The organism is Mycobacterium sp. IS-836 (assembly GCF_001954275.1).
Lineage (GTDB): Bacteria > Actinomycetota > Actinomycetes > Mycobacteriales > Mycobacteriaceae > Mycobacterium.
Window position 1 is genome coordinate 170,138 of record NZ_MBEU01000010.1, and the last position, 109,948, is coordinate 280,085.

121 protein-coding genes, 6 tRNA genes and 3 pseudogenes (2 of these 130 cut by a window edge) are annotated in these 109,948 nt (G+C 66.5%); 66 read left to right on the forward strand and 64 right to left on the reverse strand.

Features of this window, described 5'->3' with window-relative positions; all coding sequences use genetic code 11:
* Positions 1-498, reverse strand: the 5' portion of a protein-coding gene (locus A5747_RS05245; RefSeq protein ID WP_369805000.1) for a M15 family metallopeptidase. The gene continues 204 nt to the left of window position 1, outside the view; 498 of the gene's 702 nt are visible here — the first part of the coding sequence; the start codon lies at positions 496-498; its stop codon lies off the left edge, out of view.
* A 97-nt stretch (positions 499-595) separates the two neighbouring features.
* Between A5747_RS05245 and A5747_RS05250 the strand changes: the two are divergent.
* Positions 596-800: pseudogene (locus tag A5747_RS05250) on the forward strand (SDR family NAD(P)-dependent oxidoreductase); the annotation flags it as partial.
* 34 nt (positions 801-834) lie between these two features.
* Here the strand turns inward: A5747_RS05250 and A5747_RS05255 are convergent.
* From A5747_RS05255 to A5747_RS05270, 4 genes are read right to left on the reverse strand one after another with little or no spacing between them, the layout of a single operon-like run.
* Entirely contained in the window at positions 835-2,319 is a 1,485-nt protein-coding gene (locus A5747_RS05255) for an aldehyde dehydrogenase (RefSeq protein ID WP_369805007.1), read from the reverse strand.
* On the reverse strand, positions 2,312-3,109 hold the full coding sequence (locus A5747_RS05260) for a carboxymuconolactone decarboxylase family protein (protein ID WP_076122603.1): 798 nt from the start codon (positions 3,107-3,109) through the stop codon (positions 2,312-2,314). Before A5747_RS05260 ends, A5747_RS05255 begins: the two co-directional genes overlap by 8 nt.
* A gap of 10 nt (positions 3,110-3,119) precedes the next feature.
* A complete protein-coding gene (locus tag A5747_RS05265) occupies positions 3,120-3,944 on the reverse strand; it encodes a mycofactocin-coupled SDR family oxidoreductase (RefSeq protein ID WP_076122604.1) in 825 nt (274 codons plus the stop codon).
* Entirely contained in the window at positions 3,941-4,771 is an 831-nt protein-coding gene (locus A5747_RS05270) for a mycofactocin-coupled SDR family oxidoreductase (protein WP_076122605.1), read from the reverse strand. The genes A5747_RS05265 and A5747_RS05270 overlap by 4 nt, the downstream gene beginning before the upstream one ends.
* A 79-nt stretch (positions 4,772-4,850) precedes the next feature.
* On the opposite strand from A5747_RS05270, the gene A5747_RS05275 reads away from it, so the two are divergent.
* Complete coding sequence (locus A5747_RS05275) at positions 4,851-5,453, forward strand: TetR family transcriptional regulator (RefSeq protein ID WP_076122606.1); 603 nt, start codon at positions 4,851-4,853, stop codon at positions 5,451-5,453.
* Between the two features lie 40 nt (positions 5,454-5,493).
* Here the strand turns inward: A5747_RS05275 and A5747_RS05280 are convergent.
* A tRNA-Phe gene (locus tag A5747_RS05280) sits at positions 5,494-5,561 on the reverse strand.
* Between the two features lie 165 nt (positions 5,562-5,726).
* Positions 5,727-6,281, reverse strand: a complete 555-nt coding sequence (locus A5747_RS05285) for a TetR/AcrR family transcriptional regulator (RefSeq protein ID WP_076122607.1) — start codon at positions 6,279-6,281, stop codon at positions 5,727-5,729.
* 96 nt (positions 6,282-6,377) lie between these two features.
* Here A5747_RS05285 and A5747_RS05290 point away from each other — a divergent pair, with 96 nt between their 5' ends.
* Positions 6,378-7,262 carry a lysophospholipid acyltransferase family protein gene (locus A5747_RS05290; RefSeq protein WP_076122608.1) on the forward strand — a complete coding sequence of 295 codons (885 nt, stop codon included), beginning with the start codon at positions 6,378-6,380 and terminating at the stop codon, positions 7,260-7,262.
* 223 nt (positions 7,263-7,485) lie between these two features.
* Positions 7,486-8,085 carry a DedA family protein gene (locus A5747_RS05295; RefSeq protein WP_076122609.1) on the forward strand — a complete coding sequence of 200 codons (600 nt, stop codon included), beginning with the start codon at positions 7,486-7,488 and terminating at the stop codon, positions 8,083-8,085.
* Between the two features lie 62 nt (positions 8,086-8,147).
* Here A5747_RS05295 and A5747_RS24525 read toward each other — a convergent pair whose 3' ends face one another.
* Positions 8,148-8,426, reverse strand: coding sequence for a hypothetical protein (locus A5747_RS24525; protein WP_198938124.1), 279 nt, complete (start codon positions 8,424-8,426; stop codon positions 8,148-8,150).
* Positions 8,427-8,965: 539 nt separating this feature from the next.
* On the opposite strand from A5747_RS24525, the pseudogene A5747_RS25385 reads away from it, so the two are divergent.
* Positions 8,966-9,115 (forward strand): annotated as a pseudogene (locus tag A5747_RS25385) (site-specific integrase); the annotation flags it as partial.
* A 32-nt stretch (positions 9,116-9,147) separates the two neighbouring features.
* Here the strand turns inward: A5747_RS25385 and A5747_RS05310 are convergent.
* The 3 genes from A5747_RS05310 to A5747_RS05320 all read right to left on the reverse strand — a co-directional run bounded on the left by A5747_RS05310 (position 9,148) and on the right by A5747_RS05320 (position 9,432).
* Positions 9,148-9,224, reverse strand: a tRNA-Phe gene (locus A5747_RS05310).
* A gap of 27 nt (positions 9,225-9,251) precedes the next feature.
* A tRNA-Asp gene (locus A5747_RS05315) sits at positions 9,252-9,328 on the reverse strand.
* A 31-nt stretch (positions 9,329-9,359) separates the two neighbouring features.
* A tRNA-Glu gene (locus tag A5747_RS05320) sits at positions 9,360-9,432 on the reverse strand.
* Between the two features lie 135 nt (positions 9,433-9,567).
* On the opposite strand from A5747_RS05320, the gene A5747_RS05325 reads away from it, so the two are divergent.
* Both A5747_RS05325 and A5747_RS05330 read left to right on the forward strand, forming a co-directional pair.
* Positions 9,568-9,640, forward strand: a tRNA-Lys gene (locus A5747_RS05325).
* A gap of 87 nt (positions 9,641-9,727) precedes the next feature.
* Positions 9,728-10,537 carry a TIGR04255 family protein gene (locus A5747_RS05330; protein WP_076122610.1) on the forward strand — a complete coding sequence of 270 codons (810 nt, stop codon included), beginning with the start codon at positions 9,728-9,730 and terminating at the stop codon, positions 10,535-10,537.
* A 3-nt stretch (positions 10,538-10,540) separates the two neighbouring features.
* On the opposite strand, the gene A5747_RS05335 is transcribed toward A5747_RS05330, so the two are convergent.
* Positions 10,541-11,440 (reverse strand): SAM-dependent methyltransferase, encoded by a 900-nt coding sequence (locus tag A5747_RS05335; RefSeq protein WP_076122611.1) that lies wholly within the window; start codon positions 11,438-11,440, stop codon positions 10,541-10,543.
* Positions 11,441-11,528: 88 nt separating this feature from the next.
* Here A5747_RS05335 and A5747_RS05340 point away from each other — a divergent pair, with 88 nt between their 5' ends.
* Positions 11,529-12,026, forward strand: coding sequence for a nucleoside deaminase (locus tag A5747_RS05340; protein ID WP_076122612.1), 498 nt, complete (start codon positions 11,529-11,531; stop codon positions 12,024-12,026).
* A 34-nt stretch (positions 12,027-12,060) separates the two neighbouring features.
* Positions 12,061-12,459 carry a metalloregulator ArsR/SmtB family transcription factor gene (locus A5747_RS05345; protein WP_076122613.1) on the forward strand — a complete coding sequence of 133 codons (399 nt, stop codon included), beginning with the start codon at positions 12,061-12,063 and terminating at the stop codon, positions 12,457-12,459.
* On the opposite strand, the gene A5747_RS05350 is transcribed toward A5747_RS05345, so the two are convergent.
* Positions 12,438-13,463: an oxygenase MpaB family protein gene (locus A5747_RS05350; RefSeq protein WP_076122614.1), complete on the reverse strand. Its 1,026-nt coding sequence runs from the start codon at positions 13,461-13,463 to the stop codon at positions 12,438-12,440. The two genes, A5747_RS05345 and A5747_RS05350, sit on opposite strands and share 22 nt — an antisense overlap.
* A gap of 69 nt (positions 13,464-13,532) precedes the next feature.
* On the opposite strand from A5747_RS05350, the gene A5747_RS05355 reads away from it, so the two are divergent.
* The 5 genes from A5747_RS05355 (at position 13,533) to phoU (ending at position 19,383) form a co-directional block, all read left to right on the forward strand.
* Positions 13,533-14,147: a TetR/AcrR family transcriptional regulator gene (locus A5747_RS05355; protein ID WP_139333365.1), complete on the forward strand. Its 615-nt coding sequence runs from the start codon at positions 13,533-13,535 to the stop codon at positions 14,145-14,147.
* A gap of 117 nt (positions 14,148-14,264) precedes the next feature.
* Positions 14,265-15,287 (forward strand): acyl-ACP desaturase, encoded by a 1,023-nt coding sequence (locus tag A5747_RS05360; protein ID WP_076122615.1) that lies wholly within the window; start codon positions 14,265-14,267, stop codon positions 15,285-15,287.
* A gap of 7 nt (positions 15,288-15,294) precedes the next feature.
* Complete coding sequence (gene dusB, locus A5747_RS05365) at positions 15,295-16,428, forward strand: tRNA dihydrouridine synthase DusB (RefSeq protein WP_076122616.1); 1,134 nt, start codon at positions 15,295-15,297, stop codon at positions 16,426-16,428.
* Between the two features lie 153 nt (positions 16,429-16,581).
* Entirely contained in the window at positions 16,582-18,636 is a 2,055-nt protein-coding gene (locus tag A5747_RS05370) for an LCP family protein (protein ID WP_076122617.1), read from the forward strand.
* A gap of 57 nt (positions 18,637-18,693) precedes the next feature.
* Positions 18,694-19,383 carry a phosphate signaling complex protein PhoU gene (phoU, locus tag A5747_RS05375; protein ID WP_076122618.1) on the forward strand — a complete coding sequence of 230 codons (690 nt, stop codon included), beginning with the start codon at positions 18,694-18,696 and terminating at the stop codon, positions 19,381-19,383.
* On the opposite strand, the gene pstB is transcribed toward phoU, so the two are convergent.
* From pstB to A5747_RS05395, 4 genes are all read right to left on the reverse strand, one after another.
* Positions 19,359-20,135, reverse strand: coding sequence for a phosphate ABC transporter ATP-binding protein PstB (gene pstB, locus A5747_RS05380; RefSeq protein ID WP_076122619.1), 777 nt, complete (start codon positions 20,133-20,135; stop codon positions 19,359-19,361). The two genes, phoU and pstB, sit on opposite strands and share 25 nt — an antisense overlap.
* 179 nt (positions 20,136-20,314) lie before the next feature.
* Positions 20,315-21,433: a phosphate ABC transporter substrate-binding protein PstS gene (gene pstS / locus A5747_RS05385; protein WP_083700152.1), complete on the reverse strand. Its 1,119-nt coding sequence runs from the start codon at positions 21,431-21,433 to the stop codon at positions 20,315-20,317.
* 173 nt (positions 21,434-21,606) lie between these two features.
* On the reverse strand, positions 21,607-22,545 hold the full coding sequence (gene mshD, locus A5747_RS05390; protein ID WP_076122621.1) for a mycothiol synthase: 939 nt from the start codon (positions 22,543-22,545) through the stop codon (positions 21,607-21,609).
* Positions 22,542-23,312, reverse strand: coding sequence for a response regulator transcription factor (locus A5747_RS05395; protein ID WP_139333364.1), 771 nt, complete (start codon positions 23,310-23,312; stop codon positions 22,542-22,544). The genes mshD and A5747_RS05395 overlap by 4 nt, the downstream gene beginning before the upstream one ends.
* A 205-nt stretch (positions 23,313-23,517) precedes the next feature.
* On the opposite strand from A5747_RS05395, the gene lmeA reads away from it, so the two are divergent.
* The 7 genes from lmeA to A5747_RS05425 all read left to right on the forward strand — a co-directional run bounded on the left by lmeA (position 23,518) and on the right by A5747_RS05425 (position 27,483).
* Positions 23,518-24,327 carry a mannan chain length control protein LmeA gene (gene lmeA, locus A5747_RS05400; RefSeq protein ID WP_076122623.1) on the forward strand — a complete coding sequence of 270 codons (810 nt, stop codon included), beginning with the start codon at positions 23,518-23,520 and terminating at the stop codon, positions 24,325-24,327.
* A gap of 49 nt (positions 24,328-24,376) precedes the next feature.
* The gene (locus A5747_RS05405) at positions 24,377-24,796 is read left to right on the forward strand and encodes a thioredoxin family protein (RefSeq protein WP_076122759.1); all 420 of its coding nucleotides are present in this window, start codon (positions 24,377-24,379) and stop codon (positions 24,794-24,796) included.
* 5 nt (positions 24,797-24,801) lie between these two features.
* On the forward strand, positions 24,802-24,915 hold the full coding sequence (locus tag A5747_RS25740) for an Ms5788A family Cys-rich leader peptide (RefSeq protein ID WP_369805001.1): 114 nt from the start codon (positions 24,802-24,804) through the stop codon (positions 24,913-24,915).
* Positions 24,916-25,013: 98 nt separating this feature from the next.
* Positions 25,014-25,493 (forward strand): DUF4395 domain-containing protein, encoded by a 480-nt coding sequence (locus A5747_RS05410; RefSeq protein ID WP_076122624.1) that lies wholly within the window; start codon positions 25,014-25,016, stop codon positions 25,491-25,493.
* Between the two features lie 35 nt (positions 25,494-25,528).
* Positions 25,529-26,362: a sulfurtransferase gene (locus A5747_RS05415; protein ID WP_076122625.1), complete on the forward strand. Its 834-nt coding sequence runs from the start codon at positions 25,529-25,531 to the stop codon at positions 26,360-26,362.
* Between the two features lies 1 nt (position 26,363).
* Positions 26,364-26,666, forward strand: a complete 303-nt coding sequence (locus A5747_RS05420) for a DUF1416 domain-containing protein (RefSeq protein ID WP_076064332.1) — start codon at positions 26,364-26,366, stop codon at positions 26,664-26,666.
* A gap of 151 nt (positions 26,667-26,817) precedes the next feature.
* Positions 26,818-27,483, forward strand: coding sequence for an FABP family protein (locus tag A5747_RS05425; protein ID WP_076122626.1), 666 nt, complete (start codon positions 26,818-26,820; stop codon positions 27,481-27,483).
* A gap of 283 nt (positions 27,484-27,766) precedes the next feature.
* Here the strand turns inward: A5747_RS05425 and A5747_RS05430 are convergent, their stop codons facing one another.
* Complete coding sequence (locus A5747_RS05430; protein WP_076122760.1) at positions 27,767-28,630, reverse strand: aminodeoxychorismate lyase; 864 nt, start codon at positions 28,628-28,630, stop codon at positions 27,767-27,769.
* Positions 28,631-28,680: 50 nt separating this feature from the next.
* Here A5747_RS05430 and A5747_RS05435 point away from each other — a divergent pair, with 50 nt between their 5' ends.
* Both A5747_RS05435 and A5747_RS05440 read left to right on the forward strand, forming a co-directional pair.
* Positions 28,681-29,766: a folate-binding protein YgfZ gene (locus A5747_RS05435; RefSeq protein WP_076122627.1), complete on the forward strand. Its 1,086-nt coding sequence runs from the start codon at positions 28,681-28,683 to the stop codon at positions 29,764-29,766.
* Positions 29,767-29,913: 147 nt separating this feature from the next.
* Complete coding sequence (locus A5747_RS05440; RefSeq protein ID WP_076122628.1) at positions 29,914-30,099, forward strand: DUF3073 domain-containing protein; 186 nt, start codon at positions 29,914-29,916, stop codon at positions 30,097-30,099.
* A 54-nt stretch (positions 30,100-30,153) separates the two neighbouring features.
* Here the strand turns inward: A5747_RS05440 and purM are convergent, their stop codons facing one another.
* The 6 genes from purM to A5747_RS05470 form a co-directional block, all read right to left on the reverse strand.
* Entirely contained in the window at positions 30,154-31,248 is a 1,095-nt protein-coding gene (gene purM, locus A5747_RS05445) for a phosphoribosylformylglycinamidine cyclo-ligase (RefSeq protein WP_076122629.1), read from the reverse strand.
* A 47-nt stretch (positions 31,249-31,295) separates the two neighbouring features.
* Positions 31,296-32,831 carry an amidophosphoribosyltransferase gene (purF, locus tag A5747_RS05450; protein WP_076122630.1) on the reverse strand — a complete coding sequence of 512 codons (1,536 nt, stop codon included), beginning with the start codon at positions 32,829-32,831 and terminating at the stop codon, positions 31,296-31,298.
* Between the two features lie 138 nt (positions 32,832-32,969).
* Positions 32,970-33,359, reverse strand: a complete 390-nt coding sequence (locus tag A5747_RS05455; protein WP_076122631.1) for a sterol carrier family protein — start codon at positions 33,357-33,359, stop codon at positions 32,970-32,972.
* 14 nt (positions 33,360-33,373) lie between these two features.
* Positions 33,374-34,003 carry a CPBP family intramembrane glutamic endopeptidase gene (locus A5747_RS05460; protein ID WP_142245455.1) on the reverse strand — a complete coding sequence of 210 codons (630 nt, stop codon included), beginning with the start codon at positions 34,001-34,003 and terminating at the stop codon, positions 33,374-33,376.
* On the reverse strand, positions 34,000-36,297 hold the full coding sequence (gene purL / locus A5747_RS05465; RefSeq protein ID WP_076122633.1) for a phosphoribosylformylglycinamidine synthase subunit PurL: 2,298 nt from the start codon (positions 36,295-36,297) through the stop codon (positions 34,000-34,002). The genes A5747_RS05460 and purL overlap by 4 nt, the downstream gene beginning before the upstream one ends.
* Before the next feature lie 16 nt (positions 36,298-36,313).
* Positions 36,314-37,102, reverse strand: a complete 789-nt coding sequence (locus tag A5747_RS05470; protein ID WP_076122634.1) for a helix-turn-helix domain-containing protein — start codon at positions 37,100-37,102, stop codon at positions 36,314-36,316.
* 124 nt (positions 37,103-37,226) lie between these two features.
* Between A5747_RS05470 and A5747_RS05475 the strand changes: the two genes are divergently transcribed.
* On the forward strand, positions 37,227-37,625 hold the full coding sequence (locus A5747_RS05475) for a nuclear transport factor 2 family protein (protein ID WP_076122635.1): 399 nt from the start codon (positions 37,227-37,229) through the stop codon (positions 37,623-37,625).
* Positions 37,626-37,640: 15 nt separating this feature from the next.
* Here A5747_RS05475 and A5747_RS05480 read toward each other — a convergent pair whose 3' ends face one another.
* Complete coding sequence (locus A5747_RS05480; protein ID WP_076122636.1) at positions 37,641-37,997, reverse strand: VOC family protein; 357 nt, start codon at positions 37,995-37,997, stop codon at positions 37,641-37,643.
* A 14-nt stretch (positions 37,998-38,011) separates the two neighbouring features.
* Positions 38,012-39,268 (reverse strand): M18 family aminopeptidase, encoded by a 1,257-nt coding sequence (locus A5747_RS05485; RefSeq protein WP_198938125.1) that lies wholly within the window; start codon positions 39,266-39,268, stop codon positions 38,012-38,014.
* 10 nt (positions 39,269-39,278) lie between these two features.
* Between A5747_RS05485 and A5747_RS05490 the strand changes: the two genes are divergently transcribed.
* From A5747_RS05490 to A5747_RS05500, 3 genes are read left to right on the forward strand one after another with little or no spacing between them, the layout of a single operon-like run.
* Positions 39,279-40,361 carry a Dyp-type peroxidase gene (locus tag A5747_RS05490; protein ID WP_198938133.1) on the forward strand — a complete coding sequence of 361 codons (1,083 nt, stop codon included), beginning with the start codon at positions 39,279-39,281 and terminating at the stop codon, positions 40,359-40,361.
* Positions 40,361-41,158, forward strand: a complete 798-nt coding sequence (locus tag A5747_RS05495; protein ID WP_076122761.1) for a family 1 encapsulin nanocompartment shell protein — start codon at positions 40,361-40,363, stop codon at positions 41,156-41,158. Before A5747_RS05490 ends, A5747_RS05495 begins: the two co-directional genes overlap by 1 nt.
* Positions 41,158-42,249: a glycosyltransferase family 4 protein gene (locus tag A5747_RS05500; protein WP_076122639.1), complete on the forward strand. Its 1,092-nt coding sequence runs from the start codon at positions 41,158-41,160 to the stop codon at positions 42,247-42,249. Before A5747_RS05495 ends, A5747_RS05500 begins: the two co-directional genes overlap by 1 nt.
* Positions 42,250-42,259: 10 nt before the next feature.
* Here A5747_RS05500 and A5747_RS05505 read toward each other — a convergent pair whose 3' ends face one another.
* Positions 42,260-43,288 carry a polysaccharide deacetylase family protein gene (locus tag A5747_RS05505; protein ID WP_076122640.1) on the reverse strand — a complete coding sequence of 343 codons (1,029 nt, stop codon included), beginning with the start codon at positions 43,286-43,288 and terminating at the stop codon, positions 42,260-42,262.
* A gap of 27 nt (positions 43,289-43,315) precedes the next feature.
* Positions 43,316-45,022: an MOSC and FAD-binding oxidoreductase domain-containing protein gene (locus tag A5747_RS05510; RefSeq protein WP_076122762.1), complete on the reverse strand. Its 1,707-nt coding sequence runs from the start codon at positions 45,020-45,022 to the stop codon at positions 43,316-43,318.
* Between the two features lie 212 nt (positions 45,023-45,234).
* Between A5747_RS05510 and A5747_RS05515 the strand changes: the two genes are divergently transcribed.
* From A5747_RS05515 to A5747_RS05525, 3 genes are all read left to right on the forward strand, one after another.
* Positions 45,235-46,104 (forward strand): alpha/beta fold hydrolase, encoded by an 870-nt coding sequence (locus A5747_RS05515; RefSeq protein WP_076122641.1) that lies wholly within the window; start codon positions 45,235-45,237, stop codon positions 46,102-46,104.
* 78 nt (positions 46,105-46,182) lie between these two features.
* Positions 46,183-46,872: a TetR/AcrR family transcriptional regulator gene (locus A5747_RS05520; protein ID WP_076122642.1), complete on the forward strand. Its 690-nt coding sequence runs from the start codon at positions 46,183-46,185 to the stop codon at positions 46,870-46,872.
* 12 nt (positions 46,873-46,884) lie between these two features.
* Positions 46,885-47,571, forward strand: a complete 687-nt coding sequence (locus tag A5747_RS05525; protein WP_076122643.1) for a TetR/AcrR family transcriptional regulator — start codon at positions 46,885-46,887, stop codon at positions 47,569-47,571.
* 28 nt (positions 47,572-47,599) lie between these two features.
* On the opposite strand, the gene A5747_RS05530 is transcribed toward A5747_RS05525, so the two are convergent.
* Complete coding sequence (locus A5747_RS05530) at positions 47,600-48,202, reverse strand: TMEM175 family protein (RefSeq protein WP_076122644.1); 603 nt, start codon at positions 48,200-48,202, stop codon at positions 47,600-47,602.
* A 244-nt stretch (positions 48,203-48,446) separates the two neighbouring features.
* Here A5747_RS05530 and A5747_RS05535 point away from each other — a divergent pair, with 244 nt between their 5' ends.
* The 5 genes from A5747_RS05535 to A5747_RS05555 are packed head-to-tail and all read left to right on the forward strand — an operon-like array spanning position 48,447 to position 52,031.
* Entirely contained in the window at positions 48,447-49,478 is a 1,032-nt protein-coding gene (locus tag A5747_RS05535) for a zinc-binding alcohol dehydrogenase family protein (RefSeq protein WP_076122645.1), read from the forward strand.
* A gap of 46 nt (positions 49,479-49,524) precedes the next feature.
* Complete coding sequence (locus A5747_RS05540) at positions 49,525-50,406, forward strand: DUF427 domain-containing protein (protein ID WP_076122646.1); 882 nt, start codon at positions 49,525-49,527, stop codon at positions 50,404-50,406.
* Positions 50,403-50,834 carry a VOC family protein gene (locus A5747_RS05545; protein WP_076122647.1) on the forward strand — a complete coding sequence of 144 codons (432 nt, stop codon included), beginning with the start codon at positions 50,403-50,405 and terminating at the stop codon, positions 50,832-50,834. The genes A5747_RS05540 and A5747_RS05545 overlap by 4 nt, the downstream gene beginning before the upstream one ends.
* The gene (locus A5747_RS05550) at positions 50,831-51,526 is read left to right on the forward strand and encodes a haloacid dehalogenase type II (protein ID WP_076122648.1); all 696 of its coding nucleotides are present in this window, start codon (positions 50,831-50,833) and stop codon (positions 51,524-51,526) included. The genes A5747_RS05545 and A5747_RS05550 overlap by 4 nt, the downstream gene beginning before the upstream one ends.
* 40 nt (positions 51,527-51,566) lie before the next feature.
* Positions 51,567-52,031, forward strand: coding sequence for a cupin domain-containing protein (locus A5747_RS05555; protein ID WP_076122649.1), 465 nt, complete (start codon positions 51,567-51,569; stop codon positions 52,029-52,031).
* Here A5747_RS05555 and A5747_RS05560 read toward each other — a convergent pair.
* Complete coding sequence (locus A5747_RS05560; protein ID WP_076122650.1) at positions 52,025-52,423, reverse strand: VOC family protein; 399 nt, start codon at positions 52,421-52,423, stop codon at positions 52,025-52,027. The genes A5747_RS05555 and A5747_RS05560 overlap by 7 nt on opposite strands.
* A 135-nt stretch (positions 52,424-52,558) precedes the next feature.
* On the opposite strand from A5747_RS05560, the gene A5747_RS05565 reads away from it, so the two are divergent.
* Together A5747_RS05565 and A5747_RS05570 are read left to right on the forward strand one after the other, a co-directional pair.
* Positions 52,559-53,767, forward strand: coding sequence for a cytochrome P450 (locus A5747_RS05565; RefSeq protein WP_076122763.1), 1,209 nt, complete (start codon positions 52,559-52,561; stop codon positions 53,765-53,767).
* A 96-nt stretch (positions 53,768-53,863) separates the two neighbouring features.
* Positions 53,864-54,334: a YbjN domain-containing protein gene (locus A5747_RS05570; protein ID WP_076122651.1), complete on the forward strand. Its 471-nt coding sequence runs from the start codon at positions 53,864-53,866 to the stop codon at positions 54,332-54,334.
* A 9-nt stretch (positions 54,335-54,343) separates the two neighbouring features.
* Here the strand turns inward: A5747_RS05570 and A5747_RS05575 are convergent, their stop codons facing one another.
* Complete coding sequence (locus A5747_RS05575; RefSeq protein ID WP_076122652.1) at positions 54,344-55,426, reverse strand: NAD(P)-dependent oxidoreductase; 1,083 nt, start codon at positions 55,424-55,426, stop codon at positions 54,344-54,346.
* A gap of 148 nt (positions 55,427-55,574) precedes the next feature.
* On the opposite strand from A5747_RS05575, the gene A5747_RS05580 reads away from it, so the two are divergent.
* Positions 55,575-56,390 carry a lysophospholipid acyltransferase family protein gene (locus tag A5747_RS05580; RefSeq protein ID WP_076122653.1) on the forward strand — a complete coding sequence of 272 codons (816 nt, stop codon included), beginning with the start codon at positions 55,575-55,577 and terminating at the stop codon, positions 56,388-56,390.
* 24 nt (positions 56,391-56,414) lie between these two features.
* Positions 56,415-57,800: a wax ester/triacylglycerol synthase family O-acyltransferase gene (locus A5747_RS05585; RefSeq protein ID WP_198938126.1), complete on the forward strand. Its 1,386-nt coding sequence runs from the start codon at positions 56,415-56,417 to the stop codon at positions 57,798-57,800.
* Here A5747_RS05585 and purQ read toward each other — a convergent pair.
* The 3 genes from purQ to A5747_RS05600 all read right to left on the reverse strand — a co-directional run bounded on the left by purQ (position 57,797) and on the right by A5747_RS05600 (position 59,441).
* The gene (gene purQ, locus A5747_RS05590) at positions 57,797-58,471 is read right to left on the reverse strand and encodes a phosphoribosylformylglycinamidine synthase subunit PurQ (protein WP_076122655.1); all 675 of its coding nucleotides are present in this window, start codon (positions 58,469-58,471) and stop codon (positions 57,797-57,799) included. The two genes, A5747_RS05585 and purQ, sit on opposite strands and share 4 nt — an antisense overlap.
* Positions 58,468-58,707 carry a phosphoribosylformylglycinamidine synthase subunit PurS gene (purS, locus tag A5747_RS05595; RefSeq protein ID WP_076122656.1) on the reverse strand — a complete coding sequence of 80 codons (240 nt, stop codon included), beginning with the start codon at positions 58,705-58,707 and terminating at the stop codon, positions 58,468-58,470. Before purS ends, purQ begins: the two co-directional genes overlap by 4 nt.
* Positions 58,708-58,769: 62 nt before the next feature.
* Positions 58,770-59,441, reverse strand: a complete 672-nt coding sequence (locus tag A5747_RS05600) for an ATPase (RefSeq protein ID WP_076122657.1) — start codon at positions 59,439-59,441, stop codon at positions 58,770-58,772.
* A gap of 33 nt (positions 59,442-59,474) precedes the next feature.
* Between A5747_RS05600 and A5747_RS05605 the strand changes: the two genes are divergently transcribed.
* On the forward strand, positions 59,475-60,113 hold the full coding sequence (locus A5747_RS05605; protein ID WP_076122658.1) for an MBL fold metallo-hydrolase: 639 nt from the start codon (positions 59,475-59,477) through the stop codon (positions 60,111-60,113).
* Between the two features lie 16 nt (positions 60,114-60,129).
* Here A5747_RS05605 and A5747_RS05610 read toward each other — a convergent pair whose 3' ends face one another.
* Both A5747_RS05610 and A5747_RS05615 read right to left on the reverse strand, forming a co-directional pair.
* Complete coding sequence (locus A5747_RS05610; protein WP_076122659.1) at positions 60,130-61,785, reverse strand: FAD-binding dehydrogenase; 1,656 nt, start codon at positions 61,783-61,785, stop codon at positions 60,130-60,132.
* A gap of 156 nt (positions 61,786-61,941) precedes the next feature.
* Entirely contained in the window at positions 61,942-62,214 is a 273-nt protein-coding gene (locus A5747_RS05615) for a helix-turn-helix domain-containing protein (RefSeq protein ID WP_233147958.1), read from the reverse strand.
* Between the two features lie 91 nt (positions 62,215-62,305).
* Here A5747_RS05615 and A5747_RS05620 point away from each other — a divergent pair, with 91 nt between their 5' ends.
* Entirely contained in the window at positions 62,306-62,890 is a 585-nt protein-coding gene (locus tag A5747_RS05620) for a carboxymuconolactone decarboxylase family protein (RefSeq protein ID WP_076122660.1), read from the forward strand.
* An 8-nt stretch (positions 62,891-62,898) separates the two neighbouring features.
* On the opposite strand, the gene A5747_RS05625 is transcribed toward A5747_RS05620, so the two are convergent.
* The gene (locus A5747_RS05625) at positions 62,899-63,603 is read right to left on the reverse strand and encodes a DUF2334 domain-containing protein (protein WP_076122661.1); all 705 of its coding nucleotides are present in this window, start codon (positions 63,601-63,603) and stop codon (positions 62,899-62,901) included.
* 147 nt (positions 63,604-63,750) lie between these two features.
* Here A5747_RS05625 and A5747_RS05630 point away from each other — a divergent pair, with 147 nt between their 5' ends.
* The gene (locus A5747_RS05630; protein ID WP_198938127.1) at positions 63,751-65,367 is read left to right on the forward strand and encodes a DHA2 family efflux MFS transporter permease subunit; all 1,617 of its coding nucleotides are present in this window, start codon (positions 63,751-63,753) and stop codon (positions 65,365-65,367) included.
* Between the two features lie 12 nt (positions 65,368-65,379).
* Positions 65,380-65,826 carry a DoxX family protein gene (locus A5747_RS05635; RefSeq protein WP_076122662.1) on the forward strand — a complete coding sequence of 149 codons (447 nt, stop codon included), beginning with the start codon at positions 65,380-65,382 and terminating at the stop codon, positions 65,824-65,826.
* Here A5747_RS05635 and A5747_RS05640 read toward each other — a convergent pair.
* Together A5747_RS05640 and A5747_RS05645 are read right to left on the reverse strand one after the other, a co-directional pair.
* Complete coding sequence (locus tag A5747_RS05640) at positions 65,755-67,917, reverse strand: S9 family peptidase (RefSeq protein WP_076122663.1); 2,163 nt, start codon at positions 67,915-67,917, stop codon at positions 65,755-65,757. The two genes, A5747_RS05635 and A5747_RS05640, sit on opposite strands and share 72 nt — an antisense overlap.
* Positions 67,914-68,807: a phosphoribosylaminoimidazolesuccinocarboxamide synthase gene (locus A5747_RS05645; protein ID WP_076122664.1), complete on the reverse strand. Its 894-nt coding sequence runs from the start codon at positions 68,805-68,807 to the stop codon at positions 67,914-67,916. The genes A5747_RS05640 and A5747_RS05645 overlap by 4 nt, the downstream gene beginning before the upstream one ends.
* Positions 68,808-68,871: 64 nt before the next feature.
* Between A5747_RS05645 and A5747_RS05650 the strand changes: the two genes are divergently transcribed.
* Entirely contained in the window at positions 68,872-69,492 is a 621-nt protein-coding gene (locus tag A5747_RS05650) for a hypothetical protein (protein ID WP_076122665.1), read from the forward strand.
* Here the strand turns inward: A5747_RS05650 and A5747_RS05655 are convergent.
* Genes A5747_RS05655 through purB form a run of 3 tightly spaced genes read right to left on the reverse strand, consistent with a single transcriptional unit; the run spans position 69,473 to position 73,124 of the window.
* Positions 69,473-70,465, reverse strand: a complete 993-nt coding sequence (locus A5747_RS05655) for a tellurite resistance/C4-dicarboxylate transporter family protein (protein WP_076122666.1) — start codon at positions 70,463-70,465, stop codon at positions 69,473-69,475. The two genes, A5747_RS05650 and A5747_RS05655, sit on opposite strands and share 20 nt — an antisense overlap.
* A 2-nt stretch (positions 70,466-70,467) precedes the next feature.
* Positions 70,468-71,709 carry a cytochrome P450 gene (locus tag A5747_RS05660; RefSeq protein ID WP_076122667.1) on the reverse strand — a complete coding sequence of 414 codons (1,242 nt, stop codon included), beginning with the start codon at positions 71,707-71,709 and terminating at the stop codon, positions 70,468-70,470.
* Positions 71,706-73,124, reverse strand: a complete 1,419-nt coding sequence (gene purB, locus A5747_RS05665; protein ID WP_076122668.1) for an adenylosuccinate lyase — start codon at positions 73,122-73,124, stop codon at positions 71,706-71,708. Before purB ends, A5747_RS05660 begins: the two co-directional genes overlap by 4 nt.
* A 136-nt stretch (positions 73,125-73,260) precedes the next feature.
* Between purB and A5747_RS05670 the strand changes: the two genes are divergently transcribed.
* On the forward strand, positions 73,261-74,031 hold the full coding sequence (locus tag A5747_RS05670) for a DUF429 domain-containing protein (RefSeq protein WP_076122669.1): 771 nt from the start codon (positions 73,261-73,263) through the stop codon (positions 74,029-74,031).
* Here the strand turns inward: A5747_RS05670 and A5747_RS05675 are convergent.
* Positions 74,010-74,627 (reverse strand): TetR/AcrR family transcriptional regulator, encoded by a 618-nt coding sequence (locus tag A5747_RS05675; protein ID WP_076122670.1) that lies wholly within the window; start codon positions 74,625-74,627, stop codon positions 74,010-74,012. The two genes, A5747_RS05670 and A5747_RS05675, sit on opposite strands and share 22 nt — an antisense overlap.
* Before the next feature lie 72 nt (positions 74,628-74,699).
* Here A5747_RS05675 and A5747_RS05680 point away from each other — a divergent pair, with 72 nt between their 5' ends.
* Positions 74,700-75,599, forward strand: coding sequence for an alpha/beta hydrolase-fold protein (locus tag A5747_RS05680; RefSeq protein WP_076122671.1), 900 nt, complete (start codon positions 74,700-74,702; stop codon positions 75,597-75,599).
* A gap of 30 nt (positions 75,600-75,629) precedes the next feature.
* Positions 75,630-77,213, forward strand: a complete 1,584-nt coding sequence (ggt, locus tag A5747_RS05685; protein ID WP_076122672.1) for a gamma-glutamyltransferase — start codon at positions 75,630-75,632, stop codon at positions 77,211-77,213.
* Between the two features lie 6 nt (positions 77,214-77,219).
* Here the strand turns inward: ggt and purD are convergent, their stop codons facing one another.
* From purD to A5747_RS05710, 5 genes are read right to left on the reverse strand one after another with little or no spacing between them, the layout of a single operon-like run.
* The gene (gene purD, locus A5747_RS05690; protein WP_076122673.1) at positions 77,220-78,488 is read right to left on the reverse strand and encodes a phosphoribosylamine--glycine ligase; all 1,269 of its coding nucleotides are present in this window, start codon (positions 78,486-78,488) and stop codon (positions 77,220-77,222) included.
* A 22-nt stretch (positions 78,489-78,510) separates the two neighbouring features.
* Positions 78,511-78,948: a carboxymuconolactone decarboxylase family protein gene (locus A5747_RS05695; RefSeq protein WP_076064283.1), complete on the reverse strand. Its 438-nt coding sequence runs from the start codon at positions 78,946-78,948 to the stop codon at positions 78,511-78,513.
* Positions 78,949-79,803 (reverse strand): NAD(P)-dependent oxidoreductase, encoded by an 855-nt coding sequence (locus A5747_RS05700; protein ID WP_076122674.1) that lies wholly within the window; start codon positions 79,801-79,803, stop codon positions 78,949-78,951.
* Positions 79,800-80,549, reverse strand: a complete 750-nt coding sequence (locus A5747_RS05705; RefSeq protein WP_076122766.1) for an SDR family oxidoreductase — start codon at positions 80,547-80,549, stop codon at positions 79,800-79,802. The genes A5747_RS05700 and A5747_RS05705 overlap by 4 nt, the downstream gene beginning before the upstream one ends.
* 17 nt (positions 80,550-80,566) lie before the next feature.
* Positions 80,567-82,036 (reverse strand): aldehyde dehydrogenase, encoded by a 1,470-nt coding sequence (locus A5747_RS05710; RefSeq protein WP_076122675.1) that lies wholly within the window; start codon positions 82,034-82,036, stop codon positions 80,567-80,569.
* A gap of 218 nt (positions 82,037-82,254) precedes the next feature.
* On the opposite strand from A5747_RS05710, the gene A5747_RS05715 reads away from it, so the two are divergent.
* From A5747_RS05715 to A5747_RS05755, 9 genes are all read left to right on the forward strand, one after another.
* Positions 82,255-82,893, forward strand: coding sequence for a TetR/AcrR family transcriptional regulator (locus A5747_RS05715; protein WP_076122676.1), 639 nt, complete (start codon positions 82,255-82,257; stop codon positions 82,891-82,893).
* Complete coding sequence (locus A5747_RS05720) at positions 82,890-84,107, forward strand: cytochrome P450 (RefSeq protein ID WP_076122677.1); 1,218 nt, start codon at positions 82,890-82,892, stop codon at positions 84,105-84,107. The genes A5747_RS05715 and A5747_RS05720 overlap by 4 nt, the downstream gene beginning before the upstream one ends.
* The gene (locus A5747_RS05725; RefSeq protein ID WP_076122678.1) at positions 84,108-84,932 is read left to right on the forward strand and encodes an SDR family oxidoreductase; all 825 of its coding nucleotides are present in this window, start codon (positions 84,108-84,110) and stop codon (positions 84,930-84,932) included. It abuts the gene before it with no gap.
* A complete protein-coding gene (locus A5747_RS05730) occupies positions 84,929-86,278 on the forward strand; it encodes a cytochrome P450 (RefSeq protein ID WP_076122679.1) in 1,350 nt (449 codons plus the stop codon). Before A5747_RS05725 ends, A5747_RS05730 begins: the two co-directional genes overlap by 4 nt.
* Positions 86,279-86,288: 10 nt before the next feature.
* The gene (locus tag A5747_RS05735; RefSeq protein WP_139333142.1) at positions 86,289-86,495 is read left to right on the forward strand and encodes a ferredoxin; all 207 of its coding nucleotides are present in this window, start codon (positions 86,289-86,291) and stop codon (positions 86,493-86,495) included.
* A gap of 5 nt (positions 86,496-86,500) precedes the next feature.
* Positions 86,501-87,055: a hypothetical protein gene (locus tag A5747_RS05740; RefSeq protein ID WP_076122681.1), complete on the forward strand. Its 555-nt coding sequence runs from the start codon at positions 86,501-86,503 to the stop codon at positions 87,053-87,055.
* Between the two features lie 151 nt (positions 87,056-87,206).
* On the forward strand, positions 87,207-88,334 hold the full coding sequence (locus tag A5747_RS05745; protein WP_076122682.1) for an NDMA-dependent alcohol dehydrogenase: 1,128 nt from the start codon (positions 87,207-87,209) through the stop codon (positions 88,332-88,334).
* Positions 88,335-88,352: 18 nt separating this feature from the next.
* Positions 88,353-90,368, forward strand: coding sequence for an FAD-dependent oxidoreductase (locus tag A5747_RS05750; protein ID WP_233147959.1), 2,016 nt, complete (start codon positions 88,353-88,355; stop codon positions 90,366-90,368).
* A 15-nt stretch (positions 90,369-90,383) separates the two neighbouring features.
* On the forward strand, positions 90,384-90,803 hold the full coding sequence (locus A5747_RS05755) for a ketosteroid isomerase family protein (protein WP_076122683.1): 420 nt from the start codon (positions 90,384-90,386) through the stop codon (positions 90,801-90,803).
* Between the two features lie 99 nt (positions 90,804-90,902).
* Here A5747_RS05755 and A5747_RS05760 read toward each other — a convergent pair whose 3' ends face one another.
* Both A5747_RS05760 and A5747_RS05765 read right to left on the reverse strand, forming a co-directional pair.
* The gene (locus A5747_RS05760) at positions 90,903-91,142 is read right to left on the reverse strand and encodes an anti-sigma factor (RefSeq protein ID WP_233147960.1); all 240 of its coding nucleotides are present in this window, start codon (positions 91,140-91,142) and stop codon (positions 90,903-90,905) included.
* Positions 91,139-91,771, reverse strand: a pseudogene (locus A5747_RS05765) (RNA polymerase sigma factor). The gene A5747_RS05760 and the pseudogene A5747_RS05765 overlap by 4 nt, the downstream one beginning before the upstream one ends.
* Positions 91,772-91,870: 99 nt before the next feature.
* Between A5747_RS05765 and A5747_RS25020 the strand changes: the two are divergent.
* Genes A5747_RS25020 through A5747_RS05780 form a run of 3 tightly spaced genes read left to right on the forward strand, consistent with a single transcriptional unit; the run spans position 91,871 to position 93,380 of the window.
* Positions 91,871-92,368: a hypothetical protein gene (locus A5747_RS25020; RefSeq protein WP_158070251.1), complete on the forward strand. Its 498-nt coding sequence runs from the start codon at positions 91,871-91,873 to the stop codon at positions 92,366-92,368.
* Complete coding sequence (locus A5747_RS05775; protein WP_076122685.1) at positions 92,365-92,883, forward strand: GNAT family N-acetyltransferase; 519 nt, start codon at positions 92,365-92,367, stop codon at positions 92,881-92,883. The genes A5747_RS25020 and A5747_RS05775 overlap by 4 nt, the downstream gene beginning before the upstream one ends.
* Entirely contained in the window at positions 92,880-93,380 is a 501-nt protein-coding gene (locus A5747_RS05780) for a YkgB family protein (protein WP_233147961.1), read from the forward strand. Before A5747_RS05775 ends, A5747_RS05780 begins: the two co-directional genes overlap by 4 nt.
* Here A5747_RS05780 and A5747_RS05785 read toward each other — a convergent pair.
* Positions 93,367-94,011: a dihydrofolate reductase family protein gene (locus A5747_RS05785; RefSeq protein WP_076122769.1), complete on the reverse strand. Its 645-nt coding sequence runs from the start codon at positions 94,009-94,011 to the stop codon at positions 93,367-93,369. The two genes, A5747_RS05780 and A5747_RS05785, sit on opposite strands and share 14 nt — an antisense overlap.
* A gap of 76 nt (positions 94,012-94,087) precedes the next feature.
* On the opposite strand from A5747_RS05785, the gene A5747_RS05790 reads away from it, so the two are divergent.
* Complete coding sequence (locus tag A5747_RS05790) at positions 94,088-94,492, forward strand: HIT family protein (protein ID WP_076122687.1); 405 nt, start codon at positions 94,088-94,090, stop codon at positions 94,490-94,492.
* Positions 94,493-94,495: 3 nt separating this feature from the next.
* Here the strand turns inward: A5747_RS05790 and A5747_RS05795 are convergent, their stop codons facing one another.
* Both A5747_RS05795 and phoP read right to left on the reverse strand, forming a co-directional pair.
* A complete protein-coding gene (locus tag A5747_RS05795; protein WP_076122688.1) occupies positions 94,496-95,935 on the reverse strand; it encodes a cell wall metabolism sensor histidine kinase WalK in 1,440 nt (479 codons plus the stop codon).
* Positions 95,936-95,937: 2 nt separating this feature from the next.
* The gene (gene phoP, locus A5747_RS05800) at positions 95,938-96,657 is read right to left on the reverse strand and encodes a two-component system response regulator PhoP (protein ID WP_076122689.1); all 720 of its coding nucleotides are present in this window, start codon (positions 96,655-96,657) and stop codon (positions 95,938-95,940) included.
* 172 nt (positions 96,658-96,829) lie between these two features.
* Here phoP and A5747_RS05805 point away from each other — a divergent pair, with 172 nt between their 5' ends.
* Positions 96,830-97,552, forward strand: a complete 723-nt coding sequence (locus tag A5747_RS05805; RefSeq protein WP_076122690.1) for a hypothetical protein — start codon at positions 96,830-96,832, stop codon at positions 97,550-97,552.
* A 111-nt stretch (positions 97,553-97,663) separates the two neighbouring features.
* On the opposite strand, the gene A5747_RS05810 is transcribed toward A5747_RS05805, so the two are convergent.
* The 4 genes from A5747_RS05810 to A5747_RS05825 form a co-directional block, all read right to left on the reverse strand.
* Positions 97,664-98,071 (reverse strand): HNH endonuclease, encoded by a 408-nt coding sequence (locus A5747_RS05810; RefSeq protein WP_076122691.1) that lies wholly within the window; start codon positions 98,069-98,071, stop codon positions 97,664-97,666.
* A 32-nt stretch (positions 98,072-98,103) separates the two neighbouring features.
* Positions 98,104-98,179: transfer RNA gene (locus A5747_RS05815), tRNA-Thr, on the reverse strand.
* Between the two features lie 344 nt (positions 98,180-98,523).
* Positions 98,524-99,585: an MBL fold metallo-hydrolase gene (locus A5747_RS05820; protein ID WP_076122770.1), complete on the reverse strand. Its 1,062-nt coding sequence runs from the start codon at positions 99,583-99,585 to the stop codon at positions 98,524-98,526.
* Positions 99,586-99,634: 49 nt separating this feature from the next.
* Positions 99,635-100,249 carry a TetR/AcrR family transcriptional regulator gene (locus tag A5747_RS05825; protein WP_083700158.1) on the reverse strand — a complete coding sequence of 205 codons (615 nt, stop codon included), beginning with the start codon at positions 100,247-100,249 and terminating at the stop codon, positions 99,635-99,637.
* 86 nt (positions 100,250-100,335) lie between these two features.
* On the opposite strand from A5747_RS05825, the gene A5747_RS05830 reads away from it, so the two are divergent.
* Complete coding sequence (locus tag A5747_RS05830; RefSeq protein WP_076122693.1) at positions 100,336-101,667, forward strand: S9 family peptidase; 1,332 nt, start codon at positions 100,336-100,338, stop codon at positions 101,665-101,667.
* 275 nt (positions 101,668-101,942) lie between these two features.
* On the opposite strand, the gene A5747_RS05835 is transcribed toward A5747_RS05830, so the two are convergent.
* Positions 101,943-102,719: a DUF732 domain-containing protein gene (locus A5747_RS05835; protein WP_076122771.1), complete on the reverse strand. Its 777-nt coding sequence runs from the start codon at positions 102,717-102,719 to the stop codon at positions 101,943-101,945.
* Positions 102,720-102,788: 69 nt separating this feature from the next.
* Between A5747_RS05835 and A5747_RS05840 the strand changes: the two genes are divergently transcribed.
* Positions 102,789-103,055: a YdeI/OmpD-associated family protein gene (locus A5747_RS05840; RefSeq protein ID WP_076122694.1), complete on the forward strand. Its 267-nt coding sequence runs from the start codon at positions 102,789-102,791 to the stop codon at positions 103,053-103,055.
* A 19-nt stretch (positions 103,056-103,074) separates the two neighbouring features.
* Here the strand turns inward: A5747_RS05840 and A5747_RS05845 are convergent, their stop codons facing one another.
* From A5747_RS05845 to A5747_RS05865, 5 genes are all read right to left on the reverse strand, one after another.
* The gene (locus tag A5747_RS05845; protein ID WP_076122695.1) at positions 103,075-103,845 is read right to left on the reverse strand and encodes an enoyl-CoA hydratase; all 771 of its coding nucleotides are present in this window, start codon (positions 103,843-103,845) and stop codon (positions 103,075-103,077) included.
* Between the two features lie 30 nt (positions 103,846-103,875).
* The gene (locus A5747_RS25205; protein ID WP_076122696.1) at positions 103,876-104,805 is read right to left on the reverse strand and encodes an MAP_0585 family protein; all 930 of its coding nucleotides are present in this window, start codon (positions 104,803-104,805) and stop codon (positions 103,876-103,878) included.
* Positions 104,806-104,855: 50 nt separating this feature from the next.
* Positions 104,856-105,281 carry a lipoprotein LpqH gene (locus tag A5747_RS05855; protein ID WP_076122697.1) on the reverse strand — a complete coding sequence of 142 codons (426 nt, stop codon included), beginning with the start codon at positions 105,279-105,281 and terminating at the stop codon, positions 104,856-104,858.
* A gap of 167 nt (positions 105,282-105,448) precedes the next feature.
* A complete protein-coding gene (locus A5747_RS05860; protein WP_076122698.1) occupies positions 105,449-106,096 on the reverse strand; it encodes a S1 family peptidase in 648 nt (215 codons plus the stop codon).
* Positions 106,097-106,177: 81 nt separating this feature from the next.
* Complete coding sequence (locus A5747_RS05865) at positions 106,178-106,837, reverse strand: S1 family peptidase (RefSeq protein WP_076122772.1); 660 nt, start codon at positions 106,835-106,837, stop codon at positions 106,178-106,180.
* Positions 106,838-106,993: 156 nt separating this feature from the next.
* Between A5747_RS05865 and A5747_RS05870 the strand changes: the two genes are divergently transcribed.
* Complete coding sequence (locus A5747_RS05870) at positions 106,994-107,656, forward strand: MFS transporter (protein ID WP_076122699.1); 663 nt, start codon at positions 106,994-106,996, stop codon at positions 107,654-107,656.
* Here the strand turns inward: A5747_RS05870 and A5747_RS05875 are convergent.
* The gene (locus A5747_RS05875) at positions 107,628-108,506 is read right to left on the reverse strand and encodes an alpha/beta fold hydrolase (RefSeq protein WP_175611194.1); all 879 of its coding nucleotides are present in this window, start codon (positions 108,504-108,506) and stop codon (positions 107,628-107,630) included. The genes A5747_RS05870 and A5747_RS05875 overlap by 29 nt on opposite strands.
* 93 nt (positions 108,507-108,599) lie before the next feature.
* On the opposite strand from A5747_RS05875, the gene A5747_RS05880 reads away from it, so the two are divergent.
* Entirely contained in the window at positions 108,600-108,869 is a 270-nt protein-coding gene (locus A5747_RS05880; protein ID WP_198938128.1) for a hypothetical protein, read from the forward strand.
* A gap of 292 nt (positions 108,870-109,161) precedes the next feature.
* A protein-coding gene (locus A5747_RS05885; RefSeq protein ID WP_076122700.1) for an LCP family protein crosses the window boundary here: on the forward strand, positions 109,162-109,948 show its 5' portion. 770 nt of this gene lie beyond the right edge of the window; 787 of the gene's 1,557 nt are visible here — the first part of the coding sequence; it begins with the start codon at positions 109,162-109,164; its stop codon lies off the right edge, out of view.

The following is a 109,948-nucleotide window of genomic DNA, read 5'->3' on the forward strand; positions in this document are numbered from 1 at the left end:
ATCGGCCAGGCAAAGCCCGTCGGCCTGCCGTTCGGGCGGACATTGCGACTGCACGCTGGTGAAGGTCACGTCGACGGAACGTCCGGACTCATGGCTGCGCGCGTACTGCCCGGGGCGGGCCACCCAGGCCGGGTTGGGGACCACGTTGAACATCCTGACCTGAACGTCGTGCGGCCGATAGCAGTCCCAGAACACCATCAGGTGGCCCTGTGGGCGCAGCGCCGACGCGGCCGTCGCGAGGCCCGGAGCCATGGATTGGTGCACCAGGCAGCGGGCGTCCGACGGGTACAGCTGGGTGCCGGTGAAATTGTTGGTGGTCGCGTAGCGCAGGTTGATTACGGCGTCGGGAACCACGGTCCGGACGTCGACGAATCCGGCCGCACGCGCCGCGTCGCTGACGGGCGGCACGTCAGGGCCGGCGTGCGCCGTCGTCGCAGGGAAAACCGGAAGCAGTCCAGCGGTTAGCAGGAGCCCAAACGCACGCGACGTAGGAGACACGCAGCCATTGTCGCGCGTCCGCGAGGCGATATCGCCGCTATCAGTCCGCCTGGGCGAACTCGACGTGCAGCTCGGTAAGTCCACACAGCAGGAATGTGTCATCCTGACAAGCTCGGTCGGCGGGCTCAAGGCCTACCCGCACACCGGTCACTACATCGCCGCCAAACACGGGTGTCGTCGGCTTGATGCGCACCTTCGCCGCCGAACTTGGCCAGCACTTCATCCGGGTCAACTCCGTCCATCCCACCAACGTGAACACCCAAATGTTCATGAATGAGGGGACGATTAAACTTTTTCGGCCCGGGAAGCATGCTCAAATAGCCTCGCAGCCCAATTTCAACGCGCGGGCATGCCGATGCGGATGTTTTTGGCTTGGAGGAATTCGTAGAGCCCGTCGGGGCCGCCGCTGCGGCCGAAGCCGCTGTGCTTGTAGCCGCCGTAGGGCCCCTGAGGTTCGATGTCGCTGTGGGTGTTGATCCACACCGAACCGGCGTCGAGATTGCGGGCGACGCGGTGCGCGCGCTGCAGGTCGGTTGTCTGTAGGAAAGCGTTGAGCCCGAACTGAGTGTCGTTGGCCAGGCTGACGGCATGGTCTTCGTCGCGGAACCGCATCACGGAGACCACCGGGCCGAACGTCTCGTGTTGGGCGACTGCGGCAGCGTTGTCAACCTCGGCGAAAACGGTGGGTTCGATGTAGAAACCGTCGGCGAGTTCGCCGCCGATCCGGTGCCCACCCAGAATAAGTTCTCCACTCTTGGTGGCGATCGTGTCGTCTATGACGGCCATGATCCGGTCCGTTGCGCTTTGGCTGATCACCGGACCGAATAAGACGTCGGACCGCAACGGATCACCGACCGGAGCGGATCGGACGGCAGCCAGGAATTTGTCGAGGAAGGCGTCGTAGATGCTGTCCTGCACAAGGATTCGGCTCGCGCAGGCGCAGCTTTGGCCGGACTGAGTCAACGGCCCCTGGAAGGCTGCCAAGGTGGCCGCGGCATCGAGATCGGCGTCGGCGAACACGATGTTCGCGGATTTTCCGCCGAGTTCGGCGATCACCGGCGTCAGATTGCCCGCGGCGGTGCGCAATACCTCGCGAGCCGTCGCGTGGCCGCCAGTGAAATGGATCTTTGCAATCCCCGGATGCGCGACCAACGCTTGTCCGCCATCCGCCTTCGCCGGCAGCACGTTGACCAGTCCCGGTGGGAGTCCGGCCTCGAGGCACAGCTCGCCGAATCGCAACGGCGCCAACGGAGCTAGCTCGGAGGGCTTGAGGATGACGGCGTTGCCGGCGGCCAATGCCGGCGCGACGGCTAAGCCGATGACCACCAGCGGGCCATTCCATGGCGTGATCACCGCGACTACCCCGTAGGGTTCGCGTTCGACGATGTTGACGTCGAAGCTGCCGCTGACGGGAGTGCTCAGCCCGTGGGCTTTGTCCACATAACCGGCGTAGTAGCGCAGAAATCGCTCCGTGAGTATCGAGTTTGCGGCCATTGCCAGCGGCACCCCATAGTCGCAGGCGTTGATGGCCGCCAGCTCGGCGGCGTGCTGCGCCACCAAGTCCGCCAACCCCATCAGCAGGTCGCGGCGCCGGTCGACCGGAAAGCCGGCCCATTGGCGTTGCGCATCGCGGGCGGCGCCGATTGCTCGATCGATCTCGGCGCGGCCGGCAAGCTCGATGGCGGCGTTCGGTTGGCCGCTTCCCGGATAGATGTGCTCGTGAATCCCGCCGGAGGCGCCCGTGACCCGCTCGTCCGCGATCAGCAGTGCGCCGGACGGCAGCGCCTCGGCATCGATGACGTTGGTCGCCATATCACCCATGGGATGCCTCATCGAGAACACGTTGTTTCTGCTCGGCGATGACCTGGCTCAGGTAGGAAGCTTTCGGCCATCCGTAGTAGGCGGCGAAATGCAATGCGAATTCGTCCATCTCATCGAACGAAACGTCGCCGCTCTTCAAGGCGGCGTAGACGTGCGACATGATCGGGTATTGGGCGTCCTGAAAACCCACACAAGCCAACGTGATCAGGCGCCGCTCCTTCATGCCAAGGCCGGGCCGCAGCCACATCTCCCCGAAGACGAAATTGAGGATCCCCGCGCCCGAATACGGGTTGTCCCGCGACGGCGCGAACGGCAAGCAGTTGATCTGGCGAAACGCGTCCTCGCCGCCGGCCAGGCGCGCCTCGGGGTCGCTTGAGGTAGCCAGCGGAAGTAACGGTGGCGGCGACGGGAGGTCATCGCCGCGCTCGCGCACAATCCGTGCCCACTGCGTATCAACGACCATGTTGAACAGCGACGCTTTCGGCCACCCCGCATACACCGCGAAATGCAGGACCGCTTCCCGCATTTCGGTGATCGTGAGATCACCGCTTCGTAGCGCGGCATACACGTGCTGCTCCAGCACGGAAGTGACGTCGGCGCCGGCGACGCAGGCCAGCGTGACGAACCGGCGGTCGCGGCGACTCAGACCCGGGCGGCTCCAGACCTCGGCGAACACGAAATCGATCAGCCCGTCGGCGATCGCCGGGCTGGTGTCGTCTGGTGCATCGACGGTCATTACTTCGGCGAATTCGCGGCATCCTCGCTCGCGTCTGTGACTTTCGCTGCCCATCTGTGTTCCGCTACCTGATCGTCACGCCGGCATCGACGGTGAACTGTAACCCCGTCACGTGGCGGGCCTCGTCGGAGACGAGGAACAGCACGGCGTTGCTGACATCGATGGCTTCGGTCATCAACACTGGTAGCGCGTTCATGAACAGCGGGCCCAAATCGGGTCGCTCTTCGACGATGAGCTGGTGCATCGACGGCGGCGCCATTCCGGTGGGCACCCCCGTCGGGTGCACGGTGTTGACCCGAATGCTCTGCGCGGCAAGCTCGTTGGCCAACGCCAGACTCATCCCGACAATGCCGTGCTTGGCGGCGGTGTAGGGCGTGTGGAGCGGAGTGCCCTTGATGCCGGCGGACGAACTGATGTTGACCAAGCTGCCGCCGCCTGCGGCGATGAGGTGCGGCAGCGCCGCCGCGCACGTGTTCCAGGCGCCGATCAGGTTGATGTCAACCACCAGCCGCCACTGCTCGGGCGTGGTGGTGTCCCAGGTGCCCACCGTCAAGACCCCGGCGTTGGCCACCGCGGCGTCCAGGCCACCGAGTTCGGCGGCTCCCTCGTCGACGGCGGCCTTGAGCGCCGCTGCGTCCCGCACGTCGACGACCTTCGCGATGGCCGATCGGCCAAGTTGAGCAACGAGTTTGGCGGTCTGGCGCAAGTCATCCTCGGTCGACAGCGCATATTCCAAGCCCTCGGGGGTCGCGCAGATGTCGACGAGCAGGCAGTGCGCGCCCTCTTCGGCCAACCGCACCGCGTGGCTGCGGCCCATCCCGCGGGCCGCGCCGGTGATCAAAACGCGCTTACCGGCCACCCTTCCCTGTGTGACTCCGGTCGCGGTCATAGTTTGTTGCAGAACCCGGCGTCCACGGGGAACGTCACCCCGGTGACGTATTTGGCGTCGTCGCAGACGAGGTAGGCGATCGCCGCGCTGATGTCTTCCGGCTCAAGCATTTCGACCGGCATCGGATTCTGTAGGTGCGCGCCGCCTTCCGGAAAGCTCTCCAAGAATTCGGTCATCGCGGGATTGACGGCCATCATCGTGCGTACCGCCGTGGGATGAACGGTGTTGACCCGAATATTGAAGGGCGCCAACGTGTTCGCCAGCACCCGCATCAATCCCACTACCCCGTGCTTCGACGCGGCATACCCCAGCCCGCCGCCCTGCAGACCGCCAAAGCCACGCAGCCCGGCCGTCGAACTGGTGAACACGATCGCCCCACCGCGCTGCCCGGCAAGCAGATGCGGGATCGCGGCCCACGCGGTGTGGTAGGCGCCGTCCAGGTTGACCCCGATCGCCGCCCGCCACTGCGCCAGCTCCTCCTCGATGCTCAACTGACGAAACGCGACCGGCGCGATCCCCGCGTTGGCGCACACGATGTCGAGCCGACCGAAATGCTCAACGCCGGCGTCCAGCGCGATCTTCACCTGCAGGAAATCGCGCACATCGGCCACCGTGCCGACCATCTTGCCGCCCTCGGCTTCCACGAGCCCGATCGTTTCCTCGAGCTCATCGCGAGTGGCCATCGCGTACCCGTTCGCCGGGATGTCGGCGCAGATATCGATCCCGATGATGTCGGCGCCGTCGCGGGCCAATCGCACCGCATGACTGCGGCCCTGTCCACGCGCCACTCCGGTGACGAAAGCCACTTTGCCGTCTAGACCGCCCACCTGCTCCCCGCTTCGCCGTGAGTAACCGCGTTACTCTGCCTAGGACAGTAACATCGTTATCGTGGTCGGTAAAGCGGCAATGCGAGACAGCGAGGCATCACCAGCGGCGTCGGAGGTCGCGTCCGATCCCCTCATCGATATCGTGGTCGACCTGATCGACACGCAAGGCTATGACGCGGTCCAGCTCCGCGAAGTCGCACGTCGAGCGCGGATGTCGCTCACCACGATCTACAAGCGGTACCCGACGCGAGACGAACTCATCGTCGCCGCCCTGCGATGGTGGATGGACACCCATCGCTATGCCGCCTTGACCTCCGACCGCTCCCCGTCGGCCGAGGAATCGATCTACGACGGCCTCATGTGGATCTTCCGGGAGATCTTCGAACCCTGGGAAAAGCACCCGAACATGCTGCAGGCCTACGTGCGGGCCAAGGCCGGCCCGGGCGGTGCCGCGCTCACGCAGCATGGGTTCGACGTCGTCGTGCCCGCCGCATTGGCCGTGCTGAGCAACTGCGACGACCGGTTCGCCGAGGACGTGGGCGTCATCCTGACGGGCATCGTCTATGGAACATTGGGCCAGTTCGCCTCCGGCGCCATCGCGATCACCGACATCGTGCCCACGATCGAACGCACCGTGTACTGGCTCACCAAGGCCCACGAAAACGTCTACAGCGACCGGTAGCCCGAAACCGGTTTCGGCACAGCGTTTTTCGTTCGATGGCTGGTGGCCAGGGGCGGGATCGAACCGCCGACCTTCCGCTTTTCAGGCGGACGGAACGGCTGCTGACCTGCGTTTTAACGATCTTCATGTGGCGAATAGGGCGCGCTGAGCGCGTCTGACGCAGGCTGCCTGTCCGACGATCGGCAAAATGCCTGCGGACTAATCGACCGGCGCACGCGGACTCGCACGGGGGTCCATGCGCAATGCGGCGGTTATGTGTTGCTGGGGCGCAGGTTATCGACGTGGGGCCAGGATGCGGGCGGCGGCCTCGACGGCGGCGGCGCGGTTGACGGAGGGAAGGTCGGGTGGGTCGGTGGGCCAGCTGGCCCAAGCGGTTCCGATACCGAACAGCATGATAAGTAGTTGGTGGGGTGGCCATCGCCGGTCTATCAGGCCAGCGTCTTGGGCCGCCGCGATCACTGCGGCGTCACGTTCGCGAATATTGAGGCCGTCGATTTCGGGTTCATCGAGTCGGATGCCTTCGAGCCGTGCCCACGTGATCATGCGCAGGTGTTCGGGCATGCGGGTGGCCAAGTCGAAGATGTCGCCGGCGAATTCGGCGACCGCGTCGGCCCGCACGGAGATCGCGCCGAAGAACTCCGTCGTGTCAGCGGCAACGACATGACGGAAGAGGGCTTCCTTGTCTCCGAAGTGCGCGTAGAGCCGCTCTTTGCTGGCGTTGGCGGATCTGGCGATCCGGTCGATGCGGGCGCCAGCCAAGCCGAACTGTGCGAACTCGGCACGGGCGGCGGCAATGATTTCGCTGCGCAGTTCGGTGCCGTTTCTCACAGGAAAAGCATAACCGAACGAACCGGTTCGTCTGTTACCTTGGTGGCACGGCCCGTAAGCGTATGAGCGCATCGGGGGCGCTGTTTCGAAAGGGGGATGACGACGATGGCGAACGCTGCGTCGAGAACCGAGCAGATCATTGACCAGCCTGCGCGGGTGCGGGCGTTGCGCAAGGCCGTCGAGGAGCTCGCCGACGGTGTCTGGCCAGCGATCCAGCTGGGCCGACCCTACGTCGATGGTGTCGAGAACCTGCCCGCCGATGGACGGTTCTTGTTGGTGGGCAATCACACCCAGACCGGGATGGCCGAGATCTGGTTGACGTGCTTGGCGGTCCGGCGCGCCACGGGCCGGCGGGTGCGCCCGCTCACCGAGCGCGGAATGGGGAACTTTCCCGGGCCGCTCGGTGATCTGTTGGCCGCCTGCGGCGGGGTGGTCGGCACCCGCGAAAACGCCGCAAAGCTCATGGATAACAACGAGACGGTGCTGGTTTTTCCCGGTGGTGGCCGCGAATTGGCCAAGTTCAAAGGGGAAGAACACCAGCTCAAATGGCAGGGCCGTGCCGGGTTCGCCCGCGTGGCGATCGCCAACGACTACCCGATCGTGCCGGTGGGTCATGTCGGCGGAGACGACATCTACCACGGACTCTATGAGCGTGACAGCGTGTGGGGGAAGTTGACCGAGAAGGTCGGTGAGAGGCTGACCGGTAAGCCTGGTATGACGATGCCGTTGGTGCGCGGGATGGGTCCCACTCTCCTCCCGAGCCCACAGCGGCTGTATCTGCGGTTCGGCCCACCGATCGACACCGCAAAGCTCGACGGCGTCTCCGACGACGAGTGGGTGGAGACAGTGAAAAAGACCACCCAGACGGCATTGGAGACAATCCTGCAGGAACTGTTGGACCTTCGCGCTGACGATCCCTACCGGCATCTCAACCCCCTTCAGTGGCGCCGCGCCGCACGTCCCGGCACCGCAGCGTGGTGAGGCGCGGCGCCGCACCGCGGGCGATGACCGCCTACGGGCAGCGGCGATGCTCCGGACGGGTGGCGCTAAGGGGCGCTTCGCGGTGGGCCGGCGAGAACGAGTACTCGCCCGCGGCGAGAAGTTTGGCGTGCCTTGCCAAACGTGGCGTCCCTACCGGAGAGGTGGGCACCGCGTCGCGGGCTGAGCACTGTGGCGGCGTGGAGCCAGTGTTGACGGCCGGCGCATGCCGCCGCTGACCCATTTACCCGCACTGCCAAGCGGGCCGCTGTTTTTAGCGGTACTGGCAGCAATCGTGATCGTGTCGTCGATCCCGATCGCCAACATCGCGTGTCCGGTCGAACCCTTGCTAATGGCCGCCGTGTTGTCCGAGCATGATCACGCACCGATCCTGGCCATGATCGCCGTCACGACCAGCGCAGCCGTCGTCGGTGACCTGGTGTGCTACGGCTTGGGACGGGCGTTCGGGCGCCAACTTCTCAACCTGCGGCTCATGCGACGCGCACGCGGGCACGTTGCCGTTGCACACCGTAGGGTTCGTCACCACGGCATATCAGCCGCGATGATGCGTCAGCGCTGGGTACCACCGACCCGCGGTCTGGTGCCCGTTCTACTTGGCGCAGCGCGACATCGGATCGGTCATTTCGTCTGCTATTCGACGATCGCCGGCGCGGTCTGGACGTCGATCCTCATTCTCGGCACCCACCTGGGCGGACCGGCATTGGTGGCGGCCATCCCCGCGGCAGCGACCATCCTGCTCGCCGTTCAAGGCGCACGGCGTCTCCTCAACTGGCGAAGAAAACGCCGAGCCCGCACCAGTGTCTGACGCACCGAACAGCCCGATCGGCGGCTCGCCGAGAGGACGACGGCCGGCGCGCCCGCGAGAACTTAGTGGGGCGAGCGGTGGCCCATCTCTGGACGCCCCCCGAGGCGGACCACCGCTCGCTCGTCGATCAGCTCTCCATCAGAATCCCGGTGGGGGCCCACCCGGACCACCAGGACCATGCGGTCCCGGCCCCAACGGACCGCCGGGCGGAGGAGGCGGACCACCCGGACCCCCGCCAGGACCGCCAGGACCACCCCACGGTCCAGGACCACCCGGTCCGGGCGCTCCCGGCCCCGGCGGTGGCGGCGGGTCAGCGCCAGCCACCCCGGCAGCGAAGCCACTCGCCGCCACCCCGAGGACGGCGGCGAGCAATGAGCCCGCGACCGCGTTCTTAAAATTCATCTTCACGCTTCCTCTATCTCTCGTTGGATCCACTGACATGCCGCTGACCGGACCGCCGGTGCGGCCCGGCGCGCGACAACGATCCCGACACGCGCCGACAAGCCACGGAATTCACAACCACTGAACAACCTCCATGCGAGACCATCCAAGTAACCTACCAAACGAAGTAGTTCGTTTGGCATGTTCGGGACTTCGGCGCCCTCAGACCGGTTATTCCCGTCGGCCGGCAACAAGCCCAAGACACTGTGACCGGTTACCTCAAGAAGGCACTGCAGGAGCTACCGCGAGGCATCACTCTGGATGCCCGCCGCTACAGTGGTGGGGCCGAACACCGCGCCCTGCCAAGACGTCGAGATCGACACCTCAAACGAAAGTCGAGCCCTCCGCTCGCGCCGTCTGCGGAGAGGATGTGTATCTCATCTATACGGAAGATTGATAGCCACTGGTAACTTCGTTCACACTGTGCCGCAGCACAATTGGCCAAGCGACGCCGACCGTCACCGCCAACATTTACAGTGACCTCTACTCGGACGAACTCGACCACGTCGCTACGAATCTCGACCGGCTCAATGACGTCGCCAAAGACCAGGTGAACGGACAGGAACCGGACACACCAAAACATTCATAGAGTGCCGTCACCGCGTCCGTGCAGGTCAAAGATGGTGGCCAGGGGCGGGATCGAACCGCCGACCTTCCGCTTTTCAGGCGGACGCTCATACCGACTGAGCTACCTGGCCGGAAGGGCAGCGAGTGCCTCGCCGCGCTGGCGACCCTGACGGGACTCGAACCCGCGACCTCCGCCGTGACAGGGCGGCGCGCTAACCAACTGCGCCACAGGGCCTTGCTGCTGCTCCGCGTGTCCGCGTCGCGCGTACCCCCAACGGGATTCGAACCCGTGCTACCGCCGTGAAAGGGCGGCGTCCTAGGCCACTAGACGATGGGGGCCAGAACCGAATCACTCCGGGGTACTCGCAACGTGGTTACCGTTGGGAGCCACGTCAGCTTAGGTTACCGCGTGCCGAATCCTCAAACGAGCGCCGTTCGGGCGCCGTTCCCAACCCAGTATCCTGAATCTCCGCGGCCCCTATAGCTCAGTTGGTAGAGCTACGGACTTTTAATCCGCAGGTCCTAGGTTCGAGTCCTAGTGGGGGCACCGAGAGTGGCGTGACCTGGGCTGTTGCTCGACATTTTTGGCTTCGGGTGATGGCCTGTCCCTCCCTATCCGACGAACGCCTTGGCTATGCTTCGCAGGATGAGCGGCGACGCGGCCTCCCCCAACGCCCCGGTAGCCCTGGTAACGCTGGAAATCCGTCACCCGGCAACGGATTCCCCCACCGAATCGTCGAGCAAAGAACTGAAAAACCTGCTCTTCGAATACCTGCCGATCGAACGCCAGGGCCAGGACATGGCGTGGGCGATGGGTGCCGGTGGCAGTCCGACTCCGACCGCGGAGCGCTTCGCGCGCTACGTCAACCGCGACAACACGCTCGCCGCCTCGTTGAAAACCCAGGCACTCGTCGTGGAGACGACCGCTTACACCGACTTCGACTCGTTGGTCGACGTCACGATGCGGGTCATCGACGCCCGCTCACAGGTCTCGTCGATCGTGGGAGTGGAACGCATCGGTCTGCGGTATGTCCTAGAGGCCCGCGTCCCGGTGGGCGCGGATGGTCGCATCGACTGGGCCAGCGGGATCGCCGCGCCGCTGCTGGGACCCCAGCAGGTCGCACCCGGCGGCCTGACACTGACCGAGTGGCAAGGTGCGGCGGTCTATCGCGAGGCACAACCGGGCAAGTCGATCATCGTGCGCTACGGCCCGGGTTTGGGTCAGGCGCTTGATCCGAACTACCACCTGCGCCGGACGATCCCGGTCCAGCCCGGACCGTTTTTCCTGCTGGACGTCGACAGCTTCTGGACACCCGTCGGCTCGATTCCCGAATACGACCGGGAAACGGTGCTCGAGACATTCCGCAGCCTGTACGAACCGGCCCGCGCCGTGTTTCAGGAAATGCTCATCGGCCGCCCATCGGACGACTCGCTTCGTTCGTAGGGCTCAGCGCGTGAGCACCGCGCTGGTGTATGTCACGTCGGCGAACGCCGCCGCGACGTCGTCGTCGGGGTAGGTGAAACCGTTGGCCGCGTGCAACTCCGCGACCGTGCGGGTCGAGGTCTGCCAGCCCCGCTCGTTCAGATGGTCGACGATGTGGCTGCGCGAACCGTGATAGACGAGATCATTGAAGTCGATTTCGAAACCCAGTTCACTCATCCGGTCATGGTGCGCGCGCCACCGCTCGTCGGCGAAAATCGCTGTGTCGGGCACGAATTCGAATGCGAGCCGACTGCCCGGGGCGCTCAGCGCGGTGACGTTGTCGAACAGCGCATCCTGCGCCGCGTCCGGCAAATACAGCAGCAATCCTTCGGCACTCCACGCCGCGGGGGCCTGCGGGTCGAAGCCCGCCTGCTGCAGCGCGGCGGCCCAGTCGTCGCGCAGATCGATGGCCACGGTGCGCCGCTCGGCGCTCGGCTCGGCGCCCAGATCGCCGAGCGTCAGGGTCTTGAACTCGATCACCTCGGGCATGTCGACCTCGTAGACCACCGTGCCCGCCGGCCACGGCAGCCGGTAGGCGCGCGCGTCGAGACCCGCCGCCAGGATCACCGCCTGGCCAACGCCACCCCGCGCGGCATCGAGAAAGAATTGGTCGTAGAACCGGGTGCGGCAAGCCATCCCCTGAGCCATGCGCTGTGGATCGAATTCGGAATCTCCGCCGACCGGAATCTGGCCGTTGACCAATCGGACGTAGACATCGATTCCGACAGCGCGCACCAACGGGGCCGCGTACGGGTCATCGATGTACTTCGCGTCGGAAGACAGCGCCCGCTGGGCGGCGACCATGGTGGCCGTCGCCCCGACGCTGGTCGCAAGATCCCAGCGATCACTATCGGCGCGCGCCATGTGTTCCCTCATCCCGACCGAAAAATATAGACAGTCTAGTTAGTATCACAGGCCGATTCCCGGGGCCCTCGCGACTACCCTCCGAGCTGTGACCGACTTCGCCCAGCGCACGATCGACCTGGCCCGCCAAAACGTCGCCGAGGGCGGCCGGCCCTTCGCGACGGTGATCGTCCAGGACGGCCAGGTTCTCGCCGAGAGCGCCAACAAGGTGGCGCAGACCAATGACCCGACCGCCCACGCGGAAATCCTGGCCATCCGGGAGGCGTGCATGAAGCTGGGCACCGAGCACCTCGTCGACGCCACCATCTATGTGATGGCCCACCCGTGCCCGATGTGCCTGGGCTCGCTGTACTACTGCTCTCCCAAAGAAGTCGTCTTCCTGATCACCCGCGAGTCGTACGAGCGCTACTACCTCGACGACCGCAAGTACTTCGAGGTCTCGTCCTTCTACGACGAATTCGCCAAGAGCTGGGACCAACGGCGCCTGCCGATGCGCTACGAACCCCGGGACGACGCGGTGGACGTCTACCGGTTGTGGAGCGAGCGCAACGGCGGGCGGCGCCAATTCAATGTCCCTTCGGCCTGAGCCGGCACACTGTCTTTCCCGCTACTATCTGCGTATGCATGCAGGTAATGGCGAAGGCCGGCTGCCCGACGACCAGGCCAGCCTGGTGGTTGAGGTCTTCCGGATGCTGGCCGACGCCACTCGCGTGCAGGTGCTCTGGTCGCTGACACATCGCGAGATGTCGGTCAACGAGCTCGCCGAGCATGTGGCCAAGCCTGCGCCGTCGGTTTCCCAGCACCTCGCAAAGCTGCGGATGGCGCGTCTCGTACGCACCCGCCGGGACGGCACCACCATCTTCTACAGCCTGGAGAACGACCACGTCCGACAGCTCGTCATCGATGCCGTCTTCAACGCCGAGCACGCCGGTCCAGGGGTCCCCCGTCATCACCGCGGTGACGGTGGACTGAAGGCAGTCGCCGAATCGCCGTCAGGTCAGGAGACCTTGGGGCAGTAGTGCTTTGGGTTGCCGCGCTCGTCCAACGGCGGCAGGTTACGCGCGGGGGTCTGCACCAACGGCGTGTCGGATGGGATTCTCCCCGCGGCACGGTCCCACCCGGCGCGCGCCCGCGGGTGCTTTCGGAATCGGCTTGGCACGAAGGCGAATACGAGACGAACGACGTCGCCGAAGCGGCGGTGCAGCCATTCATCGCGCCGCGACCAGCGGTAGCCCATCAGCTCACGCACTGGCGGATCGTAAAGTCCGACGGTGAGCCAGACGAAGAACGGCGACAGCAATTTACGTTGCGCGGCCCACAGCCAATCCGGAACCCATTGGGCGAAGGGAGGTTTGGGTAGCGCGGTCAGATCGAGCACGGCCCGTGCCGCCTCGTTGTTCTCCAATACGTTGCGGCACATGTGGTCCCAGTAGTTCTGGAATTCCTCCCAGGACGCCGGCACCGGTCGCATGCTCATGCCGTACATCCGATACCAGTCGATGTGTTCGTCGAACAGCTGGCGCTTTTGCGCCTCGGTCAGGCCGCCACAAAACCGCTCGGCCACATGAATAGTGCCGACAAAGAAGGTGGCGTGCGCCCAGTAGAAGACATCGGGGTTCAACGCGTGGTAGCGGCGGCCCTGATCGTCGACGCCCTTGATGTCGGTGTGGTAATCGCGGACCTCGCCGCCGGTGACCGGGGCACGTTCCCCGTCGAAAACCACGCCGCCGATCGGGTACAACGACCGCAGCAGCCGGGGCCACCGTTCCCGGAAGAACGTCGAGTGATCGATGACGGCCGCGCCGAGCTGCGGGTGCATGTTTTGCATCGATCCCGCCCACGGCCCCTGCAGCATGCCGCGCCAATCCCCGAAGTACCGCCAGGTCAGGGATTCAGGTCCGAGGGGAATGGGCGGCGCGTCGTAGCCGAGCGGCGAGACCGGACACCCGCCGGCCACCCCAGCCGACTCGCTAGGGGCTGCGGCGCTGGTCAGCGGGCACGCCGCGGACGTATGTTGAGTCACGGTTGGATTCCCTGCTAGCTATCCGAGATTCTGACTACATGCGTTGTCAGTTTTTAGCTTAGGAGCGAGGTGGAGCCCAGTCAACGACGGGGCCGTTGGACCGGCGTCCCTCTGGAGAGTCGCCTGGCCCTGCGCCGCGACAACCTCATCGACGCCGGCGTGCAGTTGCTGGGCAGCGAGCGCGGGCCCGCGCTGACCGTCCGTGCGGTGTGCCGCAAGGCCGCGCTCACCGAGCGCTATTTCTACGAAAGCTTTTCCGACCGTGACGAATTCGTGCGCGCGGTCTACGACGACGTGTGCACGAGGGCGATGAGCACACTTACGTCGGCGAAGACTCCCAGGGAAGCCGTCGAGCAGTTCGTCGAGCTGATGGTCGACGATCCTGTCCGCGGGCGCGTGTTGCTGCTGGCGCCGGCCGTGGAGCCGGTGCTGACCCGGTCGGGCGCGGAGTGGATGCCCAACTTCATCGAACTGCTGCAACGCAAACTGTCCCGAATCGGCGATCCCGTGTTGCAGAAAATGATCGCGACCAGCTTGGTCGGCGGCCTGTCGAGCCTGTTCACCGCGTACCTGAACGGGCAGCTCGGGGCCACCCGCAAGGAATTCATCGACTACTGCGTCAGCATGTTGTTCAACACCGCGGCCCCCTTTGTCCCCACGCCTGAGCTGGGGAAATCCGAGTAGGGATTGCCACCGGGCGCGGATGGAACTGTGACCTGACGTGCGGCGAGGCAACTTGATGCTACTGAAGTACACAGATATATTGACTGCTACCAACCGACACAGATAACTGGAGGCACCATGTCAGCCGAGCTGACCGACCTACAGCTGTTGCAGGAACTTGAACCGGCCGTCGAGAAATACCTGAACCGGCACGAAAGCAAGCACAAAGACTGGAATCCGCACGACTACATCCCGTGGTCGGACGGCAAGAACTTCTATGCACTCGGCGGGCAGGACTGGCACCCCGAGCAGAGCAAGCTCTCCGACGTCGCCCAGGTGGCGATGGTGCAGAACCTGATGACCGAGGACAACCTGCCCTCATATCACCGCGAGATCGCGATGAACTTCGGCTTGGACGGCGCCTGGGGCCAATGGGTCAACCGGTGGACCGCCGAGGAGAACCGGCACGGGATTGCGCTGCGCGACTACCTCGTGGTGACCCGCGCGGTTGACCCCATCGAGCTGGAGAAGCTGCGAATGGAGGTGGTGAACCGGGGTTTCAGCCCGGGCCAGAACCAACAGATTCGCGAAGATCTATTCGCCGAGAGCCTCTTCGATTCCATCACCTACGTCACCTTCCAGGAGCTGGCGACCCGGATTTCGCACCGCAACACCGGTAAGGCCTGCAACGAGACCATCGCCGACCAGCTGCTGGCCAAGATCTCGGCCGACGAGAACCTGCACATGATCTTCTACCGCGACGTCACCGAGGCCGGGTTTGAGATCGCGCCCAATCAGGTGATGAAGTCGCTGCACAAGGTGCTGCGCAACTTTCAGATGCCCGGCTACCAGGTGCCCGAGTTCCGGCGCAAGGCCGTCATGATCGCCGTCGGCGGCGTGTACGACCCGCGCATCCACCTCGACGAGGTCGTCATGCCGGTGCTGAGGAAATGGCGGATCTTCGAGCGCGAGGACTTCACCGGTGAAGCCGCCGCGTTGCGCGACGATCTCGCCCTGCTGATCAAGGAACTCGAGACGACCTGCGACAAGTTCGAGGTGTCCAAGCAGCGCCAGCTCGATCGGGAAGCCCGCACCGGCAAGAAGACGACCGCGTATGAGCTGCACCAGACCGCGGGCACCCTGACCATGAGCCGGCGGTAACCAAGCGGTGCGCATCGGTTCCATCGCGGTCGCCAGCCCGGTGGTGCTGGCGCCGATGGCGGGTGTGACCAACGTCGCATTCCGGACGTTGTGTCGCGAGTTGGAGCAATCGAAGGCCGGCACCGTCAGCGGGCTGTACGTCTGCGAAATGGTGACGGCGCGGGCGCTCGTCGAGCGCCACCCCGTCACGATGCACATGACGACGTTCTCCCCCGACGAGTCGCCGCGCTCGCTGCAGCTCTACACCGTCGACCCCGCCACTACCTATGCGGCTGCCAAAATGATCGCCGACGAAGGCCTGGCCGACCACATCGACATGAACTTCGGCTGCCCGGTGCCCAAGGTGACCAAGCGCGGCGGCGGAGCGGCGCTGCCCTTCAAGCGGCGGCTGTTCGGCCAGATCGTCGCCGCGGCCGTGCGCGCCACCGAGGGCACCGCGATCCCGGTGACCGTCAAGTTCCGCATCGGCATCGACGACGACCACCACACCCACCTGGATGCCGGTCGCATCGCCGAAGCCGAGGGCGCGGCGGCGGTCGCGCTGCACGCCCGCACGGCGGCGCAACGCTACTCCGGCACCGCCGATTGGGAACAGATCGCGCTGCTCAAGCAGCAGGTCACGACCATCCCGGTGCTCGGCAACGGCGACATCTACGACGCCAGCGACGCGCTGGCAATGATGGCCAGCACCGGATGCGACGGCGTGGTCATCGGCCGCGGATGCCTCGGCCGGCCCTGGCTTTTCGCCGAACTGTCGGCCGCGTTCACGGGCAGCCCCGCGCCCGTCCCGCCCACGCTGGGCGAGGTCGCCGACATCGTCCGCCGGCACGGGCAGCTGCTGGCCGCGCACTTCGGCGAAGACAAGGGCATGCGCGACATCCGCAAGCACATCGCCTGGTACCTGCACGGCTTTCCCGCCGGATCGGAGCTGCGCCGCGCGCTGGCGATGGTCAGCACGCTGACCGAACTCGACTCCCTGCTGGACCGGTTGGACGGCACCGTCGCTTTCCCGGACGCGGCGACCGGGCCCCGGGGCCGGCAGGGTTCACCCGCCCGAGTGGCCCTGCCCGAGGGGTGGCTGACCGACCCGGACGACTGCACCGTGCCGGCCGGAGCGGACGTCATGCATTCCGGCGGCTGAATCCCGCGCACTCTTGAAATCGCGTACCGCGGGATAACTCAGTACGATGTGGGCTTTGTTGCATTGCGCTCTGCGGCGGATCGGGTTACCCGGTTGACGCGCGCACACGGACACCACTGACGTCCGCATCAGGGATTCGGAGGCCGGTAGGACATGGGTGACGGCGAGTACGACGCCACTCCCGGCCGTCGGCGCGCGTCCAGCGCCGGCCCGCTACCGACCCTTCGTCCCGCGCCGTGGGAGCGGTTCTCCGAGCCGGAGCTCAACGAAGCCGCCCACCGATGGCAGCCCGAGCCGTCCCTCATCGAGTCCGCGGCGCCTGGCATCAGGCCCCCCGTCGAGCCCGAAGCCGGTGACGAGGAGCCCGCCGGCTGCCACACCTCCGGCGGAGTCAGCGTCGCCGACCTGATCGCCAAAGTGGGTGGCCCGGCCGGCAGGCGGCCCAGCCACCACCACTTCGCCCCGGACACCGCCGAGCCGGAAATACCCAACGCTTTGCAGGTCACCCAGGTCATCGACACCCCCGCCTACTCGCTCGACGTCGTCTCCGAACTCGCCGACCTCGATGAGCCCTACGACCCGCCCATCGATGAGTCCGACAACGCCGCCGAGGCGCCGTTGCGGAAAGCCAAATCGCGGCGGCGGCCGCTGCTGCTCGCCGGGCGCTCACTGACGGCCTTGTTCGCCGTCCTTGCGCTGGTTCTCACCGGCGGGGCGTGGCAGTGGAGCACATCGAAGAACAGCCGCCTCAACACGATCAGCGCGCTCGACCCGGACTCGGGCGACATTCGCGACCCCGGTGGACAGTACGGCGACGAAAACTTCTTGATCGTCGGGGTTGATTCGCGCGCCGGGGACAACGCCAACATGGGCGCCGGCGACACCGACGCCGCCGACGGAGCACGGTCGGACACGGTGATGCTCGTCAACATCCCGGCGAACCGCAAACGCGTCGTGGCGGTGTCGTTCCCCCGCGACCTGGCGATCACCCCGATGCAATGTGAGGCCTGGAATCCCAACACGGCCAAGTACGGACCCCTCTTCGACGCGAAGACCAAGACGTGGGGTCCCAAGATGATCTACACCGAGACCAAGCTGAACTCGGCGTTCGCCTTCGGCGGTCCCAAGTGTCTGGTGAAGGAAATTCAGAAGCTGTCCGGCTTGAACATCAACCGCTTCATCGCCGTCGACTTTTCCGGTTTCGCGCGGATGGTCGATGCCCTTGGGGGTGTCGAGGTGTGCTCCACCACGCCGCTGCACGATTATGAACTGGGCACGGTCTTGGAACACAGCGGACGTCAAGTCCTCGACGGCCCAACGGCATTGAACTACGTGCGGGCGCGTCAGGTCACCACCGAGACCAACGGTGACTACGGCCGGATCAAACGCCAGCAGTTGTTCTTGTCGTCGCTGCTGCGTGCGTTGATCTCTGAGGACACGTTGCTCGATCTCAACAAGCTCAACAATGTCGTCAACATGGTGATCGGTGACACGTACGTCGACAACGTCCAGACCAAGGACCTGGTCCAGCTGGGTCAGTCGTTGCAGGGCATGGCGGCCGGACACATGACGTTTGTCACCGTTCCGACCGGCGTCACGGACCAGAATGGCGACGAGCCGCCGCGCATGGCCGATATGCGGGCGCTTTTCGATGCGATCATCAACGACGATCCGCTGCCGGAGGAAAACGACCAGAACGCAAGGAATTTGGGGACTTCCCAAACCTCGGGCCCGACGACCGCGCCCACCACCAAGAAGACGACACCCCCGAGCGCCGCTCCGGAGGCGCAACGCCAGCAGGTCACGGCCGCCTCCCCGCAAGACGTCACGGTGCGGGTGTCCAACGCGACCGCGCGGACCGGCCTTGCCGCGACCGCCACCACCCAGCTCAAGCGGGATGGCTTCAATGTGATGACGCCGGATGACTACCCGAGTTCGGTGAACGCGACGACGGTGTTGTTCTCGCCCGGCAACGAACAGGCCGCGGCCGCGGTGGCGTCGTCATTCGCCAACGCAAAGGTTCAGCGGGTTTCCGGCTACGGGCAGGTCGTCCAGGTGGTACTCGGCCCCGACTTCAACTCGGTGAGCACTCCGGCACCCAGCGGTTCGCCGATCAGCATGCAGATAGAACGCGGTTCCGGCAGCGCACCGACCAAGCTGCCCGACGACCTGAGCGTCACCAACGCCGCCGACACCACCTGCGGTTAACCGTTTCTCGCGTCGGTCAACCGCCTTTTTCGGCCTCGAGAACGTAGTCTTGAGGACATGCGGACCGCCTACCATGAGCAGCTCGCGGAATTGTCCGAGCGGCTCGGCGAGATGTGCGGGCTGGCCGGGATCGCCATGGAGCGGGCAACGCAGGCCCTACTGCAGGCCGACCTCGTGCTGGCCGAGCAGGTGATCTCCGACCACGAAAAGATCGCCAGGCTCAGCGCGCACGCCGAGGAGAGCGCCTTCGTGCTGCTGGCGTTGCAGGCCCCGGTCGCCGGTGACCTGAGATCTATCGTGAGCGCGATTCAGATGGTGGCCGACATCGACCGGATGGGCGCGCTGGCCTTACACGTCGCCAAGATCACCCGTCGGCGCCACCCCCAGCACGCTCTGCCCGAAGAGGTCAATGGTTACTTCGCCGAAATGGGCAGAGTCGCAGTCGAATTGGGCAATAGCGCCCAAGAGGTGGTGTTGTCCCGCGACCCGGAGAAGGCGGCCCGGATCCGCGAAGAAGACGACGCGATGGACGACCTGCACCGGCACCTGTTCTCGGTGCTGATGGACCGGGAATGGAAGTACGGCGTGGCCGCCGCCGTCGACGTGACGTTGCTGGGCCGGTTCTACGAACGCTTCGCCGACCACGCGGTCGAAGTGGCCAGGCGCGTCATCTTCCAGGCGACCGGCAGACACCCCGAGGACGACGCGGCGTCCGCCGCACATCACCCGAAGCGGCCGGAGATGTAGTCCTCGGTGGCTTTCTGAGTGGGGTTGGAGAAGATTTTCTCGGTGTCGTCGATCTCGATCAGCCGGCCGGGCTTTCCTACGGCTTCCAAGTTGAAAAACGCCGTCTGATCGCTCACCCGGGCGGCCTGCTGCATGTTGTGCGTGACGATGACGATCGTGTAGTCCTGCTTCAACTCACTGATCAGGTCTTCGATAGCCATCGTCGAGATCGGGTCCAGCGAGGAGCACGGCTCATCCATCAGCAACACGTCGGGTTGGACGGCGATGGCCCGCGCGATGCACAAGCGCTGCTGCTGGCCACCGGACAACCCGCCGCCCGGCCGATCCATCCGGTCCTTGACCTCGTCCCACAGGTTCGCGCCGCGCAGTGAATACTCGGCGGTCTCGTCGAGCAGCTTGCGATTGCGTACACCCTGCAGCTTCAGGCCGGCCACCACGTTGTCCCGAATCGACATGGCGGGGAATGGGTTTGGCCGCTGGAACACCATCCCGATCGCGCGGCGAACCCCCACCGGGTCGATATTCGCGGCATAGATGTTTTCGTCGTCGAGCAGCACGCTGCCCTCGACCCGTGCCCCGGGAATCACCTCATGCATGCGGTTGAGCGTGCGCAGCACGGTGGTCTTGCCGCAGCCGGACGGCCCGATGAAGGCGGTGACGCTGCGGGGCAGGATCGACAACGACACGTCCGAGACCGCGTGAAAGGTCCCGTAGTAGATGTTGACGTCTTTCAGGTCCAATCGCTTGGCCACTAACTACTCCTGCCTACGGCCCGATATCCGCGATCATCAGAATGAGGGTTAACTCGGCACCCCACAACCGGGCCGAAGAGTGACGCCGGAAAGGGCGCGGCGACAAGCACACCCGAACCCGTCGGGTGAGTTGTTGTCACCCTGATCCCGTCACAGCTCGCGCTCCTTAAGCCCATGGCCTACTGCAGTGCGTCGATCGCGGCGACCAATCGCTCCTTGACTTTATCGGGCAGCGGAACATAGCCGGCCGCCGAGAGCCCGGCCTGACCGTCGTTGGCGGCCACGGTGAGGAACGACTTGATCGCCCGGGCGGTGTCGGGATCGTAGCCCTTCGAGCACACGATTTCGTAGGTGGCCAGCACCAGCGGGTAGGCGTGCGCGTCTTTCGCGTCGTACATCGGGTTCAGGTCCAGCACCAGGTCGTTGCCGTCGGTCACGAAGCCGGCCGCGTTGACGGCGTTGCGTGCCGTGTCGGCGCTCAGCGCCACCACGCCGTTGCCGGTGTCGATCCGGGCGTACGGCAGGTGGACCTGATCGGCGAAGCGCTTCTCGACGTATCCGATGGCGCCCGGCGTGGCCAGGACCGCCTGAGTCACGCCACCCGACTTCGAGGCGCCTCTGCCGACACCGCCCTGGAAGTCGGTGCCGACGCCCCTGGTCCAGCTCTGCGGCGCGGTGGCCGTCAGATATTTCTGCACGTTGTCGGTGGTTCCCGACGAATCCGACCGATAGATCGGTGTGATCTTGGTGTCCGGCAGCGCGACGCCCGGATTGAGTGCTGCGAGTATCGGGTCGTTCCAGGCCGAAATTCTGCCGCTGAAGATTCGCGCCAGCGCGTCGCTACTGAGGACCAGCCCGCCGATGCCCGGCAGGTTGTAGACCAGCGCAACCGGCCCGAACACCAACGGCAGATCCCACGCCGGGTTTCCGGCGCAACGCTTGGCGGCCGGGCCGATTTGATCGGCGACCAGCGGGGAGTCGGCTCCGGCGAAGTCGACGTGTCCGGCGATGAACTGCTCTCGACCGGCGCCCGAGCCGGTCGGGTTGTAGGCCACGCGCTTGCCCGGGCAGGACCGGCCCCACACCTGGCTGAACAACTCCATCGCGTGCTGCTGGGCGGTCGAGCCTTCCGCGGTCAGCCCGTCCTTGCCGGCGCACCCCGCCGTGCCGGCCGGTCCCGGCGTGGCCGCCGACGCGCCCCGGTTGCCGTCGCTGCCGCAGCCCGCCAGGGCCCCGCCACCGACCAGCGTCGTCAACATCGCGGCCGCCAGCGTCCTCCCCACCCTGTCGAGCCTCACCGATCTCGCTTTCTCGCGCATCGCGGATGCTTGTGGCGCCAGCGGCCACTCCCCCAAGGGAAGTTTGCCAAGTCACCGCGAAGGTATGCGTCGAGGGCACCCATACGAGTGGCGAGCGCGTGAACGTGCAGTGAATTGTCCGGAGCCCGCGCGGCGTGTACCTGCGCCTCCGGTCAGCCGGCGCGCGGCGCGTAGGCGGTGTCGACGCTGTAGGTGGTGAAACCGGAGCGCTCGTAGGTCCGCACCGCCGCGAGGTTGTCTGACTCCACGTACAGCATCACCGTTGGTTCGGCCGAGTCGGCGAGCCGGCGCGCCAGCGATTCGATACCGATGGCCGTCAACAGCTGCCCCAGGCCGCGGCCCTGCGCGGATGGATCGACACCCAGGACGTACACCTCGCCCAGGCCCGGCTGGTCGAGGTGCACTTTGGTCCAGTGGAAGCCCAGCAGCCTGCCCGCCTGCTCACTCGCGGCGTCGGCGAACGCCAGGAACAGGCCCGACGGGTCGAACCAGGGTTCGCTGCGCCGCTCCGCCAGCTCGACCTCGGTCCAGCCACCCTGCTCGGGATGTTCGACGAACGCGGCGTTGTTGACCCGCAGCAACTCGGCGTCGTCGCCGGCGCCCGCGTAGGTGCGCACCTTGACCCCCGGCACGGGGGCCACGGTGTCGGGCACATCGCGTAGCGAGCGCCGCATTTGGACGAGTTCGCGGACGGGGACCAAACCCAGCGCCGAAGCGGTGGCCTGCGCGGGCTCGAGGGTGCCGTGTGCCCAAAACTGGTTGCGCCCTGCGGTTTTGGCCAGCGCCGCGCGTGCCAGCGCCGCGCCGATTCCGCGCCGGCGGGCCTGCGGATGCACAACCAGCTCGGCCATCCCCGCGCCGCTATCGCGTGGCGGGCTGAGGTTGAGGTAGCCGAGGATCGCGGCGCCGGTGTCCGGACCGGTTACCAGCAGGTGGTCGGTGCGATCGTGGCCGAGTTCTCGCAGCACCTGTTCGCCGACGGGTGCGACACCGTCGAATTCGGTTGCCGCCGAGACAAGTTCGCGCACGCCGTGCTGCTCGTCGGGGGTCAGGGCGGAGCGCCATTCGGGCTCGCGGTCCGACGACGTCACTGAGTGTGTAGCGGGTCGCCCAGCGGGTTCCCCAGGCCGTCTGTGTCGGGCTGGGCCTCTTCGGTCTCCTCGGGTTCGGCAACCGGCGCCCGCCCGCGCGCCGGCCGGACGGCCTTGTAACCCACGTTGCGAACCGTGCCGATCAACGCCTCATACTCGGGGCCGAGTTTGGCCCGCAGTCGCCGCACGTGCACATCGACGGTCCGGGTGCCACCGAAGAAGTCGTAGCCCCACACCTCGTGCAGCAGTTGTGCCCGGGTGAACACCCGGCCGGCGTGTTGGGCCAGGTACTTCAGCAACTCGAACTCTTTGTAGGTCAGATCAAGGGGACGCCCGCGCAATCGCGCGGTATAGGTGCCTTCGTCGATCACCAGCTCGCCGAGGCTGACCTTGCCGGCGCTTTCCTGGTCGGCCAGCCCGCCGCGGCGGCCGATGACCAGTCGCAGTCTGGCGTCGATCTCGGCCGGCCCGGTGCTGGGCAGCAGGATTTCGTCCAACCCCCAGTCGGCGCTGACCGCCACCAGGCCGCCCTCGCTGACGACCGCCAGGACCGGGACCGACCGGCCGGCCGTGCTCAGCAAACGGCACAGGCCGCGCGCCGACGACAGGTCCGTGCGCGCGTCGACGAGCACGGCGTCCGCGGTTCCGGCCTCCAACAATGAGGACGGTTCTGGCGGCGCCGTCCGGACGGTATGCGGCAGCAGCGACAACGACGGCAGGACCGGGTCGGGATGCAGCTCCGAGGTCAGCAGTAAAAGCTCCAACAAGCCCCTCCAGCTCGTGGGAAAGGCATCTCCCAAATCGGTAACGCAACGCGGCGTTAGTGGCCAGGACATCTAACGATAACGTGCAACCAGGCAGTTGGCCCGGCGACGAAGCCCTTCGGAGCGGAGTGTGACGAAGCGCTCTGGCCGCAGCGTGAGCGGTCACGCCCGGCGCCGTGCGGCGCGCCGCCGATGGACAGGCCACAATATGCGGATGCGCAGGGTGCTGATCTGGATGATCGCGGCCGCCGCGGTAGCCGTGATCGCCATCGGGGCCGTCGGCGTCGACTACGGGGCCAGCATCTACGCCGAATACCGGCTGTCGTCCAACGTGCGCAAAGCGGCGAATCTGGGGTCCGACCCGTTCGTTGCGATCCTGGCTTTCCCCTTCCTTCCGCAGGCGATGCGCGATCACTACGACCAGGTCGAGATCAAGGCCAACGCCGTCGATCACGCGATGGTCGGCAAGGCCACCCTCGAAGCCACGATGTATTCGGTCGACCTGACCCATGCGTCGTGGCTGATCAGGCCCGATGCGAAGCTCCCGGTGGGCAGGCTGGAGAGCCGCATCATCATCGACTCGACGCACCTGGGCCGGTACATGGGCATCAGCGACCTGATGGTCGAGGCACCACCCAAGGAAACCAACACCGCCACCGGCGGCGTCACCGCGTCGGGCATCTCCGACAGCCACGGCCTGGTGTTCAGCGGCACGCCACATTCGGCCGGCTTCGAGCACCGGGTCAGCGTTTCGGTGGACCTTTCCATCGCCCCCGACGACCAGGCGACGCTGCTGATCACCCCGACCGGCGTCCTAACCGGGCCCGATACCGCCGACCAAGCCGTGCCGGACGACAAGCGGGATGCGGTACTGCGCGCCTTCAACACGAGGCTGCCCAACCAACGGCTTCCGTTCGGCGTCGCACCCACCAGCGAAGGCGCACGCGGCTCCGACGTCATCATCGAGGGCGTCACCCGGGGAGTAACGGTCAGCCTCGACGGGTTCAAACAGTCATGAATTGCGCCGACGACGATGCAGAGCGCAGCGATGAGAAGGAGTGGCGCACATGAACACCGTCATCGTCGCGATCGTGGCGGCGGTCCTGGTGGCAACCCTTGCGGGATGGTTGCTTACCCGGCGCTCCGGAAACATCCGCGAAGTTCACTCGGACGCCGGCGTGGACGCCGCTGACCTTGGGCTTTCGCACGACGGACCGACCGTCGTGCACTTCAGCGCGCCGTGGTGCGGGCCTTGTGATCGGGTGCGCCGGGTGGTCGACCAGGTCTGCGATGACCTCGGCGACCTGGGATTCATAGCCCACGTCGAGGTTGATTTGGATGCCAATCCGCAGGCAGCCAGCCGATTTTCGGTTCTGTCGCTGCCCACCACGTTGATCTTCGACATCGACGGGCGACAGCGATACCGGACGTCGGGCGTGCCGAAGGCCGCCGAGCTGCGATCGGCACTCGAACCGCTGTTGGCTTGATCACCATGTCATTGGGTAAGCTTGCCGACGTGTCAGCCCGCCTCGAGCCCATGCTCACCAAGCGTCGCGCAGTCGATCTGTGCCGCATCGCGGGTTGTTGTTGTTGCTGTAGCTGCTGAGTAGCCGCGCCCTTCCGCGTAGCTCTCGGAGCAGCCCGGAGCCCTACCGTGGCATGCCTCCACCGTTTCCGTGCAATAGGCGTACCTAGGAGTCGTTCGTGTCAAGCAGCAACACCAGCACCCAACCGGACCGCGTTGACGTCCGCGGGCCCAGGTTCGCCGCCTGGGTCACGACCGCGGTCCTGGTCTTCACGCTGATCGTCTCGGCGGTCAGCGCGGGGGCCGCCGCGCTCATCCTGGCTCTGCAGGCCGTGGTTTTTGCCGTCGGTGCCGCGGGCGGGCCGCGCCGTCATCCGTATGGGCGGGTATTTGCCGCCGTCGTGGCGCCCAGGCTGGGCCCGGTGACCGAGCGCGAACCGGTGCCGCCGCTGAAGTTCGCCCAACTTGTCGGACTGATCTTTGCGGTCGTCGGCGTCGCCGGATTCGCCGGCGGCGCGCCGCTGCTGGGCGTCATCGCCACCGCGGCGGCTCTGGTGGCCGCCTTCCTGAACGCGGCCTTCGGCATCTGCCTTGGCTGCCAGCTCTACCCCGTCGTTGCGCGTTTCCGGCCGACCGCCCGTTCCGCGCAACCCGGCTGACCACCTCGTTAGAAGAAACCGAAAGGAACCCCACCATGGCACGCTCCGACGTCCTGGTCTCCGCTGACTGGGCCGAGAGCAATCTCGACGCCGCGAACGTGGTCTTCGTCGAAGTCGACGAAGACACCAGCGCCTACGACGGCGGCCACATCCCCGGCGCGATCAAGCTGGATTGGCGCACCGACTTGCAGGACCCGGTCAAGCGCGACTTCGTCGACGCCCAGCAGTTCTCCAAGCTGCTCTCTGACCGCGGCATATCCAACGACGACACCGTGATCCTCTACGGCGGCAACAACAATTGGTTCGCCGCCTACGCGTACTGGTACTTCAAGCTCTACGGCCACGACAAGGTCAAGCTGCTCGACGGCGGTCGCAAGAAGTGGGAGCTCGACCGGCGCCCGCTGTCCAGCGACACCGTCAGCAGACCCACGACCTCCTACACCGCGGCCGCGCCGGACAACAGCATCAGAGCCTTCCGCGACGAGGTCATCGCCGCCATCAACACCAAGAACCTCGTCGACGTGCGTTCGCCCGACGAGTTCTCCGGCAAGATCCTCGCGCCGGCGCACCTGCCGCAGGAGCAGAGCCAGCGGCCGGGCCACATCCCCGGCGCGATCAACGTCCCGTGGAGCAAAGCCGCTAACGAGGACGGCACCTTCAAGTCCGACGAGGAGCTGGCCAAGCTCTACGCCGACGCGGGGCTGGACGGCAAAAAAGAAACGATCGCGTACTGCCGAATCGGGGAGCGTTCGTCGCACACCTGGTTCGTGCTACAGGAATTGCTGGGACACAAGAACGTTAAGAACTACGACGGCAGTTGGACGGAATACGGCTCCCTGGTGGGTGCCCCGATCGAGTTGGGAAGTTGATATGTGCTCTGGACCGAAGCAAGGGCTGACATTGCCCGCGAGCGTCGACCTGGAGAAGGAAACGGTGATCACCGGCCGCGTCGTTGACCGCGACGGCCAGGCCGTCGGTGGTGCGTTCGTCCGCTTGCTGGACTCTTCGGACGAGTTCACGGCCGAGGTGGTCGCGTCCGCCACGGGCGACTTCCGGTTCTTCGCCGCTCCGGGCTCCTGGACGGTGCGCGCGCTGTCGGCGGTTGGCAACGGCGACGCCGTCGTGACGCCGTCCGGTGCGGGCATCCACGAGGTGGACGTCAAGGTCGCCTGACGGCGACCCCCTGACCGGGACGGCCCGCACGCCGGGGGACGAATAGACTTGCCCCCGTGGTGCTCTTTTTCGAGATCATCCTGGTCGGGATGACGGTGTTCATCTCATGGTTCGCGCTGTACACGCTGTACCGGCTCATCACTGACGAGTCGTGACCTCCGAGGCCCCTGACGGACCGGCCGGTTCCGCGGGTTCCGGCGATCGTGCCGTGGCCGCCGCTGCCGAACGCGCCAAGGTGACCGCATCCCGCAACATTCCCGCCTTCGACGACCTGCCCGTCCCCGCCGATACCGCCAACCTGCGCGAAGGCGCCAACCTCAATGACACGCTGCTGGCACTGCTGCCGCTCGTCGGCGTGTGGCGCGGCGAAGGCGAGGGCCGTGGAGCCGACGGCGACTACCGATTCGGTCAGCAGATCGTGGTGTCGCACGACGGCGGCGACTACCTGAATTGGGAAGCCCGCTCCTGGCGGCTCGATGACGCCGGCGACTACCGGGAAGCCGGCCTGCGCGAGACGGGCTTCTGGCGCTTCGTCAACGATCCCGACGATCCGAGCGAGTCCCAGGCCATCGAATTGCTGCTAGCCCATTCGGCCGGCTACGTCGAACTGTTCTACGGGCGTCCGCGCACCCAGTCGTCGTGGGAACTGGTGACCGACGCGTTGGCCCGCAGCCGATCCGGCGTGCTGGTCGGCGGAGCCAAGCGCCTTTACGGCATCGTCGAGGGCGGCGATCTGGCCTACGTCGAGGAACGCGTGGACGCCGACGGCGGTCTGGTGCCACACCTTTCGGCGCGGCTGTCGCGGTTCGCCGGGTAATTGCGGTTGGCGGCAGTGGATTCCGCAGCCGGCTACGCCGACAGCGTCCTGACATGGAGCGGCCCCCGAGCGATGCTCCTGGTTGGACAGACCGGAAGCTCGGGGGCCGGGTGGCTACGGGGAATTCGCCAGCGCGCGTTGATCGCTAGCTCTTCCGAGCCATTGCAGCTAGCGCGTAGCCACCTCACATGTCCATGAAGCTATCAATTTCGCGGACCACCTCCTTCCTTGTGTACGGCCGACCGTACCCGCCATTGCGCGAGGCGACAACAGAATTCAGCGCTCAGCGATCGCTGACGATCGCCGCGTCCACCAGTTCGGCGAATTCGGCGGCCAGCGGGGATCGGGGCAGTGGCCGGCCGTCGAGCGTGTGCACGCGGGCGGCCAGCGTCATGCTCGACACCAGCCAAATCCCTTGGGCGGCATGCAAATCCGCGATCCGCAGCGCCCGATAGTCGCAGTCGTAGCCCTTGGCCCGGGCGACCTCGAACAGGGCCTGTTGCGTGGTTCCCCGCAGGATCGGGTACCACGGCGGCGGCGTCAGCAGGCACGGTTCACCCGCCCCGGAGTGGGTGGCGATGACCACCGTGGAGCGGGGGCCCTCCAGGATGTAGCCGTCCGAGCTGACGAAGATCACGTCGCCGGCGCCCTGCCGGGCGGCATGGCGCAGGGCGGCCATATTGACCGCGTACGACAGAGTTTTGGCGCCGGCCAGCAGCCACGGCATCGCATCGGCGCCGGTGGCCGGCAATCCGCGGTCCAGCGTGACCGCCGACAATCCGTCGCGCCGGGCCGCGGCGACTCGTTCCGGGACGGGAGTGACCATCACGTACGCCGTGGGCGGTGATCCGCTCTCGCGGCCCCGGCTGCAGATCAACCGCATCGCGCCCTCGTAGGTGGTGTTCGCGGCCCAGTGCTGCGCCGCAACCTCGATCGCACGCCGCCAGCTGTCGAGGTCGGGTTCGGGCAGATCCATGAATTTGGCCGACTGCGTCAGCCGCTGCAGGTGGGACTCGACCAGACACGCGGTGCCGTCGCGGACCAGTAGCGTCTCGAAGATTCCGTCGCCGCGAACGGCGGCGAGGTCGTCGGCGTGCAGCAGCGGGGCCTCTGGCGGATGTATCTCACCGTCCAGCGTGACGATCACACCCATGGTGGTGAAGCTTAGCCGCACACTCGGATCCGTAGAGTTGATGCATGACTGCAGTCCCTGCGCCCGATGCCGGGCCCGACGCGGGTGCGATCTGGCACTACGGCGATCCGCTGGGCGAGCAGCGGTCCGCCGAAACCGATGCGGTGGTCGTGGACCGCTCGCACCGCGCGGTGCTCACCCTGACCGGGAGCGACCGGCAGACCTGGCTGCACAACATTTCGACCCAACACGTCAGCGACCTCGCCGAGGGCGCCAGCACCGAAAACCTCAGCCTCGACGGCCAGGGCCGGGTCGAGGACCACTGGATCCAGAGCGAGCTGGGCGGCACCACCTACCTCGATACCGAACCGTGGCGGGGCGAGCCGCTGCTGAACTACCTGCGCAAGATGGTGTTCTGGTCCGACGTGACGGTGGCCGCCGCCGACATGGCGGTGCTGTCGCTGCTGGGGCCGCGGCTGGCTGACCCGGCGGTGCTGAACGCGCTGGGGCTGGAAGCGCTGCCCGGCGAGCTGACGGCCGTCCCGGTCTCCGGTGGCGGCTTTGCGCGGCGGATGCCCACGGCCATTGCCGGCCGCATCGAGCTGGACCTGCTCGTACCGCGTGGCGAGGCGGACGGTTGGAAGGCCCGCCTGGAACAGGCGGGTCTGTGCCCTGCTGGAGTGTGGGCATACGAGGCCCACCGAGTCGCGGCCCGTCGCCCCCGGCTCGGAGTCGACACCGACGAGCGCACCATCCCCCATGAGGTGGGCTGGATCGGCGGCCCCGGCGAAGGAGCGGTCCATCTGGACAAAGGCTGCTATCGCGGGCAGGAGACGGTCGCGCGCGTCCACAACCTCGGTAAACCACCGCGGATGCTGGTGTTGTTGCACCTCGACGGTTCCGTGGATCGACCCTCGACCGGCGACGCGGTGCTGGCCGGCGGTCGCACCGTCGGACGCCTCGGAACCGTCGTCGACCACGTGGACCTCGGACCGGTGGCCCTGGCACTGCTCAAGCGGGGGCTGCCCGCCGACACCGAGCTCGCGATAGGCGACCAGGCGGCGGTCATCGACCCCGACTCGCTGCCCCCCGCCGAACAGATCGGCGCGGGCCGGTTGGCCGTTGAACGGTTGCGGGGAGGTACGCGATGATTGGCGATATGGTCCGCCTCGGCGGGCAGGGGGCACCGGCACCCGACCGTACGGCACGGTAAACTGTCGGCAGGACAATAACGACACCAAGAGATCGGAGCCGCCTACTCGTTAGGCCGCTCCGTTATTGCGCGAGGGGGTTCCCCCATGGGCCGCGGCCGGGCTAAGGCAAAGCAGACCAAGGTTGCTCGAGAACTTAAGTACAGCTCCCCGCAGACCGACTTCCAGCGGCTCCAGCGCGAGTTGTCAGGGACGGGCGCCGACGATTCCGACGAGCCGAACGGCGAGGCCGCTGACGACTCGTGGGGTCACCAGGACGACTGGCCCCGCTAGACCACTCTTGTATGCCGATGCGTTTCGCATCGGCATCGTGCTTGTCGCAGCCCGTTAGAACCTCGGATGTTGTCCGACCAGCCGGGCCCGCGGGCCCGCTTTTCCACCCTTGCAAACGGTTCCCAACACCCAGCAGTCCAAGTGCCGCGCGGTCAGGATCGCCAGGGCGCGGTCGGTGTCTTCCGGCGCCACGACGGCGATCATGCCGACGCCCATGTTGAACGTCTTTTCCATCTCCTCGCGCGTAACCCGGCCACGCTGGGCGATCATCGCGAACACCGGCGCGGGCGTCCACGTGCCGCGGTCAATCTCGGCGGTCAGGCCATGCGGGATGACGCGTTGCAGGTTTCCGGCCAGCCCGCCGCCGGTGACATGGCAGAACGTGCGGACGTGGGTTTCGGCGGCCAGCGCCAGGCAGTCTTTCGCGTAGATCCGGGTGGGCTCCAGCAATTCCTCGCCCAGGGTGCGGCCGAACTCCTCGACATAACCGGCGAGGTTCATCCGGTCGATCTCGAGCAGGACGGTGCGCGCCAGCGAGTACCCGTTGGAGTGCAGGCCCGACGAGCCCAGGGCGATGATGGCGTCGCCGGGTTTGACGCGGTCGGGGCCCAGCACGTCGTCGGCCTCGACGATGCCCACACCGGTGGCCGAGATGTCGTAGTGGTCGGGTTCCATCAGACCCGGGTGTTCGGCGGTCTCGCCGCCGAGCAGCGCGCATCCCGCGCGCACACATCCCTCGGCGATGCCGCTGACGATCGCGCTCAGCCGTTCCGGCACCGTCCGGCCGACGGCGATGTAGTCCTGCAGAAAGAGCGGTTCGGCGCCGCAGACCACGAGGTCGTCGACGACCATCGCGACCAGGTCGAGCCCGACGGTGTCGTGTTTGTCCATCGCCTGAGCGACCGCCAGCTTGGTGCCCACACCGTCGGTGGATGCCGCCAGCACCGGTTCGCGGTAGCCGCCGCGCAACGCGAACAGTCCGGCGAATCCGCCCAGCCCGCCGCGCACCTCGGGTCGGGTGGCCTTTGTGGCCAGCGGCTTGAACAATTCGACGGCGCGGTCGCCGGCCTCAATGTCCACCCCGGCCGTCGCGTAGGTGATGCCCTGGCTGCCCGGGCTGCGTCCGGGGCTCTTTCCGGGATCCGTCATCGCGATAAAGGCTACCGGGCGGCGCTCGCCGCCGGTATCAAACGTCGTCAGTGCGCAACCGGTAGTTCGGGTACGTCACCGGCCGCGAGATCGTCGAGCCCCGACCCCCGCGCCGCGTTGGCGAGCATGTGCTCGATGACGTTCTTGCCGAGGGCGCTTTCGCTTGGCAGCTCGATCGGATACTTGCCGTCGAAGCAAGCGGTACACAGCCGCGAGGCCGGCTGCTCGGAAGCCGCGACCATGCCCCGCAGCGAGACGTAGCCAAGGGTGTCCGCGCCGATCGCGTGCCGAACCGCTTCGAGCATTTCCGCCTCGTCCTCGACGGCGTTGGCGATCAGCTCCGCCGGTGACGGGAAGTCGATGCCGTAAAAGCACGGCCACTTCACCGGCGGCGAGGCGATGCGCACGTGCACCTCGACAGCCCCGGCCTCGCGCAGCATTCGCAGCAATGCGCGTTGCGTGTTTCCGCGAACGATCGAGTCGTCGACGACGATGAGTCGCTTGCCGCGGATCACTTCCCGGAGCGGGTTGAGCTTCAACCGGATGCCGAGCTGGCGGATGGTCTGCGACGGCTGGATGAAGGTGCGCCCGACATAAGCGTTCTTCATCAGGCCCTGGCCGTACGGGATGCCGGACTCCTGCGCGTATCCCACCGCGGCGGGCGTGCCGGATTCCGGCACGCCGATCACCAGGTCCGCCTCGACTGGGCATTCGCGGGCCAGCCGGCGCCCGATCTCTACCCGGGTGGCGTGCACGGACCGACCGGCGATCGTGCTGTCCGGACGCGCCAGGTAGACGTACTCGAAGACGCAGCCCTTGGGCGTGGGGTTGGCGAAACGCGTGGAGCGCACCCCGTCGGCGTCGATCGCCAGTAGTTCGCCCGGTTCGATGTCACGCACGAACGAGGCGCCGACGATGTCGAGCGCGGCGGTTTCGGAGGCCACCACCCAGCCGCGATCCAGCCGGCCGAGCGACAGCGGGCGCACCCCGTAGGGGTCGCGGCACGCATACAGCGTGTTCTCGTCCATGAACGTCAGGCAAAAGGCGCCGCGCACGGTCGGCAACAGTTCCAGCGCCGCCTGTTCCAGAGTCGAATCGGCCGCTCCGTGGGCCAGCAACGCCCCCAGGATGTCCGAGTCGGTGGTCGCCGGCGCGGGGCAGCGCTTGGCGATCAGCCCGGCGTCGCGGGCGCGAGCCGCAAGCTCGGCGGTGTTGACCAGATTTCCGTTGTGTCCCAACGCAACTCCGGTGCCCGCCGCGGTATTACGGAACACGGGCTGGGCGTTTTCCCACGTGGTGTCGCCCGTGGTGGAGTAGCGGCAGTGCCCGATGGCGACGTGGCCTTGCATGGCGCCCAACGTCTGCTCGTCGAACACCTGACTGACCAGGCCGAGGTCTTTGAACACCAGCACCTGGGAGCCGTCGGCGACAGCGATGCCCGCGGCCTCCTGGCCGCGATGTTGCAGCGCGTACAAGCCGTAGTACGTGAGCTTGGCGACTTCTTCGCCGGGGGCCCAGACCCCGAATACGCCGCACTCTTCACGGGGCGAGTTCAGGTCCTGCTGGGGTTCCTGGACGGTCACGGGTCGGCGGCTCCCTGGGGAACGGTTGGTGACGTAACGGAGTCTACGGGCACGGTGGCCTCAGCGCCGAATTCAGCACGCGTGTTGAGCACCGAATAATACATGTCTTCAGTCTAAACCTGCAGTTCAGGGTGACGTTCAGCCGACCGCGATCAGGGGCAGCCAGTGGTCGATTTCACCCGCCCGGGAGCCCGATAGCGTCAGCCGGCCGGCGCTCTTCGCCTGCGCCAGCGACACCATCCCCGTGGCGAGCAGCAGCCATGTCCGTGGATCGGCCTCCACCACGTTGGGCGGCGTACCGCGGGTGTGCCTGGGCCCGGCAACGCACTGAACAGCGACGAACGGCGGGATCCGTACCTCGACGCTGGCGCCGGGCGCCACGGCGGCGAGGGTGCGTGCGGTGAGGCGCACCGCGGTCGCCAGCGCATCGCGGTCGGGCGCCGGACGGGTTTCGTCGCGCAACCACTCGGCGATGGCCAACACGGCCTGCCGGGTCTTGGCCGGATCGGCTTTCTGACGGACGGCCATACCTCAGGGTGCCACTACGCCGATCCGTTCACGCGGGACCGCCGCTGGACGGCCAGCGCGGCCACGGCGCCCGCCTCGTTGATGGCCAAGTGCACCAGCATTGGTGCGGCGAGGCTGCCGGAACGGTCGACCAGCCAACCGAACAGCCATCCCCCGACGCCGGTGACCAGCACGGTGGGCAGCACCGGCTCGCCCGTCGCGCGTACGTCCGCGATGTGGGAGAGCCCAAAAGCGGTGGCCTGCAACAGCCTTCCGCCGGACGTGCCGAAGGCGCGCGCACCGAGCGTGCCGAGCGCCGCGCGGAAGGCGGCCTCTTCGGCCCAGACGGTGCCGATCGGTATCCGCCACAGCAGCCAACCCCGCGCAAGCACGGGAAGTTCGCGGGCGGCCATCGACAGGCGTACCGGCGGCAGCGGGGTCGTCGCGGAGATGGCCGCCGCCGCTACCGCACCCGACGCTGATCCCAGCCGCAGCCCCGACCACAGCCGGGGCGGGCTTAACCCCAACGACGCATGTGTCCCGACCACCAGCAGACCGGCAACACCGGCCTGCAGCCCCGCTCGCAGCTCATTCGGCAGTCGCGGGCCGACGAAGCTCCAGCCGACCAGCGCGGCGGCCAACGACAGCGCGCGGAGCCTGCTTATCCGAAGAATCGCGGCAACACCGACTCGGAGGTCTCGCGCAGTTCCGCAAGCGACACCGTGAACAGCCCCTGAACCTCCACGGCGTCCGAGCCCTGATCGACGACGCCGACGCGGACGGCTGGCAGTCCCCGCACCTCACACATGGACCGGAACCGGCTCTCCTCGGTTCGCGGCACGGCCACCAGCACCCGGCCGGCCGATTCGGAAAACAATGTCACGAAGGGATCGACGCCCTCGGGAAGCACTATGCGGCAACCGGTTTCACCGGCCAGGGCCGATTCGACGATAGCCTGCGCCAGGCCGCCCTCGGACAGGTCGTGCGCGGCGGACACCAGCCCATCCCGCGACGCCGAGCTGAGCACTTCGGCCAGTAGCTTCTCGCGCGCCAGGTCAACCGCAGGCGGCCGCCCGCCGAGGTGGTCGGCGCTCACCTGCGCCCAGATGGAGCCGTCGAATTCGTCGCGCGTGTCGCCCAGCAGCAGCAGGGTCTCTCCCGGTTCGCTGCCGAAAGACGTGTGGAGACGTCGGCTCACGTCATCCAAGACACCGAGCACGCCGACGACCGGCGTGGGCAGGATCGCCGTCGTCCCGGTCTGGTTGTAGAAGCTGACGTTGCCGCCGGTGACCGGAATCCCCAGGGCCGCACAGCCATCCGCCAGACCACGCACCGCCTGTGCGAATTGCCACATCACGCCGGGGTCCTCGGGCGAGCCGAAGTTGAGGCAGTTGGTCACCGCGACCGGCGTCGCACCGGTGACGGCGACGTTGCGGTACGCCTCGGCCAGCGCCAGCTGGGCGCCGACGTACGGGTCAAGCAGCGTGTAGCGCCCCGAGGCATCGGTCGATACCGCGATGCCGCGGCCGGTCGTCTCGTCGATGCGCAGCACGCCGCCGTCGGCGTGCTCGGCCAATACGGTGTTCCCGCGCACGTACCGGTCGTACTGCTCGGTGATGAACGCGCGGCTGCACAGGTGCGGACTGCCCAGCAGCGCAAGCAAAGTCGCGCGCAGCTCGTCGCCGGTGGCCGGCCGCGGCAGCCCGCTCGACGTGTCGGCGTTCAACGCGTCCTGCGATTCGGGGCGGGTGACGGGGCGCCGATACACCGGGCCTTCGTGGGCGACGGTGCGCGGTGGCACGTCGACCACCGTCTCGCCGTGCCAGGTGATCTGCAGCCGGTCGCCGTCGGTGACCTCGCCGATGACGGTGGCCAGCACCTCCCACTTGCGGCAGACCGCGAGGAACGCGTCGACATTCTCCGGCGCGACCACCGCGCACATCCGCTCCTGAGACTCGCTGGACAGGATCTCCGCGGGCGTCATGTTGGCGGCCCGCAGCGGCACGTTGTCCAGCTCGACCCTCATGCCGCCGTCGCCGGCTGACGCGAGTTCCGATGTGGCGCAGGACAATCCGGCCCCGCCAAGGTCCTGGATGCCGATCACCAGCCCGCCCGCGTACAGCTCGAGGCAGCACTCGATGAGCACCTTCTCGGTGAACGGGTCGCCGACCTGCACCGAGGGCAGCTTCTTGCGGCCGGGGCCCCCGCCCTCGTCGCCGCCGAAGGTTTCCGACGCCAACACCGACACGCCGCCGATGCCGTCGAGGCCGGTGCGCGCGCCGAACAGGATGATCTTGTTTCCGGTTCCGGATGCGAAGGCCAGGTGTAGATCCTCTTTGCGCAGCGCGCCGACGCACAGCGCGTTGACCAGCGGGTTGCCCGCATACGACGCGTCGAACACGGTCTCGCCGCCGATGTTGGGCAGGCCCAACGAGTTTCCGTAGCCGCCGATGCCGCGAACCACGCCGTCGAGCACGCGGCGGGTGTCGGGCGCGTCGGCGGCGCCGAATCGAAGCTGGTCCATCACCGCGACGGGCCGTGCGCCCATGGCCATGATGTCGCGGACGATGCCCCCGACGCCTGTCGCGGCGCCTTGGTAGGGCTCGACGTACGACGGGTGGTTGTGCGATTCCACCTTGAAGGTCACCGCCCAGCCGTCGCCGATATCGACGACCCCGGCGTTCTCCCCGATCCCGGCCAGCATGCCGGCGCGCATCTCGTCGGTCGTGGTCTCACCGAAGTAGCGCAGGTGAACTTTGGAGGACTTGTACGAGCAGTGCTCGCTCCACATCACCGAGTACATCGCCAGCTCGGTGTCGGTGGGCCGGCGGCCCAGGATCTCGCGTATCCGCTGGTACTCGTCGTCCTTGAGGCCGAGCTCGTGAAAGGGTTGCGGCTGATCGGGAGTGGTCGCGGCGTGCTCGACGGTGTCAATCGCCTGAATGCGCGCGGTCGTCACGGCAACAGTCTAAGAGTTAGTCGCCGCGGAGCATGCGTGCGCTTTCCGGGTCCGCCGGGTAGAACAGCTCGACGGCGAGTTCGGCGAGGGTGACGTCGAGCGGGGTTCCGAACGTCGTGAGCGTCGTGAACATCGACAGCCGCTGCCCGCCGCCGGCGTCGAGCACGAAGGGAATCAGCAGCGAGGCGTTGTCGGCGGGCATGCCGCGCGCTGTGGCGGCGGCCGCGACGCCCGGGTATCCGCGCACCTCCTCGTCGATCGCCTGCAACGTCGGGTCGCCGGTGAGTGCGATCGTGCGTCGCAGCTGGCTCAGCAGGTAGCCCGCCCATTCGTCGAAATTCAGGGTCCGGTTGGCGAGACCGTCGGGATGCAGGCATAGCCGATACACGTTGGCCGGCGGGCCGAGCAGATGCTCGGGCAGCCCAGCCGTCAGCGCGGACGCCGCCGCATTGGTCCCGACGATGTTCCAGCACCGGTCGATGACGACGCCCGGGTAGGGGTCGTGCGCGTCGAGCAGGCGCTGGACGGCATCGCGGGCCGGGGACAGCGCGGCATCCTCGAGCGGGCGCGAGGAGTAGCGCGGCGCGAACCCGGCGGCGAGCAGGAGCGAGTTGCGCTCCCGCAACGGAATGTCGAGGCCCTCGGCGAGCGCGAGGACCATCTCGGGACTGGGCCGCGAACGCCCGGTCTCGATGAAGCTCAGATGCCGCGCCGACACACCCACGCTCAGCGACAGATCGAGCTGACTCACCCGGCGGCGAGCCCGCCATTCGCGCAACAGGACACCCACCGCGGCATCGCTCACGAAGCAACGGTAACCACGCCGCGCGCACCGCGGCGATGACCTCCGAGGTAATTGTGCCGCCGCACGGCGACGGACACGCTTGCCTTAACGCGCTCGATCGAAGCGCCTTACCCAGGGAGGAACCATGACCGACGTCAAGACCGCTGCCCCGAAGTTCAGTGCGGAGCTGTGGGCCGCGTACTGGGCCGCGCCCACCATGTCGCGCGGCTTCGACATTCTGGCCGACGACATCGTCGGCTACTGGCCGGGTGACCCGGCGCCGGTGCGGGGAGTCGAGGCGTACACGGCGAAGATCGCCGAAATACTGGACGCCGCACCGGATTTGAAGCTGGAGCTCATCGACAGCGCAACCGTTCCCGGTCCCGCTGAGGGCGAGGAACTGGTGTACTTGCACTACGTCGGTGAAGGCACCGGCCCCGCCGGACCGTTCCGGATTCGCGGCCTCGACCGTGTCCGCAGCCGCGACGGGATGGTCGTGGAGAACGTCATCCGCTACGACCCGCTCTTCCTCGATCAGCGCTGACGCGCGGCGGCCCGCCTAGAGGGCGGGATTGCCGACGATGCAGAAAACGTTGCCCTCGGGGTCGGCCAGCACCACCCAGCGGAAGTTCTCGCCGAACTTGTGCCGGCCGACCTCCTTGGCCCCGGCCGCCGTCAGCCGCGATACCTCGGCGTCGATGTCGGCCGCACTCAAATCGAGGTGTACCCGGTTCTTTCCCGGGGTGGGATCGGGCACTTTCTGGAACCCGAGCCGCAGCCCTTCGGGGAAGGTCACGGCGGTGAACTCGTCGGCGAGGATGACGTGTGTCTTGCCACCGAACTGCTCGGCCCACCAGCCGGCCAGGCTCGCGGGGTCGCCGCAGTCGAAGGTGACCATTTCTACGTTGAAGGTCATGCCCGGATCGTAGGTCAGCGCGGCGACAAAAACGCTTGCAGTGCGGCCGAATACGCGGCCACATCCTGCGCCCCCATCAACTCGCGTGCCGAGTGCATCGCGAGCTGGGCAGCGCCGACGTCGACGGTGGGGATGCCGGTCCGCGCCGACGCCAGCGGCCCGATGGTCGACCCGCACGGCAGGTCGGCGCGATGCTCGTAGCGCTGCAGCCCCACACCGGCTTGCCGGCACGCCAGCGCGAACGCCGCGGCCGTGCGTCCGTCGGTGGCGTAGCGCAGATTGGGATGCACTTTGAGCACCGGTCCACCGTTGACGTCGATCGGATGACCCGGCTCGTGCCGCTCCGGGTAGTTGGGGTGGGTGGCGTGCGCCATGTCGGCCGAGGCCAGCAGCGACGCCGGCAGGCGCCGCAAATAGTCTTCCCGGCCGCCGCCGGCCGCGAGCACGATCCGTTCCAAAACGGTGCTCAGCAGGTTGGATTGCGCGCCGCGGTCGGAGGACGAACCGACCTCCTCGTGGTCGAAGAGCACCAGCACCGGGACGAAACCGCGCGGCTCCGCGGCCAGCAGGGCCTCCATGCTCGCGTAGCAACTGGTCTGGTTGTCCAACCGCGGCGCGCTCACCAGGTCGCCGTCCGCACCGATCACCGCGGACGGGGTCAGGTCGTGTGTCATCAGGTCGGCCGACAGCACGTCGACCGCGGCCACCCCCGAGCGCTCGGCGACGTAATCGACGAAGGACGCGGCGCCGCCGCCGACTCCCCATACCGCGTTGACGTGTCGTTGCGGGTCCAGCGTGAGCGACTTGCGGTCCTCGGCCAGGTGGATGGCCAGCTGCGGCACCCGCAGGATCGGATCGTCGATCCGCACCAGCCGCTGGACGGCGCGGTCGCCGTCGCGGACCGACAACCGGCCGCTGATGCCCAGGTCTCGGTCCAGCCACGAGTTGAGCCACGCTCCTCCGTACGGCTCCAGCGCCACCACCCGCCAGCCGGCGACCAGCCGGTCGGGATGCTGCTTGACCCGTAGGTTCGGGCTGTCCGTGTGGGCACCGACGATCCGGAAAGGCCCGTCGGCGCCGCCCGAGTTCCAGGCGACCAGCGAACCGGCGCGGACGGTGAAGTAGCGACCGGGTTGCGACGGCCAGCTGTCGGCTTCGTTCAGTTCGGTGTATCCGGCGTCGACCAACCGCCCGGCCACGGTGGCGCACACATGAAACGGCGACGGGGAGGCATCGATGAATTCGCAGAGGCCTGCGGCACTGGCCGACATGTTGAACATCATGGCTGTCGGCGACCGCGCAGTTCCCGATAGGGTCGCCCATGTGCCTCCGGTACAGCCGCAGCCCATCCTTGCGCCGTTGACGCCCGCGGCCATCTTCCTTGTGGTCACCATCGACGACGGCGGCGAAGCGACCGTGCACGACGCGCTGCCGGATCTGTCCGGGCTGGTGCGCGCCATCGGCTTCCGCGATCCGACGAAACGCTTGTCGGTCATCGCCTCGATCGGCTCCAACGCCTGGGACCGGTTGTTCGGCGGGCCTCCCTTAGCAAAAAAGCCCGCCGAACTGCATACCTTCATCGAGCTGACCGGTCCGCAGCACACCGCCCCGGCCACGCCCGGTGATCTGCTGTTTCACATTCGGGCCGAATCGATGGACGTGTGTTTCGAGTTGGCCGGGCGCATCCTCAAGTCGATGGCGGGTGCGGTCACCGTCGTCGACGAGGTCCACGGCTTTCGGTTCTTCGACAACCGCGACCTGCTCGGCTTCGTCGACGGCACCGAAAATCCGGATGGCCCAATCGCCGTCAGCGCCACCGCCATCGGCGACGAGGACCCCGACTTCGCCGGCTCGTGCTACGTCCACGTGCAGAAGTACGTGCACGACATGCCGTCGTGGGACTCGCTGTCGGTCACCGAGCAAGAGCACGTGATCGGTCGCACCAAGCTCGAAGACATCGAGCTCGACGATGACGTCAAGCCACCGAACTCGCACATCGCGCTGAACGTGATCGAAGACGACGACGGCACCGAACTGAAGATCGTGCGGCACAACATGCCGTTCGGTGAACTCGGCAAGGACGAGTACGGCACGTACTTCATCGGCTATTCGCGCACCCCCGAGGTCACCGAACGGATGCTGCGCAACATGTTCCTCGGGGATCCGCCGGGCAACACCGACCGCATCCTGGATTTCTCCACCGCGGTCACAGGCGGCCTATTCTTCTCCCCCACCGTGGATTTCCTCGACGACCCGCCACCGCTGCCCGCCACGCTGGCGACGGAACGACCCGTCACATCTTTACCTGACCCAGCCTCCAATGGCTCACTTTCGATCGGCAGCATGAAAGGACCCACCGGATGATCAACAACCTTTACCGCGACCTGGCACCGGTCACCGACGTCGCTTGGGCCGAAATCGAACTGGAGGCGACGCGCACGTTCAAACGGCATATCGCCGGGCGCCGGGTGGTCGACGTCAGCGAGCCCGGCGGGCCAGTCACCGCGGCGGTCAGCACCGGTCGGCTGATCGACGTCAAAGCGCCCACCGACGGTGTGGTCGCGCACCTTCGCGCCAGCAAACCCCTTGTCCGGCTGCGGGTTCCGTTCACGTTGTCTCGCTCCGAGATCGACGATGTGGAGCGTGGCGCCAACGACTCCGACTGGGACCCGGTCAAGGAAGCCGCCAAGAAGCTGGCGTTCGTCGAGGACCGCACCATCTTCGAGGGCTACGCCGCCGCGTCGATCGAGGGCATCCGCAGCGCCAGCTCCAACAAGCCGCTGACATTGCCCGAGGACCCTCGAGACATGCCGGATGCCATCTCGCAGGCGTTGACCGAACTGCGGCTCGCCGGTGTCGACGGCCCCTACTCGGTGCTGCTCTCCGCCGGCGTCTACACGAAGGTCAGCGAGACCACCGAACACGGATATCCGATCCGCGAGCACCTGAACCGGTTGGTTGACGGCGACATCATCTGGGCGCCGGCCATCGACGGCGCCTTCGTCTTGACCACTCGCGGTGGAGATTTCGACCTGCAACTGGGGACCGACGTCGCCATCGGCTACAGCAGTCACGACGCCGACACCGTGCAGCTATACCTGCAGGAGACCCTGACGTTCCTGTGCTACACCGCCGAGGCATCGGTCGCACTCGGCCCGTAATGGCGCGCCAGCAACGCTATCCGATCCGGGTGCTGACGATCGGGAACGCACCGGCCGGGCCCAACAGCCGCGGCGGGATGGCGACGGTGATGCGATTGCTGAGCGAAGACACGGACCAACGGTTTCTGGTCAACCTCGTGCCCACCTACATCGATGCCGCGCTGGGGGCGCGGCTGTGGACGGGAGTGACGGGCATTCTCAAGGCATCCACGCTCCTGCTTCTTGGCTCCGCCGACGTGCTGCACGCCCATTTTTCCTTGCGCGGCAGCGTCGTTCGCAAGGCCGTACCGTTGTTCATCGCTCGGCTGCGCGGCGTCCCGACCATTGTCCACTGCCACAGCTCGCACTTTTTCACCTGGCTCGACGAGCTGCCGCCGCTCCTGCGCCGCGCCGTGCGCGCGGCGCTGCACGCCGACTATTCGGTGGTGCTCGGTCAATCCCATCTCAGGGAGTCGTGTGTGCGCCTCGGATTCGACGAGTCCAACACCCGAGTCCTCTACAACCCCGTGGTGATGCCCGCGATCGCGCCGGCGCCGCGCCCCGGCCGGCCGCTACGGGTGGTGTCGCTGGGCAGGTTGGGCCCCAACAAGGGAAGCTACGACCTGGTTCGTGCGATCGGCATGCTGCCCAACGATATTCGCGCCGACCTGCGGGTCACGCTGGCCGGCGACGGCGAGGTAGACGAGGTGCGCGGCTTCGTCCGCACCAGCGCACTCGACGACACCGTGGACGTCGTCGGCTGGGTGGACCCGGTCGAGAGGGACCGGTTGCTGGCCGAGTCGGCGATCTTCGTGTTGCCCAGCTACAGCGAGGGCCTTCCAATGGCGGTGCTGGAGGCGATGGCCAACGGCGTGGTCCCGGTGACCACGGCGGTGGGCGCGATTCCGGAAGTGATTATCGACGGGGAAAACGGTGTGCTGGTCAGCCCTGGCGATCCACGCCAGTTGGCCGAGGCGCTGCAATCCCTGATCGCCGATGCCGCGTTGCGCGACCGCCTCGCCGCGGCCGCCCACGCGCGTGCCGGCGAGTTCGACATCGTCCGCTGGCGCGAGGCGCTGCACGACTTGTGGCTCGCCGCCGCGACACGGTGACGCCGGCCGCTCAGCCGGCGGCGGCCATCCCGTGGCCGACGCCGCGGCGCGGCAGCCCGCCGGAAACCATGAGCCGGAAGTAGTCGAACGACGAATCACTGCCCACCGCCAACCGCGGCAAGGCCAGCGGGTCGCAGCGACGGTCGGCGAATCCGGGTGTGGTCGACAACGCAAAGCGGACGCCGCGGCGGCGCAGCACGTCTTTGGCGCGGTCGTCGAAATCCCGTGGCCGGCCGTTGGGGTAAGCGAAAATTGTTGGCGCCCGGCCCGTCTCACGCTCCAACGCCGCACAGGAATCCGTGATCTCCCGCTCGAGCTTGTCGTCGCCGCAGCGGGCGAGAATCGGGTGGGTCACCGAGTGCGGATACAGGGTCACCAGGCCGTCGCCGGCCATCTCCCGTGCTTCGTGCCATGAAAGCATCCGGAAGGGACCCCCATCCCCGCCGTTGCGGTAGCCCAGCGCGTCGAGAATCTCGTCCAGCACCGTGATCCGCTGCACGTCGGGCAGGTCTTTCAACCGTTCGACCGCGGCAGCGTAAACCTTGCCGCGGTTGGTGGCGTCGGCGAGCGAACGAGCGCCCAGACTCAGCGCCGCCAGATCGACCTCGCTCGCGGTGGTGCGGGCGACCGCCAGCCAAAGCCGGTCGGGCCACAGGGTTTCGTCGCCGCCCATCGGGCCGGTCGCCAGAAACACCGCCGCGGGCAACTTCAACTCGCGCAGCACCGGGACCGCGTGGGTGGCGAGGTTCCGGGTGCCGTCGTCGAACGTGATCGCCATGGCGCGCGGCGGCAGCGTCCCCGCCGCCAGGCGATCGAGCGCCTCCTCGAGCGGGAGGACGTTGAAGTGCTCGCGGAGGTATTCCAGTCGACGGCGGTACTGCGCCGCGCCGAGCACATGCCAGCAGGACGGCGACAGCGGTTCGTCTTCGACGCCGTGGAACATCACGATGCCAAGCGCGTCGCGGTGTCGCCGCCGCGTTAGCGCCGGGAGTCCCGCGGCGCACAGCAGCCCGGCCGCGATGTTCTTGAGTCTCGCCATTAACTGTCGAACTCTAGGCTTTCGTGGCTAAAGGTCGAGGACGAGGTCGCTTTCTGGAGCCGCCGAGCAAATGAGGACCCTTCCCTGTCCCGGCGGCTCCAACGGCGCCTGGACGTATGTTGTCGTCCCGGCGACCACTGGTGTCTCACACACATGGCAGACGCCGCTTCGGCACGAGAATCGGCTTGGCACATCGCAGGCCTCGGCCAAGTCCAGGATATTGGCGTAGTCGGCGGACCAGTTGACGGTGAGCCCGCTGCGCGAGAAGGTGATCGACGGTCCGGTGCCTGACGGTCCCGCGGGCGGGTGCGGCGGTTTGCGCTCGGCCCCCGCAACGATGCCGGGGTTGATCGGCGGTAGCGCGCCGAACAACTCGCTGTGCATGCGTGCCGGATCGAGCCCAGCTGCGGTGAGGGCGTCGCGCGTGTCGGACATGAATTGTGTTGGACCACAGAGATATACCGCAGCATCGGTCGGCAGCCCTAGCGATGCGATGGTCGCCGCATCCGGACGTCCCTGCGTCTGCGTGTAGAACACCAACTGGCGGGCGTGCGGCAACGACTTGACGAGGGTCGTGACTTCCGTTGCAAAGGCCAGGGTTTCGTGGCTGCGGGTGGTGTGCAGCCACCAGACGTCGCGGCTACTGCGGGCAGCCGACAGGGTATGCAACATCGCCAATACTGGCGTGATGCCGATTCCCGCCGAAATCAGGACCACCGGATTGCTTTCCTCGGTCAGATAGAAGTCGCCGCGCGGCGCGGCGGCCTCGACGATGGACCCGGGCTGGACGTGGGCGTGCAGCCAGCGGCTCACCACGCCGTGATCTTCGCGCTTGACACTGATGCGGTAGTCCCCGGTGCTGGGGTCCCCCGAGAGGGAGTAGCTGCGCATCGGCGTCGGCTTGGCGGCGCCCGGGACTCGCACGGTCAGGTACTGGCCGGGAAGCGGTCGGGGCAGCGAACCGCCGTCGTCGGCTTGCAGACGGATCGACATGACCTGCGGGCTTTCCCGGGTTATCGCGCTGACCCGAAGCGGGCGAAAGCCGTCCCATCCCGGCTCGATTCCGACCGGGGGTGCGGTCTCGGTCGCTAGGCCCTCACGAAGCATGTCGCGGAATGACTGCTGCCAGCCGGGGCTGAGCGCCGGAACGTCAACTACCTTGTGCAGCTGTTCGATGTTGCGGTTCGGCAGATACAACAACGCGTCGACGTCGGCAACGCTGAGTTCGTGGCGGCCGCGCCGGACCCGCACGATGTCGTCACCGGCACGGACATGGCCCTCGGTGATGACCCGGAAGTAGAATCCCGGGCGATGCTGCGACACAAGCAGATTGGGCATCTCCGGATCGTTGAGGCGCAGTCCGACCCGAAAGCACGTGACACGCGGCTGGGTGACCTCGAACTCCGCCTCACCGATTTGGTAGCGGTCACCGATGCAGACTTCGTCGTCGGATAGTCCGGTAATGGTGAAATTTTCTCCGAAATGACCGGGCGCCAGGTCTTCGCGATTCAGGTAGGTCCTCCAGAATTCGTAGGACTCCGTTTGGTACACCATGACGGCGCGTTGCTCGCCGCCGTGGCCGGCCAAGTCGCCCTGCCCGTCGCCGTCGATGTTGGTGCGGCGAACCATGACGGGGCCTTCGACCGGGGTTTTCCATATCCCGGTGTACACGGTCTTGTCCCGCCATTGCACGTTCTTGGGCATGCCCACGTTGACCGAGACAAGCTTGCCCACCACGTCTCCTCGTGCTCACGCCGGCGAAGCTATTGGGATAGCTGACCCACAATATTCCCCGCCCGCCGAGCGGTCAACGCCTTCGGGGCCTATTGCGGCCCGCTGATTTTGATGCATACTGGGATGCACATCCCAAAACTGCAAAGGCCCGAACGACAGCGCCGCGGTCGTGGCGCTGGAAGCCTCGAAACCCGTGGTGCAGGAGGTATCCCATGCCGGCAGTTCATCATCGTTACACCACCGTCGACGGCCGTCGGCTGTTCTTTCGCGAAGCCGGCGACGCCGGTGCGCCGGTGCTGGTCCTGTTGCACGGATTTCCGACCAGCTCCTACATGTATCGGCACCTGATTCCGGCGCTCGCCGACCGCTATCGCGTGATCGCCCCGGACCACCTGGGCTTTGGGCTCTCGGACGCGCCCGCCGTCGAGGAGTTCGATTACACCTTCGATGCGCTCACCGACCTGACCGCGGGCCTGTTGCAGAGCTTGGGCATCGATCGGTACGCGATGTACGTGCAGGACTATGGCGCCCCCATCGGCTGGCGACTGGCGCTTCGCGAGCCGTCCGCCATCACCGCGATCATCACCCAAAATGGCAACGCGTACGACGCCGGGTTCGTCGAGAGCTTCTGGAAGGTCGTGCAGGCCTACCAAGATCAACCGACGGCCGAGACCGAGGCACCAGTACGGCAATTCCTCACCTTGGAGGCCACGCGGTGGCAATACCTCACCGGCGTCGCCGACGAGACGCTGGTCGACCCGGAGTCCTGGTATCACGACTACGCGCTGATATCCCGGCCCGGCAACGACCTGGTGCAGCTAAAACTGCTGCGAGACTATGCCACCAACGTGCCGCTATACCCTCGCGTGCACGAATATTTCCGGGCGAGCCGCGTGCCGCTGTTGGCCGTGTGGGGCCGCGGTGACGAAATCTTCGGCCCGGCCGGCGCCGAGGCGTTCGCCGATGACCTTCCCGACGCCGAAATCCATTTGCTCGACGGCGGCCATTTCTTGTTGGAGTCGGCACTAGACGACGTCGCCGAGCTGATCCGCAACTTCCTCGCCAAGCACCTGTCCAACTGACGAGGCGCGCCGACGGCGCACCCCAGCAATGGGCTGGATATCCCATAATTGGAGGCACTCGCAGGTTAGCCTGACGCCATGGCCCATCCCGATGTTCAGGACGGACAACGGTTGACCGCCAAGGGGCGTGCCACCCGCGACAGGATCGTGCAGGCCGCCGCCGAGCTAATCGTCACCCAGGGACTGTCGGCCTCGAACATGGAGAACGTGCGCAGGGCCGCGTCGGTCAGTGGTTCCCAGCTTGCTCACTATTTCGCCGACAAAAGCGCGCTGATTCGCGCGGTCGTCAGGCGCCAGATCGGCGTGGTTCTGGACTTCCATCGCCAGCCCAAGCTCGGCGACCTGGACTCGTTCGACGACTTCGAACGGTGGATCGATCTCAACATGCGTTACCTACGCCGCATCGGAACCGCCGGCGGCACACCGACTTACCACGCCCTGGCCGCGCAGCTGGCGAAGTCCGACGACGCTACTCGCGCCACGTTGGCCGCGGGGTACTGGCAGTGGGTCGAGTTGCTCGAAGCGGCCATCCAGCGAATGAAAGATCGCCGGGTTCTCGGCCCAAGCGCCGATCCTCGGCAGTTGGCCTTGGTCATCGTCGGCGCTCACCAGGGCGGCGGCACTTTGGCGTTTACCTATCGAGCGGAGTGGCCGCACGCCGATGCGACGCGGTTCGCCGTCAACTATCTGCGGATGTTCGCCACCGATCCCGTCGAAAGAGCCCCACGTCTCCCGCGGCGTCCCCGGGGTCGGCGCCGCACGACATAGGCCGGCTCACCGATGCCGCGGCACGCCGAAAACCCAGACAGCACACCGAGATTCACCCGCAAGGGACTGGCGACCCGGACCCGCATCGTCGGCGTCGCCGCCGGGCTCATGTTCGAGCGGGGCGTTGCCAACACCAGCATCGACGAGGTGCGAAACGCCGCAGGGGTCGGCGGGTCGCAGATCTCGCACTATTTCCGTGACAAACGCGATTTGACCCGCCAAGTCATCGCCGCGCGACGCGACGATGTGATGGCTTTTCACACCCGAGCTCAGCTCGGCGCGCTCGACAGTTTCGAGGCGTTGCAAGCGTGGGCCGACGGATGTGTGGCCGACATCGACACCGTCTACCGCCGGGGCGGGTGCGTCTATGGCTCGCTGGCCGGCGAGCTCATCGACGCCGACGACGAAATTCGCGACGACCTCGCGGACGGGTACGACGCGTGGCTTGAGCTATTCCAGACGGGCCTGACGGCGATGCGGCGCCGTGGCGATCTGCGCTCCGAGGCCGACCCGCGACACCTGGCCGTGTCGCTGGTCGTCGCGCACCAGGGTGGTGCCATGCTCACCCATGCCACTGGTGACGCGGAACCACTGCGGGCGACCGTCAATGCGGCCGTGGACTACGTGCGGTCCTTCGCGGCTGCTCGCGCGCCCCGACACGGGCGGTCAACCTCGGCGCGGCGCAGACGCAAATCGTGAGCGGCCGCGCCACGCTCGCCGTCCGATGTCAGCGTCCTTCGCCCGCAGCCCTTTTCGGTGTGGGAATGTCCGGTCGTAGGTAGCCGATGAGACATAGGGCAATCAGGGCCATACCCGCCACCGGCCATCTCAGTGCGATCACCGCCGCCGCGGTGAAGACACCGATCGTAATGACCGATCTCATTCGCAGCATCCGCCGCATGAGGTCCGAGACGTCCTCGTGGGCAGGCCGATCGACGGCCTCCCAACACAGTGCGACGTAGGTGACGTTCACGAGGACGAAGACGCCCGCATACAGTGCCACGGGCGCGGCGGCCAGCCTGCTATCGGCGATCCATTCGGTGGTAAACGGGATCAGCGACACCGAGAAAAGATGCGCGAAGTTCGACCACACCAGTCGTGGGGTCGCGGTCGCCGCGTAGTTGAACAGGTGATGGTGATTGACCCAAACGATCGCGATGAAGAGATAGCTGACCACATAGCTCAGACCCGTGGGCCAAAGCGGCAACAAGGCACTGAAGCTGTGGGCGGACGGCGGCTTGAGTTCGAGGACCAGGATGGTGATGAGCACCGCGAATACGCCGTCGGAAAACTGCCTGACCCTTTCGGGGGTGGTTTGTCGCACTGCCACAGTTTCCTCCCGCCTCATTCGGGCCCACTGCCGCATCCATTATGTTGGCCGGCCCAGGAGGGCGGGGTACCGGCGTGGGGCAACGGCGACGAACGGCCTAGACAAATCTGGGTGATTCCGCCCATAATATTGGGTTAAGCGACCCATTAAGTCGGCGCCGACGATGGTAATCTAACTGCCGCACTGCGGCTCTCGCGACCCAATATCCGAAGCCCGACTAACGATTTGGAAATGAGACAGGGTGATGGCCCCACTGCCCACGGCGCCCACGGTAGTGCGCGAACAGCCTGGCGGGGACGCCATGCGCGCGATCATCCTGAACGGCTTCGGCGGCCTCGACAGCCTGGTCTACACGGACATCCCCAAGCCGCTGCCCAAGGACGGCGAGGTCGTGATCAAGGTGCAAGGGTTCGGTGTCAACCACGCCGAGATGCACATGCGACGAGGGGAATGGGCGGAAGCCGCGGAGGTCAGCGGCATCGAATGCGTTGGCACGGTCGATTCGTGCCCGGGAGGGGAGTTTCCGGTCGGCGCTAAGGTGGCGGCGCTGATGGGCGGCCTGGGGCGAACCATCAACGGCAGCTATGCCGAATACACCCGAGTGCGCGCGGCCAACGTCGCGCTCATCGAATCCGATCTGCCCTGGTCCGATTTGGCGGCGCTGCCTGAAACCTACGCCACGGCTTGGACGTGTCTGTTCCGCAACCTCAGCCTCGCGGCCGGACAGACCCTCGTACTGCGCGGCGCCACGTCATCGTTCGGCCAGGCCGCGCTCAAGATGGCGGTCGCCGCCGGGGCGCGTGTCATCGCGACGACGCGCAGCTCCAAGCGCATTTCCGTGCTGGAGAATTTGGGCGCCGCGCGCGTCGAATTGGAGCGATCCGACCTGGCGGGCCACATCGCCGAATCAAAGCAGATCGACGCCGTCCTCGACCTGGTGGGCAACAGCACCATCCTCGACTCCCTCGACATGTTGCGCCGCGGCGGCTCGGCGTGTCTGGCGGGATGGTTGGGCGGACTTGACCCCATCGGGGACTTCAACCCGCTGCTCCGCATGCCCAGCGGGGTGAACCTGAACTTCTTCGGCAGCTTTGTGTTCGGGACTCCCGGCTTCCCGCTTTCTGACGTGCCGCTGCAAGACATCGCACGGCAGGTGGCCGACGGAAGGCTCGAGGCAAAGCCGGCGCGCGTCTTCTCTTTCGATCAAATTCATGAAGCGCATCGAGTCATGGAGGCGGGGGAAGCCGGCGGAAAGATGGTCGTCGTCATGAACTGACGCCGGCCGCCGCTGGCGGGAAATTCGCAACAGGGAGGACTGGACGATGGGTTTGGCATGGCAACAAGGCCCGCTGGCCACGAGTTCGATCGGACACTTCCTCATCGACCAGCCGTTGCCGCCGCGCCTGCTGTATGCGGAGCCGTTGCGCCGCCGCATGCGGGTGCGCTTCGCTGACAAGTGGGTCGCCGACAGCGAGGACGTCGTCCTGCTTCACGAGCCAGGGCGTTACCCGGTGGCTTATTTCCCGCACGGCGATGTCGAACCGGACATCCTCGTCGACGAGGACCGGGTCACTCAACACCACGACCTCGGCGACACGAAGTGGTTCACCGTCAAGGTTGCGCAGCGAGAGGCCAACCACGCCGCCTGGCAACACACCGGCTTGCCGCAACACGCGGCCGTGCTGGACGGGCGGCTGGCCTTCGCCTGGCGCGCCATGGACGCCTTCTACGAAGAGGACGAACGCATCGTCGGGCACGCCGCCGATGCCTATCACCGCATCGACATCCGCTCTACCTCACGGCATCTCGTTGTGCAGGATGGCGAGCAGGTGATCGCCGACACGAAGAACCCACTGGCGCTGTATGAATCGGGCTTTGCACCCCGGTGGTATGTCCCGCGCGAGGACATCGACGAAGCCGCCCTCAAACTCATTGATATACAGACGTTTTGCCCCTACAAGGGGATCTGTTCCTACTACGACATCGGCGGCCACAAGCGCGCCGCATGGTCCTACATCAACGCCTGGCCCGAAGTGGGGCGGGTAACCAATCTGGTGTCCTTCGAGCCCGACAAGATCGACGTGTATCTCGATGACAAACAGCTGCAGCTCGAGCCCGGCCAAACCGTCATTCCCCATGGTGTCGACCGAGGCCTCGACACCGACGAGGTGCTCGGTAAGACACCCACCGGAGGCAGGCGATGAAAGCGCTGCTCGAGGTCGTCATCCTGCCGGTGTCGGATCCCGATCGCTCGCTGCGTTTCTACCGAGACCAGGTCGGCTTCAACCTCGATGTCGACTACGCACCCGCACCCAGTTTCCGGGTCGTCCAGCTGACGCCCCAGGGATCTCACACCTCCATCCAGTTCGGTGCCGGCCTGACCGACGCGCCTCCGGGCTCGGTGCACGGTCTGTATCTGGTGGTCTCCGACATCGAGAGCTGCTGCTCGGAACTAGCCGATCGCGGGGTGACCGTCAGCGACATCCGCCACAAGAACACCGACGGCGGCTGGCGAGGCGGATTCCTCCCCGGCGTTGATCCCGAACGCGCCGATTACGCCAGCTTTGCCGATTTCCGCGACCCCGACGGCAATGGGTGGGTGGTCCAAGAACGCAACCACCAGCCGGCATGAACCCAGAGCACCCGCCGTCCGTCCTCGTATTCGACGTGAACGAGACGCTGGTCGATATCGATTCCCTAGCACCGGTTTTCACGGACTTGTTCGGCGACGCGCGGGTGCTCCGCGAATGGTTTGGACAGCTCGTCATGTACTCGATGGCCGCGACGTTGGCGGAGAACTACGTGAACTTCGCCTCCCTCGCCCAGGGGGTGCTGCGCATGCTGGGTGACATTTACGAGGTGGATGTCACCGACGACGATCTGCTCCGCCTGAAGTCGGGCCTGCTCTCGATGCCGCCACACCCAGATGCGGCCGAGGGCCTTGCCGGGTTGCGCGACAATGGTTTTCGACTGGTCACCCTGACCAATTCACCGCCCAACCCGGACGGACCGACTGCGCTGCAGAATTCGGGACTGGCTGGGTTCTTCGAACGACAGTTGAGCGTGGACGCCCGCCGCGCCTTCAAACCGTCTCCGGTTGTGTATCGGTACGTGTGCGAAACGCTCGGGGTCGCCCCCACGGATTGCATGATGGTGGCCGCCCACGTGTGGGATACCCTCGGCGCGCAAAACGTCGGTTTCAGCGGCGCCCTCATTGCGCGCCCGGGCAACCCACCGCTGCCGGTTGACGGCCTGCCGCAGCCAGACCTGGTGGTCCGCGACATGCGCGAGCTCGCCGAGCGACTCACTACGAGGCCGCACTGAGCCCGGCTGCCGCGGCATGCCCGAGAGGCAGAATGGTGCGATGGCAACCTCGGATGGATTTCATCCCGACTTCGACGAGACGACGTCACCCGCACGCAACCGGGTACACCACATCAGGGCCTCGGACATCAGCTCCGACACCGCACAGTCGGAGGGATTAAGGCGCTTCGCGGCGCTCTCCGGAAAGTCGGTCGGTGCGGAGAAGCTGTGGATGGGTGAGACACACGCGCTGCCCGAAGCCGTCTCGTCCAACCACCATCACGGCGAATCGGAGACCGCGATCTACGTGAGAAGCGGCAACCCGGAGTTCGTGTTTCACGACGGTGTCCAGGAGGTGCGCATCTCGGCCGCGCCCGGCGACTACGTCTTCATTCCGCCATACCTGCCGCACCGGGAAGAGAACCCCGATCCGAACACGACGGCGGAAGTCGTGATTGCGCGCAGCACGCAGGAGGCGATCGTCATCAACCTACCCGCGCTGTATCCGCTCGAAGGCGCTCAGTAGACGGCGATTTCGATGAGGTTCCCGTCGACGTCACGGCAGTAGTGCGACGTCATCGCACCCAATGCGCCTACCTTGGTCACCGGTCCCGAGATCACTTCGACTCCGCACCGCGCGAGGTGGGCCCGGATCTCGTCGGGCGCGGAACGGGTGACGAAGCACAAGTCCGCGGAACCGGCCGCTTCGACGGATCCGGTCACCCAGTCGGGGTCGTCGGCCAAGGCGCCAACCGGTCGCAGGTTGATCTTCTGCTCTCCGAAGCACAGGGCGGTTCTGTTGGACGGACCGAACGTCTCTCGCCTCATGCCGAGCACCCGCTCATACCACGATGCGGTGGCCTCGATGTCGCGGCAATTCAACACGATGTGGTCGAACCGTTGCACCGCTAGTCCCACGGTCAACCCTCCTGATCGGTAAAGCCGCGTCGAATTCGACGCTAGCGCGCGGCCTGCCTCGGCCTTGACCGCTGGGTACGCTTGATGCTAAGCAAGTGCTCAGCAACCCAGGTAGCCGCGGTGGAGGAGGAGACGATGGCGACTGCGCAGCTGGTCTTCGACCCGTTCTCGGAGGAGTTCTTCACCGACCCGTACCCGACCTACCGGCGGATGCGCGAGGAGGCGCCCGTCTACTACAGCGAGGAGCACGACTTCTACGCGCTGACCCGCCACAAGGATGTCGCCGCCGCGTTCAAGGACTTCGAAACGTATTCGTCGGCGCGCGGGATCGAGCTGTCCATGATCAAGAAAGGCGGGGTCCCGGCGGAGAACAAGTCGATGATCTTCATGGATCCGCCGGAACATCGGCGGATGCGCAGCCTGGTCAACAAGGTATTTACGCCACGCGCGATCACCGCGCTGAAAGACACGGTCACCGAGCTGATCGAGTACCACCTCGGGCAGGTCGACGGCAAGCAATTCGATGTGGTCGCCGACTTCTCAGCGCTTTTCCCCGTCGAAGTGATCAGCACTGTGCTCGGGGTGCCCGCCGAACACCGCCAACAGATCCGGCACTGGGTCGACGCGTCATTGCACCGCGAGCCGGGCCAGACCGAGATGAACGAAAGCAATTGGGAGGCGGTCACTTCGGTCGGGGCGTTCTACTACAACTTGATTAAGGAACGACGCAAGCAACCGCAGGACGACATGATCAGCGGCCTGATCGCCGCCGAGGTGGAACGCGACGACGGCGGCACCACGAAGCTGGATGATATCGAAATCACCGGTTTTGCAACGCTTCTGGGAGCCGCGGGTGCCGAAACGGTCACCAAGCTGGTCGGGAACGCGATCGTGCAGTTCGCTCGCAACCCCGACCAGTGGCAGAAACTGCTCGACGATCGCTCGAAGGTTCCGGCCGCGGTCGAGGAGGTGTTGCGATTCGAGGCGCCGGCACAGTACAACGTCCGCTGTTCGCTCAAAGACGTTCACCTGCATGGGATGACGATTCCGGCGGGCAAGCCCGTATTCCTGCTGGGCGGCTCAGCCAATCGCGATCCTGAGGCCTTCAGCGATGCCGACAAATTCGACATCGAACGTGACCGCGGCGAGGCGCAGAACCTCGGTTTCGGCTATGGCGTGCACAGTTGTCTGGGTGCCGCGCTGGCCCGTCTGGAGAGCGCGGTTGCGCTGGAGAAACTGTTGGACCTGATGCCCCGCTACGAGGTGATCTGGGAGGGCTGCAAACGAGTGAGCATGACCAACGTCGCGGGCTGGTCCAACGTTCCGGTGCGAGTTCTGCCCTGACCGGGCCCGCCCGCTCAGCAAATTCTCAACTGATTCTTCGGTCACGCCTCGCTCGGCTCAAGGATCCGCATAGCCTCCGTCCTCAGCATTGACTGCATGACGAGTGAGCCGCTCTGCGCAAACCTGATCGAACGCTATCTGCGCACGCGCGGCAGCCGCTACTTCCGAGGCGCGCACGATGGCGAATACTTCTACGTCGCCAACACCCGTCCGCGCCGGCTCCATGTGCACCTCGAGATCGCGCCCGGGCATCACGATGTGTTGCTCATCCGGGTTGCTCCCGCATGCTTCTTCCCCGCTTCCGACCGCCCCTGGCTGACGCATCGCGCCGACACGTGGAATCGACAGGATCGCGATGTCACCGCGATCGTGCACCGCTCGTCCGATCCACAGCGCATCGGTGTCGTCGCACGCCGTTCGCACTGGATCCGGGGCAGCGTGGCCCTCGAGGATTTCGCGACCTTCGTCGATCATGCCATCGCTGCGGCGATCGAATTCTTCGGTGAGTTGAGTCCGATCGTCGAGCGGCCGTCGATGGCCGAGCCGCTGGTGTTGGACGCCAGCTGAAGTGGCCCACTAGTTCGTTGCGCCGCGCCTCTTCCCGTCGGGCCATGGCTCGCCGAACTCGGCCCGGAATGCTCCCCACGGGTCGGCGTAGCGGCCGGGCGAATTCCGGTACGCCGCCCGGCGTTTCAACAACTGACGTGCGACCGGCGAGATAACCCGCAGTGGGTAGCGCTTCCACCCGGCGGCGGCGCGCATCTCGGCGAGCATGTCCGGCCAGGGGTGGCGCTGGAATTTCAAGGCTCCCTGAGATCGGGTGGTGTCCATCCAGTCGGTGACGTACCAGTCCTCGTCACTCTCAGGGTCCCCGGGGCGCCCGGGTGGCAAGGCATTGACCAGTCCCCGGGTGGCGGCCAATGCCTTTCCGACGTCGCCCTGTCGGAGCAGGTGGGACTCGTCGCCTCCGATGAGCAGAATCTCACCGACAACATCGGCCGTGGTGGCGGTCGCGAACGCGAGCGCCACATCACGGACGTCGACGGTGTGAATGCGTCCGTCGGTCGGCAGCGCGCTTTCCAAGTACGGTGCATCCATGTTCAGCGGCATGGCGTCGAGATCGACGCTCATCACGCCGGCGAGACGAAGGATCACCCACTCCAGACCCGAGTCCTGGACCAGGCGCTCGGCCTCGGCCTTGTGCGCTCCGTACACATCCGACGGCGCGACCGGGGTGTCAGCGCGGACCAGCTCCGGATGACGGTGCGGGTTGCGCGAGCCGTGCACGGCGTTGCTCGACGCCTGGATGAACCGCACCGGGCGGGGGCTGGACGCTGCGGCACGCAACAGCGCCGCGGTCGCGTCGACATTGACGCGACGAGCCAGCTCGTGATGACGGTAGATGGAGGGCGGGATCACCGCGGCGAGGTGGATGATCACCGTTGGCGCAGCCTCGGTGACCAGACGGGCGACCTCGTCCGGGTCGGTCAGGTCTGCCCAGCTCGCCTCGGCGCCCGAGGGTAGCGATCCCGCAGCTTTGCGCTGAGCGGGAGTTCCGAGGTCCGTAGCCACCACATCATGGCCAACGGCAACTAGCCGGCGCACAGTCTGCGAGCCGACGAGCCCGAATCCCCCTGTGACAAGAACCTTTTCGGTCATTTTCTCCCGTGCGCGCCAGGGCCAGCAAACGGATATGACATTCTCCAAAATCGAGAGTAGCATATGTCAGAACCGCGCTGAGGTTTGGGACCGCCATCGCGCTGGCAATAGCAAATAGCACACGACCGGCGGAACTTGAGGGCGAACCATGAAGGGCAGCAACGGCGCGGCGGCGGACAACCGCGAGACCGCCAAGTGGGATCCGGCCTTCACCGAGCAGGTCTCCAACGCCATCGGTCCGTGGATCAAGCGGTGGTATCGCGCCGAGGTGCGAAACATCGACAACGTCCCGTCGACCGGCGGCGCGCTCGTCGTGTCGAATCACTCCGGCGGCATGTTCACTCCCGACGTGTTGATCTTCTCGCCGGCCTTCTACGAGAGGTTCGGCTACGACCGCCCCGTCTACACCCTGGGCCATTACGGGCTGTTCATGGGTCCGCTGGACGGGTGGCTGCGCCGCCTCGGGGTCATCGAGGCGAGCCGCGAAAACGCGGCCGCCGCTTTGCATTCGGGTGCGGTGGTGCTGGTCTTCCCGGGCGGCGACTACGACTCCTACCGGTCCACCTTCAGCGCGAACACCATCGACTTCGACGGTCGCACCGGCTACGTCAGGACGGCGATCGAAGCCGGGGTGCCGATCGTGCCCACCGTGTCCATCGGCGCCCAGGAGACGCAGTTGTTCCTGACCCGCGGCAACTGGCTGGCGCGCACGCTGCGACTGACGAAGGCCCGGATCAACATATTGCCGATCAGCGTCGGTTTCCCGTTCGGCCTGAGCGTGATCTTCCCGCCCAATCTGCCGCTGCCGGCCAAGATCGTGACGGAGGTCCTCGAGCCGATCGACATCGCCGACCGCTTCGGCGACGATCCCGACATCGACGAGGTCGACGCGCATGTGCGAGCCGTGATGGAGGCCGCGCTCAAGCGTCTGGCCGACGAGCGCCGGTTCCCCATTCTGGGCTGACGCGTCGGCGGGGCGAGGTGGCGTGTGAAGAGGCTCAACGGCATGGACGCCATGCTGCTGTACAGCGAGACGCCGAATCTGCACACGCACACGCTGAAAGTCGCGGTCCTCGACCCCTCCAGCTGCGACTCTGACTTCGGCTTCGAGGCGTTCCGGCACCACGTGCGCCGACGGCTGCATCTGCTAGAACCGTTGCGCTACAAGCTCGTCGACATTCCCTGGCGACTGCATCACCCGATGTGGCTGGAGAACTGCGAGGTCGACCTGGACTACCACCTGCGGCGGGTGCGGGTGCCCGCGCCGGGCGGCCGCCGGGAGCTCGACGGCGTCATCGGCGAGGTGGCCTCCACGCCGCTGGATCGCGGCCGCCCACTGTGGGAGTTTCATTTCGCCGAGGGCCTGACCGGCGGCCGATTCGCGCTGATCGGCAAGATCCACCACGCGCTGGCCGACGGCGTCGCCTCCGTCAACCTGCTGGCGCGCGCGATGGATCTCGAGGACGGGCCGACCGACGAGCGGGACGACGACGAATCCTGCGTCACCCCGTCGACATCCGACCTGCTGCGCGCCGCCGGACGCGACCACGCGCGGCAGGCCGCCAAGCTGCCGGGCCTGGTCAAAGACGCGGCCGTGGGGTTGTCACGGGTCCGCCGCCGGTCCCGGCAGCGCGGAAAACACCCCGACCTGGCCGACCCGTTCGACGCACCGCCGACCTTCCTCAACCACGTCGTGTCACCGCGGCGGCAATTCGCCAGTGCGACGCTGCCGCTGCCCGACGTCAAGGCGACCGCCAAGGCGTTGGGCATCACGATGAACGACATGGTGCTGGCGACCGCGGCCGGGGGCCTTCGGAAGCTGTTGTTGACCTACGACGGAGCGGCCGACCGGCCCATCATCGCGTCGGTGCCCACCGCCACCGACAAGTCCGACCGGATCACGGGCAACGAGATCAGCGGCCTGATGGTTTCACTGCCCGTGCACATCGCCGACGCGGCCGAACGGGCGCGGCTGGTCGCGCTGGCGACCCGAATCGCCAAGGAAGACCACGAAATTCTGGGCCCCCGACTCTACGAGCGGATGATGACCTACCTGCCGACCGCGCTGGCCCCGGCCGCGTTTCGCTGGCTGGCGCAGCGGGAGGCGCCGAACAAGGTGATGAACGTCGCGGTGTCCAGCGTCGTGGGCCCGCGCGAGCGTGGCCACTTCGGCGGCGCCACGGTCAGCGAGATCTACTCGACCGGCGTGCTGTCGCCGGGCGCGCCGGTCAACATCACCGTGTGGAGCTACGTCGACCAGCTCGGCATTGCGGTGCTCACCGACGACCGGACGTTCAACGACCCGCACGAAGCGACCGACGCGCTCACCGCGGCCTTCCGCGAATTACGTTGCGCGGCTGGGATTTCCCGCTAAGCGGCGAGCACGGCGTCCAGCGCCGAATAAAACAGGCCCAGGCCATCGTCGGACGGTCCCGTCAGCGCCTCGATGGCGTGCTCGGGATGCGGCATCAGGCCGACGACGCGGCCGTTGGCCGAGCTGATGCCGGCGATGTCATGCAGCGAGCCGTTGGGGTTGTCGTGGTAGCGAAACACCACCCGGCCCTCACCCTCCAGCTCGTCGAGCACGGCCGCGGGTGCGACGTAACGGCCCTCGCCGGACTTCAGCGGCACCAGCAGATCGGCGTCGGGCTCGAAGCGCGACGTCCACGCCGTCGCGGTCGACGCCACCCGCAGCCACACGTCGCGGCAGACGAAGTGCAGACCCGCGTTGCGGGTGAGCGCGCCGGGCAGCAGCCCGGCCTCGCAGAGGACCTGAAAACCGTTGCAGATTCCCAACACCGGCATACCGCGCCGTGCGGCATCGACCACTTCCGCCATCACCGGGGCGAATCTGGCGATGGCGCCGGCCCGCAGGTAGTCGCCGTAGGAAAATCCGCCCGGGACCACCACGGCGTCGACTCCCTTGAGGTCGGCGTCGGCATGCCACAGGCCGACCGCCTCGGCGCCGACACGGCGCGCGGCCCGCGCCGCGTCCACGTCGTCGAGTGTCCCGGGAAAGGTGATGACGCCGATTCGTGCCGTCACAGCGCTTCCCGGCTTATCGTCCAGTCCTCGATCACGGTGTTCGCCAACAGTGATTCCGCGATTTCGGCGAGCACCGCGTCATCGATGGAGTCGTCGACTTCGAGCTCAAACCTCTTGCCCTGGCGGACATTTGAGACGCCGCCGTGGCCGAGCCGGCCCAGCGCGCCGACAATCGCCTGACCCTGCGGGTCGAGAATCTCCGCTTTGGGCATCACATGCACGACCACCCGAGCCACCGGCGCTCCTCCTCAGATCTTGCTCGGCGCTAACTCTACCGGCGAGGAGTGCCGCAAGCGGGTCACGGGCACGAAGCGATGTACGCCTCGCACAGGGGCGCGGTCATGGCGTCCAGCACCGGATCGTCTGCCATCGAGGGCCAGGGTACCTCCGGCGGTCCCGATGACCACAGCGTGAGCTCGGTGATCGTGCTGCTCGCGACGTGTGCGACCAGGTAGGTGTGCATGATCACTGGCCCGCTGATGACCGCGGCCATCCGGTTCGGCTGGTCGGTGGTGATCGATGGCGACTCCTGCGGCGCCGCCTGCTGGCAGCCCCGCAGGGCGGCGACGGCATTGCTGAACACCCCGGCCGCGGCCGAACCGCCGCGCGCCGTGTCACCGCGCCAGTGCAGGACCTGCGCCTGCAACTGCCACTGCCCGTCCGGGTGCACGACAGTCGCCCGGGCCGCCACCGCCGAATCGCGCGGGTCCTGCGGTGCCGCCGGCGCCGCGCACAGGGTCTCGAAGCGGAAGCGCGGCCCGGCCCCGGTCGCCGGTGTTGCCAGTCCGGCCAGCGCGGGCCAGTTGTACACCGAATTGAGCGGAGTGGCGCGCTGCGGGATCCACGCACTGTCCGGGATCTGGTCGCACACCGTCGGGCACGTCTGGGGCTCGGCGTGTGCCGGTACCACGACGACAAGGGCCACCGCGAGGCCACCGGCCACCAGCATCGTCGCCAGGATCACCCGCATCGGTATCACCCCCGTCAGGGCACAATCGTAAACATGCTACTGACGCATTTCGGTCATTCCTGCTTACTTGCCGAGTTCGATCAAACCCGCGTGCTGTTCGATCCCGGCAGTTTCGCGCACGGTTTCGAGGGCATCACCGGGCTGGCCGCCATCCTGATCACCCACCAGCATCCCGACCACGTCGATATCGCCCGGCTGCCGTCGCTGCTCGAGGGCAACCCGGACGCCGCGCTGTATGCCGATCCGCAGACCACCGCCCAGCTCGGCGAGCCGTGCCAAGCGGTGCACGTCGGCGACGAGCTGCGAATCGGTGAGCTGACCGTCCGGGCCGTCGGTGGCCGCCACGCGGTGATCCACCCGGAAATCCCTGTGGTAGAGAACATTTCGTATCTGGTCGGCGACGCGGACCATCCCGCACGGTTCATGCATCCCGGCGACGCGCTGGTCGTGCCCGACGAGCCGGTGGACGTTCTGGCAGCTCCTGCGGCCGCGCCCTGGATGAAGATCTCCGAGGCCGTCGAATACCTGCGTGCGGTGGCGCCGGCCCGCGCGGTGCCCATTCACCAGGGGATCATCGCCCCGGACGCGAGGGGCATCTACTACGGCCGACTCACCGAGATGACCGACACGGACTTTCAGGTGCTGCCCGAAGAAAGCGGGGTCACCTTCTAACCGCGAGCAGACGCAACTAGGTGATGTCGTCGGCGGCGCCGCGGCCGGCGGCCCGGCCGGAGAATATGCAGCCGCCTAGAAACGTGCCCTCGAGGGCCCGGTAGCCGTGCACGCCGCCGCCGCCGAAGCCGGCCACTTCGCCGGCCGCGTACAGCCCGGGCAGCGGCGCGCCGTCGGCCTTGAGCACCCGCGCGGCCAGGTCAGTCTCGATGCCGCCCAGCGTCTTTCGAGTCAGGATGTGCAGTTTGACCGCGATCAGCGGCCCGGCCTTCGGATCGGTCAACCGGTGTGGCGCCACCACTCGCCCCAGCCGGTCGCCCAGGTAGCCACGCGCGGCGCGGATCGCGGTGATCTGGCCGTCTTTGCTGAATCTATTGGCCACCTCGCGATCGCGGGCGGTCACCTCGGCTTCCACCGTCACGTAGTCGAGCGGGACCACGTCGGGCAGCTTGTTCATCCCGGTCACCAACTCGCGCAACGAGTTTGCGCTGACGAAGTCCACGCCTCGGTCGACGAAGGCCTGCACCGGCCGGGGCGCGCCGGAGCTGGCCCGGTTGCGCAGCAGCTCCCTTACGCTCCGCCCGGTGAGGTCGGGGTTCTGCTCCTGGCCGGACAGCGCGAATTCCTTCTCAATGATCTTGGCGTTCAACACAAACCAGGTGTAGTCGTATCCGGACTTGGTGATGTACTCCAGCGTGCCGAGGGTGTCGAACCCGGGATACAGCGGAACCGGCAGCCGCTTGCCCGACGCGTCCAGCCACAGTGGAGATGGGCCGGGGATGATCCGGATGCCGTGCAGCGGCCAGATCGGGTCGTAATTGGTGATGCCCTCGGTGTAGTGCCACATCCGGTCGGGGTTGATCACCCGCGCGCCGGCCTGCTGCGAAATTCCGATCATCCTGCCGTCCACGTGGGCCGGCACCCCGCTCAGCAGTTGCCCGGGGACGCGACCCATCCGCTTGGGCCAGTTCTTGCGCACCAGATCGTGGTTTCCTCCGATGCCGCCGCTGGCCACGATCACCGCCGACGCACGGAACTCGAATTGCCTCATAGCTTTTCGGGACGAAGGCACCCCGCGGGGCTCAGGTGATGGCTCGAGCACGGTGCCGCGGACACCGGTCACCGCGCCGCCCTCGACGATCAGCTCGTCTACCTGGTGTCGGTGAGCGAAGCGCACCGTCGAGCGATCCCGCAGCCGGCGCGCGAAGATCTCGACCAAGGCGGGCCCGGTGCCCCACGTGATGTGAAAGCGGGGCACCGAATTGCCGTGCCCCTGTGCGCCGTAGCCGCCGCGCTCGGCCCAGCCCACCAACGGAAAGACCTTCAGGCCCCGGTCGCGCAGCCAGCTGCGTTTCTCGCCGGCCGCGAAATCGACGTAGGCATGCGCCCACTGGCGCGGCCAGTAGTCCTCTTCACGATCGAACGCCGCCGTCCCCAGCCAGTCCTGCAACGCGAGCTCGTGGCTGTCGCGGATGCCCAGCCGCCGCTGCTCTGGGCTGTCCACGAAAAACAGGCCGCCGAACGACCAGAAGGCCTGCCCACCCACGTTGGCACTGTTCTCCTGGTCGACGATCAGCACCCGCAAGCCGCGATCCACCAGTTCGCAGGCGGCGACCAGGCCCGCCAAGCCCGCCCCGACAACGATCGCATCCGCCGCGAAAGCATCGCTCATGTCGCAACAGGGTAGTGCCCCGCGCCGGCCGATTAAGCGGACGGCTTGGTCACGCGGCGTCGATGTCGCGACGGAGCAACAAGGTCATCGGCGGAGCCCCTGTGGCCCAACGGGATACGCTTCGCCGAGTGCTCGGTCGAGCCCGAACCGATCTCTTCAGCGAGTTTCCTCGGCCCACTGGCGAGCCCACTGATCGAGCGGGTCGAGGGCCACGCCCAACTGTCGCCCGATCGGAGTCAATTGATAATGCCCCTCGTCGGATCTGGCGATCAGTCCGGCCGCGGCGAGTTCGCCGAGCCGATCGTAAAGAACGCTCGGTGACATGCCGTCGCAGCGGCTACGGAGCGCACGAGCCCCCAACGGGCCGTCTCGCAGCTCCCACAGAACCCGTAGCGACCAGCGGCGGCCGAGAAGGTCGAGGGCGGCCATGAGTGGCCGTCCGCTATCGGAGCCGCGAACCGGTTGGCCCGGACGCGGGAGCTGTTGACGTTTCGGTTTCCGTAACATACGCTGCGAGGTCATGGTTACGGAAACAGTAACACCGAGGATCTTGCCGCTCGCCCCGCCCTACGATTCCGAGGTCGACGCCCAGTTGCAGACGATGATGCCGGCCGGAGTTCCACCAATCGGGCTCTTCCGCACCTTCGTCCGGAACCTTCCCATGGCGCAGGCAATGGGCCCGTGGGGTCGCTACGAACTCAGCCGCCAGCTGTCGCTGTCGATGCGCGACCGCGAGATCGTGATCAACCGGACCTGCGCGCGTTGCGGCTGCGAGTACGAGTGGGGCGTGCACGTCGCATTCTTCGCCGAACGGGTGGGCCTCGATGCGCGGCAGGTCGCCTCGCTGGTCACCGGCGACGACGAGGACGACTGCTGGACCGAGAATCGCGATCGGCTACTGATCCGGGCGGTGGATGCCCTGCACGACCACGCCGATATCGACGATGCGCTGTGGCGACGACTCAGCGCGGAATTCGGCGACGCCAGCCTGCTCGATCTGCTCTTCTTGTGCGGCTGGTACCACGCCATTAGTTTCGTGGCCCGAGCCGCCAGGGTCAGGCTCGAGCCCGGCGCCCCCACCTTCGGCTCCATCGCCGACTTATGACGGCTTAGTCACGCGGCGTCGACAACGGCCTTGTTGGACCGCCATTCGTACACCGTCGGTGTGCACCCGTGCATCGCGGCCAGGTCGACCGCGTCCAGCACCGCCTGCAGCGGCCCGGGCTTGCGCAACTGTCGCCCGGCGATCGCGATGCGCACGATCCCGCCCCGACGGGAGATGCGATCCGCGGACAACACAACCATGCGACACCACCACGGCTCGGTCAGAAAGCCCTCTCCGATGCCGAGCACGCGGGTGCGGACGGTGGTGTGACGGACCAGGTCGGTGATCCCGTGCAGATCAGCCAGCAGTCGAAACCCGTTGCGCGGCAACACCTTCACCACGCCCGGTGATACTACCCAGCCCGGCGCGGCGAACAGCCGGGTGCGCAAACCGAGATGCTCGAGCACCCGGTCGGCGGCCGTCAGCCGGAGGTTGGCCTCGTGCGCCCGCAGCATGGCGAACTCGCCACGCCGCTTCTTGGTTGCCGGGTCGTCGTAGCCGTGCAGCACGATGGCGTCGCCCCCGGCGCGCCGCGCGGCCAGCCACTCGACTGTGCGCGGATCGCGGTCGAGTCGGTAGTCGCCGGACAGCCGCGGGGCCACCAGCAACGACACCGGCACGTTGCGGGCATCCATTTGTGCGCAGAACGCCTCAACGTCGCCCAGGGTGCGCTCCCCTATCCCTGAGACCGAGACGATCAATTTTCCAGACACACCTGCAGTTTGACGATCTCAGGTGTCGGAATGGTGAAGGACACGCGGACAGCAGGCGTATATCGGGTCCGCCGCGACGCAGGCCAGGGGCATTCGGGGCCGACGCAGCCGGCGCCCGCGGCCATCGGCGCCGGCAATCGATTCGATATGCTAAGCAACGCCATGGAGAAGGCCCGTTCCGCAGCGGCCGACCCGCTGACCACCACTCCGACGCGGCAGCCCGCCCCCGGCGTGCATGTCTATCCAGACAAGCTGGACGCCCGGCTGTTGCGGATCTCCGGCGTGTGCATCCTCGCCACGGTGATGGCGATACTCGACGTCACCGTCGTTAGCGTCGCGCAACGCACCTTCATCGCCGAATTCGGCTCGTCCCAAGCAATCGTCGGATGGACGATGACCGGCTACACGCTCGCCTTGGCGACCGTGATTCCGGTAACGGGCTGGGCCGCCGACCGATTCGGCACCAAGCGGCTCTTCATGGGATCCGTGCTCGCCTTCGCGCTGGGCTCGCTGCTGTGCGCGGTGGCAGCAAACATCCTGCAGCTCATCGTGTTTCGCGTGGCGCAAGGCATCGGCGGCGGCATGCTGATGCCGCTGGGATTCATGATCATGACCCGCGAAGCGGGCCCCGGGCGGCTCGGCCGCCTCATGTCGATCCTGAGCATTCCCATGTTGCTCGCCCCCATCGGTGGGCCCATCCTGGGCGGCTGGCTCATCGACACCTCGAGCTGGAGATGGATCTTCCTGATCAACCTCCCCATCGGCCTGGTGACCATCGTTCTCGCGGCGATCGTGTTCCCGCGTGATCATCCGGCGCGCTCGGAAACCTTCGACGTGGTCGGGGTGCTGCTGCTGTCGCCGGGCCTCGCGACGTTCCTCTTCGCGGTGTCGTCCATCCCGCGCTGCGGCACCGTCGCCGATCGCCGCGTGCTGATACCGGCGGCCGTCGGCCTGGCGTTGATCGGCGCGTTCGTGCTGCACGCGTGGCACCGCGCGGACCACCCACTCATCGATCTGCGACTGTTCCGGAACAAGGTGCTCACCCAGGCCAACGTGACGATGCTCGTCTTCGCCACCGCCTTCTTCGGCGCCGGACTGCTGCTTCCGAGCTACTTCCAGCAGGTGCTGCATCAGTCACCGATGCAGGCCGGGGCGCACATGATCCCGCAGGGCCTCGGCGCCATGCTGACCATGCGCCTGACCGGGCCGCTCGTGGACCGGCAGGGACCGGGCAAGGTCGTGTTGGTGGGCATCGCGCTGATCACCGCCGGCCTGGGCACCTTCGCCTTCGGTGTGGCCAAGCAGGCGCAGTATCTACCCACGCTGCTGGTCGGATTGGCGATCATGGGCCTGGGCATGGGATGCACCATGATGCCGCTGTCGGTTGCCTCCGTGCAGGCGTTGGCGCCGCACCAGATTGCCCGGGGCACAACGCTGATGAGCGTCAGCCACCAGGTGGGCGGCTCGATGGGAACGGCGCTGATGTCGATGATCCTGACCAACCAGTTCAATCGAAGCGAGAACATCTCCGCGGCAAACAAACTCGCGTCCCTGCAACAGAAGGCCGCCGCCAGCGGGGTGCCAGTCGATCCGGCCGCGATACCCCGGCAGACCCTCGCCCCGGGCTTCGCGGGCGATCTGCTGCGCGACCTTTCGCATGCCTATACGGCGGTGTTCGTCGTCGCGGTCGTGTTGGTGGTGTCCACGGTCATCCCGGCGGTGTTTCTGCCGAAGCGGCCCGCGAGCCAAACGGCCGGCGAATAGATTGGACTTGAGATGGCTCCGTTGATCACGCTGCTGGTGGGCACCGTCGCCGCTCGGTGCATCGGCTGGCTCGGCGTCGGCTACGTCAACAGCTGGGCGGCGGCGGTCGCCGTCGGACTGGCCGCGATGTTCCTGATGACGGGGCTCGCCCACTTCGCGCCGCAGCTGCGCCGCGACCTGATCGCGATCGTGCCGCCCCGGCTGCCGGCTCCCGGCTACCTGGTCACGATCACCGGCCTGCTCGAGCTGCTGGGCGCCGTGGGGTTGTTGCTTCCGGTGACCCGGATGGCCGCGGCCCTGTGCCTGCTGGCGCTGATGCTGGTCATGTTCCCGGCCAACGTCTACGCCGCCCGGATGCCCGATCCGCCTAAGTCGATGACGACGCAGCTACCCCTGCGCATCGCCATCGAGGTCGTCTTTCTCGGCGCGGCCATAGCGGTCGCCGTCGGCAGCGGCTAGCAGCCAGGCGTACTGGAACGCGGCCTCTTCCCAGGCCCGGTAGCGACCGCTGACCCCGCCGTGGCCCGCCGCCATCTGGGTCTTGAGCAGTACCGGGTTGCCGTTGGCGTTCGCATGCCGCAACGCCGCGACCCACTTCGCCGGCTCCACATAGTAGACCCTGGTGTCGTTGAGCGAGGTCATCGCCAGGATGGCGGGATACCGCTTGGTCTCGACGTTCTCGTAGGGCGAGTAGGACTTCATGTAGGCGTAGACTTCGCTGTCGCTCAACGGGTTTCCCCATTCGTCCCATTCGGTGACGGTGAGTGGCAGCGAGGGGTCCAGGATGGTGGTCAGCGGGTCGACGAATGGGACTTGGGCGAGGATTCCGGCGAACAGATCCGGCGCCAGGTTGGCCACCGCGCCGACCAGCAGGCCACCGGCGCTGCCGCCCAACGCCACCAACTCTCGCGGCCGGGTCAGACCTGAGTCGACCAAATGCTTTGCCACCGCGACGAAGTCGGTGAAGGTGTTCTTTTTCTCGAGTAGCTTGCCGTGCTCGTACCACAGCCGGCCCATCTCGCCGCCACCGCGGACGTGGGCGATTACGAACACCATGCCTCGGTCCAGTAGCGAGAGCCGCGCGATGGAAAAGCTTGGGTCCGTGCAAATCTCGTAGGCGCCGTAGCCGTACAGCACGGTGGGCGCGGGGAATTCGAGACCGGCGCGGTGCACGATCGACACGGGGATCCTGGCGCCGTCGTCGGCGCGCGCCCAGTCTCGGCGCTCCACGTAATCGGTGTGCCGGTAGTCGCCGAGCACGGGTTGCTCGCGCAGTAAGATGCGTTCGCCGGTCGCCAGGTCGATGTCGTAGATGCGTGTCGGGATGACGAGAGACCCGGCCCGGATGCGCAGTCTGGGCGACTTCCAATTCGGATTACCGCCCAGGCCGGACGACATCAGCTCGGATTCGAATGAGATCTCTTCGGGCTCGCCGTAGCCACCGCCGGAGTCGATGGGCCACAACTGGATCCGCGGCAACGCCTCGCGGCGGTAGCTGACGACCAGATGATCGGCGAAGGCATCCACGCCGTCGAGTCGAACATCGTCGCGGTGCGGGATCAGGGTGCGCTGCTGTGCCGGGGCGTCGACGGGTGCCTCGGTGAGCGTGAAGTTCACCGCGCCGTCGTTGTGCAGGATCAGGAACCGATCCTGTCCCGCGATCACCGCGTGCTCCACCGAATACTCGACACCTTCGCGTCGCGGCAACACCACGGTGAACTGCGCCTGGGGATCGGCGGCGTCCGCGTAGCGGATCTCCGACGTGATCGACGAACCCGAGGCGATGAACACGTAGGCTTCGCTGCGGGTGAGCCCGACGCCGAGCCAGAAGCGTTCGTCCGCTTCGTGATACACCAGCTCCGACGGCTCGCCGGAGCCCAATCGATACCGCCATATCTTGTCGGGACGGTGCGCCGCGTCCAGCGTCGCGTAGTAGACGGTGCGGTTGTCGGCGGCCCAGGTCACTCCGGCACCGATGTCGGCGATCTCGTCGGGGAACATCTCGCCGGTGCGTAAATCCTTGAAACGCAGCGTATAGCGCTCGTCGCCAATAACGTCGACGGAGTAGGCCAGCAGATTGGCATCCAGGCTGACCATCGCGGCACCCAGCGCGAAGAAGTCGTGGCCTTCTGCCTCGATGTTCGAGTCCAGCAACACCTCTTCACCTGGTATCTCGGTGTTCTCATCCAGCGCCGGCGGGGTCCAATCATCGGGATCGGCCACCGGGCAACGGCATTGGGCGCGGTATTGCTTTCCCTCGAAGGTTCGGGAGTAGTACCACCAGTCGCCCTGACGAGTCGGCACCGAGAGGTCGGTTTCCTTGGTGCGCGCCTTGATCTCGTCGAAAATCTGCTGCCGCAACGGTTCAAGGTGAGCGGTGACCCGGTCGACGTAATCGTTTTCGGCTTCGAGGTAGGCGATGACGTCAGGGTTGTCCTTTTCGCGCAGCCATTCATACGGGTCGACGAAGACGTCCCCGTGGTGCTCCCGCCGCGTCTCCACCCGCTTGGCGATCGGCGGCGCGGGCGTCTGTGCAACGGAATTCGTCATGCGCCGGGGCCGATCCAGTCGTCGAAGCTCATGCCGGAGATCCGTTCGTAGGCATTGATGTAACGGGCGCGGGTGGCGTCGATGATGTCGTCCGGCAGCGGCGGCGGGGGTTGTGAGCCGTTGCGGTCCCAGCCCGATTCGGGGCCGGTCAGCCAGTTGCGGACGAACTGCTTGTCGAAGCTGGTCTGCACCTCGCCCTCCCGGTAGTCGTTGGCCGGCCAGTACCGCGAGGAATCGGGCGTGAAGATTTCGTCGGCCAGCACCAGGTTCCCCTCGCCGTCGGTGCCGAATTCGAATTTGGTGTCCGCGATGATGATTCCCTTCGTCAGGGCGTGATCGGCGGCCTGAACATAGATCCGCAACGTGCGGTCGCGCAGCTGGTTGGCGCGCACCGCGCCCACCATCTCGATCACCTGTGCGAACGGAATGTTCTCGTCGTGGTCCCCCAGTGCGGCCTTCGTCGCCGGGGTGAACAGCGGCGTGGCGAACTTGCTGGCCTCGACCAGACCCGGCGGCAACGCGATCCCACAGACCTTCCCGGTCGCCTGATAATCCAGCAACCCCGAGCCGGTCAGATAACCGCGTGCCACACACTCCACCGGGAGCATCTCGAGCTGCCGCACCACCAGCGCGCGGCCCAGCACCTCGTCGGGGATGCGCGGGTCATTCGGCGGCCCGGCCAGGTGGTTGGGGGCTTCGACGAGGTCGAAGAAGAACACGCTCATCGCGGTCAGGATGCGGCCCTTGTCCGGGATCGTGCTGTCCAGGACGTAGTCGTATGCGGAGATCCGGTCGGTCGCGACCAGCAGCAGGTGCTCGTCGTCGACGCGGTACAGCTCACGGACCTTGCCGCTGGCCAGATGCTGATAGTCGGACAGTGCGGGGCGCATCCGGCCAGCCTATCGGGCACCGCGCGGCCGACCCCGTGCCGGGAGCTGTGCTGGAATTTCGGTCATGACATCCCGGTTCTTGCCCTACTCCACCAGACCAGTCCGGCTGCTTGCTCAACTGTTCAGCGATGTCGCCGTGGTCGTGTGGACCGTCAGCTGGCTGCTCGTCGGGGTCGCCGTCTACGGCGCCATCTCGACCATCGCCGACGCCGGCCGTCAAGTCGAAAGTGGCGCACATGGCATCGGGGGCAACCTGGCCTCTGCCGGCCATGGTGCGCAGCACATTCCGCTGGTCGGCGATGCGGTAAGCAAGCCGCTGACCGCTGCCAGCCACAGTGCCCTCGACATCGCGAGCGCCGTCCACGACCTGGACACCACGACGAGCTGGCTCGCGGTGCTGCTCGCGATTTCGGTCGCCGCCCTCCCCATCCTGATCGCGGTCGTGCCCTGGTTGTGGCTGCGGATCCGGTTCTTCCGGCGCAAACGAACGGTGACCGCCCTGGCCGCCACCCCGGCCGGCGAGCAACTCCTGGCGTTGCGGGCGCTGACCAACCGCCCGCCACGCAAACTGGCCTCCGTCAGCGCGGATCCGGTCGGTGGGTGGCGCCGTGAGGACCCCGTCACAATTCGCGCGCTGGCCGCACTCGAACTGCGCGCGGCCGGGATCACGCTTCGCGCGGGCTGACGAACATGCGCCAAGCGCGCAACAGCCCGGCCGCGACGACAATCAGCCACGCCGCCAACGCATCCCAGAAAAACACCAGCGACACGGTGATCAACGACCGCTGCCCCAGCTGAGCCGCCATGCTGTAACTGGCCGCGGAGTACATGCCCAGCGGAAAGACGAACGCCCACCACACACCGGCGAAGTGCAGCATCTCGGGGCGGCGGCGGATGCGATGCAGACCGAAGTAGATCAGCGGCGGAATCCACAGGGTGGCCGCTACCCAGGTCACCACCGTGACGGCGAGCACCGGCCCGGTCAACCACGCCGGAGCCAGGCCGTGGATCGTGTCGCCGGCCAATGTCGCAATTGCCAAGCCCCCCATCAGGATCCACGTATCGGGCTCGAACCCGTCGCGGTCCTGGCGCTGCGCGACGCTGCGCCATAGGATCAGCCAGGTCATCAGACCATAGATGCACAGCGCCGCCAGCCAAACCGGCACGGCCACCGCCAGCCACCAGCGCTCGGGGGTGTACCGGGCCGCCTTGGCGGCCACGATGGCCAGACCCGCGGTGCCCACGCTGGCCAGCTCCCACGCGCCGTGGGCACGGTCGCGCAACCGTGACCATCCGAACGCCGACATGTTGCGCGCGCTGAGCGCGATCAGCACCAGCCAGGACACCAGCGCCACCACACCGAGCGCCAGCGCCAGCACGGGCCGAGACGCCACCCGGCTGTCCAACACCGCGCACGCGGCGACAAAGGTGAACAGCCGCAAGGTGACATCGGGATCATTCAGATCCCAACGAGCATGGCGCCGCGTGAGGATCACCACGACGACGAGCACCACCAGGCCGAGCGAGCCCAAAACGCCCATCGTTTCGCTGATTTGGCGGTAGCCGTGATCGGCCGCCGCGATGGACAGGATCCCCGTCGCCATCACCGCGGCGAACACATCGGGTGACGGCTCGACATCGGCGAGCCGGAAAGTCACGGTTACTCGGCCAGTTCCACAACGAGATGCCGGATGCCGGTATGCCGGTTGCTGCGAGTCCATTCGACCGGCCGCACCACCCGCACCGCGGAAAACCGCGTCAGCAGTTCCTCGTAGAGGACCCGTAGTTCCAGCCGGGCCAGATTTGCACCCAGGCAATAATGCACGCCCTGGCCGAAGCCCAGGTGCGGGTTGGGTTTTCGGGTGATGTCGAATTCGTCGGCGCGATCGAACACGCGGGCGTCGCGGTTGGCCGAGCCCTCCCAGATCTGTACCTTCTGGCCCGCCTCGATCGACTGCCCGCCGAGCGTGACATCGCGCGTGGCGGTGCGCCGCTTGGACGGCGACGGTGACGTCCATCGCACTATCTCTTCGACCGCCGTCGGCAACCCGTCGAGATCGGCACGCAGCGCATGCAATTGGTCGGGATGTTCGGCCAACGCCAGCAGCCCGCCGGCGACCGCGTTGCGCGTCGTCTCCGCGCCGGCGCTGAACAGCAGGCTGAAGAACAGGTACAACTCGAGGTCGGAAAGGGCCGGGGCGGCCGCGTCGTCGAGCATCGCATTGGCGACGACCGACAGCATGTCATCGGTCGGCTCGGCGCGCTTGGAGGCGATCAGCTGCTGGCCGTAGGAGTACATCCGCGAGCCGGCCTCCTCCACCGACAACTGCGACAGCGACGCCTTCCGCGAACCACCGAAGTCGAACTGCGGCTCGATGGCCTCGAAGAGCCAATGTCGTTCGGATTCCGGCACTCCCAGCAGGATGCAGATCATCTGCATCGGCAGTTCGGCGGCGATGTCGACCAGGAAGTCGAACGCTTCGCCGGGCACCACCGCATCCAGCAGCCGGCGCGCCCGGGCCCGCAGATCGTCCTCGACCAGACCGATCATCCGCGGTGTCAGCCCTGAGCTGACGAGCCGCCGGATTTGCGAATGCCTCGGGTCGTCCATCATGTTGAGCACCTGGCCCGCAATGGACAAGTCCTGCAACAGCGTGCCGCCGAATGGCCGCACGCCGCCGGTGACCGATGAGTAGGTGACCGGATCGCGCAGCACCTCAAGCGTTTCGGCGTGCGTGGCGACCGACCAGAAGCCCTCCCCGTCGGGGGTGTTGTCGGTCGGCTGGTGCCAGTACACCGGTGCCTCACGCCGATGGACAGCGAACAGGTCGTGCGGGAATCCGTTCGCGAAGTTGTCCAGATCGGTGAAATCGATCCCCGCGAGAGCGCCGGCCAGAGTCATAGGATCGCTCCCGGGGTGTATTTGGCGGCATCGGGGTATCGCCCGACCAGGGTGTCTACCATCGCGACGACGTCGTCGACCTGGTCGCCGGCGGCACCGGTGAACGCCGTCTTGTCGGCGAGCGCGGCGTCCAGCGCGGCGCGATCCAACGGCAGGCGCTCGTCGGCGGCCAGCCGATCCAGCAGGTCGGGATCGGCGCCGCGTTCGCGCATCGCCAGCGCCGTCGCCACGGCGTGTTCGCGAATCACATGATGCGCGGCCTCGCGCCCCATGCCGGCGCGCACCGCCGCCATCAACACCTTGGTGGTGGCCAGGAACGGTAGGTAGCGATCCAGTTCACGCTGAATCACCGCCGGGTAGGCGCCGAACTCGTCGAGCACCGTCAAAAACGTCTCGATCTGCCCGTCGACGGCAAAGAAGCTGTCCGGCAAGGCAACTCGGCGCACCACCGAGCAGAACACGTCGCCCTCGTTCCACTGCGCGCCGGCCAGTTCGGCGGCCATCGACGCGTAGCCGCGCAGCACCACCTGCAAACCATTGACCCGTTCGCAACTGCGGGTGTTCATCTTGTGTGGCATGGCCGACGACCCGACCTGCCCCGGAGCGAAGCCCTCGGTGACGAGCTCATGCCCTGCCATCAGCCGGATGGTGTGGGCCATCGACGACGGTCCGGCGCCGAGTTGCACCAGCGCGGAGATCACGTCGTGATCCAGGGAACGCGGATACACCTGCCCCACGCTGGTCAAAACCGTTGCGAAGCCCAAGAAGTCGGCGATGCGGCCTTCGAGTTCGGATAGCTTGGCGGCGTCGCCGTCGAGCAGGTCGAGCATGTCCTGCGCGGTTCCCATCGGGCCCTTGATCCCGCGCAACGGGTAGCGGTCGATCAGCTCCCCCAGCCTGGTCAACGCGATCAGCATCTCTTGCGCCGCGGACGCGAATCGCTTGCCCAACGTGGTGGCTTGCGCGGCGACGTTGTGACTGCGTCCGGCCATCACCAGATCGCGATACGTGACCGCCCGTTCGGCGAGCCGCGCCACCACCGCCACCCCGTGGGAGAAAACCAATTCCATCGATCGCCGGATCTGCAGCTGCTCCACGTTCTCGGTCAGGTCCCGACTGGTCATCCCCTTGTGCACATGCTCGTGACCGGCGAGGGCGTTGAATTCCTCGATGCGGGCCTTGACATCGTGGCGCAGCACTTTCTCCCGCGCCGCGATCGAGGACAGGTCCACGTCGCCGAGCACCCGCTCGTAGTCGGCGATCGCTTCCGGGGGCACCGCTACACCGAGTTCCGCCTGTGCGCGTAGGACGGCCACCCACAGCTGCCGCTCCGCGACGATCTTGGCCTCCGGCGACCAGATCGCGACCATCTCGGCGCTCGCGTACCGGTCGGCCAGCACATTCGGAATGCTCACAAAGACACAGCTTACGGTTGCCGGGTCCCTGAATTCTCATCGCCGGGCGTAACGTGGCGGCGAAAAACCGGGCAGGAAATCGCCGTGGCGTTACGTGCGAGGCCCTACGCGCGGTCGGCGGCAATACCCTTGGCGGATGTTCTTCGCCGGCGTCGACCTCGCCTGGGCCGGCCGCAATCCGACCGGCGTGGCCGTCGTCGACGCCGCGGGCCACCTAGTGCACATCGGCGCGGTCCGCGACGACGACGAGATCCTGGCCGCGTTGCGACCGTACGTAGGCGGCGATTGCCTGGTCGCCTTCGATGCGCCGCTGGTGGTGACCAACAGCACCGGCCAGCGGCCGGCCGAGACCGCGCTTAACCGCGACTTCCGCAGGTTCGAAGCCGGCGCCCACCCGGCCAACACCGGGAAGCCCGAGTTCGCCGACGTTCCCCGCGCCGCACGATTGGCTCGGGCGCTGGAGCTCGACATGGACCCGCTGTCGTCGGCGACGCGGCGCGCCATCGAGGTGTACCCGCACCCGGCGACGGTGGTGCTCTTCCGGCTGGAGCGGACTTTGAAGTACAAAGCCAAGCCCGGGCGCAGCCTCGAGCGGCTCAGGTCGGAGCTGCTAGCGCTGATGGACGGCGTCGAGAAGCTCGCGCAAAGCGACGTCCCGCTGCATGTCGCCGGTCACGAGGCCTGGGTCGAGCTGCGCCGGCGGGTGGTCGCCGCGCAACGCAAGAGCGATCTGCGCCGCGCCGAAGATCCCGTCGACGCCGTCGTCTGCGCCTACGTCGCGTTGTACGCCCAGCGCTGCCCGGCCGCAGTCACGGTCTATGGGGACTTCACCACCGGCTACATCGTGACGCCGTCGCTGCCGCCGAACTTGCTTCGGCACTCGGGTCAGATCGGCACGGCCCGCTGATCGATCGGTGCCAAAACCTCGATCACTTCGACCACCGTCTGCTGCGCGGCGATGCGGGGATCGCGGCCCTCGACCATCGCGGACACCACCGAACCGTCGACCGCACAGAGCAGCGTGCGCACCAGCTCGATGTGCACGGATCGGCCGGATCGCTCGAGGGCCTCGGCAACGGCCTCCGCGCGCTGGCGCAAGTTGCGGCGCATGGTCTCACGCAACGCGGGCAGGCGGGTACAGGCGAGCAGCCGCTCGTACCGCGAAATCAACTGGTCGGCGAGTCCCGGACTGGATACGTCCTCCACGAGCAACTCAACCAGCATCTCGGCGGTGGTCTCGGGTCCACGGCGCCGCCGCGACAGGCCGTTGACCCGCGCCCGTAGCTGCGCCACCTCGATCATGCCGATGTGTTCGACCGCGCGCGCAATCAAATCGTCGAGCGACGAGAAGTAGTAAGTGGTAGAGGCCAACGGCAGGCCCGCGCGCTGAGCGACCGCTCGGTGCCGCACCGCTTCGAAGCCGCCCTCGGCAAGCAGTTCGGCGGCCGCGCTCACGAGCGCGTACCGCCGGCGTTCTCCTTTTGGAGTAACTGCTGCTGTCACGAATAGCCATGGTGCCAGTGAAAGTGGTACTGCGATGCCATTTCGGCCAAACAGCCATGGCATGATTGCCGGATGCCCGACTTGAGCCGCCGCGCAGTGCTCGGTCTCGGTGTCGGCGTGGCCGCCGGCGCGGCCGGCGCGTACGGGCTCGACATCCTGTTCCAGCCCCGCGCATCTCAAGCCATGCCGGTGTCGGGCGCCGGCACGCAGGTTCCGTTGGCTCCGGCGCCGCCGCTTGAGCCCGCCCCGCCGGCTCAGGCTGCGCCGACGATGACGACCGGTTCCTTCGTGTCGGCGGCGCGCGGCGGAATCTCGACCAATTGGGCGATCGCGCGCCCGCCGGGCCAGACGAAGGCGCTGCGACCGGTCATCGCGCTGCACGGCAAGGGCAGTGACGCGTCCACCGTGATGGCCGGCGGTGTCGAGCAGGGTCTGGCCCAGGCCGTCAACGCCGGCCTTCCGCCATTCGCGGTGGTCGCCGTCGACGGCGGCGGCGGTTATTGGCACAAGAGGGCGTCCGGCGAAGACGCGGGCGCGATGGTGCTGGGCGAGCTGATCCCAATGCTGGATAGCCAGCACCTGGACACCTCGCGGGTCGCGTTCCTCGGCTGGTCGATGGGCGGCTACGGCGCGCTCTTGCTCGGCGGGCGGCTGGGACCCGCACGCACCGCCGCGATCTGTGCCGTGAGCCCGGCGCTCTGGCTGTCCTCCGGCGCGGCCGCGCCCGGCGCGTTCGACGGCGCCGACGACTTCGCGGCCAACTCGGTGTTCGGAATGCCTGCGCTGGCATCGATCCCGATCCGGGTGGACTGCGGCGACAGCGACCCGTTCTACGCGGCGACCAAGCAATTCATCGCTCAACTGCCCAACCCGCCCGCGGGCGGTTTCTCCCCCGGCGGGCACACCGCAGAATTCTGGAGCTCACAGCTGCCGGCCGAGCTGACCTGGATGGCACCGCTGCTGACGGCGTGAGCCCTTGGTGCGCGCGTTACGCTCGCGAGCGTGACCGCACCGTTCGGTTGGAGCTTCCCCTACGCCTGGCCGCGCATGCCCCTTCTGGCCGCCAACGTGGTGTGCACGTCGCAACCGCTCGCCGCGCAGGCGGGTCTTCGGATGCTCGCCCAGGGCGGCAACGCGGTGGACGCCGCCGTCGCAACGGCCATCACCCTGACCATCGTGGAGCCGGTATCGAACGGCATCGGCTCGGACGCGTTCGCCATCGTCTGGGATGGCGAACGACTGCACGGACTGAACGCATCGGGTCGCTCACCCGCGGCGTGGACGCCAGAGTACTTCGGCGGCAACGCCGTTCCCGCACTCGGCTGGAATTCGGTGACCGTACCGGGAGCGGTGTCGGCGTGGACCGAATTGCACACCAAGTTCGGAAAGCTCCCGTTCGACAAGCTGTTCGAGCCCGCGATCAGCTACGGTCGCGACGGCTTCCTGGTCTCGCCGACGGTCGCGGAGCAGTGGGCGGCTCAGGTTCCGCTCTTCAAGGAGCAGCCCGGATTCGCCGAGGCGTTCATGCCCGACGGCCGCGCGCCCAAAGCCGGTGAGCGGTTTAGGTTTCCCGATCATGCGGCCACCCTGGAGAAGATCGCGGCAACCGGCGGTGCGGCGTTCTATCTAGGGGAGCTGGCGAACAAACTCGAGTCGCATGCGGCGGCCAACGGCGGCGCCATGCGGGCCGACGACCTCGCCGCTCACCACGCCGACTGGGTGGGCACGATCGACACCACCTATCGCGGTTACACCGTCCACGAGATACCGCCGAATGGGCAGGGCATCGTGGCCCTGATCGCCCTGGGAATCCTGGAGCACTTCGACATGGCCTCGCTGCCTGCCGATTCCGCCGATAGCGTGCACCTTCAGATCGAAGCGGTGAAGCTGGCTTTCGCCGACGCCCAGGAGTACGTCGCCGATGCCGACCACATGCCATTTCCCGCAGAACGCTTGCTGGACAAGGAATATCTGCGGAAGCGGGCCGCGCTGATTGACCGTGGACGGGCCAAACCGGCGTCTGCCGGCACCCCGGCGGGCGGCACCGTGTATCTGACGGCCGCCGACGCCGCGGGGATGATGGTGTCGATGATCCAGTCCAACTACCTGGGATTCGGCTCCGGTGTGGTGGTGCCGGGCACGGGGATTTCGCTGCAGAACCGGGGCGCGGATTTTGCTGCGGTGCAAGGCCATCCGAACCGGGTGGGCCCGAACAAGCGCCCGTATCACACGATCATCCCGGGTTTTGTCACCAAAGCTGGAGACCCCGTGATGAGCTTCGGGGTGATGGGCGGCCCCATGCAACCCCAGGGCCACGTGCAGGTGATGGTGCGCATCGCCGACCACGGCCAGAACCCGCAGGCGGCGTGCGACGGCCCCCGCTTCCGTTGGGTAGAGGGGACGCAGGTGACCTGCGAAAGGGGATTCCCAAACGCGACGATCGATGAGCTCCGGCGGCGCGGGCATGAGCTGGTGGCGGTGGACGATTACAACCAATTCGGTAGCTGCCAAGCGATTTGGTGCCTCGATGGCGGATATTTTGCGGCGAGCGATCCACGCCGGGACGGGCAAGCGGCGGGTTTTTGAAACCTGCTAGACGCTGATTTTGCCCTCTGCGGCCGCCAGGCCGATGTCGTTTCGGAAATGACTGCCGGGCAATCGAATTGAGCCGAGGATTTCGTATGCCCTGCTGCGGGCCGCGGTCAGGTCGGCGCCGGTGCCGACCACCGACAGCACCCGCCCGCCCGACGAGACGATCGCGCCGTCGTCGCGCCGGGTCGTCCCGGCATGCAGCACACCCTCGGCTTCGGAGCCGACGACGACGTCTCCGACGCGGGGGCGCCCGGGATAGTTTTCGGCCGCCAGCACGACGGTCACCGCGGCGCCGTCCCGCCAGCGCAGCTCACCGAAGTCGGCCAGCGTGCCGGTGCCCGCGGCATAGAGCAGCTGGCCGAGCGGCGACTCCAGCAGGGCCAGCACGGCCTGAGTCTCGGGATCGCCGAAACGACAATTGAATTCGACGACCGCGGGCCCTTTCGCGGTGATCGCCAGGCCGACGTACAGCAATCCGGAGAACGGGCTTTCGCGCCGAACCAGCTCGGCGGCAACGGGTTCGACGATCTGGCTGACGATTTCGCGGTGCAGCTCGTCGGGCAGCCAGGGCAGCGGCGCGTAGGCGCCCATGCCGCCGGTGTTGGGCCCGGTGTCGCCCTCGCCCACCCGCTTGAAGTCCTGTGCCGGCAACAACGGCACGACGGTCGGGCCGTCGACGACGCAGAACAGCGACACCTCGGGGCCGTCCAGATAGGACTCCAGCAGCACCGGGTGACCGGACTCGAGCAGCGCGGCGGCGTGCGCGCGCGCGACGTCGCGGTCCGGCGTCACCACCACGCCCTTGCCCGCGGCAAGATGGTCGTCCTTCACCACCCAGTTCGGGTCGCCGGCGGGCGGCCCGAACCGGTCCAGGGCGGCGTCCAAAAGGGCTGGGCTGTCGATGATTTCGCTATCTGCGGTGCGCACACCGGCGGCCGCCATGACCTCCTTGGCGAACGCCTTGGAGCCTTCGATGCGGGCGGCGTCCTTACCGGGGCCGAAGCAGACGATGCCGGCCTCGCGGACGGCGTCGGCGACCCCGAGCACCAGCGGCACCTCTGGACCGATGACCACCAGGTCGGCCCGAACCTCGCGAGCCAGGGCGACGACTTCTTCGCCGGAGGTGACGTCCACATCGCGCTGCTCGGCGAGCCGGGCGGTGCCGGCGTTGCCGGGGGCGATGGCCAGCCCGGTGACCTGGGGGTCCCTGCCGAGCGCGAGCAGCAGGGCATGTTCACGGGCACCGGAGCCGACTACCAGGACGCGCACGAAACGTCACTCTAGCGGCCCGCTAGTCGCCGGTATTGCCCCTGTGCATCTTCACCGCGTTGTCGACGTTGGCCTTCTTGTCCTCCCCGGCGCCCTTTGCCGCGGCCTTCTTGCGCTTGGCCACCACGGTGTCGACCGCGCCGTTGAGCGCCGAGCCCAGTGGGAACCCGAGATAGTGGGTGAGGAAGACGGCCATCTCCTTGAGCTCGGTCTCGCTGAGCTCCCCGTTGAGCAGTGCGGCGTTGATTTGGATCTCGGCCAGGTCGCGATTTCCGACGGCGGTCACCGCGGTCAGCGTCATGATGCGCTTGTCGCGCATCGACAATCCCGGCCGGGACCAGATAGTGCCGAACAGGTGGTCGACGGTCAGGTCGAAGTACGCGTCGCCCTCGATGTTGGGCATCTCCCAGCCGTAGACCTCGTTCATTTTTTCGAGGCCCTTGCGGCGCAGTTCGTCCATTTATGTTTCTTCCTGTGTGTGCGGTACTCCGAGGCCGGCCGCTAGCCGCCTGAAGGCCAGCTCCGCGAGCGGTAGCTCAACCGATACGCTTTCACCCAAGGCCAGCGCCAGACTCAGATCCTTCTCCCCCAGGCCGCGGGCGTGCACGAACGGCTGGTACAGGAAGTGGTCGGGCTCAAGGTCTTTCATGTCGTCGCGGACCATGATCGCCCCGGCCCCGCCGGTCAGCTGGTCGGTATGGCGCACCACCCGGCCCAGGGCTTGCAGATCGAGCCCGGCCGCCTCGGCCAGCTTCATCGCTTCGCATGCCGCGGCATACGAGGTGAACGTCAACATGTTGCGGGCCAGCTTCATTCGTGTCCCCGCACCGGGCTCACCGGCGTGAATGACCATCGCCGCCCAGTGTTTGAACGCCGGCTTGATGCGCTCGTACACCTCTCGCTCGGCGCCCACCATGGTGGCGAGCTCACCCTTCGCCGCGGCGGCCGCCCCACCACTTACCGGCGCATCGACAATGTGGATTCCTTGCGGTTTGTGTTCGGCCGCCAGCTCGACGGCGGTGGTGTCGCTGATGGTCGAGTGGATCGCGATGACCGTCCCCGCCTTCGCATGGGCGGCCAGCTCGGCGACAACCTCTCGCACCTGGGCGTCGTTGAGCACGGTGATATGGATGATGTCCGCGGCGGCGACGTCTGCCACGCTGTCGGCCAGGCCGGCGCCTTTTTCGGCCAGTGGCGTCATCGCCTCGGTCCGGATGTCGTAAACCGTTACTCCGCCGGGCCATTCGGTCATCTTCGTGGCCATCGGTGCGCCCATGTTTCCCAGGCCGATATAGCCCAGCTTCAGGTCCGTCATGATCGTATTATCTGCCCGCCGTCGACGTTGAAGATCTGCCCGGTGATCCACGAGGCCTCGTCGGACAGCAGGAACAGGCACATGCCGATCAGGTCGTCGGGAGTCCCCATGCGCGACAACGGAAGACCCTTGACGATGTCGTCGACCATCTCCTTGGGCGTGGTGGTCCGGTTGGCCTCGGTGTCGATGGGGCCGGGCGCGATCGCGTTGATCCGGATGTTGCGGCCGCCCAGTTCCCGCGAGAGCTGCTGGGTCAAACCGTTGACCCCGACCTTGGCCAGGCCGTAGTAGTTCGCGTAGAGCCACGCGGCGGTGGACGATTGGTTGACGATCGCACCGCCGCCGCGCTTGGACATCTTCTTATACACCGCGCGGGTACACCACAGCGCGCCGTCGAGGTTGACGCTCATGAACTTCTTGTAGTACTCGGGATCGATGGTGAGCAAGAAGTCCAGCTTCATGCCGCCGAAGATCGCCGCGTTGTTGACGAGGTAGTCGATGCCACCGAACTCGGCCAGCGTGCGATCGGCCATCGCCTTGGCCGAGTCGGGATCGGACACGTCGACCGGAACGGCCAGCGCCGTGCCGCCGTCGGCGGCGATCTGCTTGGCCACCCCCTCGGCCGCCTCCGCGTTGATGTCCGCCACGACTACCGCAGCGCCCTCACGTGCCAGCGCCTCGGCGTACGCCTGGCCGATGCCGCCGCCCGATCCGGTGACGATGGCGACCTTGTTTTCGAACCGCATCTTTTCCTTTCGGACGTTCACTGAATTGCTGTCGCAATGGTTTTGACTTCCAGGTATTCCTCGAAGCCGGCCAGCCCCATTTCCCGGCCGTTGCCGGACTGCTTGTACCCGCCGAAGGGCGCGTCGGCGGAGTACCACACGCCGCCATTGACATTGATCGTGCCCGCGCGGATCCGTGCCGCGACCCGCGCCGCCCTCTCCGGGTCGGCGCCGAACACGCTGCCGGACAACCCGTATGGCGAGTCGTTGGCGATGCGGACCGCATCGTCGTCGCCGTCGTGCGGAATCACCGTCAGGACTGGGCCGAAGATCTCCTCGCGCGCGCAGCGGGCGTCGTTGCCCAACCCCGCGATCAGGGTCGGCTCGATGAAGAAACCGACGTCCCGGTCGGCCGGCCGGCCTCCGCCGCACGCGAACGTCCCGCCCTCGGCGATCGCCGAATCCAGATAGCCCTGGATCCGGTCGCGCTGGCGTGCGGAAATCACTGGGCCGCAAATGGTTCCGGGGTCGGTCGGGTCGCCGGGCTTGATACCGCCCATTGTCGCGGCCGCGACCGAGACGGCTTCGTCGTACCGCGCCCGCGGGACCACCAGCCGGGTGGTGATTGCGCATCCCTGCCCGGCGTGCATGCACACCGAGAACCCCGCCACGCCCACCGCGGCGTTCAGGTCGGCGTCGTCGAGGACGATGAACGCCGACTTGCCGCCCAGCTCGAGGAATACCTTCTTGATGGTCGCGGCGCCGTCGGCCATCACGCTGCGGCCGGTGGCGGTCGATCCGGTGAACGAAACCATGTCCACCCGAGGGTCTTTGGCCAACAGCGCACCCACGCCGTGGTCGCTGGACGTGACGATGTTGATCACGCCGGGCGGAAAGTCGGTGTGCTCGGCGATGAGCTCCCCGAGCACGGCGGCGCACCAGGGTGTGTCGGGGGCGGGCTTCAGGACGACGGTATTTCCGGCGGCCAGCGCGGGCCCGATCTTGGCGAGGTTGATCTGGTGGGGGAAGTTCCACGGGGTGATGGCGCCGACGACGCCGACGGCCTCGCGGGCGATGGTGCGCCGGGTGGGGATCCCCATCGGTGACGCCTCGCCGAGATCCTGACTGTATTCGTAGGATTCGGCGGTATCGGCCGCGAATGCGAGGTCGTTGACCGGGACTTCGAGCTGAGCGATCGCGGTGAGCATGCGCGGCGCGCCCACTTCGGCGATGGTGATGTCGCGCAATTCTTCGAGGTGCTGCTGCATCGCATCTCGTAGCTGCCGAACACACCGCACCCGCAATTCGGTGTTGCGCGACCAGTCCGTCTCGTCGAAGGCATGCCGGGCGGCGTCGATCGCGCGGCCCATGTCGTCGGCGTCGGCGTCGGCGGCGACGCCGAGCACCTCCTCGGTCGCCGGATTGATGGTCGGGAAGGTGCCCGCGTTTCCGGTCGACATCTTGCCGTCGATGAACAGGGCGCTCACGCCGTCGGCCAACAGGGCCATCTCCCGCTCCCGTCTATGGCGATTCGAAGGGCAAATCCACGAAATCAGTCGAGTGGACAGTTGTCCGATATTGTCCCATCGCACCATAGTCGCCAGGCCGTCCGCGGTGCAAGAGCCGATGCCGCTCGACCCGCTGAGGTCCCGGCTAAGTGCGCGTTAAGCTGGATATTTACCGAACGGGCTTGCCTCGCCTCCCGCCTATCCGATAGTTTGGACATGTGTCCAGCGATGCCCTGGTTACGATCACATCCCAAGCCGAGCACCAGACCGGTCAGGCGCCGCGCAACCGGCGCCAGGAAGAGACGTTCCGCAAGGTGCTCGCCGCCGGCATCGAGACCCTGCGCGAGAAGTCGTATGCCGACCTGACGGTGCGCGCGGTGGCGGCGCGCGCCAAGGTCGCCCCCGCCACCGCCTACACCTACTTCTCGTCGAAGAATCACCTGATCGCCGAGGTGTACCTCGACCTCGTCCGGCAGGTCCCGTACTTCACCGACGTCAACGACCCCATGCCCGCGCGGGTGGATAAGGCGCTGCGCCATCTGGCCCTCGTCGTCGCCGACGAGCCCGAGGTCAGCGCGGCGTGCACCACGGCGTTGCTCGGCGGCGGTGCCGATCCCGCGGTCAGCGCCGCGCGCGACCGCATCGGCGCGGAAATTCACCGCCGCATTTCCACCGCCATCGGGCCCGGCGCCAACCCCACCACCGTGTCGGCGCTGGAGATGGCCTTCTTCGGTGCGCTCGTGCAGGCGGGTAGCGGCGAATTCACCTATCACGAGATCGCCGACCGGCTGACCTATGTGGTGCGCCTCATCCTGGCCGGCGCCAGCGAGACGAGCCAGGAGTCAACAACCAAATGACGGTGCATGTTGGAGACCACGAGCTGGTCCTCGATCCCTACGACTACGACTTCCATGAGGATCCGTACCCCTATTACAAGCGGCTGCGCGACGACGCCCCCTTGTACCGCAACGAGGAACTGGAGTTCTGGGCGTTGTCCCGGCATCAAGATGTGCTGCACGGGTTTCGGAACAGCACAACGCTTTCCAACCGCGACGGCGTGTCGCTGGACCCGGTCTCACGCGGACCGCACGCGTCGAAGACGATGTCGTTCCTGGCGATGGACGATCCGGCGCATTTGCGTCTGCGCACGCTGGTGTCGAAAGGCTTTACGCCGCGCCGGATCCGGGAACTCGAGCCACGCGTCACCGAGCTCGCGGTGCAGCATCTCGACGCCATGCTGGAGAAGGCGGGCTCGGGAACCGTGGATTATGTCGCGGAATTCGCCGGCAAGCTGCCGATGGACGTCATCTCCGAACTGATGGGCGTGCCTCTTGCCGACCGCGACCGCATCCGCGCGATGGCCGACGGCGTGATGCATCGCGAGGACGGCGTCAACGACGTGCCGGCTTCGGCGATCGAGGCGTCGATCAACCTCATCGTCTACTACCAGCAGATGATCGCCGAGCGGCGCAAGCAGCCGACCGAGGACCTGACGTCGGCGCTGCTGGCCGCCGAGATCGACGGCGACCGGCTCACCGACGAGGAAATCCTCGGGTTTATGTTCCTGATGGTGATCGCCGGCAACGAGACCACCACGAAACTCCTTGCCAATGCCGCGTTTTGGGGATACAAGAATCCCGATCAGCTGGCTCCCGTCTACGCCGACCTGTCCCGGGTCCCGCTGTGGGTGGAAGAGACGCTGCGCTATGACACGTCCAGCCAGATTCTGGCGCGAACCGTATCCGGCGAGCTCACCCTCTACGACACCACGATCCCCGAGGGCGACGTCCTGCTGTTGCTGCCCGGATCGGCCCACCGCGACGAGCGGGTGTTCGACAACCCCGACGACTACGTCATCGGACGCGACATCGGCTCCAAGCTCATGAGTTTCGGCAGCGGCGCGCATTTCTGCCTGGGCGCCCATCTAGCCAGGATGGAAGCACGCGTGGCGCTGACCGAGCTGTTCAAGCGAATCCGCGGATATCAGGTAGACGAGGCCAATGCCGTCCGCGTCGACTCCAGCAATGTCCGCGGATTCGCTCACCTACCCATGACCGTGGAGGTCCGCTGAATGCCCCGCTTTGATCCCTTGCCCGAGCGTCGGCCGGCGATCGTGGCCGGCGCCTCCTCCGGCATCGGAGAGGCCACCGCCATCGAACTCGCTGCGCATGGCTTTCCGGTCGCCCTCGGCGCCCGCCGGGTCGAGAAGCTGAACGACATCGTCGGCAAGATCAACGCCGAAGGGGGCGAAGCGGTCGGATTCCACCTTGACGTCACCGACCCGAACTCGGTGAAATCCTTTGTCGCACAGTCGGTCGACGCGCTCGGGGAGATCGAGATCCTGATCGCCGGCGCGGGCGATACCTACTTTGGCAAGCTCGCCGAGATCAGCACAGACGAGTTCGAGTCGCAGGTGCAGATCCACCTCGTCGGCGCTAACCGACTGGCAACCGCGGTGCTGCCCGGCATGCTCGACCGGCAGCGTGGCGACCTGATTTTCGTCGGCTCCGACGTGGCACTGCGCCAGCGGCCACACATGGGCGCCTACGGCGCGGCAAAGGCGGCACTTGTCGCGATGGTCACCAACTTCCAGATGGAGCTCGAGGGCACCGGCGTGCGGGCCTCGATCGTGCACCCGGGCCCCACCAAGACCGGGATGGGCTGGAGCCTGCCGGCCGAGAAAATCGGCCCCGCACTTGAGGATTGGGCCAAGTGGGGCCAGGCGCGCCACGACTATTTCCTGAGAGCGGCTGACCTGGCACGAGCCATCACGTTCGTCGCCGAGACACCCCGTGGTGGCTTCATCGCGAACATGGAGCTTCAGCCCGAGGCCCCGTTGGCCGACAAAAAAGATCGTCAGAAGCTCGCCCTCGGCGAGGAGGGGGTGCCATCATGACAACCGCCATCGTGCCGCGGGTTTCCGGCGGCGAAGACGAACACGGTCATCTGGAGGAGTTCCGCACCGATCCGATCGGCCTGATGCAGCGCACCCGTGACGAGTGCGGGGACGTTGGCGAATTCCAGCTGGCCGACAAGCGCGTCATCCTGCTGTCGGGCGCGGGCGCCAACGAGTTCTTCTTCCGTTCCGCCGACGAGGATCTCGACCAGGCAGCGGCGTATCCGTTCATGGCACCGATCTTCGGCAAGGGAGTGGTATTCGACGCCAGCCCGGAGCGGCGCAAGGAGATGCTGCACAACTCGGCGCTGCGCGGCGAGCAGATGAAGGGCCACGCGGCCACCATCGAAGCCCAAGTCAAGGGGATGATCGCGGACTGGGGCGAGGAGGGCGAGATCGAACTGCTCGACTTCTTCTCCGAGTTGACCATCTACACCTCGACCGCGTGCCTGATCGGCGTGAAATTCCGCAACCAGTTGGACTCGCGCTTCGCGGAGTACTACCACGAGCTGGAGCGCGGCACCGACCCGCTGTGCTACGTCGACCCGTATCTTCCGATCGAGAGCTTCCAGCGCCGCGACGAGGCACGGGTCAAGCTTGTTGCGCTGGTGCAGGAGATCATGAATCAGCGCGTCGCCAATCCGCCGCAGGACAAGAGCGATCGCGACATGCTCGACGTGCTCGTGTCGATCAAGGACGACGACGGCAATCCCCGGTTCTCCGCCGACGAGGTCACCGGCATGTTCATCTCGCTGATGTTCGCCGGGCACCACACCAGTTCCGGAACCTCGGCCTGGACGCTGATCGAGCTGATCCGCCACACCGACGTCTACGCCGAGGTGCTGGCCGAGCTGGAGGAGCTCTACGCCGACGGGCAGGAGGTGAGTTTCCATGCGCTGCGCCAGATTCCGAAGCTGGACAACGTTGTCAAGGAGACCCTGCGCCTGCACCCGCCGCTGATCATCCTGATGCGGGTCGCCAAGGGCGATTTCGAGGTCGAGGGCTTCCCGATCCGCAACGGCGACTACGTCGCCGCATCACCTGCCATCTCGAACCGAATCCCCGAAGACTTCCCCGACCCCGACGGCTTCAACCCGGACCGATACAACAAGCCCGAGCAGGCCGACCTCGCCAACCGGTGGACGTGGATTCCGTTCGGCGCCGGTCGGCACCGTTGCGTCGGCGCGGCGTTCGCGACCATGCAGATCAAAGCGATCTTCTCGGTTCTGTTGCGCGAGTACGAATTCGAGATGGCGCAGCCGCCGGAAAGCTATCGCAACGACCATTCCAAGATGGTGGTGCAGCTGGCCCGGCCCGCCAGGGTGCGCTACCGCGTCCGAAAATAAGAAGGTAATGATGGGTTACCGAGTCGAAGCCGACTTGGATCTGTGCCAGGGCCACGCGATGTGCGAACTGGAAGCGCCCGACTACTTCCGGGTGCCCAAGCGGGGCAAGGTCGAGATCATCGATGCCGAGCCGCCCGAGGAAGCCCGCGAGGAAGTCGAGCGGGCGGTCGAAATGTGTCCAACCCGAGCACTATTCATCAAAGAGAAAGAAGACTAGGACCCATGAATTCACAGGCGTCACATTCTCGCGCAGACCTCGAGGCATGGGTTGACCGCTGGCTGCAGGCCAACAAGGACTGCGAAAAGGCCGGCGACTGGAAGCCGCTGGCGGATTTCTACACCCAGGACGCGACCTACGGCTGGAACATCGGCCCCAAAGAAGACGTGATGTGCGTGGGCGTCGACGAAATCCGCGATGTCGCACTCGGCCTGGAGATGGAGGGCCTGGAGAACTGGGTGTACGAGTACCAGAAGGTGCTCATCGACGAGAAGCAGGGCGAGATCGTCGGCTTCTGGAAGCAGATCGTCAACAAGGCCGACGGCACGCAGGACGAGATCTACGGCATCGGCGGCAGCTGGTTCCGCCTCAACAGCGAGGGGCTCATCGAGTGGCAGCGGGACTTCTTCGACTTCGGTCATGTCGCGAAGATGTTCGCGAAGCTCATCGAGTCCGGCGACCTGTCGGCCGGCATGCAGAAGCGGATCGAGCGCAGCCTCGCTGGTGAGAAGCTGCCCGGCTACTACCCGCTCGGGCAGGCGCCCGTTCCGATCTGGTGAACCGGGGTCCCGCCCACCCAACCAAGCATTTGATTTGTTGCACGCGCTATGCTGACGCGACAGGAGTGCCCTGTGGCACCCGTCACCACCGCTGCCAGGCAAGATGGCTCGGGCAGTCTCAATTCAAAGGCGAAATGGGGTCAGGTCCAACGTGAAGACAAAAGGCGCACTGATCTGGGAATTCAACCAGCCGTGGTCCATCGAGGAGATCGAGATCGGCGACCCGCAAGCGCACGAGGTCAAGATCCAGATGGAAGCGGCGGGCATGTGCCACTCCGACCATCACCTGGTCACGGGCGGCATCCCGATGGCGGGCTTCCCGGTGCTCGGCGGGCACGAAGGCGCGGGCATTGTCACCGAGGTTGGGCCGGGCGTGGAGGACATCGCCCCGGGTGATCACGTGGTGCTGTCGTTCATCCCGTCGTGCGGGCAGTGTGCCACCTGTCAGGCGGGCATGCGCAACCTGTGTGACCTGGGTGCCGGGCTGCTCGGCGGGGAGGCGGTGTCCGACGGCACCTTCCGCATCCAGTCCCGTGGCCAGAACGTCTACCCGATGACGCTGCTGGGCACGTTCTCGCCGTACATGGTCGTGCACCGCAGCTCGGTTGTGAAGATCGACCCGTCGGTGCCCTTCGAGGTGGCCGCCCTGGTGGGTTGCGGCGTCACCACCGGCTACGGTTCGGCGGTCCGCACCGCCGACATCCGCCCGGGCCAGGACGTCGCCATCGTCGGCGTCGGTGGCGTCGGCATGGCCGCGCTGCAGGGTGCCGTCAACGCCGGCGCCCGCTACATCTTCGCGATCGACCCGGTGGAGTGGAAGCGCGATCAGGCGCTGAAGTTCGGCGCCACCCACGTCTACCCCGACGTCAACGCGGCGCTGATGGGCATGGCCGAGGTCACCTACGGCCTGATGGCGCACAAAGTGGTGGTCACGGTCGGTGAGCTGCAGGGCGCCGACGTCGACGCCTACCTGAACATCACCCAAAAGGGTGGTACCTGCGTGCTGACCGCGATCGGCAGCCTGCTGGACACCAACGTGACGCTGAACCTGGCGATGCTGACCCTGATGCAGAAGAACCTGCAGGGCACCATCTTCGGCGGCGGGAACCCGCAGTACGACATTCCGCAGCTGCTGTCGATGTACAAGGCCGGCAAGCTCAACCTGGACGACATGATCACCCGCCAGTACCGGCTCGAGCAGATCAACGATGGCTACCAGGACATGCTGGACGGCAAGAACATTCGCGGCGTCATCCGCTACACGGACGCCGATCGGTAACCGACCATCGGCTTGCCGGTGACTGCCGGCTTTCCGCATCTGTTGGCGCCCGGGCGAATCGGCGCCATGACGGTGCGCAACCGGTTGGTGATGTCTCCGATGGAGACGATGTACGGCACGCCCGACGGGCTGCCGTCGCAGCGCACCCGCGACTATTTCGCCGCCCGAGCTCGCGGTGGCGTCGGGTTGATCACGTTGGGCGCCACCGGAATCGACCATCGTCACCCCGAGACTCCGGGCGGCCTGCATCTGGCCACCGACGAGGCGGTCGACGCCCACCGTGCGCTGGTCGAGGCGGTGCACGAACACGGCGCCAAGATCCAGCCTCAGATCGTGCACGCCGGCCCCGACGGACTGGGTCCGGAGATCTTCGGCGTCCCGTCCTTGGGGCCCTCGGTGATCCCGTCCTATCTCACCGGCCGCCCGTCGACGGAGATCAGCACGGCTCAGCTCCGCGAGGTGTTCGACCTGTTCAAGGCCGCGGTGCGCCGTGCCGCCGAGGCGGGATACGACGGGATCGAGCTGCACGCCGCGCACGGCTACATGCTGCTGGGTTCTTTCCTTGCCCCGCAACGCAATCGACGCACCGATGACTATCGGGGCGACTCGTCGCGCGGCAGGGTGCGGGTCGTGCTCGACGCGCTGGCGGCGATTCGCTCCGAGGTGGGCGACGTCCTGCCCATCACGTTGCGGATCTCCGGTTACGAACGGGTGGCCGGAGGACGACCGATCTACGAAACCGCGCGCGTGGCACCAGAACTGGTGGCCGCCGGCGTTGATGCGTTTCACGTCAGCGGCGGCGTGATCGACCGGCTGGTCACCGGGATGGTCAACGGCGCCGACGACGGCGACGCGCTCAACGTCGGCGCCGCCGCCGCAGTCAAGCAGGCCGTCGACGTGCCGGTGATCGCCGTCGGCCGGATCCACGACCCGGCCCGGGCCGAGGAAATCCTCGCCGAAGGGCGTGCGGATTTCATCGCGATGGGCCGCCCGCTGCTCGCCGACCCCGAGCTGCCACGCAAACTGCGGTCCGGGCAGGCGCACCGGATTCGCAAGTGCATTTCGTGCGAAAACTGCATCGACTCAATGGAACAACGCTTCTCCGTCGACTGTGCCGTCAATCCCCGCACCGGCAAGGAGCGCGAATTGGCGGCGCCTCGCACCCATCGCGCCAGGCGCGTGATGGTGATCGGCGGCGGGCCCGCGGGACTCGAGGCCGCCCGCGTGGCCGCCGAGCGGGGCCATCGCGTCCAGCTTTTCGAACGTGGCGGCCAATTGGGCGGCGCGCTGCGGTGGGCGTCGGTGCTGCACCCGGAGAACCAGCCATTCCTGCACTATCTGCGCGACGAGGTCAAGTCGAGCGCCGCGAAAGTCGTCCTGCGCCATGAGGTTTCGGCCGAGGAGATCGTCAGACATGCACCCGACGCGGTGATCGTGGCCACCGGCGGACATGTCGACGTGCCGACGATACCGGGCGCCGACCTGCCGCACGTCCGCACCGGACCCGGGTTACGCGCATTCCTCGATGGCCAACTTTTCGCCGGCTGGCGGCAGCGGCTGGTGCGCCCCACGGCGGTTCGCCTCGCCAGCCGGGCGTGGATGCCCGTCGGGCGACGGGTGGCCATCGTCGGCGGCGACCTGGTCGCGCTGGAACTGGCCGAATTTCTCGCGAGCCGGGGCCGGCTGGTTTCGGTGCTCGAGGCCGGCAAGGACATCGCTCCCGAGGTGGGCAACAAGCGCAAGACCGAGCACATGGATCGCCTGGACCGGCTCGGCGTCACCGTCCATGTCCAGGCGAACGTCGAACGAATCACGACCACCGCCGTGGTGTTCACGCCCTCCGGCGGCACCCGGCGGCAACTGCCCGCCGACAGCGTCGTGCTGGCCGGGACGGTCGAGCCCGACACCGCGTTGTTCGACAGCCTGGTCGCCGCCATGCCCGGCGCCGAGGTGCACGCCGCCGGCGACTGCAGCGGCCTCGGCCTCATCCGCAAAGCCACCGAGGAGGGCGCACGCGCCGCGTGCGCAATCTAGAGACAGGAGGACACCATGACCCAAACCGCCCAATCGCCGGCACTGACCGCGTCGCAATCGTCGTGGCGGTGCGTGCAGGCCCACGACAGGGAGGGCTGGCTGGCGCTGATGGCCGACGACGTCGTCATCGAGGACCCCATCGGCAAGTCCGTGACCAACCCCGACGGCGACGGGGTGAAGGGCAAGGAAGGCGTCGCCGCCTTTTACGACAACAACATCGCGGCCAATCAGCTGACGATCACCTGCGAGGAGACGTTCCCGTCCAGCTCGCCCGACGAGATAGCCCATATCCTGGTGCTGCACAGCAAGTTTGAGGGTGGTGTCACGAGCGAGGTGCGCGGGGTGTTCACCTACAAGGTCAACGACGCGGGGCTGATCACCAACATGCGAGGGTACTGGAACCTCGACGCGATGAAGTTCGGCAAGGACGAGTAGCCGGCGCCGCTTCACGCGCCGAAATTGCCGTCATGGTCGCGAATTGGACGGCGACCACAGCCATTACGGCAATCTCGGCGCCCGTATGCTGTCCTTGTTCTATTGCCAGTGGCGAAATGCGCTGAGCAGTCGGTCGCGGAAGGCGGGGTCGAGTTCCTCGTCGGGAACTTTGCCGAGTGTCGCCACCGTCATGCGGAATTGCTGAAGATAGTTTTCGCAACCGTCACACGCTTGCAGGTGGTCGACAAAGCGGGCGCGGGTCTGCTCGTCGAGCGCGTCGTCCAGATAGGCGGTGACGAGCTCGACCAGCTCGTTGCAGTCCATCGGCCGCGCGCTCATGACGGGTCCGCCAGGTAGTTCTCGAGTGTTTGCCGGACGGCGGCCCTGCCGCGGTGCAGCAGCACCCTCTGATTGGCCACGCTGATGTTGAGCAATTCGCACACCTCGCTGGAGTCGAATCCGAGCATGTCGCGCAGCGACACAACCATGCGCTGACGTTCCGGTAGTTTGTCGAGTTCGCGTCGCGCAACCGCGACCAATTCATCGGCGAGGACCGACCCCTCCGGGGTGTCGGGGAACGCGGCGGGTTCTTGACGTTCCTTCCAATGCCCCGGCCACATCGGGTCATCGGCACCGCGGAATCGCGCGGGATCGACGGTGCCACCGGTATACGCGGCGATCTCCGCGTCGGCGTCGCGGCGTTCCCTCAAACCCCGCTGCTTGGCGATGTTGATCACCACGGCGAAAAGCCAAGTGCGTAACGAGGATCGGCCTTCAAATCTCGAAATTCCTTTCAACAGCGCGATTCAGGTTTCCTGGACGACCTCCTCGGCGATCTGGTGTGTCGGCGCATAACCACGCGCCACCCGCAGCATCGCCGGGGTGTACTGATCGACAAGCTGGGCGAATACGGCCTCGTCGCCTTCACGCAGCGCCGCGATCAGCCCCGACTCGTCTTTCACAGTCATCGCGACCTAACGCTAGCTCTGGAGTTGGTTGGCGGGAGGGGTCCGATCGTTACACGCCCACCTGTGTAACGCCGGACGATCCCGCGCACACCAATCAACATGCAATCATCCACGAGCCGGTCCACGGTGCCGGGCTGGAAACTGAATTTCGCCGCCGGCTTCGTTCCCCTAGCGGCGGGATTGACCACGCTCCTGACCACGTGGGTCGGTGTGGCGGCACGCGCAAATTCTGCGTGGTGGACAGGGTTAGGCACCCTCGACTTTTCCTACTCGGATCTTTCGCGTGCCGGCCTCGATGCCCCGGCGTGGATGCAGTTGAGCGGCTCGGTCGGTGGGGTCAACATCGTGGCCGGCGCGGTCGCCGTGATTGTCGTTGCGCGGTTCGGGCTGCGCGACGGACAGCGCTGGGCATGGTGGTTCCTTGCGTTTTGCTTCGTATGGGTCGGTCTCCACGACGCGATCATGGCCACCCGCTTCTTCAGCGCAACCGGGCAGCCTCTCATGGTGCTGCCCTACGGGTACTGCGTGCTGATGCTCGCGGGCCTGGTGAGATCGCGGGATGCCGTCTTCGCCCCCACCGGTTGGAGTCCGATGTGACGGATGTGCTTGAACTGCAACGGCTTACGCTGTGTCCGGTATCGGCGGACGATGCCGACTTCTTGATCTCCCATTGGAGCGATCCACTGATTCGCCGGTTCTTGTTCGACGCAACACCCGCAGTCCCGGACGAGATAGTGGCAACCATCATGGAAAGCGTTCGCGGCTTCGCGTCCGCCGAATATGGGCTGTGGCTCATTCGGCTCGAAGACAATCGCCCACCCGTCGGCGCGGTGGGGCTGCGGCCGTTGGCGGACCTGGGCCTGGAAGTGTTCTACAGCCTGGCCCCCGACAGCTGGGGTAACGGCTACGCGACCGAGGCGGCCGGCGGCGTGATCGATTACGCACTAGGCAAATTGGGTCTCGCGGAGGTTTTCGCCGAGGTCGACGGCGGCAACGTCGCGTCGGCCGCGGTGATCGAACGGCTCGGCATGACCCCCATCGCCCGCATACGCGGCCCCTTGGGACTGGTAACCCGCTATCGAATGACCCGCAACCAAGGATGTGCTCAATGAACCTGCGGTACAACGTTTCCACTCAAAACCCCGCGATAGCCGACGCCACGGCGCGGCTGGGCAATGTGCTCGCCCGCTACGGCTTGGTCGTCGTGATCGCCTGGATCGGTGCCATGAAATTCACGTCCTACGAGGCGCAGGGAATTCAACCGCTCATCGCGCATAGCCCGTTCATGAGTTGGCTCTATGCCGTCTTTTCGGTCAGTACTTTCTCGGCCCTGCTGGGAATCTTCGAACTCGCTGCGGCCCTGCTGCTTTCGCTCAAACCATGGGTGCCCCGAGCATCGATCGTGGGCAGCATGATGGCTATCGGCCTTTTCGTCGCCACCATCAGCTTCTTGTTCACCACACCCGGCGTCTTCGACGCCGCCGCCGGAGGCTTTCCCCTGCTGTCGACGGACGGCGGATTCCTCCTCAAAGACGTCGCGCTACTGGGTCTCGCGGTCTGGACGCTTGCCGACGCGCTGGCAGCCCGCGACACGCCTAGCGACGGGTAAAGATCAGGTGCGTGACGCCGCTGGGGCTGCTCACCGATTCCACGGCGAATCGCTCTTCGATGCCCTCGAGTCCCTGCCACAACGACTCACCGCGCCCCAGGATGATCGGCACCACCACGATGTGTAGGTGGTCGACGAGGTCGGCCGCGAGGAATTGGCGGACGCTCGACGGGCCTCCGCCGAGGCGAATGTCGCTGTCCCCGGCGGCCTTTCGGGCGATGCGGAGGGATTCAGCGGGACTTGCGTCGATGAAGTGGAAAGTCGTGTCACCTTCCATCTCGATCGACGGTTGGGGGTGGTGGGTGAGCACGAAGACCGGGGTATGAAATGGCGGGTTGGCGCCCCACCAACCCTTCCATTCATCGCCGGTCCACGGGCCGCGCTGCGGTCCGAACTTGTGGCGCCCCATGATTTCGGCGCCGATTCCGGGCCACGCCTGGCTGGCCAGGGCGTCGTCGATGCCCGTCGTCCCGCCGGACTCGCCGTGCATCGCACGGAACGTGCGCGTGCCGAAGAACCACTCATGCAACCGACCGCCGGCGTGTCCGAACGGCGCATCCATGCTCTGCCCGATGCCGGTACCGAAGCCGTCGAGGGAAACCGAAAAGTTGTGCACGCGCACCTGTGACATGGCGAAGTCTCCTTGTTGGTCTTTGCAGGACTGACCATCGAGACCGCCCAAACTCATCGGCACATATGCTTGGCCCATGGCGTCGATCTTCACCAAGATCATCAACCGTGAACTGCCCGGCCGTTTCGTGTACGAGGACGACGACGTCGTCGCGTTCTTGACCATCGAGCCGATGACACAGGGGCACACCCTGGTGGTGCCGCGCGAGGAGATCGATCAGTGGCAGGACGTCGACAACGCGGCGTTCTCAAAAGTCATGGCGGTGAGCCAGCTGATCGGCAAGGCGGTATGCAAGGCGTTCAGGACGGAGCGTGCCGGGGTCATCATCGCGGGGCTGGAAGTGCCTCATCTGCACGTCCACGTCTTTCCCACCCGCAGCCTGAGCGATTTCGGCTTTGCCAACGTCGACCGAAACCCGTCGCCGGAATCCCTCGACCAGGCCCAAGCCAGGATCAAGGCCGCGTTGGAGCAACTGGCTTAAAGCTCAAACGCGCGTGGGCACGTCGCTGCTGCGCGGCAGCCTGACGCGGAAGCAGCAACCCTCCCCGGGCGCGGTGGTGACGGTGACGTCGCCGCCGTGCGCGTGCACCAGCGAGTCGACGATCGACAAGCCGAGCCCGGTGCCGCCGCTGGCCCGAGCCCGCGACGAGTCGGTGCGATAGAACCGCTCGAACACCCGCGACGCGTCCTGCTGGCTCATCCCGGGACCCGTGTCGGCCACCTCGAGCACCACGTCGTCGCCTTCCGTGCCGACGCGGACGACGACGTCGGCGCTCGGCGGGGTGTGCTGCAGTGCATTCGCAACTAGGTTGCTCAGCACCTGCCTCATCCGGGGCTCGTCGCCGAGCACCTCGGGGATGCCAGGACCGTCAAAAACTTCCATCGTGATGCGGCGCGTCGGGTCGATCGCCTGCGCGTCGTGCACGGCATCACTGGCGAGCGCCAGCAAGTCGACCTGGTGGTACTCCAACGGCCGTTGCACGTCCAACCGCGCCAGCAGGAGCAGGTCGTCCACGAGCAAGCCCATCCGGCTGGCTTCGCTCTCGATCCGCGAAAGCAGCATGGCAACGTCACGCGCGGCGCCCTGCCGATACAGTTCCGCGAAGCCCCGAATGGTGGTCAACGGCGTGCGCAGCTCGTGGCTGGCGTCGGTGATGAACCGTCGCATCCGCTCCTCCGAGCCGCGGGCCTTCTCGGCCGACGACTCCGAAGACGCCAGCGCCTGCTGAATTTGGGTCAGCATTCCGTTGAGCGCCAACGAAAGTCGGCCCACCTCGGTTCGTGGGTCTCGTTCTGGAACCAAGAGGTCACGCTGCCCCGCCGCGATCGCGGCGGCGGTGTGCTCGACTTCGTAGAGCGGCCGCAGGCTGCGGTGCACCACCACGAAGCTCGCGACCCCGACCACCACCAGCACTGCCGCCCCGATCCCGATCTGCAACAAGACCAGCGATCGCAGGGTGTGCTGGACATCGGACAGGTCGATCGCGACGGTGATCAAACCGTGTGGCCCGCGCACCGACACCGCACGCCACTGGATATCGGAGCCATTGACCGAGGGCAGCGTCGTGGGATTGGGTCCCACGTTGTTGTCGGGCGGCAGCGCCGGTTCGGCGTTGCGATCGTTGATCGCCGTAAAAGGGGTGCCATCGATGCCGACGCCGCGCACGTAGAACTTCGACGGTGGCCGGCCCGGGTCCGGACCCTCGTACGGAGGCGCGGATTGGCGCCGTGGTGCCTGGGCCCAGCCGCGGGATGCGTCGAGCAGCGTCTGGTCGATCCGGCTGATCAGGCTATGACGAAGGATCGACGTGACCGCGATGCCGGACGCCACCAGACCGCAGCCCACCAACAGCAGGGTCGCCGCGACCAGGCCCACCCGGAGGGGTACTCCGCGTCGAACCGCTCGGTGCCTGTCCGTGCGCATGCTCAGCGCGGCTCCCGAAGCACATAGCCCACGCCGCGCAACGTGTGCAGCAGCCGCTTCTCGCCGGTGTCGATCTTGCGACGCAAATACGACACGTAGGACTCGACGACGTTGACGTCGCCGCCGAAGTCGTAGCGCCAGACGTGGTCGAGGATCTTCGGTTTGCTTAGCACCGTGCCCGCATTGATCACGAAGTAGCGAAGCAGCGTGAATTCGGTGGGCGACAACGACACGGGCTCGCCGGCCTTCCACACCTCATGGGTCTCTTCGTCGAGTTCGATATCGGCGAAAGTCAAACGGGCACTGCGGGGTTCGCCGCCGCCCTTGCCGGCGCGACGCAGGATGACCCGCAGCCGGGCTACGACCTCCTCCAGACTGAAGGGCTTCGTCACGTAGTCGTCGCCGCCCAGCGTCAGGCCCGCGATCTTGTCCTGCAGGGAATCGCGCGCCGTCAGGAACAGCGCCGGCGCGTCGATGCCGTCGGCACGCAGGCGGCGCAGCACCCCGAAGCCGTCCATGCCGGGCATCATCACGTCGAGAATCACCGCATCCGGGCGGGCGTCCCGGGCGCGGTCCAGGGCTTGGGCTCCGTTGGTCGCCGTGTAGACCTCGAACCCTTGGAACTTGAGGCTCACCGAGAGAAGTTCGACGATGTTGTCCTCGTCGTCGACCACGAGGACGCGGGCCTCCGGTTTGGTTTCGGTGGGGCTGGCCGCCGTCATGAGGTCACATCCATGGGGTTATTTCCGTCCCTTACTTGAACGTTGCCTTGGTAATCATTGTGTAGTTCCTGAAAGCTCGTTGCTAATAGTCTGCCAGTAGTCTGCCAGGAATCATCCCATCGGCTTGGACTCGTATCGGCTTATGGGGGTATGTCGTGAATAGACTCGGAGAATGAATCTCGCCAGAAGCATTGTTTCCCTTGCGACCGCTCCTGCGCGAGTCGGGCTTGCCACCGCCGAGGCGAGCTTGAACGTCGCGACGGCGGCGGTAGGTGTCGCGAAGCGAGCGGTGTCGGACGCCGGTGGCGACGCCGGCACCAACGCGGTGACTTCAATGCTGGGCATCGACGACGCGATCATCCGGGCCAATCGGCTCGCCAAGCTGCTCGACGAGGACGCGCCGCTGGGACGGGCCGTGGCACCCGATGGGCCGATGGACCGGTTGCTGCGGCCGGGCGGGGTGGTCGACCTGCTGACTTCCGAGGGCGGTTTGCTCGACCGCCTCACCGCGGAGGGCGGCGGCCTGCACCGCGCGCTTCAGCCGGGTGGGTTGGCCGACCAGCTGCTCGCCGAGGAGGGGTTGATCGATCGGGTGCTGTCGGAGGACGGGCTGGCCGAGCGGCTGCTCGCCGAGGGTGGGCTGATCGACAAGCTGACCGCCAAGAACGGCCCGCTGGACCAGCTCGCCGACGTCGCAGACACCCTGGCCCGGCTGACGCCGGGGATGGAAGCGCTGGAGCCGGCCATCGCCACCCTGCAGGACGCCGTCATCGCGCTCACCATGGTGGTCAACCCGCTGAGCAACATCGCCGACCGCATCCCGCTGCCGGGCCGCCGGCCCCGTTCATCGTCGCGGGCGGTGCGCTCGCAGCGTGTCATCGACGGAGAGCAGTGACCGGATAGGCTTGGACCGGCTTTTTACCCGCCTCCCTAGCTCAGTGGTAGAGCGCTCGCCTTGGTAAGCGGGTGGGCCGCGGGTTAGCTGGATGCTCAGGGGGCGGAAGCATCAATAGGACTGGCCGCCGGCGTACCGCAGTCGCCGGTAGTAGCGACCGCTGCCGCGATTCCTTGCCTTGTACGTCGGCAGCTGGCTGTCACAGTTGGGACAAATGAGCCGCAGGTTGTCACGACGATTGTTGCTTGCGTCTCCATTGATGTGGTCGACGATCAGTGCCAGGGTCACGCCGTTCCAGTTGTCCTTGATTCCACAGATCGCACAACAACCGCCCTGCTGCTCATAGAGGTAGTCCCGGACGTAGTGGCCTTGGTAAGACGTGCGACCGCAGGCTCCGGTGTCGAGCCAGGCCTCCAAGAGCAAGCGTCGGCGGTGTGACTGCTGGCATGCATTGGTGCAGAACACCTTTAGCCGACGCCCTTCGAAATCGCCTCCGCACCCGAGACAGGTCATCGACATACGACGACGCTATCCGTGAGTTCCGACAGGAATGGAGCCGCGTGAGAGACTCGAACTCTCGACATCCGCTTTACAAGAGCGACGCTCTACCAACTGAGCTAACGCGGCCGGGCCGGCTCGATGAGCCAGGACGATTCTACGACGAAGTGTTGCCGTCCGAACTGCGTGCCGACTCGAGCCGGCGGAAGCGCGAGCCAGCGCGGTCGTGTCGCCATGTCGGGCGGAAGTTCGCGGAAGGAGCGTTTTGACCAAGCGAGCGGTCGTCAGTTCAATCCTGACAGGGGGCTCTACGCGTTTACGTGAGAGCTGTCCCGCGTGCGCGGCTCTTCCAGTACCACAGTCAGAACCAGCAGACGTTCGAAGCTACAACCCGAAAGTCGTACGAGCATGGGCTTGATGTCGAGACCGACAGCTTAGCTATTTGGAAGCGCACTATTTCGCGCGCTGGCCCGTCATTTGTTGTCCAACAAGTGTTTACCGGATTCACCTAGCTGTCGCGCCAGTCGGGCGATCCCGCGGAACACCTGCACCGTCGCCAAGGGAGATAAGGCGCCGCTCCGCTGCTCGAGGTTGCGATAGATGGCAGCCACGTTGCCTACGATTACCTCTGGACCTTGCCAGCTCGACCACGGGCTCTCACGGAATTCCCGCGAGGTTACCAGCTCGGCGGCCGCCCGGTAGACGCTCAACCCGCGTCGATGTCGGCCTGGGACCTCGGCCTGCAGCCAGCTCCAGTAACTCCTCAGCCCGGCGATATCAGCAGGCGTAGCGAGTGGGCCATGTCCAGGCACGACGGTCTTGGCATTCAGCGACGTGATGGTGTCGAGTGCGGCGATCCAGTTGTCCGCCGGGCCGTCCCACATGATGGGTGTCGTGCCGACGAACAGGATGTCGCCGGCAAAGACCACCGACGCGCTGGGCACGTACACCAGAAGGTCCCCCGGAGTATGAGCGGGACCGACTTCGATCAGCTCCACAGCCAGCGATCCAACCGAGAGAGTCGTTGTCCCCGTGAATGTTTGATCGGGCCAGCGCAGGCGCACCCGGCTGAATTCGTAGGGAGCGAAGTTTCTGGCGCCGAACCGGCAGTCAGCGCCGATCGGGCCGGGCAACCACTTGCCGGCGGCGAGAGCCTTCTGGATAAGCGTCAATTCCCGTGGCGATTCGCGATTCATGGCATCCCGGCTTGCCTGGGAGGTGATGATGGTGGCCTCTCGCGGCATCAGCGAGTTGCCCCACCAATGATCGCCGTTGGAATGGGTGTTGATGACGTGCCGAATCGGTGCACGCGAAATGTGTCCATCCGCGGCGTCGAGGAATCTCCGTGCCTGACGGTGATCCCAGCACGTGTCAATGACGGCCGCTTCGTTGCCTCCGAGGACCAATCCGCAGTTGGCTTCGCCCATTCCACCGTTGGGTTGCATCCATGCGAAGACGCCGGATTCGAGCTCATGCAGTCCGCCCGCGTAGCGGACCGGTTCGCCCAACAGACTCAGCCCGCTCGCGTTGCTCAACCGCCCATCTATGTCACCCACACGCATCTTGCTCCTTTCCAACGATCGCTTACATGGCCCTGTGTGGTGCGCTCACCGAGGCGGTCAGCGCCCGCATGACGAAGTCGACGAGGTGGCTCACGAACTCAGCCGTGAGCGGTTGACGGGTGGACAGCACCCGGAAATGAACTGGTGCGATGAGCATTTCGAGCACGAGCGCCGGATCGGTGGCTTGATTCAGCTCACCGCTCTCGATTGCGCGATGGATCATCGGTGCGGCTGCCTGATAGCGGGCCCGCCAGAACGCGCGTCGGCTCGCCGCGGTGGCGTCGTTGTCGACGACATATGCCATCGTCCGAGTCAGGCTGGCGCCCAACGGAGTTGACAGATAGGCGGACAACGACGCGGTGAACGCGGTCAGGTCGCCGCGCAAGCTGCCGGTGTCGGGGGTGGGAATCACTTGCTCGCTGTGTGCGAGCAGGGTGTCGGCGATCAAGTTCTCCCGGGTGCCCCAGCGTCGATAGATCGAGCTGTCGTGCACGGCTGAGCGCCGGGCTACTTCGGGCACGCTGACCTTGTCGATGCCGCACTCCCGGATGAGGTCCAACGTCGCGGCCTGCACGGCGGCGCGGACGCGCGCCGACCGGCCACCGGGACGCAGGCGGGGTGTATCGGGCGTGGCCACCCCGTCATCATAAACGCAGAGGATTTGCATTAGCACTATTTCGCGCCTAACGTTAACGCAGAGATTCTGCGTAAAAAGGAGGCTGGATGGCGTCACGTTCACTGCTGCGCCGGCTGTTCATTTCGGGCTGCGCGCTGACGGGGGCCACCGAGGCGGCCGCGGCGCGACTGGGTACCGCGTTCTTCCTGCCCGCGCTCTTCGTCGACCGGTTCACCCATATGGGTGGCATCGACCCGCAGGTTTTCGCCGCCCAGCTCGAGGCGTGCCGCTCCTTCGGTGAAGCCCGGTGGACCGAGCACTGGGGCGCCATCGCGAACAACCACATGGAAGCCGCCGACGCGGCGCTGGCGGCGCTCGGCGCTCCCCTCGTGCACGAACTCAGTGACCCCGAAGCATCCGTCGATATCGATGCGCTCGGTCAAGCCCTGGCCCCGGCCGCGCTATTCGCCGCCGATCGCGGCGCCATGCCGCCCCCCGACGCCGCGAGACGATTCATCGCCCAGGCTCCCGAGGCCACGACGGCCGTGACAGCGACCGATGAGCTCATCAAAGTCATCACGTACAAGTTCGCCGAAGCCTGGCCCGGCTGGAGCCCGAAACGTCTGCGGGCCTATGCGGTGTCGCAGCGGCTATGCGAGGTGCTCACCTCAGCGTTGGGGCCGCACGCCAACGGTGTCATCGAGCACGTCAGCATCCCGGTGCCCGGCGGCGACACCGTGCGAGCCACCGTGGCGTTCCCCGCCGGCGCGGACCGGCTCCCAACCATTCTGTGTAGCAACGGCCTTGAGGGAACGGTGCCCGAAATCCTCTTACCCGCTTTGGCCTACCGGCGCCGCGGCTTCGGCGTGCTCTGCATGGAGATGCCCGGCACCTACAGCTACCGACAACCACTCGCGCTCGCCGCCGCCGACGTCTATCGCGCGGTCATCGACTACCTGACCACACATCCCCGCGTCGACGCCGAAAGTATTGGAATGCTCGGCGTCAGCTTCGGCGGTTACTGGGCCATCCGAATGGCCTGCGCCGACAACCGGTTACGCGCAATTGTCGCCAGCGGCGCGCCCAGCCACCACAGTTTCCAAGCCGGCCGCAATATCGGCACACCTGAAATATTCATCCAGACGCTGACCAAGGCCACGCACGCGAAGAACCCTCGCGACCTACTCACCAAACTCCAGGCACTGTCGCTGAAAGACCGGTACGCGCAAATCACCGCTCCCCTGCTGGTCATCAATGGCGAGAACGACACCCTGTTGGCCACTCAGGACTCCATCGACATTGCTACATGCGCGCCCGGCGGACTGCTCAAGCTGTACCCCGATGATGATCACTGCGCGATGCGGCACGCCCCCGACTGGTTCGAGTTGTCGATGCAGTTTTTCTCCACTCACCTGGCGGCTAGGCCCGTCACCGTGTGACACGCGGCGCGCGCGTGAATGCCGAGCGGCCGTTGCTGGTCCACGAACATTTCGCATTGGCCGCCAGCATCGTCGGGGAAGTGACGCCGCGATCTGTTCGCGGGTGAATCGGCAGCTGAGAGGCTTTAAACAGGTCAAAACCATGCCATCGTGTTACCGGAATTAACACAGACCGACACGCTTTAAAGGAATCGTTCGGGGTTGATTAGTCAGCCCCACATCCCGCACTCAAGGAGTGGTTGAAACGCGACTACTTTGAAGGTACCTACTGCAATTTACGGGTGGCCCGGGATGTCTGGCAGGCCATCGCCGATGCCGTGCAGATCACGTTGGATGCCTTGCAAATCGCCTTGGATGGCTTGCATGCCAGAGAGTGCATTCTGGAGGTTCTGCTGCGCGTCGCCAGTGCTTGCAAGTTGGTACTGAGGGCAGTACGAAACGACCGCGCCAGTGGCGAACACCGCGCTTTGATTGGCATCCCATATCGACGACCGCTGCACGAAGCTGACGGCCTGCCCGAAGTCGGGTTGGTGCGCCAGGAAGTCGCAGACCGCGTGCCCTTGCGTCATCACGTATTCCTGGCTGGGAACGGGTACGCCTTCTTGCTTCAACGCGCCGATGAACGCCATGTCGACAACGTCAATCCGCGGAGGGGGTGGTTTCGGCGCAACCGGTTTGGGCGGCGCGACCGACGGCGGGCTTTCCGGCGCCTGCGCCGATGAATCCTCGTGGTGGGACGCGAGTATCACCACGACCGCGGCGGCGACGGCTATCAGAGATAGGGGCAACGCCGCGAAGAGGCCCAAGCGTCGGCGCAGCACGTCGTTGCGCTTACGAGGGGTGATGCCTGCGTTGTCGCCCCGTGACCGGGTGTCCGCCACAACATCGGCGTCCACCGCCGTGGTGAGAGATGTCCCCGCCTCGTGGGCCAGGAGCTCGTCGAGAAGTTCGTCGGCCTCTCGGGACGACGGCTGACGGCCCTGCTCGCGGATCGATCGGCGCGTAGCAGCGAGGAGCCGCAATTCTGAGTCGATCGTCTCGCGATCGCGCATATCAGTCAGTTTGATGGTCCCGCGACGCTGTGACAAGTCCCGGGGCATCGTGCAGGTTAGGCTGGCCCCGTGAGCAGCCAGCGAGTGCCCGGTGGGGTGGTGCACAAACTGCCCGCCGACCTGCGCCAGGCGCTGATCGCGAACTCCACCGCACTCACCGCGTGGAACGACATCACGCCCTTGGCGCGCAACGAATTCATCTGCTGGGTCGAGGATGCCAAGCAACAGAAGACCCGAGAGCGCCGCATCCGCCGAACCCAGGAAGAGCTGGAAGAAGGCATGCGACGGCCCTGCTGCTGGCCGGGCTGCAAGCATCGCGAGCGCACCGGCAAGTAGCCACCCTGGACCAACCGCGCTATTTCTTGTCGCGCTTGCGCGACAGGAATTGCCGCATGTGGTGTTGCGGCTCGCCAGTCAGGAATGCCAGGCCGAACTGCTCGATGCTGTCTTCGACCGCCCCGTAGACCGTCATGTCGAACCATTTATTCAGCAGGTGCTTTTGTTGTCGCACCGCCTGCGGCCCGAATCCGGTTAGCTTCCTTGTGAGTTCGGCAATGCGGGCGTCGAGTTCGCCGGAAGTGGTGACCTCGTGTACCAAGCCCCAGCTGACGGCCGTGTCGGCATCGATCGTCTCACCGGTCAGCAGTAGCCACGCCGCGTGCGAGGCCCCGATCAACTTCGGCATCAACGCCGAGTGGATAACCGAGGGAATTCCGACCGCCACTTCCGGCATTCCAAACTTGGCCGCCGCCTCTGCAATTCGCAGATCGCACGACATTGCGATCTCCAAGCCGCCGCCGAGGCACCAGCCCGCGAGCCGGGCGATGACGGGGACCGGGCATTCGCGGATCGCTTCGCACAGGTCCGCGAGCCGGCGGATGAACGCCTCGCCGCTGGACCGGTCCAGGGTGACCATCTCGTTGATGTCGGCACCGCCGATGAACGCCTTCTCACCCGTTCCCCGCAACACCACGACCCGCACGTCACCGTCCTGGTCGACGGCACGAAAAGCGTCGGTCAGCTCCGAGATGGCGCCGCTACCAATGATGTTCAGTGGCTTCGAGTTGATCAACTCGATGGTGATCACGCCGCCGTCACGAGCGACCTTGGCGAAGCGTCCGCTCATAGGCGTCGCAGTCCGTTGCGCTGCTCGGCGTCAGTACAGCGGGACCCAAACACCGAAGAACCAGTATCCCCAACCGCCGTACTGCCAGTTGAAGACCGGGATGACGGTAAAGGTGTTGTACTCGAACGGTCCGAAGTCGCTCTGCGCGTAGACCACGTCGCGGTCGCGCGGTCCGTCCCACGGCCGGTTCCAGCCGCCGGGGGGCGGCGGGCCGTCCCAGCCGCCGGGAGGCGGCGGGCCGTACCAGTTGGGCGGCGGGTGGTGGGGAGGCGGGCCGTCGTTCCAGCCGTAGCCTCGCTCCCGCGGCGGAAGCGGCGCGCCGCGGCCCGGGATGCTGAAGCCAACGCTCGCGTCGATGGGGCCACCGATTTCCGCGCTGCCCCGTGCGATCTCTCCGCGCGGCGGGATGTACGCCGGGTGCGGAGGCTGAGTGCTCGGCGGATTCAAGGCCTGACGCTCAGTTGGGCCGGACGACGTGCTGGTATTTGCACCCGGCGTCGTCGTCTGCGCGCTCGTCGACGTGGTCTGCGCGCTCGTCGACGTGGTCTGCGCGCTGGTCGACGTGGTCTGCGCGCTGGTTGACGTGGTCTGCGCGCTGGTCGACGTGGGCTGCGTGCTTTGGGTCGTCTGAGGCTCGGTGCTCTGAGTGGCCGGAGCCTCCGTGGTTTGGGTCGCGGGCGGAGCGGTGGTTTGAGCCGGCGCCGTGCTGTGCGTCGGCGCCGGCGCGGTGGTTGCCGGAGCCTGCGGGTTCTGTCCGGCCCCGCCGGAAACCCCACCACCGCCGGAAATCCCGCCACCGCCGGACACCCCGCCACCGCCGCCACCGCCACCGTGGCAGTTCGGGCACGGCGGCGGCGGATCCATCGGCGCGGAGTTCGCGAACCCTGGATTCAACGTCAGCGCGGAGATGCCCAAGCCCGCCGCGACCGCCGCCGCGCTGACGACACGTTTCCTAGACATAGCTGTGTCCCCTCTGGGGCTTCGGCCCCGACGATGTCTGACTAGCGCCCCTACGGGCAGGTCACCTGTATCTCGAACGACTTGGTCACCTGCTTCGGCTGCTGCGGGTTGCTCATGTCGGCACCCGTGGCCGTGCCCTTGATCGCATACGACTTGCCGTTGACCGCGGCTCCGGCGTTGGCGCCCTGGTTGTTCGGTGCGGCATCCGAGAAGCCCAGCGAGATGCCGTTGACGCTGCCAAGCCCGACCGAATGGACGATGGGTGGATTGTCGTTGCTGACCACCGCGCCGACGCCGGCGGTCGGGTCGCCAATGCCGATGGTGGTGTTGGCGCCGGCCGGGGTGCACGTGACGGGCCCGCTGACGTTCTGGTTCTGCCCGTCAACGATGACCTGCGGGCCGGCCGGCGCTGAGCTCGACGACGCACCCGTATTGGACTTGTTGCTCGAACAGCCGGCGCAAGCCGCGACCACCATGGCCGCGCCGGCGACGCCGACTACGATCCCACGCTTTAGCACTGCTCTCCTTCGTCTCGCTGGTCCCGGACCCGTCGTCGGAACCTCGTCAACAAAGGCAGACCCTACCGGGCCCCCTCGGACGGGCCGCACGATGGCGCCCCGGCGAATACCGGATGCCCCCACGTTTAGGGCAGAATTCGCAAGCCCCACCGGCCGAGCAGTGGATTCACGAGTGCGAAGTATGTCGTGTTGTCGTCACCCTCAGGCGAAGACATCAACAGACCGACGGCACTCACGGTGCCGTCGGCGTTCTTCACGAAGCCAGGGCTGCCGCTGTCCCCCTTGAGGCTGTAGACGCTGGCTTCGACTACATCGCCCTCGATGCTCGTGACAGTGCCGCAGGTCTCACCGGTGACCGCGCCGATTTTGCAAAACGGCATGCCCACCTTGATTTGGGGAAGGCTCAGCACATCCCGCACCGGATACCTGCCGCCGACATCGCCCACCGGCGCACCGAGGTTCGGGTCGAGGAGGATGATCGCGGCGTCCCGCTTGTCGCCTTCCTGCTCGCTGGCCGAGATCCTGCCCAGCGGGACGTCGTTGCCGTAAGTCCACACCGAGCCGTCGTGCGCGTCGCAGTGTCCGCTCGTCATGAGGAAATAGCTGCCGTCGTTGCCTTGGGCCGCGAAACCCGCAGTGCACGAGCTACTTTCGTCTTGGACCTGGACGCCCGGCGTCAGACCGGGATCTGGTCGCGCCGGGCTCGCCAACACCGTCGCGGAGATCGCCATGACGCCGACCCCGGCGAGTCCCCGTAACCACGGTTTGGCCATGGCGCTCTCCTTCGGGCATGCCGGTGTGAACCGTCAGATGATCTCATCTGAAGACGCGCCGCGTGGCCGTTTTCCGCTGCGTCAGGGAAGAATGTGCAAGCCCCACTTGGCAAGTAGCGGATACACGAGTGTGAAGTACGTCGTGTTGTCGTCGCCGTCGGGTGAAGACATCAAGATCCCGACTGCACTCACGGTGCCGTCGGCGTTTTTTACGAAGCCTGGACTACCGCTGTCGCCGTTGAGGCTGTACACGCTCGCCTCGATGACGTCGCCCTTCTCGCCTTTGACGACGCCGCAGGTCTCACCGGTGACCGCGCCGAGTTTGCAGAACGGCATGCCCACCCGAATCTGTGGGAGGCTCAACACATCCCGGACCGGATACCGATCACCGACATCACCCGTCGGCGCTCCGACGCTGGGGTCCAGGCGAATAATTGCGGCGTCCCTAGTGTCGCCCACCTTCTCGCTGGCGGTGATCATCCCGAGCGGACGATCCTCCCCGTAGGTCCAAACCGAACCGTCGTGCGGATCGCAGTGCCCACTGGTGAGCAGGTAGTAACTGCCTTCGTTGTCCTGCGCCGCGAAAGCGGCTGTGCACCCGCCGGTTCCGTCGGCGACGTGCATGCCCGGCATGGGGCGTGACGCCAAGTCCGGGTCCGCCGACGCCGCACCGGCGACCGACGTCGCGGCCACGATCACCGCACCGACCAGCGCGGGCACCCGCAACCACCGAAAGGTCACGCCGTCCTCCTCCAGTTGTGTCCGCAGCATGCTAGCAGTGCGCGGCGCCTCCTACCTGGCGAGCGGAACGGGAGCGTGGCGCCCCGATGGTCGCGTGGGCGACGGTTCCAAGAATTTCGCAAGGATTCCTCAAGCGCATGGGCTGACGATTCAGCCGTGACGCCGACGACAATCGAACACGCCCGCGCCGAGGCCCATCCCGCCAGGCTGGATTCCAGGCTCTGGTTGATCACGGTGGCGTGCACACTGCTCCCGGTGATGATCACCCTCGATGCCACGGTCGTGAACGCGGCGCCGCGGGCGTTGATCGAGCGAGTTGCCTCGACCGGGGCCGTCGCGTGGTCGGTGACCGGCTACACCCTGGCGATGGCGGCGGTGATCCCACTCGCCGGCTGGGCCGCCCGCCGGGTGGGCGCGAAACCGCTATTCCTGGGTTCGGTGCTGTTGTTCTCCTGGGCATCTCTGCTATGTGTGCAGGCCCCGAATGTCGGTCTGCTGGCGGTCTTTCGGGCATTCCAAGGCCTCGGGGGTGGAATGCTCATACCGCTGTTGCTGATCATCCTGGCCCACGCCGCCGGACCCAAAAGGCTAGCCCGGGTGCTGGCGCTCAGCATGGTTCCCATCTCGCTGGCCCCGATCTGCGGACCGGAGGTCGGCGGCTGGTTGGTCGACTCGTTCGGCTGGAAGTCGATCTTCCTGATCAACATCCCGATCGGGGTGCTCACGTTGATCGTCGCGGGATTCGTTCTCCCCGAGGATGTTCCAGCGCCCAGCGACCGCTGCGCGATTGTCAGCCCGCCTGGTCGACGCGCCGGGTGAGGAAATCCAGGACGGCGCCGGCGAAAATGTCGTTGCGGTCCCCGGCAACCATGTGCCCGGCGCCGCGCACGTCGGTGAACTCGACTTGCGGGAAACGCGCGAGGAATGCGTCGGCACTCTCCTGGCTGACGAGGTCGCTCATCTGACCCCGGATCAACAGCATGGGCACGCCGTCGCGCAGGATCGCATCGACGGCCGCGTGCATGCGATCGGCGTCGGTGACCTCGAATGGGGGAAACGGCGCCTTGCCGCTGATGAATTGGGGATCCCAGTGCCAATACCAGCGGTCGCCCCGGCGGCGCAGGTTGGCGGTCAGACCGTCCAGATCGGTCGGCCGGGGCCGGTGCGGGTTGTACTCGGCGATCGCGTCGGCCACCTCTTCGAGAGAGGCGAATCCCGATTCCACCCGATCGGCCATGAAGTTGTGTATCCGCGTCGCCCCGGACTGCTCCATGTTCGGCACGATGTCGACCAGAACCACCGCGCTGGCGATGCCCGGTGAGAGCTCGCCCGCGAGCAGCATCGAGGTGAATCCGCCCAGCGACGCGCCAACCAGAACCGGTTGTGGCGGCAAGTTGTCCAGAACTTGTTGGACGTCTGCGGCGAAGCTGACGACGCGATAGTCGCCCTCGCTGGACCAGTCGGACTCGCCGTGACCGCGTAAGTCGATCGTGACGGCTTGCCACCCGCGCCGGGCCACAGCGGCGGCCGCACGGGCCCACGAGCGTCGGGTCTGTCCACCGCCGTGCAAGAAAACCACGGCGCGCGCGTGGGGGTCGCCCCAGCGATCCGCGACGATACGAACTCCGCCCGGCCCCTGGGTCGAGAACTGCTCTGGTGCGGTCGCCATCAGGAGATCGTAAGACGGCCCGCCAAGGGGATCAGTCCTGCCGCGACGCCTGGCTGCGGCGGAGCCGCTAAGCGGGACGCTTACACTCCTGTGATGCATCCCGCGCAGGCGACGCGCAAGCTGGCGAAAATCCCGGTTGCGGTGGGGATTGGCGTTGTAGTGCTGCTCGGCGCGCTCGCGATTCCGGTCAAGGAGCGCTGCGGTGCGCCCGGGTATTCGTGCGCGACCGCGTTGGACGCGCGGGGCTACGTGCACTATTACTACGAGGTCGAACCGCTGGGCGTGTACCTCGCCGAGTTCGCCACGGGCTCGAACATTCGCCTCTGCTACTCATCGGGCGAAGACCTCGTACCGGCTCGGTGACGAGTTGGCGTCAATTTCGGCGGTCGAGTAGCCCGCTCGAGACCTTCCCGAGACGCGCCCACCCCCGACGGGGGTGTAGCCCGGCCAAACGTGCAGGTAGCGGGAAGATTGCCGCCGGCCGATTTCATGGTTTCCGGCGGGTGAGGCTGCCCACAATCGGCCCATCGGCGGCCTTCTCGATTGGGGGCTTCACAGCAAGCTAACGCATACTTGACCTCATGCTTTTAGCGCTGTCACCGCAAACCGCCGTCGCGGTAGCGAGTGCTGCGCTGGATACGGGCCGGGGTTTGTGATGGCACGCTCGGGCGGCGCCCATCGCCGCCACCGAGCCGTTCGTCAGCCGTCACCAATTCGCAAAGGGCTGACACGCAGCTTCATGTCGCTGGTCTCGGTGGGGGCCATCCTGATGACCGGAGCGGGCTACTACGTGGCTCACGGGGCGCTGGGCGGCATCACCGTCTCGGACGCCCTGAGCCCCGACGATCCGCGATCCAGCGGCGACAACATGAACATCCTGCTCATCGGCCTGGACTCCCGAAAAGATCAGGACGGCAACGACCTGCCCTCCTCGATTTTGCGGCAGCTGCACGCCGGCGATTCCGACGACGGTGGCTACAACACCAACACGCTGATACTCGTGCACGTCGGGGCCGACAACAAGGTGACCGCGTTTTCGATCCCCCGCGACGACTGGGTGCCGTTCAACGGGGTTCCCGGCTATAACCACATCAAGATCAAAGAGGCCTACGGGCTGACCAAGCAGTACGTTGCGCAGAAGCTTGCCAACCAGGGTGGGAGCAGCCAGCGGGAGCTCGAAACCCGCGGCCGCGAAGCCGGCCGTGCCGCGACCCTGCGCGCGGTGCGCAGCCTGACCGGCGTTCCGATCGACTACTTCGCCGAGGTCAACCTGGCCGGGTTCTATGACTTGGCGCAGACCCTGGGCGGCGTGGACGTGTGCCTCAACCACGCCGTCTACGACTCGTATTCCGGTGCGGACTTCCCGGCCGGCCCACAGCGGCTGGACGCCTCGCAGGCGCTCGCGTTCGTCCGGCAGCGTCACGGCCTGGACAACGGAGACC

What these genes read in the sequence shown, in the direction of transcription:
- A5747_RS05835 (WP_076122771.1), bottom strand. Translation starts at nt 102,719, where the DNA reads ATGCGCGATCGCGAGACGATCGACTCAGAATTGCGGCTCCTCGCTGCT.
- A5747_RS05580 (WP_076122653.1), top strand. Translation starts at nt 55,575, where the DNA reads ATGAAGGGCAGCAACGGCGCGGCGGCGGACAACCGCGAGACCGCCAAG.
- A5747_RS05880 (WP_198938128.1), top strand. Translation starts at nt 108,600, where the DNA reads ATGCATCCCGCGCAGGCGACGCGCAAGCTGGCGAAAATCCCGGTTGCG.
- A5747_RS05650 (WP_076122665.1), top strand. Translation starts at nt 68,872, where the DNA reads ATGACATCCCGGTTCTTGCCCTACTCCACCAGACCAGTCCGGCTGCTT.
- A5747_RS05785 (WP_076122769.1), bottom strand. Translation starts at nt 94,011, where the DNA reads ATGTCACAGGTGCGCGTGCACAACTTTTCGGTTTCCCTCGACGGCTTC.
- A5747_RS05605 (WP_076122658.1), top strand. Translation starts at nt 59,475, where the DNA reads ATGCTACTGACGCATTTCGGTCATTCCTGCTTACTTGCCGAGTTCGAT.
- A5747_RS05570 (WP_076122651.1), top strand. Translation starts at nt 53,864, where the DNA reads ATGACGAGTGAGCCGCTCTGCGCAAACCTGATCGAACGCTATCTGCGC.
- A5747_RS05680 (WP_076122671.1), top strand. Translation starts at nt 74,700, where the DNA reads ATGCCCGACTTGAGCCGCCGCGCAGTGCTCGGTCTCGGTGTCGGCGTG.
- A5747_RS05265 (WP_076122604.1), bottom strand. Translation starts at nt 3,944, where the DNA reads ATGACCGCGACCGGAGTCACACAGGGAAGGGTGGCCGGTAAGCGCGTT.
- A5747_RS05635 (WP_076122662.1), top strand. Translation starts at nt 65,380, where the DNA reads ATGGCTCCGTTGATCACGCTGCTGGTGGGCACCGTCGCCGCTCGGTGC.
- A5747_RS05610 (WP_076122659.1), bottom strand. Translation starts at nt 61,785, where the DNA reads ATGAGCGATGCTTTCGCGGCGGATGCGATCGTTGTCGGGGCGGGCTTG.
- A5747_RS05630 (WP_198938127.1), top strand. Translation starts at nt 63,751, where the DNA reads ATGCTAAGCAACGCCATGGAGAAGGCCCGTTCCGCAGCGGCCGACCCG.
- A5747_RS05720 (WP_076122677.1), top strand. Translation starts at nt 82,890, where the DNA reads ATGACGGTGCATGTTGGAGACCACGAGCTGGTCCTCGATCCCTACGAC.
- A5747_RS05515 (WP_076122641.1), top strand. Translation starts at nt 45,235, where the DNA reads ATGCCGGCAGTTCATCATCGTTACACCACCGTCGACGGCCGTCGGCTG.
- A5747_RS05695 (WP_076064283.1), bottom strand. Translation starts at nt 78,948, where the DNA reads ATGGACGAACTGCGCCGCAAGGGCCTCGAAAAAATGAACGAGGTCTAC.
- A5747_RS05705 (WP_076122766.1), bottom strand. Translation starts at nt 80,549, where the DNA reads ATGCGGTTCGAAAACAAGGTCGCCATCGTCACCGGATCGGGCGGCGGC.
- A5747_RS05440 (WP_076122628.1), top strand. Translation starts at nt 29,914, where the DNA reads ATGGGCCGCGGCCGGGCTAAGGCAAAGCAGACCAAGGTTGCTCGAGAA.
- A5747_RS05485 (WP_198938125.1), bottom strand. Translation starts at nt 39,268, where the DNA reads ATGTCGGCCAGTGCCGCAGGCCTCTGCGAATTCATCGATGCCTCCCCG.
- A5747_RS05420 (WP_076064332.1), top strand. Translation starts at nt 26,364, where the DNA reads ATGTGCTCTGGACCGAAGCAAGGGCTGACATTGCCCGCGAGCGTCGAC.
- A5747_RS25205 (WP_076122696.1), bottom strand. Translation starts at nt 104,805, where the DNA reads ATGTCTAGGAAACGTGTCGTCAGCGCGGCGGCGGTCGCGGCGGGCTTG.
- A5747_RS05335 (WP_076122611.1), bottom strand. Translation starts at nt 11,440, where the DNA reads ATGGCGCGCGCCGATAGTGATCGCTGGGATCTTGCGACCAGCGTCGGG.
- A5747_RS05730 (WP_076122679.1), top strand. Translation starts at nt 84,929, where the DNA reads ATGACAACCGCCATCGTGCCGCGGGTTTCCGGCGGCGAAGACGAACAC.
- A5747_RS05275 (WP_076122606.1), top strand. Translation starts at nt 4,851, where the DNA reads ATGCGAGACAGCGAGGCATCACCAGCGGCGTCGGAGGTCGCGTCCGAT.
- A5747_RS05645 (WP_076122664.1), bottom strand. Translation starts at nt 68,807, where the DNA reads ATGCGCCCCGCACTGTCCGACTATCAGCATCTGGCCAGCGGCAAGGTC.
- A5747_RS05565 (WP_076122763.1), top strand. Translation starts at nt 52,559, where the DNA reads ATGGCGACTGCGCAGCTGGTCTTCGACCCGTTCTCGGAGGAGTTCTTC.
- A5747_RS05370 (WP_076122617.1), top strand. Translation starts at nt 16,582, where the DNA reads ATGGGTGACGGCGAGTACGACGCCACTCCCGGCCGTCGGCGCGCGTCC.
- A5747_RS05660 (WP_076122667.1), bottom strand. Translation starts at nt 71,709, where the DNA reads ATGACTCTGGCCGGCGCTCTCGCGGGGATCGATTTCACCGATCTGGAC.
- purM (WP_076122629.1), bottom strand. Translation starts at nt 31,248, where the DNA reads ATGACGGATCCCGGAAAGAGCCCCGGACGCAGCCCGGGCAGCCAGGGC.
- A5747_RS05830 (WP_076122693.1), top strand. Translation starts at nt 100,336, where the DNA reads ATGGCGTCACGTTCACTGCTGCGCCGGCTGTTCATTTCGGGCTGCGCG.
- A5747_RS05855 (WP_076122697.1), bottom strand. Translation starts at nt 105,281, where the DNA reads ATGGTGGTCGCGGCTTGCGCCGGCTGTTCGAGCAACAAGTCCAATACG.
- A5747_RS05555 (WP_076122649.1), top strand. Translation starts at nt 51,567, where the DNA reads ATGGCAACCTCGGATGGATTTCATCCCGACTTCGACGAGACGACGTCA.
- A5747_RS05540 (WP_076122646.1), top strand. Translation starts at nt 49,525, where the DNA reads ATGGGTTTGGCATGGCAACAAGGCCCGCTGGCCACGAGTTCGATCGGA.
- A5747_RS05860 (WP_076122698.1), bottom strand. Translation starts at nt 106,096, where the DNA reads ATGGCCAAACCGTGGTTACGGGGACTCGCCGGGGTCGGCGTCATGGCG.
- A5747_RS05790 (WP_076122687.1), top strand. Translation starts at nt 94,088, where the DNA reads ATGGCGTCGATCTTCACCAAGATCATCAACCGTGAACTGCCCGGCCGT.
- A5747_RS05505 (WP_076122640.1), bottom strand. Translation starts at nt 43,288, where the DNA reads ATGGCGAGACTCAAGAACATCGCGGCCGGGCTGCTGTGCGCCGCGGGA.
- A5747_RS05345 (WP_076122613.1), top strand. Translation starts at nt 12,061, where the DNA reads ATGCATGCAGGTAATGGCGAAGGCCGGCTGCCCGACGACCAGGCCAGC.
- A5747_RS05795 (WP_076122688.1), bottom strand. Translation starts at nt 95,935, where the DNA reads ATGCGCACGGACAGGCACCGAGCGGTTCGACGCGGAGTACCCCTCCGG.
- lmeA (WP_076122623.1), top strand. Translation starts at nt 23,518, where the DNA reads ATGCGGATGCGCAGGGTGCTGATCTGGATGATCGCGGCCGCCGCGGTA.
- A5747_RS25740 (WP_369805001.1), top strand. Translation starts at nt 24,802, where the DNA reads ATGTCATTGGGTAAGCTTGCCGACGTGTCAGCCCGCCTCGAGCCCATG.
- A5747_RS05550 (WP_076122648.1), top strand. Translation starts at nt 50,831, where the DNA reads ATGAACCCAGAGCACCCGCCGTCCGTCCTCGTATTCGACGTGAACGAG.
- A5747_RS05600 (WP_076122657.1), bottom strand. Translation starts at nt 59,441, where the DNA reads ATGCGGGTGATCCTGGCGACGATGCTGGTGGCCGGTGGCCTCGCGGTG.
- A5747_RS25020 (WP_158070251.1), top strand. Translation starts at nt 91,871, where the DNA reads ATGCAATCATCCACGAGCCGGTCCACGGTGCCGGGCTGGAAACTGAAT.
- A5747_RS05545 (WP_076122647.1), top strand. Translation starts at nt 50,403, where the DNA reads ATGAAAGCGCTGCTCGAGGTCGTCATCCTGCCGGTGTCGGATCCCGAT.
- A5747_RS05875 (WP_175611194.1), bottom strand. Translation starts at nt 108,506, where the DNA reads ATGGCGACCGCACCAGAGCAGTTCTCGACCCAGGGGCCGGGCGGAGTT.
- A5747_RS05260 (WP_076122603.1), bottom strand. Translation starts at nt 3,109, where the DNA reads ATGGGCAGCGAAAGTCACAGACGCGAGCGAGGATGCCGCGAATTCGCC.
- A5747_RS05575 (WP_076122652.1), bottom strand. Translation starts at nt 55,426, where the DNA reads ATGACCGAAAAGGTTCTTGTCACAGGGGGATTCGGGCTCGTCGGCTCG.
- A5747_RS05760 (WP_233147960.1), bottom strand. Translation starts at nt 91,142, where the DNA reads ATGAGCGCGCGGCCGATGGACTGCAACGAGCTGGTCGAGCTCGTCACC.
- A5747_RS05725 (WP_076122678.1), top strand. Translation starts at nt 84,108, where the DNA reads ATGCCCCGCTTTGATCCCTTGCCCGAGCGTCGGCCGGCGATCGTGGCC.
- A5747_RS05455 (WP_076122631.1), bottom strand. Translation starts at nt 33,359, where the DNA reads ATGGCCGTCCGTCAGAAAGCCGATCCGGCCAAGACCCGGCAGGCCGTG.
- A5747_RS05330 (WP_076122610.1), top strand. Translation starts at nt 9,728, where the DNA reads ATGCTTCGCAGGATGAGCGGCGACGCGGCCTCCCCCAACGCCCCGGTA.
- A5747_RS05525 (WP_076122643.1), top strand. Translation starts at nt 46,885, where the DNA reads ATGCCGCGGCACGCCGAAAACCCAGACAGCACACCGAGATTCACCCGC.
- A5747_RS05810 (WP_076122691.1), bottom strand. Translation starts at nt 98,071, where the DNA reads ATGTCGATGACCTGTCTCGGGTGCGGAGGCGATTTCGAAGGGCGTCGG.
- A5747_RS05415 (WP_076122625.1), top strand. Translation starts at nt 25,529, where the DNA reads ATGGCACGCTCCGACGTCCTGGTCTCCGCTGACTGGGCCGAGAGCAAT.
- A5747_RS05405 (WP_076122759.1), top strand. Translation starts at nt 24,377, where the DNA reads ATGAACACCGTCATCGTCGCGATCGTGGCGGCGGTCCTGGTGGCAACC.
- A5747_RS05435 (WP_076122627.1), top strand. Translation starts at nt 28,681, where the DNA reads ATGACTGCAGTCCCTGCGCCCGATGCCGGGCCCGACGCGGGTGCGATC.
- A5747_RS05700 (WP_076122674.1), bottom strand. Translation starts at nt 79,803, where the DNA reads ATGACGGACCTGAAGCTGGGCTATATCGGCCTGGGAAACATGGGCGCA.
- A5747_RS05290 (WP_076122608.1), top strand. Translation starts at nt 6,378, where the DNA reads ATGACGACGATGGCGAACGCTGCGTCGAGAACCGAGCAGATCATTGAC.
- A5747_RS05295 (WP_076122609.1), top strand. Translation starts at nt 7,486, where the DNA reads ATGCCGCCGCTGACCCATTTACCCGCACTGCCAAGCGGGCCGCTGTTT.
- phoU (WP_076122618.1), top strand. Translation starts at nt 18,694, where the DNA reads ATGCGGACCGCCTACCATGAGCAGCTCGCGGAATTGTCCGAGCGGCTC.
- A5747_RS05360 (WP_076122615.1), top strand. Translation starts at nt 14,265, where the DNA reads ATGTCAGCCGAGCTGACCGACCTACAGCTGTTGCAGGAACTTGAACCG.
- A5747_RS05255 (WP_369805007.1), bottom strand. Translation starts at nt 2,319, where the DNA reads ATGGGTGATATGGCGACCAACGTCATCGATGCCGAGGCGCTGCCGTCC.
- A5747_RS05615 (WP_233147958.1), bottom strand. Translation starts at nt 62,214, where the DNA reads ATGGCCGCCCTCGACCTTCTCGGCCGCCGCTGGTCGCTACGGGTTCTG.
- A5747_RS05640 (WP_076122663.1), bottom strand. Translation starts at nt 67,917, where the DNA reads ATGACGAATTCCGTTGCACAGACGCCCGCGCCGCCGATCGCCAAGCGG.
- A5747_RS05480 (WP_076122636.1), bottom strand. Translation starts at nt 37,997, where the DNA reads ATGACCTTCAACGTAGAAATGGTCACCTTCGACTGCGGCGACCCCGCG.
- A5747_RS05490 (WP_198938133.1), top strand. Translation starts at nt 39,279, where the DNA reads ATGGCTGTCGGCGACCGCGCAGTTCCCGATAGGGTCGCCCATGTGCCT.
- A5747_RS05500 (WP_076122639.1), top strand. Translation starts at nt 41,158, where the DNA reads ATGGCGCGCCAGCAACGCTATCCGATCCGGGTGCTGACGATCGGGAAC.
- A5747_RS05735 (WP_139333142.1), top strand. Translation starts at nt 86,289, where the DNA reads ATGGGTTACCGAGTCGAAGCCGACTTGGATCTGTGCCAGGGCCACGCG.
- A5747_RS05740 (WP_076122681.1), top strand. Translation starts at nt 86,501, where the DNA reads ATGAATTCACAGGCGTCACATTCTCGCGCAGACCTCGAGGCATGGGTT.
- A5747_RS05670 (WP_076122669.1), top strand. Translation starts at nt 73,261, where the DNA reads ATGTTCTTCGCCGGCGTCGACCTCGCCTGGGCCGGCCGCAATCCGACC.
- phoP (WP_076122689.1), bottom strand. Translation starts at nt 96,657, where the DNA reads ATGACGGCGGCCAGCCCCACCGAAACCAAACCGGAGGCCCGCGTCCTC.
- A5747_RS05805 (WP_076122690.1), top strand. Translation starts at nt 96,830, where the DNA reads ATGAATCTCGCCAGAAGCATTGTTTCCCTTGCGACCGCTCCTGCGCGA.
- A5747_RS05845 (WP_076122695.1), bottom strand. Translation starts at nt 103,845, where the DNA reads ATGAGCGGACGCTTCGCCAAGGTCGCTCGTGACGGCGGCGTGATCACC.
- A5747_RS05620 (WP_076122660.1), top strand. Translation starts at nt 62,306, where the DNA reads ATGGTTACGGAAACAGTAACACCGAGGATCTTGCCGCTCGCCCCGCCC.
- A5747_RS05475 (WP_076122635.1), top strand. Translation starts at nt 37,227, where the DNA reads ATGACCGACGTCAAGACCGCTGCCCCGAAGTTCAGTGCGGAGCTGTGG.
- A5747_RS05535 (WP_076122645.1), top strand. Translation starts at nt 48,447, where the DNA reads ATGGCCCCACTGCCCACGGCGCCCACGGTAGTGCGCGAACAGCCTGGC.
- A5747_RS05520 (WP_076122642.1), top strand. Translation starts at nt 46,183, where the DNA reads ATGGCCCATCCCGATGTTCAGGACGGACAACGGTTGACCGCCAAGGGG.
- A5747_RS05780 (WP_233147961.1), top strand. Translation starts at nt 92,880, where the DNA reads ATGAACCTGCGGTACAACGTTTCCACTCAAAACCCCGCGATAGCCGAC.
- A5747_RS05755 (WP_076122683.1), top strand. Translation starts at nt 90,384, where the DNA reads ATGACCCAAACCGCCCAATCGCCGGCACTGACCGCGTCGCAATCGTCG.
- A5747_RS05710 (WP_076122675.1), bottom strand. Translation starts at nt 82,036, where the DNA reads ATGGCCCTGTTGGCCGACGGCGTGAGCGCCCTGTTCATCGACGGCAAG.